The sequence below is a fragment of the Streptomyces sp. NPDC047981 genome, from assembly GCF_040653315.1.
GTDB lineage: Bacteria > Actinomycetota > Actinomycetes > Streptomycetales > Streptomycetaceae > Streptomyces.
On record NZ_JBEZNQ010000001.1, the window covers coordinates 280,771 to 396,113 of the forward strand.

Below are 115,343 nucleotides of genomic sequence, written 5' to 3' on the forward strand. Positions count from 1 at the left end.
CCCCTCACGAAGTCCGCCGTCGCCTGGAACGCTCAATCGGTCCCGCGAGGTCGGCGTCACCATGGTCGAGGTCTTCGACGGCCGGGACTGCGGCTGGACCTCCCACCAGGACCCCGACAAGACCACCCGCACGGTGCGCACCGTGGAGGAAGCCGCCGGGTGGCCCATCAGCCACCCCCGGTGTCGTCGTGCCTTCGGGCCTCGACCAGATGCCACGCTCGGAAGAGCACCGGGTGTGCTCGACGCCCAACATCAATGAATCTGCCGAAGTACACTGCTCCTGCGCGGCCTTGCCGAATCTTGCCCATCCGCGCCGCTGCCCTCGTTGGGCTCGCGACTGTCGAGATCTGCGCAGGAGAGCAGCAGGGGCAAGAGCGCGGGAGGTCGGCTCTACGAGCCGCGCCTCGGGGTGCAAGCTCTGCGAACGCAGGGCCGATTGGCGCTAGTTACCGCCGGCACCCGACAGTTCACCTCGCAGGCACATCAGGGAAATGCCGCCAGTGCGGCAGGTTGATCGCTTTCATGGGCGGTCTGGCTCCTGATGTCGTAGTGCGACGGGCCAGACTGTCTTCCTTGATGCTGGGAAGGACATGCTGTGGTGAGCCCGAGGGAACTGAAGATTCTCTACCTTCTGCTGGCCGTGTCGATCTCTTTCTGTGTCGCTCTCACCGCTGCGTACGTGAAGCAGAGCGAGGGCGCATCCACAGCCGAGCGTCTTCGGGGCGCCGGATTCGGCTTCGCCGGGTCCATGGCGGTGTGCCTGCCGGTTCTCATGTTTCTGCTGTCGTAGCTAGCCAATCGGCCCTTCATCAGAGAATTCCCTTCCATGACCACGGCCGCGGGCCGGATCGACCGCGCAGACAGTCGATCCGGTGCTGCGCCTGACCCCTCCACTCCACGTGGCTGGCCGCGTGCTGGGCCGCGTATGTCACCATCCGCAGTTCTCGTGCGCGCGCTAGGACGGAGTACCCCTCCCACTCCGTCACGTCGTACCCATAGACCGCACAGAATCGGTCGTACTCGCGCCTGCTGACCGCGCCCGTGGTCATCGCTCGCACCGCAGTGGACACCAGGTCCCACTCCGGAGGCCCCATGGAGAAACGCTCCAGGTCCATCATCAGGACCCCGTCGACCGTGCGGACGATGTTGCCGGGCCAGGCGTCGCCGTGCACAGCCCGATCGGGCAGACCCGACGGCCGCTCGGCCCACGCCGCTGCGAGGTCGCGGTGCAGGCCATGCAGCCACTTTTTGTCGTCGCTGCTGATCGTGGTGGCCGCTTGCAGCCGTTCGCTGACCCGGACGAAGGGATCGAGGTACCCCAGGTCGATGTCCGGTGCAGGCAAAGAGTGGAGCTGCGACAGGAGGCGAGCGACGTCTTCGACAGATCCGTGCTCATGCGGCGGGAGCTCCACCCAGAAGGTCACGGGCCTACCGCCTGCGATGACCGGCTGCTCCACATCGAAGAGGCGAACAGCGGCGACGGCCTCCTCGGCGAGCCAACGCGCGACGCGTACCTCACGAGCCGTCGCAGCGCCTTGGCCCGCGCGCGCGATACGTACGATCACTCGCTGACCAGGGAGCCGCCATATCTGGTTCTCGGCCAGACGAAGCGGCTCCGCCTCGCCAGTGTCCAGCCCGGCCGCAGCACATGCCTGTTCCAAGACCTGGCGCGCGGGTGCCGCTGCCGAAGTAGTCATGCGGAAACCGTAGCGGCGATGCGCTCCCGCAGCCCCGTTGCCTCTGGAACCGTCCGATGCTTCGAAGCGAAGTGGCCGAGCTGCCGCAGATCATCGGCGGCCCGCCGGGAAGTGAGTCGGCCGACCTCGTCTAGGGCGTGATGACCGAGTGCCGCCGCCTGGCGCGGGTCGCCCTTGGCCATGATCAGAGAGGCCAGCTTGGTCCGTGAGATCGCCCGCGACCGCTTGTAGGCGTCCGCGTGCCCCTTCACTGCCGTGTCGAAGCGGCGCGCCGCCCGGCCGGGGTCCTGCCCGGCGAGGACGGCGAGATCGAACAGGGCGTGAGCTGTGTCCCCGTTGTGCTGCGCCTCGTCGTAGTAGGCCATCCACGGCGCGTCTTCGGCAGGACACGCACGGGCGAACGCCTCATCCGCAGCGCCGACAGCCGCCATCGTGTCGCGCACGTTGCCCATCTTCCCGAAGGCTCGGGCCCGTGCGGTGTGGAGCATCGCCTGCTCCGTCGCAGTCAGGCGGTCGGAGCGGACGAGCCCCTTCTCGGCGTAGGTCAGGCCGTCATCGGGTGCTCCGATCCAGACGGCCTGCCGTGCAAGGAACGAGTACGTCTTGGCCCGCAGATGCCAGTGCCCGGCCTCCTCAGCGCAGTCTGCTGCGAACCGGAACGTCCGGGTGGCTTCATCGTGGTGATAGGCGTCGAAGGCGGAGGCGCCCACCACGATCCCGAGTCGGGATACGGCGGCGAACAACTCGGTGCGTAGGTGCTCGGGGCACTGGGCTTGCAGCAGGCCGGCTGACCACTGCATTGCACGACTGGCCACGTCACGGACCATGCCGCCGCCGCCCAGCTCGTTGTCCATGCCGCTGATGGCGGTGGCAGCGGCCAAGACCTGATCGATGTGACTCGGCTTGACGGTTGCTGGAAGGGACAGCTCGGAGGAGGCGAAGACGTTGGTCAGGTCGAGGGGGGCTATGGCGGCGAGGCCGCTGAGGTGGAGGAACGAGCGTCGAATCACGGGCTCATGGCTCCCAGGGCGCAGAGTGGGTTCGTCTCTGCCCAGGATGCGGCCTGCAGACGCCTGGGCGGGGCTCTCCTTCCCGCGCGTGGGAGGCTTATCGGCATCAGGCCGCTTTTTCTCGGCATCACGGTTGCCGAAGACCATCGGCCACGCGCGATCGAACAGCCCTCCGGTGCGCAGGATGTCGTCGAGCCGTTGAGCGACATCACGGCGGCAGCTGGGGTACTTGCCCTTCTCGATCGACAAGATCATGTCGTCGCTGACCTGTACTAACCGGCCCAACTCCTTGGCGGAGAGGCCCTGCTCAAGGCGGAGTCTGCGCAGCTCGTTTCCGAACCATTCCTGGGGGGACGCCCCCGGGTCGAGCTGCTTCATGGGCTGCGGCATGGTCTGTCCCCGAAGTCGTTGATGCCGAACTCTTCGGCTCTCGGCATCAGGCTCTGCACGCGCTCGGCGCGCTCTGCCTAAATGGTTGCTGATCGGCTCCAGCCCAGTACACACCGCAACCCACCCCCGCTGAAGGGGTTCTGGCAGAACGGAGGAAGCAACGATGGAACTGCTCGTCAACACCACCGAGCGGGATGCTTCTGTTCGAGCCACGTCCAGAAGCGTGGACGCCCAACTCGACATGATCTTCGACGTCCGCGCGGAGGACCTGGGAACCGTGCGGGACATCGTTGCAGCCCACCTTCGCTGGTGGCGCATCGACGCCGGCACCGTGCACCGCTTGCTGACCGTGGTCAACGAACTCCTCACCAACGTCTTGCAGCACACGCTCGCGGGCGCGGACGGACACCGGATGGCTAGCCTCCTCCTCCAGAAGGTGCCGGATGGTGTCACCGCCGTCGTCCGTGACCAGGACCCCAGCTTGCCCGTGTACGCGACGCAGGACCTCATGGCCGAAGACGGACGCGGGTTGCTGCTGCTGAGGGCCTTGGCGGACGACACGTCCGTCTCTGTGACCCCCGCGGGCAAGGACGTGTGGGTCTTCATAGGGCTCCCGGAGGAGATCGAGCACCCCTAGTCCCCGGCCAGCACCTGATCCCTTTCAGGAGTCCCGATGCCCCTCAGCGTTCTGGTTCCGGACAACGACGTGGTCCCTCCGCCCGCCGGCGAGTCCAAGGCACCGCAGTGGATGCCCCCACTCGACGCAGACGGCCTGCGGTCGGTCCTGGAACGCATCAAGGACTGGAAGCCGTTCGACGTGGAGGAGGTCTTCGACGATCTCGACACCGCCATCGGCAACCATCCGCTGGCCGCCGCGGCGACCGACACCCTGATCGACCGCCTTCGCGGGCACGTGAAGCAGCTCAGCGACATCTCCGTGGCCGACGACAAGTACCCGCCCACCACGGAGATGGTTCAGCTCGTCGAGCGAGGGCGCCCCTTGCGAGAAGAGCGCACGCCAGCCGACCACCAGCAGGCCGTCGGCCTCGCTCGCCGCCTGGCCTTCGTCACCTCAGACCTGGTCGAAGCACTGATCGAAGCCCGATACATCAAGGAAGCGGAGTGATGCACAACCCCAACTCCGCCAGACACCCGGTCGTGATGGCCACGGCGGTAGGCGACCCACAAGACGCCTACGACTACGACTACTACGTCCGGCTGCTCTCGGACACCTGGCTCGTGGAGAAGAGCATCGCGGTACGCATCATGCGCATGCCGTTCCTCGCGGTCCCCGTCGGAGGAACACGGCGAGGCGGGTACTACCCCGTGCCGTGTATCTGCTTCGGGCTCGCGGTCCGTGACCTCCTCCGAGAGCACGCCGGTTTCCCGGACCTGCGGCTGCACTGGTCGCAGGATCCGGAAACCAGCGACGTCGTCGAGTGGGGAGAGAAACTCCCGAGGCTCTGGGGCAACGACGACACCACCCTTGGCCGCTTCTACGGCTACAGCGAAACGGCCATCGCCGCCTTCATACGGCGGCGGCACCCCACGACTCCCTCTTCGGCCATGCCCGAACCGTGGCCCCCCACGGCACCGTAGCTCGCCGAAGAGGGCCCAGCTTCCCACCCGAGAGGACGAGCACCATGTGCGCGCACAACCCGCCGTGCCCCATGGCTGAGGACCCCGACAGGGAGGCCGCACACTCCCTTGCGCACCGGCCTGAGCAGGGTTGGAGCCTGCTGTGTAACGGAGTGCTTCTCTTCGAGGACACCGGGGAGCTCCTCCCTGACGGCCGTATCGTGGCCCCGCACCGGCCCCTCGCCAGGGCGAGGGCAGCCGCGTGAAGAGGACCAGCGCAGCGCCGAAGCTCGTCCCGTACATCACCCAGCGAGAGGGCGAGTACGGCGGGCTGGCGTCGGAACTCACGCTCAGCATGGACGCCTTCGGCTCCGTGCGCCTCGCCTACCAGGACGAGACCCCGGCGGATCGTGGGCTGGGCCGAGAGCTCTGGGCGCGGTGCTCCCAGTCGCTCAACGCCGCCGGGAAGCCGACGGGCAAACCGCAATGGCGACTGGTCAACCCGGCTCGGCAGCGGGAGGCGATGGAGCGGCTTCGGTGTCAGGTTGGTCTCTGCCCGGCTGAGACCGACCAGGGCTACATCTTCCTCGCCGGGGTCACGGACGACGAGTCCCACCGTGCCGGGGGACCCGTGAGGACGGCCCAGCCGCCGGTGTGCCTGAGGCACTTGCGGCCGGCCCTGGAGCTGTGCCCGCACCTACAGAAGGGGCACGTTGCCTTCCGCGCGCGCACGACGTCGGTCTGGGGTGTTATCGGCTCCCAGTACCGCCTCACGGCCACCGGCCTGGCGCCACTTCCCGTCGAGGAGGACGACGCTCCTGTGCCCTACGGGCACCCCCAGCTGGGCTGGTTCCTGGCGAGCCAGCTCGTACGCGAACTGCGGGACTACGAGGTCGTCAGTCCGGATGATCTCGTGACCGCCGCCTAGACAGCCGCCCGGCCCTCCTGAGCGATCCGAACGGGAGCGCCGGGCGGCCTCCACCGGCGCCGAGCCATCGCGCGCCATCCAGCCCGAGAATCACCAACCCCTGGTGGTCTGGCCAGAACGGAGAGCCCTTGCCGATAGCGTCCCCGCCCACCGGCACGCGATGCCGGTCTCCCCTCCCCGAACATGAACAACCGAAGGAAGCCCATGACGAACACGACCGTCGAGCCCGACGAGGCGACCCGCTTGCGGAACAAGGTGGTGGACGAGCTGTGCGCGAACGGCAACATCTCCTCCCCGGAGATCGAGGCGGTGATGCGCCTGGTGCCTCGGCACGCGTTCACCCCCGACACCCCGCTGGAGAAGGCGTACGACACGTACGCCGCCGTGATCACCAAGACGGACGAGCACGGCGTGCAGCTCAGCTCCGTCTCCGCGCCGCAGATTCAGGCGATGATGCTGGAGCAGGCCCAGGTGAAGCCGGGGATGCGCGTCCTGGAGATCGGCTCGGGCGGACTGAACGCGGCCTACCTCGCCGAACTCGTCGGCGAACAGGGTGAAGTGGTCACCGTCGACATCGACCCCGCCGTCACCGATCGCGCGCGTCGGCTCCTGGACGAGCACGGCTACGGGTGGGTCCACGTCGTCACCACCGACGCCGCCGAGCCCATCCCGGACCTCGATGAGGTCGACGTCGTGATGGTGACCGCCGGGGCCTGGGACATCTCGCCGGCTTGGACCGCGCAGCTCAAGCAGGGCGGCCGCCTCATCGTCCCGCTCCGGATGCGTGGCCTGACCCGGTCGGTCGCCTTCACCCTGGTGGAGGGCGAGCACGGCCCTCACCTGGAGAGCGAGTCGGCCCGGATCTGCGGCTTCGTCCCGATGCAGGGGTCGACCGCCCACCGCGAAGAGCTCCTGCTCGTCAACGGCACCCCGGAGATCGGGCTCAAGTTCGACGACGGCCTGCCTGCCGACCCGCACCGGCTCGACAACGCGGTGACGTTCACGCGCCACGAGATGTGGACCGGCGTGACCGTCCGGATCCAGGAACTCATCGACACCCTCCAGATGGCGATGGCGATCAGCCTGCCGGGCTTCTGCACGATGGCCGTCGACGAGAACTCGGACACGAAGCTGGTCGACCCCGTCAACAGGCGGTTCGCCCTCGCGGCCGTCGACGACGACACCTTCGCCTACCTCGTCACCCGCCGCACCGAGGACAACAAGCACCTGGAGTACGGCGTGCACGCCCTCGGCCCACGCGCGGAGCAGCTCGCCGACAAGGTGGCTGACGTGCTCCGCGACTGGGAGGCCAACCGCCGCGGCGGCCCCAGCCCGATCATCCGGGCCTACCCGGCCAGCACCCCCGACGGCCAGATCCCGGCCGACCGGGTCATCGACAAGGTGCACAGCCGGATCTCGCTCTCCTGGCCCCCGGCGTAGCGCCCGGAACCAGGTAGTCCCGCAACACCCCGACAAAAGGAAGGCACACCATGACCAGCGCCACTCTCACCCCGCCCGCGGTCACGCCGGCGGACGACCTGGACGACGACTTCGCGCCCCTGAACGTGAAGATCGTCGTCGCCGAGCACGGCTACGGCCACCTCATGTGCTCCACGGGCGACGGCTGCGGCACCACCTGCCAGACCGGTGCCTCCGCCTGCGGCTCCTTCACCGAGGACCCGGCCTAATCAAGGCCGCTTCTCTCCTGGGGGCCGGGCGACGCACTTCGCCCGGCCCCCAGGCCCCTCTCCCTCCCCGCGCCGCCTCATGGAAGGAGCCCTATGGCTTCCCGAGCAGCCGCCGGATACCTGTGGCAGGGCGTTGCGATGCTGCGCGCCACCACCAGCCCGGGGCCGGCAGACATCCCCCGAACCCTCAACCTGGACGACGTGGCCGTCACCCGCGGCTGGCTGAACCGCATCTGGCAGAGCGAGGACTTCCGCAGTGCCTTGGAGCTGACCACACCCGTCCTGTCCGAGGCCATCGAGTCCGTCGTCCGCGGCCGACAGACCGAACCCCGCCACATCCGCCGCACCGCGCTGTCGACGGTCTCCTACCTGCTGCGCTGGCAGCACCGGCCGACCCCGCTCGGCCTGTTCGCCGGCATCGCCCCGGTGTCCGTCGGACCCCGGGCGGGCGCGCGGTGGCGCGACAAGCACCTCACTCTGATCCGACCGGACGCCGAATGGGTTACCGAGATGGTGCTCCGGCTCCAGCGCGCCCCCGCACTGCTGCGACGGTTGCCGCTCGTCGCCAACAACACTGCCCGTGCCCGCGGCGACCGGCTCGTGGCGCCGGGCCCGCCCTCCGACGGCCACGCCCTTCTGCTGGCCCCGGTCGAGATATCCGTCCGCAACGCTCGTCCGGTGGCCGCCGCCATGGACGCGGCTCGCACACCCATCCGTTACAGCGACCTCCACAGCCACCTCCGCGACCGCTTCCCGCAGGCCACCTCGGAGAAGATCGACACCCTTCTCACCAGCCTGGTCGAGCAGCGGTTTCTCCTCACGAGCCTGTGGGCGCCCATGACCACCGTGGACGCCTTCCAGCATCTGTGCCGCGAGCTGGACCAGCACCAGGCGGACAACCTCCGAGAAGTGCGGGACCTGGTCCACGCCCTGCACGCTCTGCGCGACGATCTCTCCGCACACCAACCGACGCTCTCCGACACCAGCGTGAGCCCCATCGCCGCACGCATGCGCGCCCTGACGCCGGTCACTCCGACACCGCTGCTCATTGACACCGCCCTCGACTGCGAGACCCAGCTCCCGCAGACCGTGATCGCGGAAGCGCAGGCAGCCGTCTCGGCTCTCTACCGGACCACCCCGCAGCCCTACGGCTACCAGCACTGGCGCGACTACCACCGCCGCTTCCGGGCCCGGTACGGCGTCGGCGCCCTAGTGCCGGTGATGGACCTGGTCGCCGACAGCGGCCTGGGCCTGCCCGCCGGATACGTCGGATCCGAACGCGGCACCGCACTGAAGGTACGCACCGAACGAGATGAATTGCTGCTTGCGCTCATGCAGCAGGTCCTCCTGGAGGGGGGCCGTGAACTGCTGTTGACGGACGACATGATCGACGCCCTGGAGAAGGCGGCCGGAACGGACGAGCGGCTGTTCGTACCCCGGGTGGAGATGGCCTTCGAGGTCCACGCCCCCAGTACCCAGGCCCTCTCCAGCGGCACCTTCGGCCTCCTCCTCACCGCCGTCCCCCGGCCGGGCAGCAGCATGGCCGGCCGGTTCGCCCACCTTCTGCCGCCCGAGCAGCAGGACGCGCTTGCTGCCACGTACCTCGGAGCGCCGGACAGCCTCGCCGCGCAGCTCGTGTTCCCGCCGCGCCGCCACCGCAACGAGAACGTCATCCGAACCCCCCGACTGCTCCCACACGTTGTGGAGTTATCCGGCAGCCAGGAGAGCGAGGAGGGGGCGATCCCCCTTGCCGACATCGGCGTCACGGCGGACCCGCGCAGCTTCCACCTGGTGCAGATCTCCACCGGCCAGCGCGTCGACGTACGGGTCCTGCACGCCCTGGAGGGCGGGACGCAGACCCCGCCCCTGGCCCGGTTCCTCGCCGAAGTCGCCCACAGCCGGTACGCCGCCTACAAACCGCTCGACTTCGGCGCCGGCTCCCGGCTCCCATTCCTCCCCCGGGTGCGCTACCGCCGCACCATCCTCACGCAGGCCCGATGGCTGCTGATGGCCGACAGCCTGCCGGGCCACAAGACCCCGACCGGGGAGTGGGAGGACCACTTCACCGCATGGCGGGAGCGGCTGCGGGTCCCAATGCAAGTCGCCATCATCGAGTACGACCAGCGCCTTCCTCTCGACCTGTCCCACCCGGTCCACCGCCGGGTACTGCGCACCCACCTCGACAAGGCCCGCCGCCTGGAGCTGCGCGAGGTCCCGGACCCGGACGCCCACGGCTGGATCGGGCGCGCGCACGAGATCTGGCTCTCCCTGGGCCGGACGCAGTCGGACACCGCCACCGTGCCGCGGCCACGCCCCGCCACGGCCGCCGGACGGCATTTGCCCGGCGCCGGCAGCGTGGTGTTCGCACAGCTCCACGCCCACCCGCGCCGCTACGACGAGATCCTTAGCCGCCACCTCCCGGGCCTCCTCGCCGCGTTCGGCGACACCCGACCGCTCTGGTGGTTCATCCGGCACCGGGAGATGGCGCGTCCCGAAGCCGACCAGCGCCTCGACCTCGCCCTGCACCTGTCTCCGGACGCCTACGCGGCCGCCGCCCAGTACGTCCGTACGTGGGCGGACAACCTGCACGGGGTTGGCCTGGCGGCCGGGCTCGTCCTGGCCCCCTACCAGCCGCAGACCGGGCGCTTCGGCAACGAGGCGGCCATGGATGCCGCGCACCAGGTGTTCGCCGCAGACTCCGCCGCCGCCCTCGCGCAGATCCGGCTCGTCGAGCGCACCGATGCCGTCGCCGCGCAGGCCCTCGCGGCGGCCAGCGCCCTGCACCTCGTCACCTCGCTGGCCCCGAACGCCGCAGCCGCCGAGGAGTGGCTGGTACGCGCCCTTCCCCAGGGCACGGGGCGACTCGATCGGACCCTGCGCGCCCAGACGCTCGAACTGGCTGGACCGAACGGCGCCTCCGCGCTCGCGGCTCTTCCCGGCGGCCAGTCGTTGGCCGACGCGTGGGCGGCCCGCGCTACCGCCGTCGAGGTCTACCGGAACGCCCTGACCGGCCAACGTGACCCGCTGGACGTCGCCCGCTCGCTCCTGCACCAGCACCACGTCCGGGCCCTGGGTGTCGAACCGCGCGCCGAGGAAACCACCATGCGACTCGTACGAACCGCCGCCCTCCAGCATCGGAGGTCAATCCGATGACCCCGCCGACCGTCGCCTCCGCGACACTCCTGGAGCAGTACACCGCCCGCCTCGCCCAACCCGCTGCGCCGTCCCCGGGTGAGCCCTGGGCGGCGCAATCCCTGGCCGACGGCGCCGCCGGTATCAGCCTGCTGCACATCGAGCTGGCAGCTCGACACGGCGGCTCCTGGCGCACCGCACACCGGTGGATCACCGCTGCGACCGCCGGCCACATCAGCGCGGCCGATACCGCCGGGCTCTTCCTCGGCGCCCCGGCCATCGGCTTCGTACTCGCCACCGTCCCCCCGGACTTCCAGCACCTGTACGCCTCGGCCCGCCAGTCCTTGCACCAGCACGTCATCGACCTGGCCCACCGCCGCGTGGACGCCGCCCTCACCCGGATCCGCAAGGGAGACCTGCCCGAGTTCGCCGAGTACGACCTGTTCTACGGCCTCACCGGTATCGGGGCGTACCTCCTGCGCACCGACCCCGAAGGGCTCACGCTGGAGCGAGTCCTGAAGTACCTCGTCGCCCTGACCCGCCCCCTCGCCTCCGACGAACGCGGCATGCCGGGCTGGTGGGTCCGCCACGACCCGGCCCGCGGCGAATCTCCCCACTTCCCGGGCGGCCACGGCAACTTCGGCGCCGCGCACGGCATCACCGGCCCGCTCCTCCTCCTGGCCCAAGCTCTGCGGCGCGGGATCACCGTCAAAGGCCACCGCGAAGCCCTGTGGCGCATCTGCGAGCACCTGGACGCCTGGTGCCAGCACAGTCCCGCCGGCCCCTGGTGGCCCGAACACATCTCCCGCAAGGACCTCACCCGCGGACGCCCGCACCACGACTCACCCACCCGGCCGAGCTGGTGCTACGGAACCACAGGCATCGCACGAGCCGGACAACTCGCGGGGATCGCCCTGCGCGCCCCCAACGTCCAGGAGTTCTACGAGGACGCCCTGTACCGCGCCCTGACCGACCTCGAACAGCTCGACCAAGTCACCGACTCCGGCCTGTGCCACGGCTGGGCAGGCATCTACCAGACCGCCACCCGCGCCGCCGACGACGCCCTCGACTTCCGGCTCCACACCCTCCCGAGACGTCTCGGCAGCATCCTCGCAGCGAACGCGCACCCCGGCCTTCCCGGGCCCGGCCTGATCAACGGCGACACCGGCACCGCGCTCGCCCTCACCACCGACACCTCGGCACCGAGCACCGGATGGGACGCATGTCTCTTGAACAACTGACCCTGACAGAACCGAGCCGGATCCAGCGCGCAGTCTCCGCTGTCCTTACCGGCCTGTCGATCCATGCTGCCGCCGCCCGCCACGAAGTGGAGTCCACGGTCCTGTCCGACGCCGTGGCCGTCTACAACCAGGCCGGCAGGGAAGCCCTGGCTCGCCACGCTGTCACCACCGAATGGCGCCAGGCATATCTCCACTTCGCCGACTGGGCGAACGCCGACACCGTCTTCACCACACACGTCCTGCCCGTGCTTCGGAAGGCGGAGTCCGCAGGAACCATCGACGGCTGGTGGTACACCCGCAAACACCCCTGCTGGCGCCTACGCCTCCGCCTCCAGTCCGAGCCCGGAACCGAGCTGGCGTTCGACGACAGCTTCGACCGACTCGTCTCGGACGGGCACCTGCAACGGTGGTGGCCCGGAATCTACGAGCCGGAAACCCCCGCGTTCGGCGGCGAGGCCAGCATGACGGCCGCACACGCTCTGTTCATCACCGACAGCCGGGAAGCGTCACGGCTACGGCAGCGCAACGACCTGGCCGTGGGCCCCCGGGAGCTGTCCGTGCTCCTCTGCACCATCATGATGCGCGCCGCCGGCCTGGAGTGGTACGAGCAAGGAGACGTCTGGCACCGCGTCATCACGGAGGAACACCGATCGGCTGTCAGCGACGTCCCAACAGACCGATTCGACGCCCGCGCCCAGGAAATCCGGCCCCTGCTCTTCGCCGACAGCGACATACTGCTGCGCCCCGGCGGGCTGCTGGAGCCGGTCAGCGACTGGGTCGATGCCTTCCGCAGCACAGGACACGAACTGCGCCGTGCCGTTCAGGCTGGGACGCTCGACCGTGGTCTGCGGCAAGTGCTCAGCTACCACGTGATCTTCCACTGGAACCGGCTCGGCCTGTCCCTGCGAAGCCAAAGCGTCCTGGCCTGGGCAGCCAGGGCGGCGATTCTCCACGGTGAGAGCAGGACGTAGATCACCTGAACAGCGCGACCACCCGGCGCCACCACGCCTGACGGCGATACCACCTTCACCTGCGGGCGCTGGACGGCCACCCCGTAGCCTCCGGCCCCGCTTCCCCGCTGTCCCCCCCGAGACCCCGGCTTTCCGCTGATCGAGCGGCCAGCTCCTGGGCGGCGCCCCCTCTCTCGGCTGCTCCGAAAGCCGCTGGCCTAGCCGAAGGACTTGGCCTGTAACAGATCCCACCTGGTTGACGTACGGCGAGGGGAGAGGTTACGGATTGCGTCAACCTCCCAGCGAATCGGCTTGGAGGAATGGGTGACGACCGCCACTGCTCCCCTCTTGCCGGCCTCGGGCCGGGCGTTCTGGCAAGAATCCCTCTTCTCGACCAACCCAGTCCCCGCACCTGCTGGTCAGGCGGACCAGCCAGACCATGCCCCTGCGTCCGCCGCGCCCGCTGAACCTCAGGATCTCTCGCACACGTGGTTGGTCGCGGCCGAGATCCAGGTCGAACCGCGAGTCGCGAGCATCGCCGACTTCAGGGGCTCGTTCAAGGCCACCGCCGGGCAGCGAGTGGAAGCACTGGAGGTCTACTGCAAGGGCTGTCGTCGCCCTTACGACGACGTGAAGGGCAGGCCCTGCGAGGAGAAGGTCGACAACCGCCACTTGATCGGCGGGGATCAGTCCATCCGCAAGAAGCGCAAGTTGCCCCCGCCGCCGAAGGGCGTGCGGATCGTCCCCGGCGAGCGGATCCAGCGCCGGGGCATCGGCGCGTACATGGCTGGCGTCACCCGCCCGCGGTGACCTGCTCATCGAGCACGCGACAGTAGCCTCACCTTCCGCTCAGGGTGCGCGCCGTGAGCACACCACCTGAGTCCTCCTCGACAGATCGCCTCGTACGAGAAGCCGTCGGCCTGCTCCTCGCCGCGATCGGCGCGCTGCTCGTCCTGTTCTCCCTCGGGCGCATCCACCCCGTCCTGGGCAGCACCGTCTCGACGACGGCAGCTCTCGCCCTGAGCTACTTCGTCCTGCGCACTCGTGGACGACGCGGGCGTTTCGCGGCCTGGGTGCTCACTGGGGTCACGTCGCTGTCCGGCATCGTGACGGCCTTTCTGTACCTGCCGCCGCTCGCATGGGTGGAGATCGGCGCGGCGGCCGTGGCCGTGGGGGCGTGGCTGGCCAGTGAGGGGGCCTGATGCCGCGCGAGTTCCTGCCCGGTCTCCGGCGCCTCCTCGCTCCTCGCCCGGCGCAGGTGGAGGTGGAGGAGAAGTCGGCGGCGATCGGCTCGTCGTACGTGTCGATGACGTACGCCGGAACGACGACGGTGTGGGGCGCGGAGAACCGCGGGGCCGGATGGGACCTGGACCGGGTCATCCAGGAGGGCTACGAACGGAGCGTCTGGACCTTCAAGGCCGTCGAGGCGATCTCGAAGCATCCCGGGGCGCTCAGCATCGAGATCGGGCGCGGCGGTGACGACCGGCAGTTCGCCGAAACCCTCACGGACCATCCACTGCTGCGCGTGCTGAACGTCCGGGCGAACCCTCTGGAGACGGCGGCGGTGTTCAAGAAGCGGCTCTCCGCACAGTTCCTTCTCTCGAAGAAGGGCGCGTTCGTCGAGATCACCCGCTCGCGCGCGGGCACGATCACTCGGCTGGATCTCTTGCCGCCCAACCGGGTCGAGCCGATACCTGACCCCCGCGGCGACTACCTCAGCCACTACCAGTTCACGACGTACGACGGCAGAATCCGCGAGCTCGATCCCAGTCGCGTCGTCTGGTTGCGCGACCCACACCCGACCGACCCTTATTGCGGCGTCACCCCGCTCGAAGCCGCCGGCCTGTCCGTCGATCTCGACGTCAAGGCCCGGCTCTACAACATCGCGTTCATCGACAACGATGCGAGGCCCAGCGGGATCGTGGCCATCGACGTCGACGGGCTGGATCAGCGGGAGATCGACCGGATCCAGCAGCGGCTCGCGCCAGGGGCGCAGCAGGCGGGCGAGACCGTGGTTGTCGGCAGCGGGCCGGGGGGCCTCAACTACGTCGACACCAGCACCCGGCCCCGGGACATGAACTACGAGTCCTTGGCCAAGGCGGCGAAGGACGAGATCTTGAGCGCCTTCGGGGTGCCGGAGAGCATCGTCGGCAACGCGTCCGAGAGGACGTACGCGAACGCGGATCGCGAGGAGTGGAACTACTGGCAGCACACCGAGCTGCCGCACCTGGGGTTGATCGCGTCTGCCTTCGACTTCGATCTCGATGACGGCTGGTCGATCCGCTTCGACACGAGCGGCGTCCAGGCGTTGGAGTTCCCGAGGCGGCAGCGCCGGGCGGAGGCCCGCGAAGAGTGGAACGCCGGTCTGATCACGGCCGACGAGTACCGGGAGGTCGCTGGTCGCCGGCCGTTCAACGTGCCCCACACCCGGGCCCTGTGGATCAGCCCCCAGAAGGCACCCGTGCCCGCGAACGAGGCGGACGCCGCCGCGCTCGGCGTCGCGCAGGACCCCACGGCTGGTGGAGCACCAGGGCTGCCTGGGACCGGAGGCCCGCCTGCCCTGCCGTCGTCCGCCGGGGCGGAGTCGGCGGCTGACGCCGTCGCCGAGGCCACCGGCACTTCCGGGTCGTCAGCCGCCGAGGACGTGGCGGCGGCAAGGAACATGCTGGACGCGCCCGCGCCCGCGCCCGCGCCCGCGCCCGCCTCCGGCTCGGCCGCCTCTGACGTCGTTGCCGCGCGCGAGAAGCGCCCGCATCCGGTCGGCGGCGCGGCAGCAGCAGACGTGGAGGCAGCCCGCTCCACTGACACCGCAGCGGGCTCGGGGGACGCGGCGGCGGATATCGAGGCCGCGCGTACTCCGCTGGAGGGCAAGTCCGTCTCCGACGGCGGCTTCGAGGTCACCGACTCCGACTTCGACACCGCGGCCTCAGCTGTCACGGCCGTCCTCGCCGCGCTCCTGGCACGCCAGGAGGGCGTGATCCGCGCCCGGCTGCGCTCTCCGAAGCTGCGCAAGCACACCAGGTATTGGACCCCGGACGGGGACACCGATCTGCGCGGGGGGACGGCGGCGATCGGCGGCCAGCGCGTCGTCGGTGCTGCCCGCTGGGAGGAGGAGGTGGCCTCCACCCTCGCTCCGGTCCTTCAGCAGACGGCGTCGTCCACCTCCCAGAAGGTGACCACGCACCTCACGGGCACTGCCAGCGTGCCCGCCGGTGCTGCTGCCGCTGCTCTCACCGCGGTTGCCGTGGCCGGACGCGCCGTCCTCGCCCTTCTGGCGGATCTGGCTGAAGCCCTGGATGCCGCCCAGAACGAGACGACGACCCTCACCGATCTCGACGAGGTGACCAACAGGTTCTTCGCGGACCGCGCCGCGCCGTTCATCAGCCACATCGCCGAGTCCTGTGCGGTGACCACCGTAAACGGAGCCGCTGACGCTGCCGCCGAGGGCATCGGGCCGTCGGTGCTGCGTACCTGGGTGACGAGGCGCGACGCCCGCGTACGGCCGCAGCACCAGCAGCTCGACGGCATCACCCTGCCTGCCGGCACCGCGTTCGAGGTGGACCACGTCCGCCTGCGGTACCCCAGCGACCCATTCGCCCCCGCCGACCTCACCGCCAACTGCCGCTGCCGACTGCGGTACCGCACCGGCCCTGCTCCGAAGGAGACCCCGTGATCTGGCCCGCCGTCTGGTTCGTCTGGACGTGCATGTTCGCCGTCGCCGAGACCATCGCGCTGGTCAACCGGCGCGAAGGCGACACCCTGAGCGAGACCGTCCGTGCCCTCTTCCACACCCGTACCTCCAAGGCCGGGCGGGCAGTGTTCGCTGTCGGGTGGACCGGATTCTCCGTCTGGTTCGCAGTGCACATCCTTACCGAGACGATGTAAGCCCGTCTCGGTAGAGCGTCGCCGCCCCCGCCGGACAGGCAGGCCGCGACGCTAGGCCGTCGCGCTCTGCATCGTCCGCGCATGCTGATGCGCACCGCCCCGACCGACCTGAGTCGCACCCTTGAGGCCAAGTCCGTACGACGGCCGTGGAACCCTGCCCTCCACCCTCGGGACTCGAAGGGCAGGTTCATCGAGACCGGCGGCGTCGCGCGGTTGTGGTCGGGCAACCTCGCCCGCGTCGTACGCGCCCTGCCCCGCGACCGTGTCCTCGTCCAGGACCGCGCAGCCGACGGCACGTACACGGGACGGCGGCACAGCACGAGCGCCAGGTGGATCACCATGGTGGCGCGTCCCGACGGCTCCGCGCCCACTGCGAACCAGAAGAAGGTCGAGGAGGAGGACGCTCGCCGGGACGGGGATGATCGCCGCGGCCTCGGGCTGTCCCGCGACGACCTCGGTGACCCGGACACGCCCGACGCCCCGCACGACGTCGACGACGAAGGCAACGCGATCGGCGACGACGAGGGCGACGCTCCTGAGGACGACGACCAGGACGAGCCGGAGGACGGCTCCCACGACGTCGACACGGACGCCCTGTCGAATCGGCAGGCTCTGCCCGGCAGCCGCTTCGCGGACACGGCCGCCGTGCGCCGTCACTTCCTCGACCTGGCCGAGCAGCCCGGCACCAACTCGGCAGCTTTGCGGCGCCTTGCCGGTGACGAGGACTTGCAGGTCACGCCGACCGGCGGCCTGGTCACCACCCGCGACGACGCCAATGGGCGCTGGTATCTGACGGCCACCGGCACCGGCGGCTACCTCGACGTCGGCGACTTCGCGAGCCGAAACGAGGCTGAGGCCGCAGCCGACTCCATTCACGAGACCGTGCGCAACGGCCGCGTCATGCCGGGTGAGTTCAACCAGCCCATCGACTTCTCCGACCCGAAGATCGGGAACTGGATCCAGGGGTGGCGCTCCACAAAGGGCGAGGGCGCGGAGCAGGCCATCCGCCGTGCGGTGGGCGACTTCCATGCCTCACGCGACAAGGAGGGCCCTGCCCAGCGTCCTAAGCCGGCACGGCAGACCGCTCAGCCCCGAGGCCGTTTCACCACCCTCCAGCAGGCTCGGGAGAACTGGGCCCGGCGGGCCACGCATCTGTGGGCCTCGGGAAGCGAGCAGGACCGCGCTGATGTCCGTGCTCTCGACGAGCTGGTCAAGGAACAGCGCCTCAAGCTCGTCGGCGACGGCCAGTTCGTCACCCGCCGTGTGGACGGCGACTGGTACCTGCACGCGACCGGCACCGGCCAGCAGATGGGCTGGGGGTTCGACAAGCAGGCGGACGCGAAGGGCTTCGCCGACCACATCGTCGACACGCTGAAGGACACGGACGGCAAGCCGCTCGACTTCTCCGACCCCGCCTTCGCCGACTACCGGGGCACGTGGCGGTCGGACAAGGGCCGCGACTACCACCAGGAGTGGACGGCCGCCCGCGCCCTGTGGGACCGGGAGCACCCGCCCAAGCACAGCATCGCCACCGACCGGCTCGCCGAGACGCTGCGGCGCCCGCCGTTCGGCGACCAGCCGAATCCGGACGCCAAGGTCGAGCAGCCCGCTGAGCCGTCCCCGACACCGGACAACAGCGGCGAGAACCACGTCTCCGAGGCCGGAACCACCGAGGTCGAGCCGAGCCCGGACGACGAGCAGCCAGAGCAGGAGCAGCCGGCCCCCGAGCCCGAGCAGACGCCCGAGGCCGGCGGCCGACCGGAAGGCGTGCCCGCGGAGGCCGAGCCCGTCGACGGTGTGCCCGGCTACTGGGCAACGCCCTGGAACCCCGGTCCGCTCACCGTGTACGGCCCCGACGGCAGCCGGATCGCGTCCGTCGAGGGCGGATACAGCGACCGGCACGCGACCGTCGACGGCGTACGGCTCCCCATTGGCGGGCACCTCAACATCGCCGACCAGATCATCGCCCGCCACCACCTGGCCGCCACCGACCCGTCCCAGGCTGACCGCGTCCACCTCGCATGGACCATCCACAAGACCAAGCGCATTGCCGCCGTGCGCGGCACCGTCAAGGACGACCCGACCGATGACCGCGCCGTCAACGCGGCCGGCAAGCTCGCCTGGTCCCCAGTGCAGAAGGCGCGCGTCACCGGCACCCAATGGAAGCCGGAGACCCGCGACCGCAAGGCTGCCGACATCCTCGCCGCCTTCGTCCGCCAGGGCCGCAACGTCCGCGTCATTGACGAGACGACCAGCGCTACCGGCTCTTCCGACACGTCCCAGCCGCTCGATGAGGAGACGAAGCGGCTGCGCGCCATGTCCGAGGCGGACCTGCGCGGAAGCCGCGACAACCTCCAGATCCATGCCCAGGCGGCAAGGAGCCCCCGCTCCAAGCAGCAGGCCCTCAACTCCCTGCGCAGGGCGGAGGCAGAGCTGGAACGTCGCCGCACCATCACCGAGGAAGGCGAGCAGAAGACCCCGCAGGAGCGGGCCACCGCCCTCAGCGACGTCGACCTCGCCCAGGCGATCAGCAACTCCGAGCGCGAGCGCGGCACTTACGGCTCCCGTCGTGGCGACAAGCTCAACGACGACGAGCGAGCCCTGTACGCGGACCGCCGTCGCCGTTCCACCGAGCGGATCTCGTCCGTCGCGGCACCGCAGGACCTTGACGACGACGCCCTCACCTCGCACGTCCAGGACCTCGACCGGCTGAAGCGCGCACACGAACCCAGCGGTTCGATGCACGAGGAGGACGACCTCGCTCCCGAGCGAGACCTGTGGAACGAGATCTCGTCCCGGCTCGGCGAAGCACAGGTCGAGCAGCAGACCCGGCGGCTCCGTCAGATCGAGCAGCGCCCGCCGGTTCAGGACCTCGACGACGACGAGCTGAACGAGGAGTTCACCAAGCACCCGTCACGGCTGCGGCACCTGAGCGACGAGCAGAACAAGATCGTCGCCGCTCGCCACACCGCCCTGTACGAGGAGCGCCAGAACCGGACGGCCAACGTCTACCGAGGCCGTCCCGAACCCGCTGCCCTCGAAGACGGCGACCTCGTCAAGGAGTTCCGCGAGCTGCACAAGGCACGCCATCTGACGTCGGGCGCGGAGCGTGAGGCCCTGGAGGAGCGACGGAAGGCCGTCTTCGACGAACAGAACCGTCGCGCCATGAAGGGCCACGAGGAGACCGTACGGCGCGCCGAGACCCGTGACGATCCGCTGAACGCGAGCTACAACATCTCGGTCCGAGTCGACGGCAACTCGTACGGCGAGGTCTCGTACCACGCCACCGGATCCACCTGGTCGGGCGGCCCCAAGGCCGGTTGGAATGCGAAGACCGACCGGTACGGAGGCGGGCTGGGCTCCTTCCCGAGCATGATCGAGGCCCTGGCCGCGCTCGTCGAGAACTACGGCACCGATCCCAACACCGAACCGGTCCGCCTCTACGGCCGGACCCATCAGGTGTGGGTGCCGAAGATGTTCTTCGAGCTGTACCAGTCCTCCCGGCGTGCGGACTCCTTCCCGTCGGCGACCAAGGAGCGCCAGACCCTCTACGGCAAGTTCAAGGGGCACGGCTACGGCTGGTCGGACCGCATGAATCCGATCACGGGGAAGATCGGCAAGGGCGCGGTCCTGGAGATCCCTGAGGGTCTGCTCGCCGAGTTCCAGCGGGTTACCGAGGACCTGTCCCGGGAGATGATGCTGCGGGCCAGCGACCGCGAGCTCGACTCGTCGGACCGCTCCAAGGCCCGGACGCGCCTGGCCGCGATCAACGCGGCGATGCACGGCATCGACGCCGCGCGCACGGATGTACGAAAGGATGGCGGGGACGACGACCGCAAGGTCATCTCCCGCGAGGAGATCGAGGCGCAGCAGGCAGCCCTGCGCGCCGCGCTGAGCACGGATGAGGGGGCTGAGGATGAGCATCTACAGCCAGGTGGCCAGGGATCACTGGACGAAGTACCTGCCCAGGGAGCTGGCGCAGATGGCCGACCCGGAGCGGTTCTTCCTGAGCAAGGGCAGGGAGATCGAGACGGCGATCCTGACGGCCGAGGAGGCGCTGGAGAAGACCGTGCCGGCGGCGACGGAGTACGAGCAGAGGGCGGGTCAGCTCAAGCAGATCAGGGCGAGCGCGACCGAGATGGTGCTGCGGGATCTGCTGCCCGAGCCCGAGCCGGAGACCGAGGAGCAGCCGACGCTCACGCCGGAGATGCGGGATCTGCTGGCGATGAAGGACGAGATCTACGACATGTAGGCCGGTTCCGGCCGGACCCGGCCGACGCAGCGACCCGCGGGCCCGTTCAGCGTGCCGCCGCGAACGTCGAGGCGATCCGGGTCCTGAAGCGGCTCGAGCGGGAGAAGCATCCGGCCACCGAGAAGGAGCAGCGCACCCTCGCCCGCTGGAGTGGCTGGGGCTCGGTTCCGATCATGTTCGCGTCGGAGCCGAACGAGAAGGAGCCGCGCTACCAGCAGGGCGGTGCGCGCTTCGGGAAGTTCTCACAGGACCACGCCCGTTGGGCCGAGTACACCGACCTGCGGGCGATGCTCTCCAACGAGCTGACGCCACTGGAGTGGCAGCAGGCTCGGCGCGGCACACTGTCCATGCACTACACGCCTCAGAGCATCGCCGAGGCCATGTGGGACGGCCTCAAGGCCCTCGGGTTCGAGCGCGGCGACGTCCTGGAGGCGGGATCCGGTCCGGGCACGTTCTTCGGTGCCTCCCCAAAGGACGCCCGTCTCACGGGCGTCGAACTCGATCCGACCACGGCACGGATCGCGAAGGCGATCTACCCCGACGTCAACGTCCTTAACGAGAACTTCGCCGAGACGGACGCCCCGGCCGGCACCTTCGACGCATCCATCGGCAACGTCCCCTTCGCCGCTGTCCCCTTCGGAGACAAGCGCTACCCGTCCGAGTCCCTGCACAACGGCTTCGTCACCAAGGAACTCGCGCTGACCCGCCCCGGCGGCGTCACGCTCCTCATCACCTCACGCCACACCCTGGACTCCAAGGGCGACAAGGCCCGCAAGCAGATCGCGAAGTACGGCGACCTCATCGGCGCCGTCCGCCTGCCGTCCGGAGTCTTCAGCGACGCCGGCACCAGCGTGGTCGCCGACGTCCTCGTCCTACGCCGCCGTGCCGACGGCGAGGAGCCGGGTGATGACTCCTGGCTGAACGCGCCCGAGCGGAAGGTCGGAAGCACCCGCGAGCACGTCAACGACTACTTCACCCAGCACCCCGAGCACATCCTCGGCGACCTCACCACCGAGTCGTCGCCGTACGGCCCGCGTCTGACCGTCAAGGGCGACCCGGGCAAGGCGGCCGACCAGCTTCGCGACGCCCTCCGCGACATCGCCGAGAAGGCCAAGGCGGACGGCCGCGGCTACGAGCCGCACCCCGACGGCGACAACCGCCTTCCCGTACACCTTCAGACCGCCCGCGAGAAGCACGCCAACGACTGGACCGGCCGCCTCTACGAAGGCGACGACGGACAGCTCTACCAGCACATCAACGGCGGAAACGCCGTCGCGGTCGCGCCGTCCGACGGCCGGGCCGACCAGCTCCAGGCCCTGATGCAGCTCCGCGACATCGCCGCCGAACTGCGTCTCCTGGACCGCAAGCGGGAGGAAGACAAGCGGGCCGAGAAGCTGCGCGCCCAGCTCCGTGACCTTCACACCTCGTACGTACAGCAGTACGGACCGCTGTCCAAGCCGGGCCAGTTCCGCAGCATGAAGACCGGCGTCCGAGAGGACGGCACGAAGGAGCGCACCCCGACCGCCTGGGGCTACTTCCGCTCCGACCCCGACGCCGGTTCCGTCCTCGCGCTGGAGCGCTGGGACGCCGACAAGCAGGAACCCGTCCTCTCCCGCGTCTTCACCGAGCGGGCCGCCGCCCGCCGACAGCCGCTCGACCAGACCGACGACCCGAAGACCGCCCTGTCCGCGGTCGTTGCCGCCACCGGCGAGGTCGACCTCGGCGAGATCGCCCGCCTGCTGAACACCACTCCGCAGGACGCCGTGCGGGCCCTTGGCGCCGAGGTGTTCACCGACCCGACCACAGGCCGCCTTGAGCTGGCCGGCGCCTACCTGTCCGGCCCGGTCCGCGACAAGCTCGCCGACGCCCGCCGCGCCGCCGACCGCGATCCGGCGTTCCAGGTCAACGTCGCCGCGCTCGAAGCCGTCCAGCCCACGGACCGCACGATCGGCGAGTTCACGCCCGAAATGGGCGCGCACTGGACGCCGCCCGAGCTGCTTCAGGGGTTCCTGCGCGAGTACCTGGGCGACAAGACGCTTCGCGTCGCCCACGACGACCGCTACGGCTGGATGCTCTACACGGGCAAGGTCCCGAAGGCCCAGAACATCCTGCACGGCGTCGCGGCCGACGAGGAGAAGGGGACCAAGGGCAAGGGTGCGGTCGACATCGCCCGCGCGATCCTCGGCCACGGCTCGCTGACGATCTACCGCGACGACAAGCGGCGGGACGTCGACGAAGAAACGTCACGCCTGGTGCGGCAGAAGGCCGACCAGATGCGGTCGGAGTTCGCGAAGTACGCCACGGCTAACGCTGACCGCCTCACCCGCTTGACCAACTCCTACAACACGATCATGAACGGACACGTCGTCCGTTCGTACGACGGCATGAGCCCGTCCCTGGACGGCTTCACCCCGGACCGCGACCCGCACGCCTGGCAGCTGAGCGGTGCCGCCCGCATGCAGTTCGAGCGGTCGGTGATCCTCGCCCACGAAGTCGGTCTCGGCAAGACGTCCACCCTCGTCATGGGCACCCAGGCCCTCAAGGGCTCTGGCCAGATCGAGAAGCCGTTCGCCGTCGTCCCCGACCACCTCGCACAGCAGTGGTACGACGAGGCCCGCTACCTCTACCCCAATGCCGAGGTCCACCTGATCACGTCGGCCGACCTCGCCGACGGCCGCCGCGACAGCACCCTGGAGTGGCTCCGCGCCAATAAGCCAGACCTGGTCATCTTCACCGAGCCCGCTTTCGGGTCGATCAAGATGAGCCCGGAGGCGCAGGAGGACTACGAGTTCCGCGAGCTGGAGGCACTGCGCGAACAGCTCGACCGGCAGTACGAGGACGCCGACAACCCGAACCACCCGTTCATCGTCGCCAAGATCGAACAGCGCATCGCGACGGTCCAGAACAAGATCAGCAAGAACGCCGCGCCCATGCGCACCCCCGGCGCCACGTACTGGGACGACCTCGGGTTCGACTACGCCGTCGTCGACGAGGCCCACCGGTACAAGGGCGTCGGCTTCCGCTCCCGCGAGGGCGGCGGCGACCCCGCGTCCATCCGCGGCGTCGACCTGCACCAGAAGCTGACCGACCTACACCGGCGTCGCACCGGCCGCGCCACCGTCACCCTGGCCACCGGCACGCCGCTGTCGAACTCGATCACCGAGCAGTACACGATGCTCGCCCTGGCCGCCCCCTGGGTCCTCGACTCCTACAAGGCCGGTGCCCCCGACCTGTGGGCTGCCACCTTCGGCCGCAAGACCCTCCGTATCGAGAACGCGCCCGACGGCTCGGGCCTGCGGGTCGTGGAGCGGTTCAGCGAGTTCCACAACCGGCGTGCCATGAAGACCATGTGGGGCCTGGTCGCGGACACCAAGCGCGCCGACGACGTCGGCATTCCCCGGCCCAAGATCAAGGGTAGGCAGCCGAATCTGGTCATGGTCGACCCCACAAAGGACCAGACCGCCCGGCTGAAGAAGCTGGTCGCCCGTGGCCGCGCGATCCACAACGGCGAGGTCGACCGCTCCGAGGACAACATGCTCGCCGTGTCCAACGAGGGCACGTCCGTCGCCCTGGACCCGCGGCTCGTCGACGCCAAGGCCCCGGCCGGCAAGAAGCTCGCCACCGTCGCCGCCCGCCACGTCGAGCGCTACCACCAGCACAAGGACCGGGTCTACAAGACCCACTACGGCAGCACGGAGGACCACCCGGTCCCCGGCGCCCTCCAGATGATCTTCCTCAACGAGGGCGTCCCGGGCGGCAACAACCGTGGTGACTTCGATGCGTACGCCGAGCTGAAGCGGCTCATGGTCGAGGGCGGCATACCCGCCGACAAGATCGCCTTCGTCCAGGACGCCAAGAAGTCCGGCAAGCCCGAGCACCTGGCCGAGCTCTTCCGCCGAGCGCGGGACGGTGAGGTCTCCGTCCTCATCGGCTCCAGCAGCGTCGCCGGCACCGGCATGAACGCGCAGAACCGCATGATCTCCCTCACTCACGTGGACCTGGACTGGGGCGCCGCGCAGATGGAACAGCGCAACGGCCGCATCCTGCGCTACGGCAACCAGAACGACGAGGTCGAGGTCGACATCTTCGCGACCAAGGGCAGCCTCGACGGCTGGAAGGCTGGATTCGTCGCCTCCAAGGCCGAGGGGCTGGTCGACATCCAGCGCCCCGAGATGGCCGACAACGACACCCGCGACACCGTCACCGAACTCGACGTCGACTACCCCGACTACGAAACGATGGAAGCGGAGATCGGCGGCAGTCCCTACATGAGCCAGCTCATGAAGGCCCGCCGTCAGCTGCGTGACCTGGAGATCGACCAGCACAACGAGGCCGCCGAACGCGTTCGGCGCGCCGAGGCACTGGCGGATCTGGAGCAGGAGACCGCCGATACCCGGGCCGGCATCACCCGCCGCGAGACGGCGCTGCCCCGAATCCGCGACGTACGATGCGCCTTCACCATGGCCATCGGAGGCATGCCCTACTCGGAGCGCGCCGACGCGTCGGCGGCCCTGCACCGGCAGGTGACCACCCAACTCCTGGACCACACCCACGACGGCGTGAGCCCGTGGAAGACCGTCAGCCGGCTCGGCGGCCTGGACGTCGCCGTGCGCACGGAACGACGCGCGGACGGGAAGCTCGTCGCCCACGTCGGCTTCCCCGACCTGGCCCGTTCCAGCTTCGAGCGCACCCCGGACGACCTGAAGAAGCGCGGCGCGGGATCGGGCATGATCACCCGGCTCACCAACGCGTTGGAGAAGGCCCCGGCCCTCCAAGAGGCCGACCGGCGGCGGCTGCCGGAACTCGACGAGCAGATAGCCCTGCTCCAGTCCGCGCAGAGCGCTGCCGATCTCAGTCCGCAGATCGAGCACGCCCGTGCCCGCGCCAACCTGCTCGACGACATCGTGGGACGGATCGCTGACCTCGACAAGCTGCCGGAGATCGACGAGGACGACTTCGACAAGAAGCTCACCAAGGCCCAGCGGCGCGAGATCGTCGAGGAACGTCGCACGGCCCGGGTACCCCTTCAGGGGGCGGTCGGCTCTGCCGTCCTGACCCTGGAGGAGTTCGACAGGAAGTTCCCCGAGCCCGAGCGCCCGGAGCGCCCCCGCGACCGGGAGCAGGAGGAGGTACGGCTTCCGGCCGACGAGGTCGCTCAAGTCCTCGACGCGATCCGCACCGACGAGAACGATGCCATCGAGCCGTTGGCCGGCACCGGAGACTCGGCCGGAGACATCGACTCCTCTCCGGACGGGGAATCCCCGCGCCCCCTAGCGGAAGGCGCCCCGAAGGAACCCCCGGCAGCAGCGGGCAGCGACCTCATCGCGGACCGCTTCCGGTTCGACGAGCCCGTCACCGACCCCGACGGCCAGGGGTGGTACGTCAGCAGCGAGAACGCCGACGGCTCCGTGAACGTCTCCAACGGCCCCAGCCGCGAGACGTTCCGGCCGGAGGAACTGACCAGCGCCCGCCAGAACCCCGCTCCTGACCCGGCCGTACCGGACGCCGAGACCGAGGACCGCGACGGCACGGTCACGCTCGACCGCGACGATGTCGAGCAGCAGCTCGTAGCCATCCGCCCCTCAGGCGACCGCGCGCCGTCCTCGATGAGCGAGCAGGAGATCGCCGACGAGATCGTCTCCCTGATGGAACGGGAGATGCTGGAAGGCGAGCTGACCGGCGCCGACCGCACGCGCATGGCCGTCCTGGAGGCGGAGAACGACCGCAGGGCAGGACGCACCCCGAAGTCGGAGCCCAAGAAGCCCGTCCCCGACGCCGTCTATGACGGGGGCCTCTTCGACGTCGCAGCTCCCGCGCCGCAGGAGCCGACCGCCGCCGACCCGAACAACCCGCTCGACCAGCCCGACGATGTGTACGGCACGCCGGACATGTTCGCCGACCACGAGGGCCGAGACACGAGCCGTCTACGCCCCGTGCAGATGCGCGCTCCGGAAGACCTGGCCGAGAGCGACCGGTACACGGACGCGGACGGCCGTACGCACACGGTGGCCGAACCGCCGAAGCGCACCGGCCGTGGCCGGGTCCGCATCGTGACGGGGGACGGTGAGGAGCACTTCTACAACCGCGATGCCGAACTCCAGCTCCGCTACCCGGACGAGGAGATCGACGACGCCGAGGGGCAGGACCAGGGCGACCGCGACGCCTCCGGCGATCCGATCGACACCGAGATCAGCGACCCCAGCACCCCCGAGAGCGACGAGAGCGACGAGAGCGACGAGAGCGACGAGAGCGAACGACGGGACGAACGCCGCCGTGACGGTGACGCCGACGGGGCCTCCCCGGATGGTGCCCCATTCGCTGGCTCCGGCGGCCCCCCGCAGCCGGACACCGACCAGACCGAGGAGGACGGCGACGACAGCGAAGAGAATGCCAACGAGGGTGACGGGGACGGCAAGGACCCCGCCGATGAGCACAGTGAGGAGCACGCCCAGCGACGCCGGCGTCGGCGCCGCAGGAACCGCAGGTCCAACGGCCGGGGCCCCAGCGGACCGGGCATGCCTGGGCTTCCGGGCCTCCCTCATCTGCCCGATGCCGACTCGGACACCCGCCGTCATGGCGGCGAGGCTCACGACAGGTCGTCCCCCCGCAGAGGGCCTCGCGACGTGCAGGGCCTGCGCGAATCATGGCGGCGCGGCGCGGGCCTGACCTCCGAGGAGAGCACCCCGGAACGCCGGACCTTCCTCGCCCAGCTCGCCGACAACCCCACGCTGACACTCTCTTCAGGGGGAGGGATCGTCACCTGGACTGACAGCACCTCGCCCGACGGGATGCGACGCTGGCACTTCGCACAGGCGCGCAACGGCGGCCGGTTTGGAGGGACTACCCTCACCGCTCGAACTGCGGACGACGCTCGGGACCTCGCAGACCTCTTCGAGATCCTTGCCGGTGCTGGCGGGCAGCAGATCGACTGGCACCAGCCGCTCACGGCGAGCGCCATCGCCGGGTGGAGCGACCGCGACGGGCGGACTCTGCCGGCGGCACTGCGGCACCTGCGCGACCTGTTTCAGGACGGCGACGAGCAGGAAGCCGGACTGGACAAGCCCCTGATCACGCTGCCGGAGGACCTGAACGGCTGGACCGATGAAGATCTCGCCGACGCATGGCGAACGGGCCTGTCCCCGGCCGACCAGCAGCGCGTCATCGCGGAGATGGACCGCCGCGACGACGCCGACCAGCGTGTCCGCGAAGCCCTCCCCGAGACCCCCGCCGCCGACGCCGACGAGGTGCGGCGCCGCGGTGAGGCGATGGACGCGGCGCTCGGGTTCGCGGGCGCCGACGCCGCTCGCCGTCCGCTGACGCGCGAGGAGCGGATGCAGCAGGAGTTCGCGGACTGGGACGAGGCGCGCTATCAGGCGGCGATCGAGGCCACCAACGGTTACTTCTTCAGTAAGAACAGCCGTCGTCTGCCGCGCGTGAACGAGCGCGACCTGTTCTCCGGGGGTTCGCTCTCCCGGTTCGGCCGCTGGCGCGACTATGCGAGCGAGGAGCTGGTCGACTGGTACGACGCCAACGGAGGCCGCGTCACGTACAACGCCTTCAAGGCCCAACGGCGCGCCCACGAGAAGATCGAGCGGGAGCAGTACGAGGAGCAGCAGCGCAACGCGAGCCCCGTCTCCGGAACCTCGTCGGCTCCGTCCAGCCCTGCTCCGGTCGAGGAGCCGCGCACGCCCGAAGCTGACGCCGGCACCCAGGCCGATGTCGACGGCGTCAGCTTGGCGTCGGCTGCTCCGGGCCAGGAGAGCGAGGAGGAAGGCGCCGCGCGCTTCGGCGGCCCCGAGCAGGTCCGTGCCTTCGTTGAGCGCACCCAGATACACAAGGGCGGCGGCGACGGCGTGTTCTCGGTGTGGATGGATGGCCGCAGGGTTGGTCACGTCCGCCTCGTCGGCGGGAGCGCGGCGAAGGATTCCACCTGGGACAGCAGCCCCTCCCTCGTCCTTGGTGACGGTGGCATCACCCGCACCGCGTCCAGGGACTTGGCCGTCGCTGCGCTCGTCGTACGGGCTCTGCGTACTCCGGTCAGCGCCACCTCCCCGGACGAGGACATCTGGGCAACCGTCAGGATGGATCTTGCAGGGCACTACCCGGAGCTTCCGGAGCTGCCCGCCCGGCTCGCCAAGGACCCTGCGGTACGCGAGCGTTACGAGGGGGTCGTCCAGGTCGTCGCGAGCTTCCGCTCCAGCGAGCTCATCAGCGGCGACCTGCGCCAGGACATCGATCACGCGAAGGGCGAATTCGAATGGCTGGGGGAGGTCCTGTCCAAGCTGCCGGCCAAGGAGCAGAACCGCGACGTGCTCAAGGATCTGGAGCGACGCGCCCTCTTCGCTTCCTGGCTCCGTGAGAGCTTGCCCCCCGAGGACCACGATGAGGCGGAGGGTGCCCCCGACGGCCCCGAGCACTCTGGCTCTGCCCTGAGCAGCACGGGTCTCCCCCACGAGGCCACAGGCACGTCGCCGACGGACTCCGTCGCCCCTTCCAGCAGCATCGGCGAGCAGCCCACCGCGTCCAGCGGCAGCACGAGCCGCAGGCAGGATCGGGGGCCTCTGCCCGGGGCGGCGCGCGAGGACGGCGACCAGGACGCGCGTACCCGGCAGGACGACGAGTCCGGGGGCCGGACGCGGGCTCCAGAAGCCGGGCCCGCCGCGGAGCCCGTGGCAGAGCCTGGCGAGTCCGAGGACTCGGAGGCCCGAGCTGAGCCGAGCGCCGAGCCGGAGCCGGTCGGTGGCCAGCGCGCTCATTGGGCCAGCATCGACCACCTGGCCCCGGGCGACATGGCTCGTGTCGACGGCACCACCCGGCGCGGTCGTGCCACCACGCTCGCCGGATACGTGCTCGACTATCCGGAGCGGGTCGCCGTGACCCGCCGGGGCCGCACCGAGGAGATGTGGCGCATCCGGATCGGCGAGTCCCCGGACGCCCGTACCGGCGCCCGCAGTTCCGTCTACACGCCGCTCACTGCCACGGCCGCCCGCGCCGAGGCGTCCGAGTCGTCCGCGCCGGGTACCTCAGTGAGCGGCGCCCAGGGCGAGGTCGCTACCGGTGATCTGCCGGACCGTATCGCCACTGACTCCACCGGGGCGGGTCTCTTCCCTGGCAGCCACGTCACCGGCACTGACGGACGCGACGGCATGGTCACGGGCGTCACCGATACCACCGCCAATGTCCGGTGGTCTGACGGCGACACAGACACGGGCGTCGCGCCGACGTCCCTGACCGCTGACGGCACGGACGACCACCGCCCCGCTGGCTGGACCTCCACCGGCCAGCGGATTCGTCCGGGCCACCTCGTCGCTGACGACGGCGTGCTCCTCGGTCCCGTCGACGAGGCCGATGGAGACCGCATCACGGTCACCACCGCTGACGGCACGGTCACCCGCGACGCATCCCGCCTGAGCGTGGTCCGCGAAGTCCGTGACGAGACCCCGCAAGAGGCGCCGGTCACCAGCGTCACCCCTCACACGGGTGGGGACACCGCCAAGGGCGACGTCATCGTCCTCGACCTCGACGGCGCCCTGATCACGGTGGAAGTCCGGGACGCGGCCCGGGAAGGCGACCGGGTCACCCTCGACTACGTCGACATCGCGACGGGCGAGCTCGGCGGTATCGAGATGGACGCCGCCACCGTCATCTCGAAGGCCGAAGGCCCCGACGGCAGCACCCCCGCGCTCGGCAACACCGTGCCGGAGACCCAGGGCGACTTCACCGTGCATGAGCCGCCCGCCGTCCTCGACCCCGTCGCCGGTCCGACCGTCGATCCGGACCTCACGCCGGCAGATCGAGACGTGATCGCCGACCACGGCTCCGCGCCGGAGGACGACCCCGACGCGCAGCAGGCCGTCGCCCGTATCGCAGCCAATCTGCCTGTGACGGACACCCAGGCCAGTGCGCTTGCCGCCCAGCTCCGGGCCAACGGCGACTCCACCACCCGAGACGGACGGGCAGCGCTGCGCGCCGCTGACCACCTGGACCCGGACAACGCTCCGGAAGGACTCGGCCGTCCCCGTCCATCCACAGCCGCCCAGGTCGGCGAAGGCGATGTCATCGCAATACCCGACGAGCGTCATGACAACGAGGTCCGCACCTACCGCGTCCTCGACGTCGAGGAGGCGCCCGGCGCAATGCGGAGTCTCCTGCTGGAGGACGAGGACCGGCAGTGGAGGCGTCGCATGGTCCCCGCCAGCATGCCCGTGTGGCAGTTGCCGGAGCCCGCCCGCGCCGAGGTCAGCGCCACCCCGGCCGCTACAGCACCCGAGACCCCCACTCCGCGCGAGCCGAACCCCCCGCTGGCGTCCGTACGCCGCCAGATCATCGCCGAGCACGGCCGGATGGTGGCCCTCCGCATCATCGACGAGGCGGTGGCCGGCACGGAGCAGCCCGGGAGCATCCACGCACTGCGCGAGCAGATCGCGCTTCGGCTCACACCGGCCGCTCTTCGCGATGCCCGCGAGCAGGCCCGCCGAGAAGCCAGCGCCGCGCTGGACGCCGCCGGGATCACGGGCCGGGACCGTGTGTCAGCGCAGCAGGCCCTTCGCCGTGCGCGGGACAAGGCCCACGACCGGACCGTCCGCGCCGCGCTCCGCACCATCAACGACCTCGAACCCCTCCCCGGTGAGCCTGACGAGGACCTGGCGCAGCGGGCCGCTGGACTCCTTCGGCTCATCCCCGTCCCCAACGAGCCCGCCCCCGTCAGGCCCCGCAGCGCCCCATCCGCGCCCGGTACCCGCGCCCGGGGCGCTGCGTTGCCGGAGGTGACGGGGCACGCCGATGACGCCGTGGCGTCGCTGCTCCGGCACCTTCAGGACGGCGGCGTTGATCCGGCAGATCTCGATGCGCTGGCCGCGTACCTGACGCGTCAGCTCGACAACGGCAGGCAGGCGACGGCAGAGCGGATCGTCCGCCGTACCGCCCCGGATGCCGCGAAGCAGCCGGGACTCCTCGCCCAGGTCATGGGACTGCTCTGGCGCCTGGGCCGTCGGCTCGTCGAGCTGGTGAAGGCCACGGCCCGCAAGATCGCCGAGCTGTGGCGCAACAGCCGTGACCGCTTGTCCCGCCTGCGGGCCTTCCTGAACCGCATGGTGACCCGCGTACGGGACTGGCCCGAGTCCCGGCGTCTGGCCCGCCTTCATGCCGCGCTGGATCTGCCGGACGTCGAGGGTGACTCGCTGGCCTCCCGAGTGTTCCAGTGGGCCAACTTGCTCCCGGAACCCGGTCAGTTCGGCCACAGGGAGCACAGTACGTCGTGGTGGAAGCCGACGACGTGGGCGCAGCTTGCCGGCGGTCGCCTGCCCGGCCGCGCCACCGGCCGCCGCTCCGAGCTCGACCGGGCTTCCGACAACGGGCCGGGCCTCGCCGCCCTGCGGCACCTCGCCGCCGTACGTGCCGCTGGCGCTGACGTCGACCGGGACGTGACCCGCCGCCTGTCCTCCCTGCTGGGCGACGACTTCGGCGACGACCCGCACAGCACGCTCCAGCACGCGGACGACTACCTGACGGCCGCGGAGCGTCGTCTGCTCAACCTTCAGGCTGCCCGGACCACGGCGCTGGCCCCCGACGTCGAGGTCGAGATCGCTGCCGCGCGTATGGAGGTCGCCATCGCACGGCGCGAGTGGGAGGGCTTGCGGCGCCAGTACGCCGCAGCCGTTCCCGAGGCGGTCGCCGGGGCGCTGGCCGGCATCCGGGCTCTCGGCCCTGAGGGCAGCGCGGGGTTCGTATTCGGCCCCGACACCGTTCCTGATGCCGAGCGCGCCGTCCGCAGGGTGCAGCGGCTCCTTCCTCGGGACTGGCTGGGCACGCCGGGTGTGCGCCGTCTGACCGCGACCAGCGGAGACGCCGGCAGGTACGAGCCGGGCGTCGGCCGCGCCACGGTCGCTGACCTCGGGGACGAGGGCAACGGCACAGCCGCACACGCTCTGGGACAGCACCTGGTCACGCACATCCCGGACCTGGAAATGGCGGCGCAGATGTACTGGTTCACGCGGACGCACTCGGGCCGCCCGGGCGCCCGTGTCCGCAACTCCTCGGGGCTCAGCCGCCTCCTGGCCCAGCAGCAGACGCAGAGGACGACGGGTGACACCCTCGCTCGCTCGATGCAGGCCATGTTCACCGGGGACTGGTACGAGGACGACGACCTGCGGGCCTTCCTCCTCGGTCTGCTGGCCACCCGATAGGAGAGGTAAAGATGTTGGTCACCGGTCGCTTTGAAGACGGCTCCGCCTACCAGGTGCGGGTCACCGGAGACTCGGAGCGGCCGGTGATCGGCTCCGTGCGCGCGGCTGCTCTCGTCGAGCTGCACGCGGGCAAGCCGATCCTGCTCTCCCCCGCCGGGCCCCAGCGCACCGTCGCCGGGGACGACGTCCAGGCGGTGCGCGCCGTCCTCGGGCGGCACACCACCGTGCTCGACTCCACGCCGTAAGGAGGTCCCCGGTGAGCGCAGGACACTAGGGGTCTGCCGTCCTCACCCTGCCCGGCGTGATCAGATACGGATTCGCAATCAAGGCTCTCCCCAAGAGCGGCAAGCCGTTCGGCGACGAGGAGGACCAGGACGACACCCCTGAGCTGGAAAACGGCCCGCGGCCCGAGGACGGCGCGCCAGCGTCAGCCGAGCCCGCCGTGTCCGAGCCGAATGCTTTGTCATCGAGTGTGGAGGGCGGCACGGAGGCAGTCGAGGAGCCGCCGCTCGACGAGACCGAACCCGAGCCGGACGATCGCGGCTCCTCGTCGACGGACGGTAATGCCGCCGCCGTTCCCGAGAGCGACGCGCGCCCCTGGTCGGGCGATCCGTACGATGAGGGAGACGAGACGAACCCCGCCGATGCCTTCGCCGCGTACAAGGGCCCAGGCGGCGAGGAGGCGTGGCTCGATCAGGCTCCGGACGGCACACTGACGGGGTGGGTCAGGGACGAGACTGGCCAGGTGTGGCGCTACACAGATCCAAACACGTGGGCCATCGATGTCGACGACGCTCCGATGACCCGCACTCACAGTCAGGCCACCGCCGGGCCGCCGGACGAGCATGGCGGCCAGGACCCCTTGTTCCCGCCGACGAGATAGGAGCCCTCAGCAGTGCAGCTCAACCGCCAGATCGCCTGGAACCTGATGCAGGAGGGGAAGGACGCGTTCGCACAGGGAGACCCGGGCGACGCCTGTCCCTACGACGCCCGCAGTGCCGACGCCGAGCAGCAGTTCGGCGCCTGGTACTGGTGCCGTGGATGGTCCGAAGCCCGGACCGCCGCCGAAGCCGCCATCCCTGAGCCGGACTCCGAAGCGGCTCCGTAGGCGGGCTCGCACATCCGAGGACTACCCGGCTGCCATGAAGCGCGTCCCATCGGCCGCACGCGACGCAGGTGCCGAGTTCGCCGAGCGGCTGTGAGGACTGGTTGGACGTCGACGAGCTTGCGGTCATCCAACCCATTTTTGGGCGTCGAGAGGCCACCGGCGAACTGCCTAGCGACAATGCCGAGTAGGCGTTCGTCGATCGATGCGTACAGGTCGCGGGTTCGCTCCGACGGAATCCCGGGGCACATCGGCATTTCACCCCTTGATTTCGAATCAACCGCAAGCGTCCAGTTCGTCTGACCTGTACCTGATCTTGAATTTCTCGATTACATTCTTTCCGTCGTCAGCCGCGAAATCGTGATTGGCCTCCTCGGGGACGTAGCCATCGTTTACCCAAGCCTTGCCGAGACTGTCCACGAAGTAGAGGCTCACCCAACCCGGTCTGTCGAACTCTTCGACCACCTCGGTCGAACCTTTGGGAAAGGTGTACGTTTTCCGCGTGCATGGCGGTATATAGTCGAAGACATAGCGATGCACCTCACCTCCATTCCCGTCCCTGTTGATCAGGGTGACGTCAGATGCAGGGTTGAGGCTTCGGTTCTCAATCGCGATGCCGGTCACTGTGATGTTGTCGGGTGCCGTTTTCAGGCTCCAGTTAATGCGCGCAGCCTCTTTTGTTCCTGATTCATCTTCGTTCTGTTTCTGCAAATAAAGGCCGCCAAGGCTAATGAGGAGAGATGGCACCGAGAGGATCGCTACCAGGGCGGCGATCCTCAAGTTCAGGCGTTGATCTTTCACTGTCTGCTTAGCTGCGGCTTGCGTCACGCGCTCAGTAAAATCATCCTGCGGGCGGCGGTTGATTCGCACCTTCTGCCGTGGCGCGCGACTTCGAGACATGCGCAAGATTTTTGTGGACAGAGCCTCGGGACATGACTCGTTCTGCTGAGGGCGAAGCTCTCCACGGGGGAGCTGCCGACCGGATCGGGGCGGTGGCGCACCACAGGACAGTAGCCAGGCCGGCACTGCACGGTCCGCGGCGGCCATTCGTCCAGCCGCTGAAGGAACACCACTGTGCCGACCGCGTCCGCGCCCCGCGCGCCTGCGTCACGTAAGGGCATCTGCCGAGCCATCTTCGCCGTGACCGGAGTCGTCGACGAGGTCGCCGACTTGATCGTTCCGGGTGCGTTCGCTCACACCCTGGCGACCAGACCTGTGAAAACGGTCTGGCACCACGCGTGGACGGACCCCATCGGCGTGGTTCTGGAGATCGCCGAGTGGCGACCGGGTGATGCGCGGTTCGCCTCGATACCGAACTGGCCGGCGGAGGCCGGGGCACTGGTCGCGACCATCCAGTTCAACTTGAGGACCCAGCGGGGCCGCGATGTCTACGAGCAGGTCCGTCAGTGGCACGAGCACGGTGAGGCCCAGTTCAGCATCGGGTACCGCGTGCCCCCGAGCGGCGCGACGAAGCGTTCGGACGGGGTTCGGGTGATCCACAAGCTCGACCTCTACGAGGTCTCCCCCGTCCTTCATGGTGCGCACCCGATGACCCGGTCCTTGGAGGTCAAGGCCGATGGTGGTGCCTCGGAGTTGGAGCACAAGACCACAGCGGGCGGGCACGTCGACTTCAAGGCCGCCGAGCGGCAGGTCGGTCGCGGTGCGATGGTGGCGCTGTACGTGCCGGGCGAGATCGCGGGCAGGATCGCCCAGCCGGACGGCACCTCCGCACGGGACCTGCACATCACGCTGGCCTACCTCGGCGACGCCGAGCAGCTTCCCGGCCACCCCGACGACCTCGCCGACCTCGTGGCCACAGCCCTTCGGGGCGCGAGCCCCGTGGAGGGGAAGATCGGGGGGATCGGCCGGTTCCCGGACACGGGCCACGGCGAGCCAGTCTTCGTGCCGGTCGACGTTCCGGGGTTGGCGTCGCTGCGGCAGCGGATCGTGGACGCGATCGAGTTGTCCCCGCTCGCGTCCTCGCTGAACGTCGACCACGGCTTCATGCCGCACATCACCCTCGGATACGACCTGCCGCTGGACACCGCACCCACGCCGTCCATCCCGGTCTCCTTCGACACCGTCCACGTCGTACGAGGACCGGACTCGACTCCCATCCGCCTGCACGGCCCTCTCATGTCCGATGCTCACGCCGGGCCGGCAGTGACAGAGCCACGCCTCCCCTCTCCGGCCCCAGCGGAGGAGAAGTCCGCGCACCAGGCCGTCCGCCAGGCCCTGGCCGCGCCCCCCTGGGCCCGCGCGAGCGCCCGTGCCGCAGTCCTCGACGCCAAGTCCCTTATCCCCAAAGGAGTTCCCGTGTCGCCTCTCCAGCCTCTTCCCGCCTCCTACGAGGACATCCGCGAGCGGGTCAGCTCTGCCATCCACGGCCTGCTCGCCTCCGAGGACGGCATCTGGTGCTGCGCCGAGGCGACCTACCCGGACCGGGCCATCGTCTCCGTCCACCAGGGTGATTCGGGCGCTCGAACCTACGCCGTCCCCTACAGCGTGTCCGGAACGGAGATAGCCCTCGAAACGCCCCAGCCCGTCGAGTTGGCCACCGTGGTCATTCCCGACGAGGGATCGGTCCGCCCTGCCGACGGCGTCGAGACGGCTGACAACCTCGTCGTTCGCCCCACCCTGCGCGCGCTCGCGGAAGCGACCTCCCGCGTCCAGGCCGCGGAGGGCAATGAGCAACTGGAGCCCGTACGAGCGTCGGTGAGCAACCTCCTCAGCGCCCTGTCCGCCAAGGGTCTCGACCTCGCCACCGAGGACGACGAGAACGACGAGGACGGGGAGCCGGACCCCGCCAGCGGCCCGGCTGCGGTGGCCGGCAACGGCATCGATCTGTGGGACGACCCGTACGACGAACCTCACGATGTCGACGAAGACGACGATCCCGAGGACGGCGACCACGCCGGGGAAGAGGCCGAAGAGACCAGCGACACCGTTCATCTCGACGCGACAGAGGTGAAGGCGCGCCTAGCTGCGATCCAGCTATAGCGCGATCCAGCTCCACGCCCCCTCACGGAAGGCATTTCCCCAGGTCAGACCCGTTCAGCACGACGTTAAGGGCCTCCACTCTCTCCAATGCCCGGCGTTGTCGGGTCGTCCCGGTGCTGGCCGGGCGAGCGACGCACGTCAACCGCCCCCCAGCACGTGGAGAGACAGCCGAGATGGCTGAGAGCAAGTCCCTGATCAACAACCTCCGCCAGCAGCTCGCCGAGAAGTCGGCGGAGGCCGAACGAATCAGCCACACCTTCAAGGTCGAAGACAACGGCGGCTTCGTCGTCTCGACCGAGCAGGCCGCGGCCTTCAAGAAGATCTCCAACGAGGCGATGGAGCTCAAGCAGCTCCTCGCCGACGCGGCGGGCATGAGCGAGGTGAAGCAGTACCTCGCCGAGCCCGACGGCCCTTCCTCCGCCGGGCAGTTCTACGGCAAGCAGCCAGCGCACGGCGGCATGGAGGGCAAGAGCCTCGGTGACCTGTTCGTCGAGAGCGACGCGTACAAGAACGCGGCCCAGGCCGGCTTCCGTGACCGCCCGTACGTGAGGGCGGAGATGGAGGGGAAGTCGATCTTCAGTCTGTCTGGCGGCACCGTCACGCACCAGACGCTCGGTTCCGCGCAGAACCTCGGGATCGCCGAGCGCGAGTACCGCAAGATGCACATTCGGGACCTCTTCCCGAAGAGCTCCACCAAGCAGTCCGTGCTCTACGGCGCCCGCGAGACCGGGTGGACCAACAACGCCAAGCAGGTGAAGGAACGTTACGGCGCCGACGGCTCCAGCCCGGCGACCGGCGCGGACACCGACACCTGGGGCCGCGCACCGCGATCGAAGCTGGCCCTAGTGCCTGTCATGTACCCGATCAGTGAGATTGCCCATCTACTCGATGCGCATAAGAATATTCTCTCTGACGAGCCGCGACTGAAGACATTCATTAACTCTCGAATGGTTGAGGGTGTGAAGTATCAGGAGGACTGGGACCTCCTGCACTCCGTCGGTGACGGCCAGTCCCTCACGGGCATCTTCAACACCCCCGGGGTCCAGCAGTACCGAGGGCTCGCGACCGACAAGTACAGCGTCCAGATCCGCCGCAGCATCACGAAGGCTCTGCTCGCCGAGTACGACCCCACAGGCATCGTTCTGTCTCCGACGATGTGGGAGCACGTCGAGGTCGAGGAGGACGACACGGGCGCCTTCCGCGTCGCCCTCCAGATCGCGGTCGGCGCGACCAAGCGTGTCTGGAGGCTGGACGTCGTCGAGACGACCGCCATGGCCGACGAGCAGTTCCTCGTGGGCGCCTTCGGCCTCGGCGCCCAGCTCCACGACCGGGAGTCCGTCTCCGTCACGGTCAGCACCGAGAACGGCGAGAACGTCGAGAAGGGCCTGGTTACGTTCCGAGCGGATGAGCGGGTCGCGCTCGAAATCCCCCGCCCGGAGAGCTTCGTGATCGGCACCTGGACCGCTCCCACCAGCTGATCCAGCCCAACAGAGGGGGCGCCGCGCGAACTTCAGCGGCGCCCCCTCCTCGAACTCGCCAACATCAGCAACTCACAGGGGAACGCCCGTGCAGACCACCGCACTTGACGGTCTTGATGCCGAACTCGCCGCTCTGCCAGAGACATCGACGACTCGGAAGGGCCCGCCGTGCACCGTCGGAGCGGTCCTGTCCAGCATCGCCCCAGAGACCGCAGAGACTCTGCACCGAATACTCGACACTGCCACCGTGACCTCGACTGCCATCGCGGCCGTCCTGAGCCAGCACGGCCCCGCTGTCGCCTCGAACACCGTGGCGCGGCACCGACGCCGGGGCCAGCCGAACGGGTGCAGGTGCCCCCGATGACTCTCTCGCAGGACCTCACCGCCCTACTCCAGCCGGTGCCGACCGCCCAAGCTCAGCCGAGCGAGGTGCTGCACCCCGCCGCACCCGCTCCCCGCGGGTGGGAGACAGGCGTGCGCTACGAGCCGGGCGGCACGATGGTCGTCACCGCCCCGCCGACCGAACACCCTCCCAGCAGAGCGGATGACTGGCAGGCCCGAGTCGAAGACCTCGGGCTCGCCATCCCGGAGGGCTGGCGCGTGCGCCTCGTCGAAGCACGCCACGACCCGGCAGCCTGGCACCGGGACAAGCAGGGAGACGACGCCGTCACCCGGCCCGTATGGAGATGCCGGTACGTAGTCGAGCCCGCATCGCCATCGTGGATGTCCGCAGACGACGTCGATGCTCTCGTCCGAGATGCGCTTCGCCGCCGCCGGAAGCCCCGCCCGAACACCGATGGCGGCGAGCGCGCCCTTGTCGTGGTCTACGCCGACGCCCAGGCAGGCAAGGTCGGCAGGGACGGCGGAACACCCGAGCTGGTCCGACGGGTTGCAGACCGGCTCGACCGACTCGATGACCATGTCCGTGACTTGAAGGCCATCGGTCAGGGGCCGACGGCCGCCTACTGGATGGACGCTGGCGACTGCGTCGAGAACTACGAGAACACCGGTCAGCAGGCGTACACCAACGACCTGGCCATGACGGAGATGATCCGCGTGCACAGGCGGATCACCTTCGAGGGCCTGGACCGGCTGGCCGGACGGTTCGACCGGGTAGTGGCCGCTACCTGCGGCTCCAACCACGGCCGGGTGCGACGCGGCCGGGAAGCCGTCGGCCCGCCGAGCGACGACTGGGGCATCGAGGTGATGTCGCAGGTCGCCGACGCCTACGCCCGCAACGTCGACGCCTTCGGTCACGTCTCGTTCGTCCTGCCGGAGAAGTGGCGCGAGACCGTGAGCCTGGACGTCGCCGGAACGACGATCGGGCTCGCCCACGGACATCAATATCCCCGCCCCGACAAGGCCCCCGACTGGTGGCGCTCCCAGACCTTCGGACGGCAGGCCGTCGCCGACGCCGCCATCCTCGTCACGGGCCATTTCCATCATTTTCGGGCTCAGCAACTCGGGTCCGGGCGTCTGTGGATTCAGGCCCCGACGCTCGACAACGGGTCCGACTGGTACACGGCCCGCTCGGGCGAGGTATCAGCCTCCGGGCTCTTGGTGTTCAGCGTCGGCCCCACCGGCTGGGACCACCTCCGTCTGCTTTGAGCGCCGGCGAGGGACGCGACTCAAGGCGCCCTTCCCGTGCACCCTTCTCCCCCGACTACCTGAAGGAAGGACAGCATGGGCCTGTATCGCAAGGACGGCAGCCGCATCATCAAGGCCGCTCTCCCCGTCGCACTCCTCGACGACCCGCTCGTCATCGTTACCGCGGACATCTACCAGTCGGAGCCGTACGGACGAGGAGACATGCAGCCGGAGGGCTCGAAGCGGTTCCTGCTCTACCCCGCCGGATGCGTCGTACGGCGTTCCGTGCTCGACCGACTGTTCACCCCCGCCGCGATCTCCACCATCAGTCCGGTCAAGGGACCGGCCGCCGGAGGCACCGTCATCACGATCAAGGGCGATGCCCTGGACGGCGTCACTGCCGTCTCCTTCGGAGGAAAGCCCGGTACCGAACTTCGGGTTCGCTCGGCCACGGAACTCTCGGTGAAGACCCCGAGCGGCACGGCCGGGGCCGTCACCGTCGACATCGCGGACGACGCCGGCGCCGTATCCAAGGCCAACGCCTACACCTACGAGGCGTAGCCACCGGGGGCCCGATCGAGCCAATGCAGTTGCCTTTGAGCTGAGGAGATCGTTGCCCCACGTGTGACGGGGCGGGGCGCGGGCCAGCGGGTACGGATCGGGATCCTGACGAAGGTGTTCACCGCTGAGCTGGTCGACGCGGCGATAGCCAAGCACGACCGGGCCGAGCGGCGGCGCCGTCTCCTGCCGGCGAGGCTGGTCGTGTACTTCGTCCTGGCCCTGTGCCTGTTCGCCCGGGAGTCGTACGAGGAGTTGCTACGGGTGCTGACCAGCGGCATCCCCGGCAGCCGGGCTCTCGTGCGGGTGAACCGGTTGTCGTTGTGCCGGGCCCGCGCGCGGCTCGGGGAGGACGTGCCGGAGACCGTGTTCCGACAGGTGGTCGGCCCGCTCGCCACCAGGGACACGCCAGGCGCATGGTGGCGAGATCTGCGGCTCCTCGCCCTGGACGGCACCCAGTTCGATCTCCCGGATTCGACGAGCAACGGCGACACCTTCGACGGCCCCTCCACCACCGGCAGCGTCCCCTTCGGCTTCCCCCAGGTCAGAGCGGTGGTCCTCGCCGAGATCGGAACGCACGGAGTCCTCGATGCCCGCCTCGGCGGCTACCGCGACGGCGAGCGCAGCCTCGCCTACCCGTTGGCCAGCTCCACCGGTCCCGGGGACCTGGTCATCGCCGACCGCGGCTTCTGGGCGGTCGAGTTCGCTCACGTCATCACCGTGGCGGGCGCGGATCTGCTGGTCAGGCCCCAGTCCAACCACCTCGGCACCGCCCAGGAAGAACTTCCGGACGGCTCGTACCTGTCGATGGGGGGCCGGGCAAGGAGGTCCGGCTCCGAGCCGCGAGGGAAGGCCGGGATGCTGCCCCGGCACGTGATCTACCGGGTCATCACCTTCGCGAAGGGCGGCAAGGCCGCCCATCTGGGCACGACGCTGCTGGACCCCGAGCAGCACCCGGCCGCCGAGCTGGTCGCTCTCTACGGGAGCGCTGGGAGATCGAGCTGGCCTTCGACGAGATCAAGAACCACCTCGGTCCCGGCGGGCCGATCAGATCACGGACACCGGAGGGCGTCCGGCAGGAACTGTGGGCCTACCTCGCAGTCCACCACGCCATCCGCGAGTTCGCCCACACAGCCGCACTCGCCCGCCCGACGGTGGACGCCGACCGTGTCTCCTACCTGAAGTGCGTCCGCATCATCCGCCGCAGCATCCCGTCCCAACTCGGAGCGACCGCCACCAAGCTCACCCGCTCCTTCACCGAGGCCAGGCGGGAGGCGCGCGTACGCCTCCTCCCGACCCGGCGCAACCGGGACTGTCCACGCGCGATCAGGAAACCGAACCGTTGGCCGGTGCTGAGGACCCGAGCCAGACGCGGCACGGTCCAGCCCGGCCGCTGGGCCCACAACCCGACCTCAAAGCCGAAGAGCACCCGCCGGGCAGGAGGGCCGGCGCAGCAGAATGCGTCTACTCTGCCACCGCCCGATCGCCCCTAATCGAGTAGCGCCAAGGCTTCGTCCCAGACGTTGCCACCGTCTGCCCAGGTCCACAGCCATTGGCGCAGAGATGGCGCGGCATAACGCAGGCCGTCATGAGGGTCCTGGCCCCAGTCCGGTTCCCATCCGTCGGCATCCCAGAGCAGCACCGGGTGGTCGACCGCTATCAGCGAGACGTACCACTCCATGGTGCAGCCGCCGCCAGTCAAGAAGAACCACGACGCCGGCGCCCCCCACCCCGCCCGCTGGGTGTGGAGGGTCGTCGCGCAATGCCAGTCCGGCAGATGCCAATGTGGAACACGGCGCGGTGTCAGCGACGCGAGGCCGCCTTCCGGCCCGAACCCTCCGTCGCCGACCTCGGTGTAGATGCGGCGGAGCAATCCAGGCAGGGGATACCCGAGGCTGCGTTCAGCAACGTCCACTTCTGCCTTCGTGAGAGGCGGGAACGGCTGATCTGGGAGAAGTCCAGGAGAAGTGGGCACACTTGCCGAGCCCCACGCGAGGGCGTGCAGCCTCTCCAGAAGCGCGTCGTCGTCCGCAGCAGTGCGGTGCGCAGCATCGGTCACAAGCCGGGACTGTAGTCGCGCTACTCCCTGGTCAGCTCGCCGGGCCAGCTGAGACGCGCGTCAGCATGGCCCGGCGCCAACCGCCGAAGGTCGAAGCTGGGCTGCCTCCAGTTATGCAGCCCTAAGGCAACTGCATTGGCCCGATCGGGCCCCCCGGCTCCACGCGACACAAGCCAGGCGGGAGAGGCAGGGTGCGCGCGATCGGATCGACCGCTTGAGGAGCCCCATGGCCACCACCCGCACCCGCAAGACCGCGCCCAAGACGGCTGACGCCAGCCCGACCAGCGACGCGACCGCCAAGCCCGCCACCGTGCCGGAACCGGCCGCCATCCCGGACGCCGCCCCCCTGGAACCGCCGCTCGTCGAGGAGGCGCCGGAGCCCCCGGCGCCGAACTCGTACGTCACCCCGACTGAGGTCATTCCCGACGACCAGCACCTGGCGGAGGTGATCCTCGACGACTCGACGGGTCAGCCGCCCGCTGACCTCGACAAGGTCTTCGTGCCTCTCACGCCCCTCGGGTCCGCTCTCTCGTGCACGATCCGGCTGGTCGAGCAGACGTACCTCGGCCCCCACCACACGCCCGTTGTACGTCTCCTCCAGCCCAAGGGCGCCGTGGTGTCCGAGACCATCGCAACCCGCATCCTCAGGCGCCTCGAAGCGCAGGCGGCCAACACCGTCACGAGCGCGTAGGCGGCGCGGGTGTCGGTCTACGACCACAGGCCCCTGTGGGCCGGGGCGCATTGCGACCCGGTCCCCGCCGGGGGCACGGTCAGTCGTCTCGATTTGTACGCCTCCCCGGACCGGTCCGGGGAGGCCACCGCCTCCGTCTCCCTGGCCGTCCGGCTCCGGCCGGGCATCTACCGATTCGTCCTCCCGACGGTTCCGGCGGGCAGGTATTGGGGCACGGTCACCTTCGCCCCGAACTCTGCGGCGCAGTCTGTGACCGACACCTCCGTGATGCTCGACCTGCCGACGGGGCAGGGACTCGTGGCCTCGCCCGAGGCCGTCGCCGACGCCCTCGGCCTCCCGCTGCCGCTGACGCCCGCGCAGCGCACGACCTACGAGACGGAGATCCGCAACGCGCAGGCCGATGTCTCCGCCTATCTCAACCGGCCCATCATCCCGACGCTGACCACGCTCCGTGGGCTCCGTCCTCACGGGAGCGGGGACCTCGACGACGGGGCCACGTGGGCACTCGATCTCGACGACATCGCCGTGGTCGAGTCCTACCGATCCAATCCGGACGGCACGTACGACGTGGACCTCCTCGTCGGGCTCCACGGTGTCCAGGAGGACCCCGTCGTGCGGTACGTCGTCGCGCACGCCGCCGAAGCCATCCGGCAGCGCCCCGACGGCAGCGGCGCGGCAGGGCGCAGGGTGTCCTCGGTGAGCGCCGAGGGGCAGTCCGTCTCGTACGAGTCGACGCCGGCCACCGGGCAGGCAGGCGCGCCCCCGGTGATCGGGAGTCTCCACCGGCTTCGCCGTCTGACGTTCCAGCCCGTCCGCCGTCCAGCTCGCGCACCGTGGCCGTACTCCTCCGGCCGCACCCGTTCTCGGTTCTGACAGAAGGAGGACCGTGGCCGTCGTACTGCCCAACCGGACACTGGCCCTGTGCCCGCTCGCGCACCCCTGGGGGCGGGACGCCAACGGTGTCCCCGTCCCCCCTAGCCCTCATACGGCCCCGGCGCCGCGCGGCTCGTGGCCCGGGGGCGCCGCTGAGCAGCCCGACGCCACATGGTCCCTGCGTCTAGATCCTGCTGCTTGGCCGGTGGAGCCCGGCGACATCGTCCGCGACGAGACGGGTACGACGTGGACCGTGGCGACAGCCCGTCTCCATCGGGTTCCCGGCTGCCCGGCAGTCGACTACGTCCAGGTGAGCGCGACGCTGAACCCACCGAAGGTCCCCTGATGACGAAGTTCACCGTGAACCCGGCACTCGAAGCGATGCTCGCGCGGATGGTCGCTCCGCACGTTCAGCGCGTCGCCTTCCAGGTCGAGATCGAGGCGAAGCGGCTGGCGCCGGCGACGAAGCGATGGATCACGATGGCCGACGGTCAGGTGCGTCCGACGCACGCCAAGATGCAGGGCAAGGTCGTACCGGCCAACCTCCGGTTCTCCGTCCCGTCGATGGACTGGGACCGCCAGCACCGAGGCGTGGGCCGCGCCACGTACATGAAGGCACCACGCGACCAGACCTCCCGGGCCGTCGCGAACCTGAAGAACTGCCGCTGCACGGTGACGCTCGATCCCGAGGGCATCGCACGGAACATCAGCACCGGCCAGCCGGTCATCTCGGGGAAGAAGGTCACCGTCACCGTCACCGCCCGAGCCCCCATGGTGGTCGAAGCCGAGGTCGGAACCGTCTACCCCGACGGCCTGACGGCCGAGGGAACGCACTTCATGGCCCGCGCTGCCGCTGCCGTCGCCACCCGAACGTAGAAGCCCCGAGGCGACCACGCGACGCTAGCGGCCTCCACCGCCCAAGGTGCGCGCCATGACGACCAAGACCACCAAGACCCCGACCACGAACGCGCAGACCGACGGCACCGCCACGCCCGCGCAGGCCCGGCCGACGGAGCTGATCACCCTCTCCCACCACCTGAACATCGGCGGCACCGAGTACCCGCCGGGCTCCCGAATCCGGGTCGACGCCGACTACGCCCGCCGCCTTCACCGGCAGGGCTACGTGGCACGCGGCTGATGACGACCCTCGACCTGGCCGACACCGATCCCGTCTCGGCGATGCTGGCCTGGCTCCAGCACCACCCGCGCGTGGCCGAGGCCCTGGAAGGCCCTGGCCGCGTCTCCGGCATCCCCGAGGCTCCATGGCCACACCTGCGCGTCACGCACGGCCCCGGCGGAGACCTCCGGACCCTGACCTGGGCCACCGAGCCAGAGGTCACCCTGGAGGTCTACGGCGACCCAGGCGGCTGGCCCGGCCAGGCCGAGCTGCGCCGCATCCTCCTCACCTGCGCGACCGCGGCCACGGAAGTGGCCGAGGCCCCGCACAGTCCCGGCAGACCCGTCATCAGCGGCGTCCGCCCGTCCGGCACCCTTCTGTGGTCCCCGCTCGTCGACGGGCAGCCTCGGTGGCTTATCGGATTGCTGGTCACCATTCATCCGTAAGCGAAGCGCCAGAATAGATTCTTGCGGGGCGTCGATTTCAACGAGACAGTTCCCTTCGGGCCGCCCGCACTGCGTCCACGATTCGCCGCCACCCAGTGCGACTCGGAGTGGGGAGCGGGCTGGATAGCAACGCCCTTACAGCCGCTGCATCCCGGTCCATCGATTCACTGGAAGTAATCAGAGCCATCAAAGCCAATGCCCGCAGGGTCAGCGCCGCTGTTTCCCGGCTTACATCATTCATCGAACCATGCGCCGTAAGGTTTCGGACGTTGTCGCCCCCGTCCCCGAGGAGGAACGCCCTCAGGAACCGCTCCCAATCCTGATCAAACCCTGCTTCCACCAAGGGATCGAGCAGCACACCGAGCCCAGGGAATCCCCCCTTACCATCACCCACTGCCGCTCGATAAAGAGGTTGATTCAGCTCTAGCAGTAGGGCGCGCACGGCGGCCTCAACCCTCGGAACCGCAAGGTGGACCGAACTTTCAACTTCACCAACCCAATAAAGGATCAGGGACTTAGCCAGGACCCGCGCCAGACCAGAAGGAGATCCAGACTCGATCAGGAATTTCTCCAGGTCATCGCTAGAGGGAATCCCAAATCGCCCCACAATCAGATCCAATGCATCTGCCAGCAAGATCCCGTTGAAGCGAATGGAGAACTTCTCTGCCCGCAACCGCTCTTGCTGAAGCGCGTCCGCATCTCCGTCAAGCGTCCGAATCGGGAGGTCGTTAGAGTCGAACATGATGGTCGTCGCGATCTGGCTCACCATCGAATTCTTCAGCATGTTACGTGCAGTCGCCTCATTGGTGCGGTGATCACCGCTAGGCGAGTCTGTCGCGAACCACAACCTAAGGGCGCCGCACCATGTATCAACCTCGCGGAATCGGCGAAGAAAATTCTGGAATATTGCATTCGGAACCTTGAATTCGGTCCCGATGGTCTTCCACTCCACCGGCGGGGCAGACTGAAGGCGAGAAACAGCCACTCCCTCCAGATTTACCAAACTGTACTGTCGCGCTTTTGACGCTGCTTCATTCAGGTGGAACCTGGCGATAAGTGCATCCGACTCCTTGCTCGCGTCGCCTAGATGGGCCTTCACTTCCAGTTCATTAACATACTGCACACGCGCAATGTCGCCTGACATCCGTTTACGGATAACGATGGCAAAATCGCTGATCTCTCTCGTTGTGGCGTATGTCGATAGGGCCCGATCAATGAAGGTGCAGACCTTTTCCTCCATCGAGGACCCCTCCTTCCCTCGTCGGCCAGCAGCAAGGGCGTCAAGAAGGCATGCCACGATATAGGAATCATCACGGCGATCCAGTGCGCTTTCCGTCATATCCAACATTGCCGCGTTCACTTGAGGAGTAAGCGAATGGAGACCTAGAGAGCGAACAAGCTCCAGAGCCCTCAGCAATCCGTCACACTGCTCCGTCAGCAGGAGGCCCCCTCCCACCATCTCTAGATAAGCGTTCACAGCCTTTTCAGCGGCCCGATCCGGCCTGATCAGCTTAAGCGTAAACGCGATATCCGCACATCGCGCCTTGGCCACGGGGTGCGTGACGGTCGCAGTAAGCGCCTCCCACAGCGAACGCACATTAATGTCTGCGCTTTTCAGCGGGCGAGGAAAAATCGAAAGCCCTTCCACTGGGCCAAGTGTGGCGCCAGGACGTTGACCACCCAGGGGGCGCGCAGAAATTGTATAGGCGAAGGTGTTCGTCAATTCACGCACTGCTGCGAGACTCACAGGAAAGTGATGACTGGCGGCAATATTCCCGATGCGAAGACTCACCGCATGAATCGTCTCCGCTCCATCGCAGGCCATATCGACGATCTGAGCGAGAATGGGAACATCTGAGCTTTCATACTCATAAGCGTCAGCGGGGTTGCCTTCGGCCATACGTTCCTCCTGCAAGAGGGCTTCTTCCCTACAGCAAGAAGGTAGACCACTGACGGTCCGCTCGGGTCGAATTTAGCTCTGGACGTCAGAGACACAGGCGGTCAGGACAAGACACTAGCCCTCAACGCTCTCCAAGTTACCGGTGTCAGATCACCGGACTCTCAGGGAGCCCTCATGGCAGGCGAGACCGCCAACAACAACGAGATCCTCATCCCGTCTCTCACTCGTGTGTGGCTGGCCCTTGTCGGCACTGCCGCGCCGGCCGACGCCACCGTGGCTATGCCGGCCGGGTGGCGAGCCGTCGGCCTCACGACCGAGGACAGCTTGAAGTTCAACAGCGAGCCCAACTTCGAGCAGGTGCGCAGCGCGCAGAGCAGCTACCCGACCCGCACCTTCCAGACGCAGGACGCCTCGACGATCGAGGTGGACCTCCAGCAGTGGAGCGGCGACAACTTCCGGGCGGTGTACGGCGGTGGCGAGATCACGGAGATCACGGCCGCCGACACGAAGAAGCACTACCGGTTCACCCCGCCGCGCATCGGTGGCCGTACCGAGATCGCCGCGTGCATCGAGGTCATCGACGGCGGCAAGCACTACCGGTACATGATTCCGCGCTCGATGCAGATGGAAGGCGTGAGCAAGGACCTCGCCAAGACGAAGGAATCGGTCCTCCCCCTCCGTCTGGCCGTGCAGGGCGGCGACGACACAGACGCTTGGTACGTTGTGACTAATGATCCGGCGTTTGCACCTGCGGCTTAGTACCATGATCATGTGAGCCAGCATCCCAAGCCGATCGTCGTGAACCTTTCACCGGTTCAGGTAGACGAACTCAGGGCCCGCCTCGATCAGGACTACGACCGGTCAGGTGGGCCCGATGCCTGCTGGCCCTGGAAGGGTGGGATTGTCGTCGGCGGGTACGGGGCCTTCCACCTTCGTATCGGTGGAAGACGACGCCTCGTCAAGGCTCACCGTGCAGTGTTCGAACTCGTGACGGGTGAGTGCCCACCAACCGTCGATCACGCCTGCCATGGCTTGGACTGCCCTCAACCCGGCCCCTCCTGCCCCCACCGGCGTTGCGGAAATCCCGCCCATCTCAAGGCGGCCACGAACGCTGCGAACGCTTCGAGGGCGAATGCGGGAAGGCGCCACGAGGTCTGTCGAGCTGGCCACCCTATGGAGGAGGAAAACGTCTACATCTCGCCTTCGACAGAGGAACAACATTGTCGTGCGTGTGCGGCAGACCGAGCACGCGAGAATCGTGAGAGCGTCACCCTCGCGCGTAGTCATGTCCCACGTCAGCGCAGTTACCGACCTCGCGGCATGCCTCTTCCGGAGCTCGTCGCGTGGGCCTTGGAAGGACAAGACACGGCCAACTGCTGCTACTGGCCAGGACACGCCGACGCTGGATACACAACAGTCACCGTCGGTAAGAAGCGCATGGCCGCTCACCGCTTGGTCGTCGAAGTGCTCCGGGGGCCGATCCCCGATGGAATGGTGGTCGACCACACCTGTCACGTACCAGGCGAGTGCCCGGGTGGGCCACTGTGCCCACATCGCCCGTGCATCAATCCCGAGCACCTTGAGGTCGTGCCTCCGGCCATGAACACCAGCATCGCAAGAGCAGCCCGACTCAGACCGGAGCAGTGCAAACGAGGCCACGTGTTCTCCCCTGAGAACACGTACACCGACTCCCGAGGAAGTCGCCACTGCCGGGCCTGCGCCGCCGAGCGGGCCCGCACCGCACATAAGAAGGAGCCGAGGCCGCCACGGGACCGATGCAAGAACGGACACGAGTTGACCCCGGACAACATCGTCGTCTCGGGCCAAGACAACAAGCAGCGTCGCTGTCTCCAGTGCAGGCGAGACCGATCGGCCCGCTACGAAGCACGCAAGCGAACTGCGACCAGAACCACCTGATCATCCACAACAGGCCTCTCAACGACAGGACGCGACACAAGGCCCAGAAGCCTGCCAGTGTCCGCGCGCTGCCGCACCCCGCGACTCAGCACGCACACGAGAGGCCCGCACCATGTCCTTCGTCATCGACCTCGACGCCGCCGCGCGCCGCGAGGCCAAGCACCCGCACGGCATACCGGTCGTGTTCGGCGGCGAGCAGTTCCTGTACCCGGCCGAACTCCCGGCGAAGGCCCTCGACCCGCTCCTCGCCGACGAGCTCGACCTCGTCGGGCTGCTGCGCGACATCTTCGACGCGAGCGAGAACCCGACCGCCGCCACCATCATCGACCTCCTGTTCAAGCGCTCGCGGCTGCCGCGCCAGTTCGTCGACGCGATCTACCAGGTGCACCGAACCCTGCTGGGCGCGGAGCAGTACGCGCGGTTCGAGGATCTGAACCCGTCGGTCGCCACGTACGTCCGCGTCACCGTCGCCCTCGTCAAGGTGTACGGCCTGGACCTGGGAAAGTCCTTCGGACTGGTCGGCTCCTCCGAGACCGATGGGGAGACGTCGAGTCCGACCTCGCCCGCTTCTACGGCATCGACGCCCGCGGAGTCTGGCGCGAGCCGGGAGAACCCGGCTTCCTCGGACTGAGGCGCCTAACCGTCCTGGTCGACGGCCTCCCCGAGGACTCCCGTACCCGATCCGGCCCGATCGACGGCTGGACCAAGGAGACCGAACTCCTCGCGCAGCTGATCGAAGAGGTCAGCATCCTGGCGGCCGACCGGCGACGAGCAGAGCCGACGTCCATCCCTCGCCCGTACAACCCTGCCGACACCGCCTCGAAGCGGGCCGGCAGCCCGCCGCAGCAGTCCTCCCCGGGCAGGGGGCACAAGGCCATGCTCGCGGCGGCGATGCAGAGAGGTATGGTCCGCAGTGCCTGAGGGTCTTCAGGCTGGCCGCCTGGACGTGCCGGTCGTCGCCGACCTCAACGGCTTCGCCCGCACGCTGCGTAGGAAGGTCGAAGCCGCCGCCGAAGGCTTGGCCGTCAAGGTCAAGGTCAAGGTCGACGCCAAGCACCTTCGCAGGAAGCTCGACGACGCCGTCAAGGAGGCGTCGAAGGGGCTCTCCGCGAAGGTCAAGGTCAAGATCGACGACCGGCGGCTTCGCGCGGAGCTGGACACCGTCGTCCAGCAGGTCGGCGACACCGACGTCCGCGTGCCGGTCACCGCCGACGACGAAACGGACGGCGGGCGACGCGGCGGTCTGCTGGACCGAATCCGCGCGCTGATCCAGGGTGCGCAGGGAGAGGCCGACCGCACCCCCGTCGATGTACCGGTCCAGATGCGGATGCCGCGTGGCCGGGGTTCGCTGCGAACGCTGCTCTTCGGTTCCCTCCTATCGGTCGCTCAGCCCGCAGTGGCCGCGCTGGGCCAGTACGCGGCGGGACTGACCGCGCTGGTCTCGGCCGCCGCGCCGACCGTCGGTGTCCTTGGGGCGCTCCCCGGCCTCATCAGCGCGACGGGCACGGCCGCTATCGGCACGGTGGTGGCCTTCAAGGGCTTCGGGGAGGCTCTGAAGCAGACCTTCAAGGCCCAGCAGCAGGCAGCGGCTGACGGCAAGGTCACCGAGGCACAACAGAAGGCCCTGGAGCAGGCCCTCGACGGCCTCTCGGGCTCCGCCCGCAAGTCGGTCGCAGCCGTCGGGTCCCTGAGCGGTGCTTGGCGTGAAATGCGCCAGTCAGTGCAGGAACGCTTCTTCTCCCAGGTCTCGGACGAGATCAAGCCCCTGTCGAACTCGGTGCTCCCGCTGCTGAGGTCCGCGCTCGGCGACAGCGCAGGGCAGTTGGGCAACCTCGCCAAGCGCGGTGCCGAGTTCATGCAGTCGGGCCCGTTCCGCGCCGACTTCAAGCAGATCGCCTCCAGCAACAGCACCGTGGTCGGTCACATGGCCGACAGCCTCGCGAACCTCGGCCGAGCCGGCGTCGACCTCCTCGTCACCGCGGGCCCGCTCACCGAGTGGGTAGGCAGCGGCATCAAATCGCTGACCGCGCACGCGCGAGCGTCCGTCCAGGCCGGTCGCGAGACAGGGGCGCTGGCACGCTTCTTCGACAACGCGCGGGAGAAGTCGGCCCAGCTCGGCCGCTCGACCTGGAACCTGGTCAAGGGCCTGGGCGGCGTCGGCCGGGTCGCGCAGGACACCGGCAACGCTCTCCTCGACGGCTTCGAGGGCACCACCCTGCGCTTCAGGAGGTGGGCCAACTCGACCAAGGGCCAGCTGTCGATGAAGCAGTTCTTCAGCGACGCCGCCCCGACGTTCCACGAACTCAACCGCCTGGTCGGCGACTTCGTGAGGGGCCTGGGGCGCGCCGCGAAGGACAACGGCGTCACGGACCTCATTCGGCAGATCCGTGTCGAGCTGATGCCGGCCCTGGGCACCTTCTTCAACTCGCTCGGCCAGTCGATCGGGCCCGCAGTGATCAGCCTGGTCTCGAACCTGGCCACCGCGATCGGGAACTTGTCGGCCGCCGGGACTGGCCTCGGCGTTCTCCTCATGGCCTTCAACGGCCTGCTCCACGCCTTCAATGCGCTCACCGACGCCTTTCCCCTGCTGAACACGGGGCTCGCTGTCCTCCTCGGCACGGTGCTCGCGCTCAAGGTCATCTCCGGCGTCACGAGCATGCTGAGAGGCTTCGGCACATCCGTCATGGCTGCGGCGCAGTCCGCTACTTCGCTGGGCACAGTCATGCGCGGGACGCCTGGGGCGGTCGGACCGTCGGTGACCTTGTGGCAGCGGATGGGAGCCGCGTACCGCACCGCTTCCGCCGACGGTGGTCGCCTGACCGGTACGCTGCGAGGCATCGGGTCCGCGAACCGGGTTGCCTCCACCGCTATCGGCGGCATGACCTCCGCGCTCGGCGGCCCCCTGGGCATCGCGATAGCCGGTGTGACGATCGGGCTTGGACTGCTAGCGGCGAAGCAGGAGGCCGCTGCCCGGGCGGCAGCCGCGCACGAGGAGCGGATCAGCTCCCTGGCCCAGGCCCTCGCGGACTCCAACGGCCAGATCGACGCGAACGTCCGCGCGCAGGCGGCGCAATACCTCCAGGACGTGAAGCTGTCCGACGGCAAGGGCAAGCTCGTCGACACCCTTCGAGCGGCTGACGTCACCCTCAAGCAGGTCACGGATGCCTATCTCGACCAGGGCGGCTCGATCGAGGGCCTGGAGACGAAGCTGCGCGGCCTGGCCAAGGAGACCGAGCACTACGTGTCGATGGGCCCCAAGGCCGACGTCCTGAAGATGACCCCCCAGGGCGAGAAGTACCAGGCCGCGGCGGACGCCCTGAAGGGCATGAGCGGCGAACTGGACAAGTCGAAGGCCAAGGCCAAGGAGCTGAACGAAGCCGTCAACGGGACGGCAAGCACCGGCTCCTCCGCCTACGACAGGCTCCAGTCCGCCGTCCAGGGCTACAGCGACAAGACGAAGAGCGCCGACGAGCGCACCGCCAGCCTGCGCCGCGCGCTCGATGCCCTCAACGGCAACGCGCAGAGCTTCCACGACGCCTCCGCGCAGCTCAACTCGGTGATGCTCCAGATCGACGAGACGATGAAGGGCAACATCGACCGCGCCGAAGGATGGGGCGCGGCCCTCGTCGACAACGACGGCCTGGTGAACACCAGCACGCGCAACGGTCAGACCCTCAACTCCCAGCTCACCGAACTACGCGACTCGATGCTCGGGGTCGCGACCCGCGCTCAGGAGGCGTCCGAGCAGGGCATGATGCCCATGTCCGAGGCGATGGACAAGAGCCAGGCGGCGATGGAGCGGGCCCGCGCCAAGGCCATCCAGCTCGCCATGGACATGAACATCCCCGAGGCTCAGGCGAAGGCTCTCGCGGACCAGATGGGTCTGGTACCCGAGACCATCACCACCCTGATGACCACCAACGGCATCCCCGAGTCCACCGCGCAGATCCTCGGGCTGCGCTCGAAGCTCGAAAGCCTCGGCGCCGGCAAGTCGATCACGGTCAACGCGCCGACGGCGGAGGCCCGCAAGCAGCTCGAACTTCTCGGGTTCTCCGTGCAGAGCATGCCTGGCGGGAAGAGCGTGCGGATCACCGCCCCGACGAAGGGCGCCCGTGCTGATATCGGGGCGCTGGCCACGGACATCGCGAACGCTCCGAACCGGAAGAACGTCACGGTGAGCGCCATCATCACGAAGGCGACGGGCGATCTCACCTCGATCCGGAACAAGGTCGCGGAACTGCCTCCCGGCAAGAAGCTGGTGATGGAGGCGCCGACCGCCACGGCGCAGCAGATGATCAAGGACCTGGGGTTCAAGGTCAAGGAACTCAAGGGCAAAAAGGTCGAGATCAGCGCGCCGACCGGGTCGGCGGTGACGAACGTCGAGACCATCCAGCGGAAGATCAACAGCCTCACCGGTAAGACGGTGAACGTCACCGTGAAGTACTCGACGTTGGGCAAGCCGTACGTCTCCGAGCACGCGGACGGCGGGATCGTGAAGTACGCCGACGGCGGCATCCGCCTGCTCGGTAGCCGCATCAAGGCGTTCGCGAACGGCAGCGAAAGGCATGTCGCCCAGATCGCCCGCGCGGGCGAGATGCGGCTGTGGGCGGAGCCGGAGACCTACCCCGGCGAGGCGTACATCCCCTTGGCCCCGTCGAAGCGGAAGCGCTCGGAGGAGATCTTGGGCACGGTGGCCAGCTACTTCGGCGGGACGGTGGTCTACCCCGGCCGGAACACCCAGCAGTTCGCGGACGGCGCGGTGCGGCTCCACCAGTCTGCCCGGCCCGCTCCCGCCGCGCGTGCTGCGCCTTCTGCTGGCCCGGCACCTGCGCTCGTCGGAGGAGACCTGAACCTGACCATGACGAACGGGACCACCGGTCCGGCAGAGGCGCTGAACGACGCGCTCTTCGAACTGCGCCGGATCAGGCGAGGAGGTGCGTATGCCTCCGGCTGAGGGCGAGTGGACCTTGTCGTACGGCGGAGACGGGATCATGCCGGGCGCGACGCTCACGTTCGGCTCGTTCCGTACGGGGTACTACCTGCTGGACGAGGTCGACATCGCGTACGGCGACATCGACGCCGGGGACGTGCCCATGCCTCGCCAGGACGGCATTCGCTTCGGTCTCGACTACCGGCCCGGCGCCACCCTGACGTTCGAGGTCGGCGTGGACGCCGTGGACCAGGCCGCAACCCGGCACGGCCGCCACGGCGCTGTCCTCGATCGCGTCTCCGCCCTCGCCCAGGCCTGGGACGCCGAAGCCGTACGGTCCCGCTTTGGAACCCCGGCCGTGCTGTCGACCATGCAAGGCGGACGGGCCCGCCGTTTCTACGGGCGGCCGCGCAAGTTCGCCCCCGCGTCTTCCAGGCTGACGCGCCAGGGCTACACCCCCGTTGTTGCCACGTTCGCGGCGGTCGACGGGATCGCGTACGACGACGTCGAGCAGTCGATCCGCATCGACCTGAACCCGCCGCCGCACCGGGGTCTGGTGGGTCCGCTCACGACTCCGCTGACGATGACCGGCCAGTCAGTCAGCCGCGCCCCCGGCGAGGTCGTCATCGAGGGAAACCGCCCTACGTGGCCGGTGATCACGGTCACCGGCCCCATCAGCCAGCCCGTGGTCGATGTCCTGGGACGGTGGAGACTCGGGCTCGACCTCGCGCTCGCAGCGGGAGAACGCGTGGTGATCGACCCCCGTCCATGGGCCCGGACCGTGCTGCGCAACGGCAACGCCTCCGTTGCCGGTTCCCTGTACCGAAGTGCGCCGCTCATGCCCCAGATGCGGCTGCCCGTGGGCCGGCAGGACATCGTCCTGAGAGGCGTGGACGAGACCGGCACCGCGCACATGACGATCGCCTGGCGGAACGCCTACACGTACCTGTAGTTCCACAACGCGACGCAAGCCCTCCCCGCCGGTGACCATCCGGCCTCTGTCACCGAACTTGGAGGTCGTCATGGCGTGGGACTCGGTCCCGTGGTTCACCGAGGGCGGTGCCGAGCACTCGAGCGAGATCGCCCGCGTCCTGGCGTACGCCGCTTTCGGCGGCGCCGAGGGGATCATCGGCGCGGGCGACCTTCAAGTGCGGGCGCTGGCGGCACCAGCGGCTGCGGTGAACGTCCTCCCGGGAGCGTGCGCGATCCTGAACCGGGCGGCTGGAGGCGCGTACCAGGCGTACGCGGCGCGCCTCCCCAGCGCGGACCAGGTACCGGTGGCCGCGACCGGGGTGTCGAGCCGGTCCGACCTGGTGATTGCCCGGATCGAGAACCCGAACTCGGCCGGCGAGACGTGGCCGCTCCCGAGCGATCCGAAGATCGGCCCGTACATCCACACGCGGATCGTCTCCAACGTTCCGCCCACGACGACGAGCATTCGGCAGGTCCGACCCGGCGACTCCGCGATCACCCTCGCGCGTATCGACATTCCGGCGAACACCTCCACGATCACGCAGGGCATGGTCAAGGACCTGCGGGAGATGGGGAACCCGCGCAGTCGGCGCCGTCTCTACACCGCCTCACCGGCCGGCGATCAGAACTGGGCGGGCAACTCCGTCGGGCAATGGGTGGCTTGGCCGCCGGCCGCACACTGGAGCGTGGAGGTCCCGCTGTGGGCGACGAAGGCGCGGATCGTGCTCACGCTCGCTGGCGTCCAGGCGCTGCGGTCAGGCGTGTGGGGTGCTTCGGCATGGAAGCTCGGCACCCGTCAGGGGCAGTCCGTGCAGTTCGATACAGGGACCACGGACGGCTCCGAGCGACTGCACCTGATCTCCGCCGACACGGTGACGCTGCCTGCGGAGTTCCGCGGAACCGTGCAGCACCTCAACGGGATGATCTCGTTGGACGACAACAACCCAGGCACCCTTCAGGCCGACGTCGTCACCACCTGCATCGCCGACATCGAGTGGGTGGAAGACCCGTACGAGGACGAGACCTGATGGCCTGGAGGTTCATCGCGCAGCGCGCGCTCCCGGAGACGGTCATCGACTGGGACGTGCCGCTCTCGCTCTCGTCGAATCCCCGGCGGGATCTCTCCGGCCCTGGCAGTCTGACCGGCACGATCGAGCCAGAGTACGCGCGGCTGATCGGCCCCGACGGCAATCCGATGATCCAGGAATGGGGCACCAAGCTGTACTTGGAGATCGACGGGTACCTCCGGTGGGGTGGCATCGTCACCAAGACGTCGTACGAAGGCGCGAAGGCCACGATCGCGGCTGAGGGCTTCTCCTGCTACCCGCACGGCATCCCGTACGAGGACCACATGATCTCCGGCCAGCTCATCACCCCGAAGGACCCGTATGCCGGGAAGGACCGGAACCACGACGGGTGGATCGACGGCAATAAGGGCGTCCAGCGGACCCCACCGCCTCCGAAGCCGTACGGTGGCCCGAGGATCGACGTCTACGACGCGTTCCGCAACATCTGGAACCACGTGCAGTCGAGGCCGTACGGGAACATCGGTCTCGTCATCGACGGTCACGATCTGGGCGAGAAGCTCGGAGCGGCCGACGGCTCCGACCCGTGGGAACTCGCCTGGTGGGACAACCCCGACTGCGGCCAGATCCTCGACACCCTGACGCGTACCACCCCGTTCGACTGGACCGAGACCCATGCCTGGTCCGGCGGGGGCAACGCGATCTCTCACCGCCTGACCCTCGGACGGCCCCGCCTCGGCCGGAAGCGCCGTGACCTGCGATTCGCGGGCGACGAGAACATCGTCGCCATCGCCCGACCCGAGGGCATGGGCGACGACTTCGCCAACGAGGCCGTCGTCCTCGGCAAGGGCGAGGGCCGCAAGATGGCCCGCGCCCAGGTCCACCGCTACGACGGACGCCTCCGCCGCGTGGCGACCCTCGCCGACAAGACCCTCTCCTCCGCCGTGGCGTTGACAGCCCGCGGCCAGCGGGAGCTTGCCGGCCGGACTCAAGCGCTCCAGATCCCCAGCATCCAAGTCGTGGACCACCCCAACGCCCGGTTGGGTGCCTGGCAACTCGGAGACGACATTCGAGTCCAGGTACACGTCCCCTGGGTCGGCGACGTCGATGTCTGGCACCGGATCCTCACCGACGAGATCAGCGCCGACGGCATCAGCACGCTCACCCTGAAGCGCTCCGACGCCTTCCACTACTGACCGAGACCTTCAGCGCGCGACACAACCCGTGCAGCCGTTCAGGATCCCGGCCATGGTCAGGATCCTCGACACCAGCTCGGCAGCCGAGCAGATCGCGCAGGTGCTGAACAGCATCGACCTTCGGGTCCAAGCCCTGGAACGCACCACCCAGGCGTCCCACACGTCGATCGAGGGCGGATCGATCGACATCTACGACGAGACCGGGCAGCTCAAGGGGTCCGTCGGCGTGCAGCCCGACGGCGGTGTCGCGCTCGTGCCGGTGAACACCCCGCCCCCACCAACGCCGACGGCCCCCACGGTCGAGCCCGTTCTCGCTGGTCTCGTCATCGGCTGGGACGGGCAATGGGACGACTCGTACACCACCCCCAGCGACTTCGCGCTCGTCCAAGTCCATGTCGGCCCGACCGCTGAGTTCACCCCCGACATCACGACCCAGGTGGCGACGATCACAGCACCGCTCGGCGGGACCGCCACCGTCGCGATCGAGGGCTACACCCCGGTGTGGGTTCGGCTCGTCGCTGCGAACTCCGCGGCCATCGCTGGCCCGCCGTCGGCGGCCGCGCAGGGAACACCCCGGCAGGCAGTCGGCCAGGACCTCATCGACGGCATCGTGACGGAGCTGAAGCTGGCTCAGGACGCGGTGACCGCCGCCAAGATCGCGCTCGGCGCCGTCGGAACGCCTGCCCTGGCCACTGGCGCCGTGACGACGGAGAAGCTGACCGCGCTCGCTGTGACGGCGGAGAAGATGGCAGCGCTCGCCGTCACCACGGAGAAGCTCTCGGCGCTGGCGGTGACGGCCGACAAGCTCGCCGCGAACTCGGTGACGGCCACGAAGATCCTCGCCGGGACCGTCGACGCCACCCACGTCAAGGTGGGGTCCCTCACCGCGGACCGGCTCGCGCTGGGCACCGACGGCAACGTCATCGCCGACCCCTCGTTCGAAGGCGCACTCTCCGACGCACGCGTCGCAGGGAACCCGCACTGGAGCATCACCACCCCGGGAAACCGCAGCCCCCGCGCCGCTCAGGTCGACGCCACGAACGCGACCGCGGTGACCCGCTCCCTCACGCTCGCCCGACTGCCCGCGGTTCCCGGCCAGAAGGTGTGGCTCAAGACTGACTACCTGGCATCCGCGAACTGGGCTGGAGCCCGCATCAGCATCGCCGGGCAGTGGCTTGACGCCGCCGGAACGGTGCTGGGGGCCAGCACGATCGCGACCGCCGACGATGCCGTGATCCGGGATGCCTGGACGACGCTGAGCGGCGCTCCGGCCGACGCCGCACCCACCGGCACGACCGAGCTGCGCGTGACGCTCTCCACGGTCGACTCCTCGGCCGGCACCGTGCAGTACGACAACACGTCATGCCGCATCGTCATGTCCTCCGGAGCCGTCGGAGCCCGCGCAGAAGTCTCCCCCCAGGGGCTGCTGCTGTACGACGTCACCGGTGACGAGGCCGTCGCCCTGGTCACCGGCCGCCCGAACTACCTCACCCTGTCGAACAACGGCCTGCCCGTGGCCACGATCGCGGAGAACGGCGACGCCGGCTTCGCAGACCTCGCTGTCGCCGGGAAGCTGACCATCGCCGGCGACCCGATCGAGGAGCACCTCACGCTCGGCGCCCGAGGGATCGTCGCCCTCGACTGGCAGGCCTCATCCGTCTCGGCCAGCTCCACGGACTACGGATTCGTGGAGCTCGCCTTCGACGCCGAGGACGACCGCACCTACCGCATCGTCCTGGACTGCTACGCGGACCCGAGCGTCGCAGGCGGCGAGCTGTTCTTGACGCTGCGGGACAGCGGCTCCGCGACCCCGACGATCTCCTCCAACCAGATCCAGTCCGCGGTCTACCCAATCACCGGAGCCGGGTACCAGCGCGTCCGGATGGAGTGCATCAAGCGCGGCTCGGACTTCGGCGGCGGGCTGCGCCGCCTCCTGACCACCTTCCGTGTGCAGAACGGACCTGCCGGCCAGACCGTGCGTCTCTTCGGCGGCTCCAACCACATGGGGCACATGTACGTCGAGGACGTCGGCCCCTACGTCCCGGAGACCGGCCAGTACAACACCGGCGGCGGCAGCTCCACGCCCCCGGTGAAGCGATATACCAAGACGTACTCCGCGACCTGGTCCGGCTCCTACAGCAGCCGCGGCTCCTACAACTCGCATTGGGGCAACAAGTGCTACCAGGGCCGCTACAGCTCCACCAACGGGATGCAGGCCTCGCTCATCGGCTTCTCCTCCGCGCTCGCCACTGACCTGGCTGGGGCCACGATCACCAAAGCGGAGGTCTACCTCTACTTCGATCACTGGTACCAGAACTCGGGCGGAACCGCCGTCATCAAGGCCCACAAGCACAGCAGCCGCCCCGGCTCCTTCTCCTCCGACGGAGAAGCCATGTCGATCGGCTGGGGCAAGAACGTCGGCAAGTGGGTCGACATCACGAACGTCTTCGACAGCACCACCTGGCGCGGTATCGCCCTCGACCCCAACAACTCCGGCACCGCGTACTACGGCCGCGCCCGCGGCGCCGGCGAAACGTACGCCCCCCAGCTCCGCGTCACCTACACCAAGTGAGGAACCCCGTCATGCCGATCTCCACGCTCCTCGACGAGCACAACCGCCTCGTCCGCAACACGACCTTTGCCGCGCGCGTGCGTACCGCGTTCACCCGCGTCGCCCGCGAGGTCCTGGCCGAGGACCCTCAGACGCCCGGGAACCCCCTGCGCGTTGGTCTCGCCCGCAGCATCCTCAACCCGGGCGACTTCACCAGCCCGGGATACGCCCCCACGATTGCTGCCGACCCGATCGTCTCGACGACCGCGGCCGCCGGCTTCCTCCCGACCGATCCCGACAGCGCGCAGGGCGCCGTCACCGACGCGCAGATCCTCGACGCGGTGCGAGCGGCCTGGGACGTCATCGCCGGCGTCACACCCGCCTGACGGCAGCAGGCGACACAAGGCGCGGCGGCCCGCACCGTACGCACTGCGGGGAGCCGCGGGCCCACTCCGGGCTCCGGCTCCCGCGCACCCACATTCGATCGATAACACAGGGAGGGCCAGTGGCAGGGCTCGTGTCGGCAGCACCCCTGCTCGCCCCCCTCTTCGGAATGATCGGCGTCCTCGGAGGCGCCTGGCTCGCCTACCGGCAGACCAAGCGGAAGAACGACAGCGACGCGACCACCAGCGCGGTCAAGACCGTGACGGACGGGTTCACCAGCCTGCTGGAGCAGCAGAGGGCCGTCGCCACCCAGACCCTGGACCGGATGGCCTCGCTGGAAGCGAAGTACTCCGACCTCGAACGACGCGTCGAGGACCTACAGGAGGAACAGCGCCAGTGGCGCCGGTGGAAGGCGAGCGCGATCGAGTACATCCACGACCTGCGTGGTCTCGTACGAACCACGCTGGGCCGCACGGCCCCGGAGCCGCCTGCGGAGATCGCGGCGGACGTCGAGCAGCGCGAGTCCGCACGCCCCTGAGCACGAGACGCAACCGTGTCCCGTCATCCACGCTCACGCCCTTCCATCTCCATCATCGGAAAGGGCACACACCATGTCGCTCGTCGACTCCCTCACCACCGGCGCCCAGGTCGGCGCCCTCCTGCCGCTGCTGACCGCGATCGTGCAGCGACCCGTCTGGTCGCCCCAGGTCAAGAAGATCGTCGCCGTCGTCCTCGCGCTCGTCGCTGGCGTCGTGACGGTCGCGGCGTCGGGTGGCTGGCAGCAGTTCCAGCACGGCTCGCTCACCTTCGCCACGATCATCGCCGTGCTCACCGTGTCGCAGAGCACCTACGACCTGCTGTGGAAGCCGTCCCGGATCGCTCGGGTGATCGAGCGCGCCACGACTCCCACCAAGGCGGACCTCCCCGAGTAGATCGGCGCGGGCCCTGCGGGGGCCAGCGAGCCAAACAGTCGAAACCACGACGGGTCGCCGACGGCCGGGGAGCGGCTGCTGCGGCCAGTCCTCCGTCGACGTCGGGGGCTCAGAACCTGTCGAGCGAGTCGGACCAGCAGTCGGCGCAGAGCAGGTCGTCCTCGGCGCGGGGCTGAAAGGGGAAGGTGCAGCGGATGCAGTTGTCGAGCCCGGTGAACTCCTGGGAGCAGGCGAAGCAGAACTCGTACCGCTTGTCCGGGTCAGCTGCGAAGTAGACCTCGTCGAGCAAGGCGTGCGCTCCGCACTCCGGGCAGTAGGAAGCCGGGTCGCAGCTTCCGTCGTTGTCCCAGGGGCGCCCGAGGACGTCGACGGCGTACTCCAGGAGGAACGCCTCGGGTTTCCAGGGCCGCACGCATATGCGGCACTCGACCTCGCCGCCCTGGGCGATCAGGGCCCACTGGTCGCAGTCGGGGCAGCGCAGTGTGTAGTGCTTGAGCTCCGCGAGTACGGGTTTGAGCGTGGCCATCCTGGCTGCGACGTAGCCGTTGATGCGCGGGACGCCCTCTCGGACGAACCGCATCTCTTCTTCCAGGTGGGCGGTGTCGTCCTCGCTGAGCTCCGTCCGGAGGTGGTCCTCGATGAAGCGGAGAAGGAACTCCAGGACGACGGCCGAGCGGGTCTCGGCCGCCGCAGCGCTCAGTGTGCCGCCGAAGTGGGCGAGCTTGTTCCGCTCCTTCGCGAGCCGTTCGATAGCCGTCTTCTCCCGTTTTACGATCTTCACGCCCTGCTTCTTGAGGAGCGAGATCGCGATGCCGGGTCCGATGCTGGTGAAGTCGCCCGTCTTGTAGGCGGATTCGTCGGCCTCCTCGGGTTTGAGGAAGACGAGCGTCCAGTCGGTGGAGGCGAGGCACGCCTTGAGGAGGATTTCGGTGGCGGCCTGGAGGTGGAGCACGGCGAACTTCACGGCCCGTGGATCCGGCTCCGGGCCGTCCAGGTGCTCGACGACGCTTCGCAGGAAGTCGAGGCCGTTACGCACCGCAGGGTAGCTGAGTTCAAGTTCAGGGGTCTTGTTGCTCATGCCGGCCACTCTGCGACGGTGGCCGGGGCCTGGGGAGCGAAGTACGGCTTGTAGTCGGGGTGGTGACGGTATCCGGCGGCGATGTAGCGCAGGGCCTGACCGAGGCCGTCGGCGACGCCGGTGGCGTAGTCGGGGGCCGCCCCGTCGAGGTGGGGGAGGATTCGCCGATAGGTGGTCAGCAAATCGCCGACGCCGTGGGCGAGGTCTTCGGACGGTCCGCCCATCCCGAGGTGCATCAGGCGGCCAGTGACGAAGGCGACCAGCTCCTCGTTCTGCTTGCGCTCGCTCGGCTGACTGTTCCTATCGCTAACGATCAAGGTCTGAGCCCCCGCTGACATGTCGCGTCCCGAGCCTCCCTCAGGTACCTCGCATTTTCCCACGGAGAGGACCTACGCCATGGCGCTCGTCGGGTCCCTCGCCACCGACACCAGGTCGGCACGCGAGCCCGACGGGGGCCGGCGGGTACCATTCGCTTTCAGGTGGCCGCCTCGCCGCCGATCTCACTGCGTTGAGGACTGCTTGTCGGTTCCTGGGAATGCTTTCGTACTCCCGGGTCGGGCCGACGGGACCAACAGCCCGAGACCACGGCGCGCCGCGCAGGCGCGCAGGGCCGGGGAGCGGCTGCTCCTGCGATGAACCGGCACACGGAGTGGGATCGGTTGCGAGGCGGCCACCGCCACTATCCCGAGCCATGTCTCGGGGCCGCCGCGACCAGGAGGAATCGTAGGGATGGCCGAGCAGCCGCCTGCCGAGCAGGTATCGGCACGGGCCGAACGCCTGACGAAGATGACCCACCAGGCGTTCTACGACGCCTGGGTGGCCTTCGTCCGAGGCGAGACGGATCGCCGGGTCTCCCGCGATGTCCAGGCCGCGGCCTTCTGTGCTCCCCCCGTGGCCAGCCGCACCCTGGCCACGGCGAATCGCGCAGCCCGCGAGTTCAAGGCGCTCCTGCCCAAGAGTTCGGAAGAAACGAAGCGCGAGTACCAGGCCCGCATCAACACCTTCCGCGATCAGCTCAAGGCCGCCCGTCAGCCCGTGGAAGCAGCCGTCGAGGACCTGGCGCTCGACGAGGCCGAGTTCCTGGTCCAGCTCGACGACGAGGCGTTCGTCGAGGAGTGGAGAGGGTTCGTGGTGGACAGCGCCGGTCGTGGTCCGCGCGCCGGCCGCGACCTCGTCCAGGGGCTCGCCTTCCGCAACCCTGAGGTCGCCCCGCGCACCTTCGCTCTTGCCGAGCGCATGATGAGCAACCCGCTCGCTTTCCTGCCGAAGGTGGAAGGCGAGTCACGCAAGGCGCAGGAAGCCCGGGTATCGCAACTGTGCTCCCGGCTCGAAGCCGAGTTGCGCTTCCTGCGCTACTCCCTGGACTACGCGGAGGCGCGCTGGGGCCGGTTGCCCTCGGCGCCGAACCATCGGCTTCAGGCGATGCGGTTGCTCGCCGAGAACCACCCGGAGGAGTTCTCGCGGTTGCTCCACGCTGTCCGCGCCGACTCGCACCAGGCGCGCAAGGAGGCGCGCGAGCAGCGCCGCTTCGAGCGACGCCACCCGCAACCGGCTTCCTGACCCACCACGCGTACCGCCGAAGGGGCGCGCCCGCGATGAGGCGCGCCCCTTCGGTATGCCCGCCTGCTTCGGGATGCGCAACCCCCTCGGGGCGTCCTCACATCGACGGACCGCAACGCGCACGTTCCCGCAGGTCAGGTGGTTGCGCGCAACTAGTTGCTCCTAGGGGTGGGCGGCGTCGTGGTGGCGCGAAGTTGCCGAGAGTAGGTGCGGGTGCGCATCGGCGCGCGTCCGCCGCCGGCGGGTTGAGCGCCCCCGCCCGCGCCTGAACGCTCGGGATCGCTCGGGCGCGCGCCGGCCGCCCCGTCGGGACCCGCCCGCCGGACCCCGGTTGCTCTTCGGACAGGTGGGGTGCGCTCCGGTGGACAGCGGGCGGGCAACTCAGGCGCGCCAGGATGAGCAACGGCGCTCCGGGGTGCGCGGGCGGAATCGGCTGAGGCACGCGCCTGCGCGATCCAGGGATCACGAGGCGCGCGCCTCAGGTCCGGCGGGCGCTCACGGGCGCGCCGAGTTGTCGCGCGTCCGGTCAGTCGGTGGCGGCCAGGTCGGCGTGCAGGGACTCGAAGAGTTGCGCGATCTTCAGCTCCGGGGTACCTGCGCGGCGGTACGCGTCGGCAATGTCGTGGTGCCCGTCGGTTTCCAGGAGGTCGGCGACTTGGCGCCGGTGCCGGGCGACGTGGTTGCGCAACCGCGTCATCGTCACGGTGCCCTCGGTCGTGAGGGAGGCGAGGTGGTCCTCGCGGGTGATCCCGAGGGTGCGCGCCTGGATCTCCGCCTCGGTGAGCAGGACGGTCATGACGTGGTCGACCTTGCTGGTCTGCGCGAGGCGGGGAACGCGGTGGGGCAGGTCCTGCGGCTCCTCGGCCTCGCTGACCTCGTCGACGGGTTCGGGCCCCGGCTCCGGCTGCTGCGGGTCCGGGGGCGGGGGTACCGAGTCGTCCGGCTCGGGCTCGTCGGGCGTGGTGCTCGTCGAATCCTGCTCGGGCTCGCCCCGGGTCTGCTGCTCGGTGCCACCGGTCTCGGAGGTAGCGCCCGTGGCCTTCTGGCCTGCTTCGCCCTGAGCCTGCTGGGCCTTCGTCTTCAGGTGCTCAAGGGAGCGGTCTATGAGGTCGTCGGCGCTCATGGTCCCCCACGCCGTCTGCGTCGCGACCGCCCCAAGAGTGAGGCGGCCGTGCTGCTCACGGAGCGCGCGCAGCTCCGCTTCCGGGTTGTCCGGGTGCACGAGTGCGCGCCGGATCATCTCGGCTGCCTGCGCGCTGGTCAGGGTAGGGGCCTGCTGCGGGGCGGGCGATCCGGACAGGGGCTCGCCCAGGGTGGCGTCGGGGCGCAGCTCGGAGACCGACCGGGAGTCGGCCGCGTCCAGGAGCCCGAGGCGGCGCAGCAGGGCGTCCACCGTGAAGTCCGGGAACCGCCGGGTCTCGCCGGGCCGGATGTCCATGTGGAGGCTGCGGACTCCGGTGAGCCACGCGTCGCCGATGGCGTGCAGGTCCACGATCGCGTCGACGGCGGCGGGGAGGTTGCGCTCCGCCTTGATCTTGCGGGTGGTGTTCCGGGTGGGCTTGTCGTTCTCGAAGGCGGTGACGATCTCGGTGCGGGCGAGCAGGAGGCAAGGGCCCTGGTGGCGGCGGATCTGCCACAGCACCTCGCCCCAGCGGTCCTTGGCTCGGTTCCACAGATCGGAGTCGATGACGACGGGGTCGTCGAGGGTGGGGATGCGGGAGCGGTTGCGTTCGGCCTTGCGGATGGCCCTGTTGCGGGCGTACCTCGCGACCTCGTCGCTGAGCATGTCCCACAGAGCGGTCATGGTGTCGATGACCAGGAGGTTGGGCTTGCCGTCGGTCCGGGGCTGGTGGTTGACCCACCGGATGGCGTCGAGGATGTCCTGGTAGGAGCCGTCGTGCTCGACGATCTCGTACTCGGCTCCGGGGACGCGGCCGTAGTAGTCGGCCGTGCCTTCCGTGCCGCCGATCTCGATCCAGAAGGAGCGGCCGACGAGGTCGGAGCCGGTGCCGCGTGCGGCCTCGAAGCTCTTCCCGGTCTTCTCCAGCCCGGTCAGCAGGACGAGCGGCGGGTTAGGCATGCCGGTCGGCCGGCGGCTCCTGCGGGTGCGCTGCGGCGTGGTGATTCCAGCCATGGTGGTGCCTTTCGGGTCGGTATCCGGGCTGCTCTCCCGGATGTTGCGTCGGGCATGCCCCTAAGATCACGGCGTGACGTCTGCTGTACTAATTTTACCTGGGGTGGTCGTCCTTCTTCAAGGCGGGCGGAGGGCCAGGTGCCGCCTCTCGGGAAACCGTCGCCGTCCGGCGGTCGGCCGTGCCCGCTCATGACGGCGGCGGGCGCCCCGAAGAGGGTGCGCCCGCCGCGTCGTACGTCGTTCTCGGCGAAGGTCAGGGGGACGGCTCAGTGGCCTTGGCCAGCTCGTCCAGGTCGACGCCCCCGCCCTGCTCCTTCAACTTCTCGGCCCTGTAGCGGGCTTCGAAGCGGGGGCCGACGTTCTTGCGCCCGTTCTGCGGGGTGTGACCCAGGCGGCGTCCGAGCTGCGACGGGTTGAGGTCTCCGAACCATCCGAAACGGGACTCCTCGCTCTTGTCCCGGGCGTCCTTCCAGATCGTGTACAGCTGCTCCTCGGTGAGCGTGGCGTCGCCGTCGGCGTCGTCGTCCTGCTCATCCGCCTCGTCGGGGCCGCTCTCGTCGTCTGCCTGGGAGGTATCGCTCTCCTCCTCCGTCTCGACTGCGGCCGGGGCGGCGGTCTCGGCGGCGTCCTCGCCGATCGCGGGGGCGGGCGGGGTGGCGGTCGCCTCGTTCTGGACAACGCGAGTGCCTTCGGGGTCCATCCAGTCCGATCCGGCTCCATGAGCGCGGACGAATCCGGAGATGTGCAGGCCGAAGGTGCCGCCGAGGGGGACCATCGCGGCGACGGCTGAGCCGATGCCGTAGACCCAGGCACGGTTCTCGTCGAGGACCTGGGGAACCTGGCCACTGCCGAACCACGTGGCGAGCGCGGCCATGGCGTGGCCAACGTTGGCGGCAATCGAGATGGTGAGCAGGAAACCGAAGATCAGCCAGAGCGACCAGTAGTAGCCGGTCTCGTTGCCGTCGGCGTCACGGCGCCGGATGGTTGTGACCGCGCCGGCATTGAAGGCGAGGAGGGTTTCGAGGGAGATGGCCATCGCGACGGCGGCGAGCGTGGGGAATCCTACGAGGGTTCCGGCCCAGTAGAGCTGGTAGAGACTGGCGATCATCATGCCGAATCCGGCGCCCGCAGCGCCGAAGCGCAACCGCTCGTGCCAGTCGCGAAGTTCGCGTTCGCCCTGGGTGACGGCACGCAGGGCAGGCAGCTTGGACATGGGTGTTCCTTCGCTTCGGGTCGGCCCGAGATGCCTATGCTCGTCGGCTCTCGGTTGCCCAAACCCTATAGCGTCACCCGCCGCTGCGCTCAGGTACGCCTCTGTCATGTACCAGAGGCGCCCGAGTTGTTCACCAGTCGAGGGCCTGCCGGGGCTGGCGCCGGTCCTTGCCGACGACCTTCATCAGGTAGGCACGGTCCTCGATCCGAGAGACCAGCCGCTCGCCAAGGATGGCCTTGATCGCGTCGCGGCGCAGGTTGGTGGAGTACGCCGTGGGCTTGCCGGCGGCGATCCGGGAGCCGACCAAGTCGGTGGTCTCCCGGCGTACGAAGTCGGTCTGGACTCCGTCCATCTCGCCACACAGCTCGTCGAGGATGAGCAGGTCGGGCTCTTCGACGAACCGCCTGCGGACCGCGTACTTGCTCAGGTCGTTCGGCCCGCCGTCGGGGCGGCGCCAGGCCAGGTAGGTGGAGTGCTGCACCATCCGTACGAACAGGCCCTGCTCGCTGGCCTCGTTCCCGAGCGCGAGGATGCCGGTGGTCTTCCCCGAGCCGACGTTGCCCGCGACGACGAGGTTCATGGTGCTAGGCCGGGCGCGGGTCTTCTTGGCTGAGATCAGGCTGTCGAGCCAGCTCTTCAGCAGCTTCGACCCCTGGTTCTCGTCGAGGTCTGCGAGGCGCCACTTCAGGTAGTCGTCGTGGTCGGCGGCGAGGACGCTGTTGCGCCAGGCCAGGGCTCGCGCGTGTGCCTGCGGAACGGCGACGTCCTCCCACAGCCCAGCGCCGTTGTCGTGCTCGGGGACATTCACTCCGAGCTGGGAGAGGTCGGCACCGCCGCGCTTGAGGGCGGCGAGCATGCGGTCACTGACGACGTTCCCCAGGGGCATCGGGTCCCGTCCGACGCGGTAGCGCTCGATGGTCATGGTGCTCACTGCGGGCTTCTCTCGTTAGGCAGGGACGACGCTGAAGGCGGGCTCGTCGAAGGAGGACGTGGGCGGCGGGTCGGCACTGCCGATGGGGCCCCAGGTGGCGGCGTCGTTGTAGAGCGCGGGCCGCCCTCCGTAGCGGGCTGGCATCGGGGCGTTGTTGCGCTCGTCGCTCAGCGCCCGCTGGAAACGAGGAGCGTTCGGCCAGTGCACTCCCGTGCGCTGGAACGCTTTGGCCACCTGCTGCTTCTCGTATCCGGCTTCGAGTGCCTGCTTGCTGAGCTGGACCAGGCCGAAGTACCAACCGGACTTCTTCGGCCCTGCGTACGGGCCGAGGTGCTTGGTGGCGTGGTCGTAGTACCAGGTGGCGACTTCCTGAGCCGGGGTCTTCATCTTCGGCTCGGGGGATTCGCCGTCCGCGGAGTCCTCGTCCGGCTTCTTCTTGGTGGCGCGCGGCGCGGCGGGCTTGCGCTTCCTCTGCCCGGCGGCGGCGCGGGCGGCCGGGGGCAGGGGCCGCTTCGTCTCCTTGGCCGGGGCCTCTTCGGTGTCGGCCTCCGGCTCGGGGGCGGGCGTCTGCTCGCCGTCCGTCGGAGCGTCGTCGGTGTCCGGCGCTGTGCCGGCCGTGATCCCGTCCGGCCCGTAGGTGTCGTCGGGGTAGCGGACCTGCCAGGAGCCGTCGCCCTGCTCGACGACGGGGATCGTCAGGTCCTCGCCGAAGATCTCGTAGTCGCGGGCCCACTGCTCCATGGGGTACTCGCTGATCGCCGCACCCATGACGGTCTTGCCGTCGCGGAAGCGGCGCCGTTCCAGGCGGTAGTAGCCGTACTTGGCCAGTTGGTGGAGCGACTTGCGGATAGCGTCGCGGCCTTCGCGGCCTTCGCCTCGGGAGAGCTGTTCGCTGCGCACCTGCCAGCTCTCGTGCTGGTCGAGGCAGTACGTCAGGATGCCGAGGGAGCGGTAGCTGAGGTCGGTGTCGCGGACGGTCTCGGACTCGACCTCTACGTGGTACTTGCGGCGGGGGCTGCGCCGGAGGGCGCTGCGGTCGATCACGCTGCCACCCCGTTCACCTGGTCCATGGTGCGGAAGTGGGTGTGCCAGGTCTTGCGGCCGTGGGAGCCCATCTCGTACACACGGCGGGACTCGGCCATTCTGGCCTTCCGCAGGTCCGACAGCGGCTTGCGCGCCTGATGGTTGGTCAAGGCGCAGGCGTCGGCGGCATCCTGGACAGTGACCCACCGTCCACCGCCTTCGAGCACGAGGAAGCAGTAGAGGCGGAACGCGCGGTCAGATATGCCCTCGCCGAGGGCAGGGGTGATGTGGGCGTGGCTGGACAAGGAGATGGTCCTTCGGAGCGGGCCCGGCCGCCCGAGGCGCGGCCGGGCTGCTGGCGCTGGCGGTCGGCTACTGCTGCTCGGAGGCGGGGAGCATGGGCACCCCGTTCAGCAGGCTGCTGAGCTGACCGCTCGCGTACGCCGCCTCAAGGGCCTCCTTGCCGCCGTCCTTCCACGTGGTGCTGATCGACCCCGTGGCCTTCCCGCCAGGGATGTACCGGAGGCCGGGGATGGGCTCTCCGGTGAGCTTGTCGACCACGATGCCGGTCGCCTTGTCGTACACGGCGCGCTTGAGCATGGCGTCTCGGAAGGCGGGCCGGACCTGGATGATCGCCTCGACTTCGCCGCAGTCGTCAGCGAAAGCCGCGAACTTCTCCTCGTCGGCCACCTCGTACTTGCCCCTGGAGACGGAGACGGTGTGCGTGGCGATCGGAACCCCGCCGATCCTCACGTCGATGGACTTGGTGCCGCTGTCGGGGTCCGCGTAGGCGGCGAGGAGCGGGGCCTTGACGGCGTCCGCCTTCTCGTCGATCAGGGGCACGACGCGGGCCTTGAAGTGCTTGGCGAAGGCCGAGAGCAGGGCAGCGTCCCCGAGGGACAGGGGGGTCTCCGATGTCTGGCCAGCGTCGTTCGACATGGCAGTCCTTTCTCACCCCAGGTACGCCCAGGGCTTCTTCGGGTCGGGTCCCGGGCGGGGTGCTGGGGCGTCGCCAGTACGTACGTACGCGGCTGAAATCCGTTACACCTAGGCCCAGAAAGCTGGGTCGCTCTCCCAGCCAGAAAAATAGTACAGCAACCGTCACATGGTGTGTAGAGGGGGCTCCCCCTTCACAGATAGAGGAGCCGGGCGACAACCGCCGCACGGTCCGGCCCACTCCCCTGCCTAGGCCACGCGGCGACGTAAACGCCTGCCGACTTCTACCTTTCGCCCGGCTCGCCTGCCCATGGTGACGTCGCCACAGGCAGACGGGCCCCGGCACCGCCCCATCCGGAACGAGGGCGGTGCCGGGTCGGCGGCGAGCGTGGCCCGGCCATGACGGCATGCCCTGCGTGCGAGGCAGGGCGCCGCGGTTGAAGTCCGCGGGCTCGCAGACCGTGCCCGCCGCCGGCATCACCCCCGCTGCCGGAAGGACCCCGATGGCCGTGCCCGCCCCCCGCTACACCACCTACATCCCCCTCGCCGACCTGGCTCCGAGCCCCGGCAACCCCAAGAAGCACGAGATCGAGCGGATCATCGAGTCGATCCAGACTCACGGCTTCCTGGACCAGCCGATCGTCGACGAGCGCACCGGCCTGGCCATCGGCGGTCACGGCCGCCGGGAATCCCTGCACGAGATGCAGCACCGGGGCCTGCCGACACCCGACGGCATCCTCGTCGACGACGACGGCGGCTGGCTCGTGCCTGTCCAGCGCGGCTGGGCTTCCCGCAGCGACACCGAGGCCAAGGCCGTGATCATCAAGCTCAACCGCATCACCCAGGACGGCGGCTGGGAGCCCCGCGCTCTCACCGCGTTCTTCGAGGACATCGTCACCGCCGAGCCTGACCTCTACGACTCCCTCGCCATCCCTGACGAGGAGCTGGAGACCCTGCTGCGCCAGGTCGACCCCGAGACCCTGCCCGGCGCCATCCACGACAGCGACACCCAGCCCCCCATACTCCACCTGCCTGACGACGGCTTTGGCACAGGTGCCGAACTCACCCCTGACGACGAGGGACGGCCCCGGGTGACCACCTGCCCGGCCTGCGGTCATCACTTCACCCCCGGCCGCAAGGACGCCTGAGCATGTCGAACCGCCGCAAGCCGCGCCGCCTCGGGGCCGGCAGGCCCACCCTCCTGTCCGCCGAAGTCGAAAGCCGCATCCTGGCCGCCTCCCGCTCCGGCATCGCGGTCGAACTCGCCGCCGAGGCCGCCGGCATCAGCGCCGCCACGTACTGGAGGTGGATGGCCCGAGGTCGCGCCGAAGCCGCCGCTCGCGACGAAGGGCAGAAGCCCAACCGCGACGAAGACCCCTACGTCGAGCTGTTCGAGCGGGTACGCACGGCTCGCGCCATGGCCGCCGCCCGCGCCATGGCCAACATTCGAAGGGTCGCCGACGGCGGGATCGTCACCAAGACCAGCACCCGCAAGTACCGCGACCCCGAGACCGGACAGATCGTCGAGGAGGTCACCGAGGACCGAACCGCCCCCGACTGGCGCGCCGACGCGTGGTACCTGGAGCGCCAGCACCGTCACCACTACGGCAGGGACGCGGCCCTGGCCGTTGAGATCACCGGCCTCGCCGACTCCGAACCTTCGCCCGAGGAACACGTGGACCTCGGCGCACTCGCCGAACGGCTGAACAAGACGCTCTTCGCCGTCGAGTACCCCGACCGGCCCGCGCTGGAAGACGGCACCGTCGTCGACGCCGAGGTGATCGACGGATGACCCACTGCTCCTACAGCGGCAGGACGCGACACTAGGCCCGCTCGACCCTCACGGTGCTCCCTCCCTGACCCCAGCCTCTGGAGGGCACCACCATGAAGATCGTCACCCGCGCCGAGTGGGGCGCCAAGCCCTGGGCCGGGACGCCCAACACCGTCCCGCTCAGCGCCCGCACCGAGTTCTTCATCCACTACGACGGCGGCACCCCGGTCTCCCGTACCGGCTTCGCGATCATGCGCGCCATCGAGGCCGAACACCGCGCCAACGGCTGGTCCGGCGTGGGCTACCACTTCGTCGTCGACCAGGCGGGCACGATCTACGAGGGCCGCGGATGGGGCCTCCAGGGCGCTCACTGCCCCGACCACAACGTGTCGGGGATCGGCGTCCAGATCGCCATCGGCGGCAGCCAGGAGCCCAGCGCGAAGGCCCTGGCCGCCGCCCGCGCCCTGTACGAGGAGGCGTGCCGGAAGACGGGCCAGACTCTGGCGAAGAAGGGCCACAAGGACGGCTTTGCCACGGCGTGCCCCGGACCAGCGCTCTACTCCTGGGTCCGCGCCGGGATGCCGGCCGGGGAATACCAGCCCGCCCCGTCGCCCGGTGGGAACACCGGCACGAGCACCGGCTCGATCGCCCGCTACCAGACCACCATCAACGGACTCGTCTACGGCTACGGCGCCCGTGGGGCCCACATCACCCGGACCGGTGAAGCTCTCGTCAAGCGCGGCTTCGGCAAGCGGTACACCTCCGGCCCCGGCCCGACTTGGACCGACGTCGACACCCTCAACTACCGCGACTACCAGCTGTCCATCGGCCTCACGGGCAAGGCGGCCGACGGCATCCCGGGTCCGGATTCCCTCAAGAAGCTCCTCGGCTCCCTCCCGTCCGCTGCCAAGCCCATGCCGCCCTTCCCCGGCACCTCCTACTTCGGTCCCGGGAAGAACAACGCGCACATCGCCATGCTGGGCAAGCAGCTCGTGGCCCGCGGCTTCGGCAAGCACTACACGTCCGGTCCCGGCCCGAAGTGGTCTGAGGCTGACCGCAAGAACGTTCGCGACTTCCAGCTCTCGCGCCCGGACCTGCGCGGCGACGCCGACGGCCTCCCCGGTCCGAAGACCTGGCGCTCGCTCTTCTCCTGACCTCCACACACCACGGCCCGTCCAAGCGGGTCGCCCACTTCCGTTCGAAAGGCCTTACGTGGCAGGCGAGACCGTCATCACCGTCCTCGGCAACCTCGTCGACGACCCCGAGCTGCGCTTCACCCCCTCCGGCGTAGCCGTCGCCAAGTTCCGAGTCGCATCCACCCCGCGCACCTTCGACCGCCAGAGCGACGAGTGGAAGGACGGCGAACCCCTTTTCCTGACCTGCTCGGTCTGGAGGCAGGCGGCCGAGAACGTCGCCGAATCACTCAGCAAGGGCACGCGCGTGATTGTCCAGGGTCGCCTCCGCCAGCGATCGTACGAAGACCGGGAAGGCGTCAGGCGCACGGTCTTCGAGCTCGACGTCGAGGACGTCGGCCCGAGCCTGCGCAACGCCATGGCGGCCGTCGCGAAGACGACCGCGACGCGCGCGATGGCTCCGGCGGCCGGCCGCGTGGTGGCGGACGACCAGTGGGCAGGCGCGCCTCCGTTCTGACCCAGTGCGATCGGGCCCCGCAGGACGCCGCCTGCGGGGCGCACCCGTTCCTAGGCGACTTGAGCGACCCAGGCCCGAGGAAGCACGAGTAGCCCTCCGCCCTCAAGATCGTCGTGGTCGAACAAGTCAGCCTCGGGGTGACCTTCTTGTCCGTCTCCACTGCCGTCGTTCGGCTCCGGGTCCAACGTGGGGGGCAGTTCCGAGACCGGCGTCGGGACCGGTCGTGGTGTCGGCGTCGGGTCCGGGGTCGGAGTCGGTGTCGGGTCCGGAGTCGGTGTCGGGTCCGGGGTCGGAGTCGGTGTCGGGTCCGGCACCGGGACCGGGTCCGGCGTGCGCGTCACGATCGGTTCCGGCTCGACGACAGGCACTCTGGCGCTGTTGGTGTCGGTCTCGTCGGTAGGCGGCGGCTCCAGCCCTGCGGCGAGGGCCACAATGTCGTCGATCCCCGACGGTTCGGAGGAGCGAACACCGTCATCGGTCAGCCCGAGTACTGCTCGGGCAGCGAGCAGCGTCGGCATGGTCACCCCGGACTGCTCGGGCCTGAACACGATCTCGTCCAGGTCCTCCGAGGCGATCCCCAAGGTGCCGAGCGTGAGCGCGGCGAGACGCGGTGGCAGCGGTAGCCCTTGGGCGCCCATCGCACTGAACACGGCAGGACGGTGCTGCGGCGCCGAGCGTAGTTCGCCCATGTACTCCGTGAGACGTTCTTCATCCGTCCCCCACAGGACGTAGCGGCCCCAGCGCTCCATGTTCGGGTACATCGCCTGGGAGCCGTCCTGCTGAACCCACGTCGCGGCGTAGTCGATGTCCTCGAAGATCCTCAAACCAAGGCGCTCAGACCCGTAGCTGAAGGTGAAGACGACGGAATCGGGGCCGGTAGCAGCAGTGGTGGCCATGACCATGCCGTCAGAGTCGGTGCACTCCGCTTCAAGACTGTCGATCGTGTGGCACACGATCTTGCCCGCCTTCGAGAAGTCCAGGAAGTCCCCCGCCTCAAAGGGCTCTGGCGCCTTGTACTGAGGGTCGTCCGCCGTCGTCGCCGGCGTCTTGTCCTCGGCGCTGGCAGCGCTCTGCGACCCGTTCTGCGCGGTCGCGTGCCCGAGAGCCCATGTCCCGGCGAAGGCCGGAATCAGGGCAGCGGCTATCGCCCAGTTCCGAACTCGCCTACGCGGGGCGGGCACCACCGGGGCCGGGGGCCCAGGCGGCAGGGGAGGCAGGTCGACCGGCGGTGCGGCAGGCTCGACGGCTGGGGTCAGCAGCTCGTCGAAGTCCCTGAAGCTCACGTGCTCACGTACCAGGCGCTCGACCTGTTCAACCGGCAGGTCTGGCATGGCGCTGCGGATCTGCCGGACGGCCGAATTGAAGCTCTGCGGCTTCAGGAACAGGTGGCGCTCCCCGTCCACGGTGACCACGCCCACATCGGCGAGGGCCACCGCATCAGGGTCGGGATCGTCCGGGTCGACGATGTGGATCTTGATCGGGTTGTCCGAAGTCACCGCTGCTGCCGGTCTCGCTCGCTGTTGAGTATCCGCTCGATCACGGCCTTGCTCTTCTCGGCACGCTCGGGCGTGATCGGCTCGATATCGCTGAGGACGAGCCGTCCACCGTCCGACAGCTCGACCTCCTGCTGATGGATCTCCGGCTCGTCGAGGCCGTCGCTCGTGCCGGCGTCCTCTCGCGCGGCCTGGGGATTCAGCGCTCGCTGGAACTCGCGCAGAGCCGCCTCTCTGGTCGCCCGCGCGCGAGCGGGGTCCCGACGGTAGCCGGGTCGCAGCGCACCTGCGGCGGCGAGCAGACGGCGCGTCTCCTCGTCGTGAGGAACGGGACCACCTTCCAGTGCCCGCTCCAGGCGCTCGCTCTGGTCACCGCGTCGCAACATGCGACCTCGCCTCTCGTTCCACGCGGGTCTCGATGACCCTGTCCTTGCCCACGGCCGCCGTCAGCAGCTCTTCAATCAACTCCGCCGAGGACTCGCTCGGCGGCATCACCTCGGCGAGTTTGCGCAGCGCCCTCAGAGTCAGGGTACGGACTGCGCCATCCGTCTTCCCCATGATCTCTGCGGTGCGCCCCGGACTCTCGCCGTCGAAGAACCGCAGGATGAGCACCTGTCGCTGGTCAGGCCGGAGCTTGTGCAGCTGCGCCTCGACCGCGCGGGCCAGTTCTCGGTTCTCCGCCAGTTCCTCGGTGGTCTGCCCGGCTCGTGGCCTGTCCAGCTCCAGGTGATTGGCGCACAAGGACTCGGGAGGGCGGCGCTGAATGGCCCGCAAGTGATCGAGGGCCGTGTTCCTCGTGATCGTCTTCAGCCAGCCCATGAAGTTCGAGCCAGCCCGGTACTTCCCGATGTTCTGAGCGACCTTCAGCCAGACTTCCTGGCTCAGGTCTTCCGCGACATGCCCGTCCCAGACGAGACGGAGCACCCAGCGGTACACGGTCTCCTGGAGTTCGTCGTGCAGCGCAGCGAACGCGTCAACGGCGTCTTCGCCGCCCTCTGCGGCACGCGTGACCAGGTCTTCCAAGGTCTCCACGGCGTGGCTTTCCCCCCATGAGCAACAGCAGCACAGCCGCCGTCCGGCCTCCCCTTGCATCTGGAGGTGGTCATTCCGGTACGACGCCGGGGAAGCATAACCGGACGCATACGACCCGCTTCGTACGAGATACCTGCATCGGCCACGGAGCCGACGTGATATACGGTCCTACCGACGCCAGGAGAGCAACCCGGCGACACCGACCCGAAGCGAAAGGCCGATCCGGCATGCCCGCGACCAGCACCGACCGCACCCTGATGCTGCTCCCCTTCGAGGAGTGGATCTCGGTCCACGCAGCGGCCAAGGCCGCTGGGCTCGACCAGATCGCCGTCACGCGCATTGTGCGAGCCGGCCGTCGGCGCGGCATCCTCTGCACCCGCGGGAAGGGCGCCACTCAGCAGGTCAGGCGAATCCACACCGGCCCCCGCCGCAGAGCTGCCTAGTAGCGGCTCCGACTCCGCGCAGTCCTCCCTCACGCCAGGTGTAACAGATTTCGCGCATCCGCGTACGTGTCTATGCCGGGCCGCAACCGGCCCTATCCGGTCGGACCAATCCACCGGAGGACGCTTACGGAAGAAGAGGGTTGAGCATGGCTCGCGGCGGTTCCAACGCACTGCTGAGTTTCGAGACGATCGCTGATCGAATGAAAGTCCCGAAGAGGACAGTGCTCGACAACTACAAGAACTGGCAGATCCCTGTTGTTCGAGTGAGCGATCGAATCATCCGCGTTCGAGAACGCGACTTCGAAGCATGGGTCGACGCACACGCAGAACGATTCCCTTAAGCGTCTCCATTTCCTCATGGTCCATATTCGCCGACGCTCAACACCCTGAGGACCCGGCTTGACCAGCCGCCACTAGTCGTCCTACATACAGTCCAACCCCTGGCCAGGGCGCCGCCCACCACCCGACCACCATCACGAGAGGCAGCCGTGGCGCGAAAGCCCACCGTCTACAAGCGGTGCGAATGCCCCGATCAAGACCGGCCCAAGAAGGGAGGATGCAACCACAGCTGGTCGTACAACCGAACGAACAACCAGGGAAACCGCACACGCGCAACAATTCCCGACTCGGTTGGCCTGACCGAAGCGCAGGCTCAGGGAATTCTCGACGGCATGACCCCCGGGGCGGTACCAGAGCCTAAGGACACGAACCTAAAGTTTCGCCAGTGGGCAGCCGATTGGCTGGATCGGCGCCGCGCCACGGAGACCACCGTCGAGAAGTACGAGATCGCCGTCCGCCTGCACCTGAATCCGCGGTGGGGCAACCAACGCCTTCGCACCATCGAGAAGCGTCAGGTGGAGGCGTGGGTTCAGGACATGGAGGCCGACGAAAGCCTTGCCAACTCGACCGCCTATGGGCACTGGAAGGTCTTCAAGATGATCATCAAGGACGCCCTCCAGAACGGGAAGTTGGCATCGAACCCGACCTACGAGGTCGATGGCCCCTACGTCGGCGAGTCCAAGCCGTACGTCTTCACCCCCGAGGAGTGCTGGGCCATCTACGACGAATTCCCGCACCGGTACCGCGTCATACCCATGCTCGGCTTCGCCTGTGGCACACGGCAGGGAGAGGCTTTCGGCATCTGCACCGACGTGATCGACGTGAGCCGACGGGTGCTCACCGTGCGCCGGCAGGTGCTCAAGATCAAGGAGACCCAGTACAGGCCCCGCCTCGTCGAAAGACTCAAGACGAGCCCTCGCATCAGGTCCAAGACCGTCCCGATGCCCTCATATCTTCATGACGCGCTGGAGGAGCACATGGCGGCGTACGCCCCCCAGCCCACGGAGAACATCATCTGGGAGCACAAGAAGAAGGCTGACGCCTGCAAGCGCAGCACTGCGCACGCGCTCTTCTGGACGCCCTACAACAACCTCATGGCCGGCAACTACTTCAACGACGGCCTCTGGAAGCCCACCCTGCGGCGCCTAGGCATCAGGGACGAGAACGGCGAGCTGCCGACCTTCCACGACCTGCGGCACACCTTCATCTCGACCTGCCTCCAGAACGGCATCCCGGAGCACACCGTTGCCGCCTGGGTCGGAGACTCGGTCGAAGAGGTCCGGCGCACTTACAGCCACCTTCTCAGGGACCATGCCGATACCCATGGGGCCGTGGCCGCCCGCCTTACGGCGCGGCCACAGCCCATCGTCATGGGCTCTGCTGCATGACACCTCCCCTACGGGGAACCCACACTCAGCGGGGCTGAGGCCGTTTCGGCCTCAGCCCCGCTTCGTCATTGGCATGCGCATCGGCGCGCTCCTCCGGCCCTCTCAGCACCTGCGCGCAGCCCTGTTCGGCAGAAGCTCTCCGAGAACGCCGTCGGGCTATCAAGGGGGTACAAGCCCGTGTTAGCAGGCTGGACATGGCAGTGAGGCATACCGCCCAGACAACGTTGCAGCACCCTGGCCCCCACTCGACAGACAACCCGGCCCGCAGAGGCTCGGACGGCTGCCTGTGTGGCTACCTACATGGCTACGTACGTAGCCGCGCGGACCCGTTTGGGCCGGGTCGAACCGGGGCTCTCGACACCCTCCGGAAAGCTCATGCTGCCCCCGCAAGCCGGTCAGTCTTCATGGCCGAGCTGGAGGTCGCGTTCGGTGCGGCCACCGCCAGCCACCTGGAGGACAGTGGCAACGGGAGGGTACCCAGCGGCGATGACCGTGTACTCGCCCGAGGACAGATCCACAAAGCGGAAGCTGCCGTCGGGGCCCGTAGTGAGGGTGTCGACTACATTCCCGGCCGCGTCGAGCAGCGTCACCCGCGCGTCCTCCACGGGCCGTCCACCCCCGGCCCGCACGATGCCCCGCAACACCGCCCCGCCGGCCAGTTCGACGTCCTGGCGAGTCTCGCGGGCAGACTGGACGCTCACCGGAACGGCGGCGGGCCGGAAGGCGGGGGCACTGGCAGCAAGCGTGTACTCACCTGCCACCAACTCCCCAATGGAGTAGGCGCCTTCACGTCCACTGCGAGTGCTGGCCACGACCTCACCACGTACGTCGGTAAGGGTGACAGCGGCATCGCGAACAGGGGCGCCATCAGCGGTGAGGACGCTGCCTGCCAGGCGTCCGGCGCCGCCGAGGACCACATCGAGCTCCACGGGCCTTTCGCCGACGGTGACAGTGACGGCCTGCGGCTGGTGGCCGCCGGCCGCCGCGATCAGGACGTACGAACCGGAACCCGGGACAGCCAATGCGTAACGGCCATCTTCGCCGCTCGCACTCCTACCGATCTGTCGGCCCGCGACATCGATGAGCGTAAGGGCCGCTCGCGGGACGCTACTCCCATCGGGGTGCTGCACGTGGCCGCAGACCGGCACACCGGATGCGGGCGCCATCCGGGCCGAGGGGATCGGGGTGGGGGCCTCGGTGGTGGGGGTGTGGTGGGACACCAGCGGTTTCTCCTTGAGGAAGAAGGCGAGGACGAGGCCGAGCACGAGGACCGGCACGAGGTAGAGGAAGATGCGCGGCATCGCGTCCGCGTACGCCTGGATGTAGGCGTCGCGCAGCGCGGGCGGCAGGGCGTGCACCGTCTGCGGGGTGATCGATTCGGCGGCGGGGAGCGGGACGCCCGCCGTACTGGGCAGGGATGCGGCGAGGGCGTCGTCGAGGCGGGCCGCGAACAGGGTGCCGAAGATCGCGGCGCCGACGCTGCCGCCGATCTGCCGGAAGTAGTTGTGGGCGCTGGTGGCGGTGCCGAGGTCGGCGGGGCGGACGGAGTTCTGGACCGCCAGGATCAGGACCGGCATGACCAGGCCGATGCCGATGCCGAGGACGGCCTGCCAGAGGCTGTGGTGGAGGCGCGGGGTGTCGGTCTCCATCCGGGAGAGCAGCCACATGCCGACGACGGAGATCGCTCCGCCGGCCACCGGGTAGATCCGGTAGTGGCCGGTGCGGGTGATGAGCTGTCCCGAGACGATGGAGGCGAGGACGATCCCGCCCATCAGGGGCAGCATGAGGAGACCGGACTCGGTGGCGGTGGCGCCCTCGACCATCTGCAGGAAGGTCGGCAGATAGCTGGCGGCGCCGAAGAGGGCGATGCCGACGACCGCGCCGACGAGGCTGGTGACCGTGAAGACCGAGTCGCGGAACAGTCGCAGCGGGATGAGGGGTTCGGGGGCGACGTACTCGACGACGAGGAAGAGCAGGGTCGTTCCGGCCGCGCCCGCGCCGAGGCCGATGATGACCGTGGAGTCCCAGGCGTACTCCGTCCCGCCCCAACTGGTCAACAGGACCAGGCAGGTGGAGGCGGCGGCGAGCAGGATCGCGCCGAGGACGTCGAGCCTGGCCCGGCTCTGCGGCTTGGGCAGTTTGAGCACGACGGCGACGACGGCGAGGGTGACCAGACCGAACGGCACGTTGAAGTAGAAGCACCAGCGCCAGGAGACGTGGTCGGTGAAGAAGCCGCCGAGCAGCGGGCCCGCGACGGAGGCGAGGCCGAAGGCGGCGCCGATCAGACCCATGTAGCGGCCGCGTTCCCGGGCCGGGACGATGTCCGCGATGATCGCCTGGACGCCGATCATGAGTCCGCCCGCGCCGACCCCCTGGACGGCCCGGAAGGCGATGAGTTCGTCCATCGAGCGTGACCAGCCGGCCAGCGCGGAGCCGATGACGAAGACGACGATGGCGAAGAGGAAGACGCCCTTGCGGCCGAAGAGGTCGCCGAGCTTGCCGTAGATCGGCAGACCGATGGTGGCGGTCAGCAGATAGGCGGTGATCGCCCAGGACATCCGGTCCAGGCCCTGGAGTTCGCCGACGATCTTCGGCAGCGCGGTGGCGACGATCATCTGCTCCAGGGCGGCGAGCAGCAGCGCGAGCATCAGGCCGAAGAAGACGAGCCGGACGCGGCGGGGGTCGAGGGCGCCCTCCTCGGACGGGGGCGGCGGGGCCTGGCCGGCGGGCGGATCGTCCGCGACGCGCGGTACGTCGTCCTTCGCCAGCGTGATCGCACCCACGTGCTGCTCCCCTCGTCACGACTTCAGCGCCGCGCCATTCTTCGCATTGCGCGCGAAGCGGGGGCAAGTCGGACGGTACGGAGGGTCAGCGCGGGCCAAGATCACGAACGGGCCCGGCACAGGGCGCACTTGGGGCGCTCATCAGCGTATTTGCGGAGACGCACGCGACCCCCGCGCGCGCGGGGCGCTCGTGCGGGGGTCGCGGGAAACCACTCGAATCGGTGAGCGCGAGGGCGTTACTTCTCCACCTCGGCCGCGAGGTTGGCGAGGATGGCGTCGTAGATCCGGCCAAGTCCCTTGGGCGCGAAGGTCTTCTCGAAGAAGCCGCCGATGCCGCCGGCGCCGTTCCAGACGGTGGTGACGACGGCCTTGGACCTGCCCTCGCCGGCGGGGGTGACGGTCCAGGTGGTGACCATGGAGGAGTTGCGGTCCTTCTCCACCAGCTGCCCGTCGGTCGGCTCGGTGACCTCCAGGAGGCAGTCGCGGATGCGCTTGCTGGTGGCCTGGAGCTTCCAGTGGACGAGGGTGCCCTCACCGTCGCCGCCCTCGCGCACCTCGTACTCGCTGAAGTGCTCCGGGAGCAGCTTCGCGCGCTTGTCGGTGTAGTCCGCGAGGGTGTCGAACACCGTCTCGGGGTCCGCCGCGATGATCCGCTCCGTCGTGGCCTCGACCTGCGCCATGGCACTTCCTCCAGCACTTGGTTCTTCAGGGGTGTGGCGCCAAGACAACCACCTGCGCGCGGGCCTCCCAAATCCGGGTTCCCTTCCGGAATCCGGGTCCCCTCCGGAATCCGGGTTCCCCTCCGGCGCCCGTTCCGGCTTGCGGCGATCAAGGGAACAGGTGTTCTATTCTGGGAACGGCTGAGGACACGGCTACCGAGGAGGCGTCCATGCGCTGGGACAATCTGGGCGACAACGGCGTCGCCACCGAGACCGCGCTGTTCGGCACGGACGCGGTCACCACCCGCACCTTCGACACCCCCGAGTTCCGCGGGATCACCTTCCACGAGGTGCGGGCCCGCTCGATCGTGAACCGGGTGCCGGGCGCCTCCCGCATGCCCTTCGAGTGGACGGTCAACCCGTACCGCGGATGCACCCACGCGTGCGTGTACTGCTTCGCCCGCAAGACCCACAGCTATCTGGACCTCGACACCGGCCTCGGCTTCGACTCCCAGATCGTGGTGAAGATCAACGCGCCGGAGCTGCTGCGCCGCCAGCTCTCCTCCCGGCGCTGGCAGGGCGCGCACATCGCGATGGGCACGAACGTCGACTGCTACCAGCGCGCCGAGGGCCGCTACCGGCTGATGCCGGGGATCATCGAGGCCCTGCGGGACCACGCGAACCCCTTCTCCATCCTCACCAAGGGCACGCTGATCCTGCGCGACCTCGATCTGCTCGTGCAGGCCTCCGAGGTGACCGAGGTCGGCATATCCGTCTCCGTCGGCTTCACCGACCAGGAGCTGTGGCGAACGGTCGAGCCCGGCACGCCCTCCCCGCAGCGGCGGCTCGACGTCGTACGGACGCTCGGCGAGCACGGCATCGGCTGCGGGGTGCTGATGGCCCCCGTGATCCCCTTCCTCGGCGACCGGCCCGAGCAGCTGCGCGAGACCGTGCGCGCCATCGCAGAGGCGGGTGCGACCTCCGTGACCCCGCTCGTGCTGCATCTGCGGCCGGGGGCCCGCGAGTGGTTCTTCACCTGGCTGCGGCGGCACCACCCGGGGCTCGTGGGACGGTACGAGCGGATGTACGCGGACGGGGCCTACGCGCCGACCTGGTACCAGCGCCGGATCACCCGTCAGGTGCACGAGCTGGCCGCCGAGTTCGGGATCGGGCCCGCCGGCCGGGGCGCGCCGCGCCGGACACCGGCACCGGCACCGGCACCGGCACCGGAGGAGCCCACGGCCCTCGCGGCGGCGGCCGAGCAGTTGAGCCTCCTGTGAACGTCCAGGGCCCTCCCCCACGATTCGCCCGTGCGATGAACTGACGGATCGTCTGTTCGGGTCAACTCTGGCCGGTGCGTGTCCTTTCCCCTTCCCTTCTGGGCACGGACGCCCTATGACCACACGCGCAGGAATGCTGATCGCGGCTGGGGCGCTGGTCGCCGGGACGGCCACCGTCCTGCCCGCGTCCGCCGCTCCCCGACCCGAGCCGGCCCCCCGCCCCATCGCGCCCCTCGTCTGGAGCGGCTGCGCCACACAGGCGTATCCGAAGCTCCAGTGCGCCACGCTCAAGGTGCCGCTGAACCACGACGACCCGGCGGGCCGGAGCATCACGCTCGCGCTCACCCGGGTCCCGCACACCGCCAAGACCTTCCAGGGCCCGCTGCTCGTCAACCCGGGCGGGCCGGGCGGCAGCGGCCGCACGATGGCCGGCTTCGTGGCCGCCTCGCTGCCCGCCAAGGTGGCGGCGGAGTACGACGTCATCGGCTTCGACCCGCGCGGGGTCGGCAGGAGCGAGCCCGCGCTGAACTGCCGGCCCGGCCACTTCGACCCCGTGCGCCCCGACTCGGTGCCGCTCGGGGCGGAGGGCGAGCGGCTCGGCGTCGAGCGGGCCCAGGCCTTCGCGAAGGCCTGCGGGGAGAAGTACGCCGACGTCCTGCCGTACATCGACACGGTCAGCGCCGCGCGGGACATGGACGCGATCCGCGCCGCGCTCGGCGCGACGCAGCTGAACTATCTGGGCTACTCCTACGGCACCTACCTCGGCGCCGTGTACGCGCGGCTCCACCCGGAGCGGGTGCGCCGCATGGCGCTGGACTCGGTCGTCAACCCGCAGGGCGTCTGGTACGAGGACAACATCGCGCAGGACTACGCCTTCGACACCCGCCACAAGGACTTCATGGCCTGGGTGGCCCGCCAGGACGACACCTACGGCCTGGGCGCGGACCCGGCGGCGGTCGAAGCCGCCTGGTACGGCATGCGGGACGCGCTGCGGACCACCCCGGCGGGCGGCAAGGTGGGGCCGGGCGAGCTGGAGGACACGTACCTGCCCGGCGGGTACTACAACGGCTACTGGCCCAAGCTGGCCGAGGCCTTCTCGGCGTACGTCAACGACAAGGACGCGGTCCCGCTGACCCGGGCGTACGAGAACTACGGGGCGGCGGACCCGGCGGCCGACAACAGCTACTCGGTCTACACGAGCGTGCAGTGCCGGGACGCGAAGTGGCCGCGCGACTGGAGCACCTGGCGCGCCGACAACTGGGACGTGCACGCCAAGGCGCCCTTCTCGACCTGGAACAACGCCTGGTACAACGCTCCCTGCGCGTTCTGGCCGGTGGACTCGCTGACGCCGCCGGACGTCTCGAACGACGAGGTGCCGCCGGTCCTGATCCTCCAGGCGACGGACGACGCGGCCACTCCGTACGAGGGCGGTGTGGCGCTGCGGCGGATGGTCCAGGGCTCCAGCCTGGTCGTCGAGGAGGGCGGCGGGAACCACGGGGTGACGCTCGGCGGCAACGACTGCATGGACGAGCACCTGGCGTCCTACCTCGCCACGGGGGTCGTGCCGCGCGGCGACGGGCAGGCGGAGGCGGACGCGGTCTGCTCGGCGCTCCCGGAGCCCGAGCCGACGCCGAAGGCGGCGAAGCCCACGGGGAAGCGGACCGCCGTCGCACCGGCCGCCACGGGCGGGGAGGTCCTGCACGCGCTCCTGGGTCACGAGCGCTGAGGAGCTCACCACGCACCACCGGGCCGGACCCCCTCGTCGGGGTCCGGCCCGGACTGTCGGTGGTATGCGCGAGGATGTCGGTCATGAGTGCGCACCTGACCCATGTGTCCGCCCCCGACGGCATCGCCGCCAGCCCTCAGTACAGCCACGTCGTGTGGGGCACCGGCCGGTTCGTCGCGATATCCGGCCAGTGCTCCTTCGACGCCTCGGGCGCGGTCGTCGGGGCGGACGACCCGGCGGTGCAGGCCCGTCAGGTCTTCGCGAACCTGCGCCGTTGCCTGGCCGCGGCGGGCGCGGGGTTCGAGGACGTGGTGAAGCTGACGTACTTCGTCACGGACGTCGCCCATCTCCCCGCCGTGCGGGCCGCCCGGGACGAGGCCTTCGGCGCGGCCCCGCTGCCGGCGAGCTCGGCCGTCCAGGTCGCCGCGCTCGTCCGCCCTGAGCTGCTCATCGAGATCGAGGCCTTCGCGCTGGTCCCGGAGGACGCGGCTCCGGACGGATCCGGAGCCGCCACGGCCCCGGTCAGGCTGGTGGCCGTGGACGGCGGGCGCACCCTCTAGGGCCTGTCCGGTGGATCAGGGCCGGACAGGCCCTAGGGCGTCTCCGCGAGCCGGGCGAGCGCCGCCTCGGCCGCCGGGCCGAGGCGGGGGTGCGGCAGGGCGGCTTCGAGGGCGGGCCGGGCGCGGTGGTCGGCGAGCGTGCCGAGGCCCTCGACGCAGGCGAGGCCGACGCGCCAGTGCGGGTCGTCGCCCGCCAGGCGCCGTTCGAGGACGGCGACCAGGGCCGGCACGGACTCGGGGGCGCGCAGCTCGGTCAGCAGCCGGACCGGGAACAGGGCGTAGGCGACGCGGAGTTCGTTGGTGGCGAGGGCTGCGGCGGCTCGTGCCGTACGGGGATCGCCGAGCCGGGCGAGGGCGTACGCGGCGGAGACACAGCGCTCCGGGTCGCGGTGGTTGAGGAGCAGGACCAGGGACTCGAAGGCCCGCGGGTCACCCGCGAGGCCCAGCCGGAAGGCGGCGAGTTCGCGGGCCCAGAGCGGTCGGCCGGGCGCGGTCAGGACGCGCGCGAACTCCTCGGGATCGTCGGTGGCGACGAGTTCCTCGAATGGTTTCCGTTCGGCTTCACCGCCGCCGTGGATCTCGTCCCGCAATCGATCGATCATCGAGCAGAATTCGGGGTCCTGGGCGATTTCCATGACCGTCAGCGTATCCGCGATCCAGATCACATTTTCCGAACTCCCCGGGACTGGCGCGCTCGTTACCCGCCGGTTAATCTCAGGTGAGCGGGTCACCCCCGCAACCCTCACCACGGCCTGGTGACGCAGCCGTCGTGAGATCGAGTGTGTCGGTTCGGCAGTTTCAGGCGTGACTCCGGGACAGAGTCCGTCGCCCCTTTTCGCGCGGGTTCTTCATCCACCCGCGACGCGACCCGCTTCGCCCCTACGAGACCCGTTTCGCCCACACGCGATGCGTTCGCTCGTCCGCGATTCCCTCGCTCGTACGTGAACCGAGTTTCGCCCGTACGCGCCCTGTTCCGTTTTCGCGATCCGTTTCGCCCCGCGATCCGTTTCGCCCCCGCGATTCGCCTTGTGGCTCCCGCGATCGCCGCCTTCAGTCGTCACTCTTCACCTCCTGGAGTCCCCTGATGGACACCCCTCTCTCCACCATCGCCGTCGTCGGTCTCGGCACCATGGGCAAGGGCATCGCCGATGTCCTGGCCCGGGCCGGCCGCGAGGTCATCGGTATCGACATCAGCGAAGCCGCCGCCGGCCAGGCGGTCGCCGCCCTGGAGGCGTCCACCGCCCGCGCGGTGGCCCGTGAGCGGATCACCGAGGAGGAGCGGCGGGACGTCCTCGCCCGCTTCCGCACCTACTCCGACCTTCAGGCTGCGGCCGACGCCGACCTGGTGATCGAGGTCGTGCCCGAGTCGTACGAGGCCAAGCAGGAGGTGTTCCGGGCCCTGGACGGCATCGTCCGGCCCGACGCGATCATCGCCACCGGCACCAACGCCCTCTCCGTGACCCGGCTGGCGGCCGACTCGGCGCACCCGGAGCGCGTGCTCGGCCTGCACTTCTTCACGCCCGTCCAGGCCATGAAGCTGGTCGAGGTCGTCTCCTCCGTCCTCACCGCGCCGCAGGCAGTCGAGGCCGTCACGGCCCTGGCGCACGACCTCGGCAAGGAGCCGGTCGCGGTTGGCGACCGCCCCGGCTTCGTCGCCGACGGGCTGCTCTTCGGCTACCTCAACCAGGCCGCCGCGATGTACGAGGCGAAGTACGCCTCCCGCGAGGACATCGACGCCGCCATGAAGCTCGGCTGCGGGCTGCCGATGGGGCCGCTGGAACTGCTGGACCTGATCGGCATCGACACCGCCCGTACGGTCCTGGAGGCCATGTACAGCGAGTCGCACGACCGGCTGCACGCGCCCGCCCCGATCCTCAAGCAGCTCAGCGAGGCCGGTCTGACCGGCCGCAAGTCGGGCCGCGGCTTCTACACGTACGACGCGGCCGGCTCGGCCACCACGGTCCGCGACGCGCTGACCCCGCTGGAGAGCGCCGCCACCACCGAGGGCCGCGAGGTCCGCTCGGTCGGCGTCGCGGGCTCCGGCACGATGGCCTCCGGGATCGCCGAGGTCTTCGCCAAGGCCGGCTACGAGGTCGTGCTCGCGGCCCGCTCGCAGGAGAAGGCCGACACCGCCAAGGCCCGGATCGCGAAGTCCCTCGCCCGTTCGGTCGACAAGGGCCGGATGACCGGTGAGGCCCGCGACGAGACGCTGGCGCGGATCACCCCGGCCGGTTCTGTCGACGCCTTCGCCGAGGTCGACCTGGCGGTCGAGGCGGTCGCCGAGGACCTGGCGATCAAGCAGGAGCTCTTCGCCCGGCTCGACAAGATCTGCAAGCCCGGCGCGGTGCTCGCCACCACGACCTCGTCCCTGCCGGTCGTCGCCTGCGCCCGCGCGACCTCGCGTCCGCAGGACGTGATCGGGATGCACTTCTTCAACCCGGCGCCCGCGATGAAGCTGGTGGAGATCGTCCGTACGGTCCTGACCGGCGACGACGTGCACGCCACGGTCCGCGAGGTGACGGCGAAGATCCGCAAGCACCCGGTGGACTGCGGCGACCGGGCCGGCTTCATCGTGAACGCGCTTCTCTTCCCGTACCTGAACAACGCGATCAAGATGGTCCAGGAGCACTACGCGAGCCTGGACGACATCGACGCGGCGATGAAGCTGGGCGGCGGCTACCCGATGGGGCCGTTCGAGCTGCTCGACGTGGTCGGTCTGGACGTCTCGCTCGCGATCGAGCAGGTGCTGCACCGCGAGTTCCGCGACCCGGGCCTGGCCCCCGCGCCGCTCCTCGAGCACCTGGTGGCGGCCGGCTGCCTGGGCCGCAAGACGGGGCGCGGCTTCCGCGAATATGCCCGTCGCTGAGCCCTCCGCGGGCTGGGGAGGGCTGCTGAGCCCCGGGAGCGCCTCCGGCACCCCGGGCCCGGGCCCCGGCGACCCTCCCCCACCTGGGCACACTCCCGCACTGATGCAGTACGTTCAGGACATGTCCAAGGCCGCGAAGTCACCCCGTGCCACGTCCCTGTCCACCGCCGACACGGAGAGCGCGGCGGGCACCCGCGCGGCCGCGCAGCGGTTGAAGATGCGCCGTGAGCTGGCGGCCGCGGCCATGGAGCTGTTCGCGACCAAGGGGTACGAGGCCACCACGGTCGACGAGATCGCGGCGGCGGCAGGGGTCGCCCGCCGGACGTTCTTCCGCCACTTCCGCTCCAAGGAAGAGGCGATCTTCCCCGACCACGACGACACCCTGGTGCGGGCGGAGGCGGTGCTGAACGCCGCGCCGCCGCACGAGCACCCGCTGGACACGGTCTGCCGCGGCATCAAGGAAGTCATGAAGATGTACGCGGGGTCCCCCGCGGTCTCCGTGGAGCGGTACCGGCTCACCCGCGAGGTGCCCACCCTGCGGGAGCGCGAGATCGCCTCGGTGGCCCGCTACGAGCGGCTCTTCACCCGCTATCTGCTCGGCCACTTCGACGAGCGGGACCACCACGACGGCAACGACGACCCGCTGCTCGCCGAGGTGGCCGCCTCGGCGGTGGTCACGGCCCACAACCACGTGCTGCGCCGCTGGCTGCGGGCGGGCGGCCAGGGCGACGTGGAGGCGCAGCTCGACCACGCCTTCGCGATCGTGCGGGACACGTTCGGCTCCGGCATAGGCGCCCGCCCGGCCGCTGCCGGGCAGGCCGCCCAGACGGCGGCTCAGGCCTCCGCCCCGGCGGCGGCGACGGTGACCGGCGAGGGTGACGTGGTGATCGCCGTGGCCCGCACGGACGCGCCCCTGGACGAGGTCATGCGGACGATCCAGCAGGCCCTGAAGGGCTGAGACACCCTCCCTGTACGGCGAAGGCCGCCCCCGACCACGGGGGCGGCCTTCGCCGCTTTCATGACGATTTCCGGCTCACACGGGGACCCATTCGATCGATCATCGCTCATGTGTGACCAGCAGATTGCATATGAGTGAAATTGTTGGCACGCAGTGCCTTGTCAGGTGACACGCGGTGCCATACGTTGATGTTGTCCGGGCGGCCGGCGCGCAGAGATCTCCTCGTGCGCCGGCTGTCCCCACAAGCGATCGTGATTGTGCGCCCGGACGCCTGCGTCACAGGCAACGTCAGCGCCCACCAGGCGCCGGCCCACCCCGCACCACCCGCCGAACCGACGGCACACCTCCACCGCTGTAACTCCCCTGACGTTCACCGCACCGCCGGAGGCACCCCGTGAAGGACATCCTGGACGCGATCCAGTCCCCGGACTCCACGTCCTCGGACTTCGCCAACATCAAGCTCCCCGAGTCGTACCGAGCCGTGACCGTCCACAAGGACGAGGTCGAGATCTTCGCCGGTCTCGAGAGCCGCGAGAAGGACCCGCGCAAGTCGCTCCACCTGGACGACGTGCCGCTCCCCGAGCTCGGCCCGGGCGAGGCCCTGGTCGCCGTCATGGCCAGCTCCGTGAACTACAACTCGGTCTGGACCTCGATCTTCGAGCCGGTGTCCACGTTCGGCTTCCTGGAGCGCTACGGCCGCCTGAGCGAGCTGAGCAAGCGCCACGACCTGCCGTACCACATCATCGGCTCCGACCTCGCGGGCGTCGTGCTGCGCACCGGCCCGGGCGTGAACTCCTGGAAGCCGGGCGACGAGGTCGTCGCGCACTGCCTCTCGGTCGAGCTGGAGTCCTCGGACGGCCACAACGACACGATGCTCGACCCCGAGCAGCGCATCTGGGGCTTCGAGACCAACTTCGGCGGCCTGGCGGAGATCGCCCTCGTCAAGTCCAACCAGCTGATGCCGAAGCCGGACCACCTGAGCTGGGAGGAGGCCGCCTCCCCCGGCCTGGTCAACTCCACCGCGTACCGCCAGCTGGTCTCCCGCAACGGCGCCGGCATGAAGCAGGGCGACAACGTCCTGATCTGGGGCGCGAGCGGCGGACTCGGCTCGTACGCCACCCAGTTCGCGCTGGCCGGCGGCGCCAACCCGATCTGTGTCGTCTCCTCCCCGGAGAAGGCCGCGATCTGCCGCTCCATGGGCGCGGAGGCGGTCATCGACCGCAACGCCGAGGGCTACAAGTTCTGGAAGGACGAGCAGACCCAGGACCCCAAGGAGTGGAAGCGCTTCGGCAAGCGCATCCGCGAGCTGACCGGCGGCGAGGACATCGACATCGTCTTCGAGCACCCGGGCCGCGAGACCTTCGGCGCCAGCGTCTACGTCACCCGCAAGGGCGGCACCATCACCACCTGCGCCTCGACCTCGGGCTACATGCACGAGTACGACAACCGCTACCTGTGGATGTCGCTCAAGCGCATCATCGGCTCGCACTTCGCCAACTACCGCGAGGCCTGGGAGGCCAACCGGCTGATCGCGAAGGGCAAGATCCACCCGACGCTCTCCAAGGTCTACTCCCTGGAGGAGACCGGCCAGGCCGCCTACGACGTGCACCGCAACCTGCACCAGGGCAAGGTCGGCGTCCTCGCGCTCGCCCCCGAGGAGGGCCTCGGCGTCCGGAACCCGGAGATGCGCGCGAAGCACATCGACGCCATCAACCGCTTCCGCAACATCTGAGAGAGCGGGACACGTCCATGACAGAGCGTCAGAAGGACCGGCCGTGGCTCATGCGGACCTACGCCGGTCACTCGACCGCCGAGGCGTCCAACGAGCTGTACCGCCGCAACCTCGCCAAGGGTCAGACCGGCCTCTCGGTCGCGTTCGACCTGCCCACGCAGACCGGCTACGACCCCGACCACATCCTCGCCCGCGGCGAGGTCGGCCGGGTCGGGGTCCCGGTCTCGCACCTCGGTGACATGCGCCGGCTGTTCCAGGACATCCCCCTGGAGCAGATGAACACCTCGATGACCATCAACGCCACGGCGATGTGGCTCCTGGCGCTCTACCAGGTGGTCGCCGAGGAGCAGGGCGCGGACGTCACCAAGCTCCAGGGCACCACCCAGAACGACATCGTGAAGGAGTACCTGTCGCGCGGGACGCACGTCTTCCCGCCCGGCCCCTCGCTCCGTCTCACGACGGACATGATCACCTACACGGTGAACCACATCCCGAAGTGGAACCCGATCAACATCTGCAGCTACCACCTGCAGGAGGCGGGGGCCACTCCGGTCCAGGAGATCTCGTACGCGATGTCCACCGCGATCGCGGTGCTCGACGCGGTCCGGGACTCCGGTCAGGTCCCGGCCGAACGCTTCGGCGAAGTGGTCGCCCGCATCTCGTTCTTCGTGAACGCGGGCGTCCGCTTCATCGAGGAGATGTGCAAGATGCGCGCCTTCGGCCGCATCTGGGACAAGGTCACCCGCGAGCGGTACGGCATCGAGGACGCCAAGCAGCGCAGGTTCCGCTACGGCGTCCAGGTCAACTCGCTCGGCCTGACCGAGGCACAGCCGGAGAACAACGTCCAGCGGATCGTCCTGGAGATGCTGGCCGTCACCCTCTCCAAGGACGCCCGCGCGCGTGCCGTCCAGCTGCCCGCCTGGAACGAGGCGCTCGGCCTGCCGCGCCCCTGGGACCAGCAGTGGTCGCTCCGCATCCAGCAGGTGCTCGCCCACGAGTCCGACCTGCTGGAGTACGAGGACATCTTCGCCGGCTCGCACGTCATCGAGGGCAAGGTCGACGCCCTGGTCACGGAGTGCCTCGCGGAGATCGACCGGATCCAGGAGATGGGCGGCGCGATGGCCGCCGTCGAGTCCGGCTACCTGAAGTCGCAGCTGGTCTCCTCGCACGCCGAGCGGCGGGCGAGGATCGAGGCCGGCGACGAGAAGATCGTCGGCGTCAACATCTTCCAGTCGACCGAGGAGAACCCGCTCACCGCGGACCTCGACACGGCCATCATGTCGGTCGACCCGGCGAACGAGGCCAGGGTCGTCGCCTCGCTCGCGAACTGGCGCGACACCCGCTACCAGCCCCCGTTCAACCACCCGCGCCCCTGCAAGGCCCTTGAGCGCCTCAAGGAGGCCGCGCGGGGCACCGCGAACCTCATGGAGGCCACGCTCGAGTGCGCCCGCGCCGGGGTCACCACCGGCGAGTGGGCCGGGGCCCTGCGCGAGGTGTTCGGCGAGTACCGCGCCCCCACCGGCGTCTCCTCCGCCCCCGTGGCGGTGACGGCCGAGGAGGGCACCCCGCTCGCCCTCGTCCGGGAGAAGGTGGCGAAGACCGCCGCCGAGCTGGGCTCCGGGCGGCTGCGGCTCCTGGTCGGCAAGCCGGGCCTGGACGGACACTCCAACGGGGCCGAGCAGATCGCCGTCCGCGCCCGTGACGCCGGCTTCGAGGTCGTCTACCAGGGGATCCGGCTGACGCCCGAGCAGATCGTCAACGCGGCCCTCGCGGAGGACGTGCACTGCGTGGGCCTGTCGATCCTCTCCGGCTCCCACGCCGAGCTGGTCCCCGACGTCCTGGACCGCCTCCGGGAGGCCGGCGCCCACGACGTCCCGGTCATCGTCGGCGGGATCATCCCGAACGCCGACGCCGCCGAACTGAAGCGGGCGGGAGTGGCCGCCGTCTTCACCCCGAAGGACTTCGGCATCACCGAGATCATCGGCCGTATCGTCGACGAGATCCGGAAAGCGAACAAGCTCGACCCCCTGGAGGTCCCCGCATGACCAGCCCCGCTTCCCCCGTGAACCGGCTGCGCCCCCGCCGTTCCTGCCTGGCGGTCCCCGGCTCCAACCCGCGCTTCCTGGAGAAGGCCCAGGGGCTCGCCGCCGACCAGGTCTTCCTCGACCTCGAGGACGCCTGCGCGCCGCTCGCCAAGCCCGAGGCCCGGCACACCATCGTCAAGTTCCTCAACGAGGGCGACTGGACCGGCAAGACGCGCGTCGTGCGGGTCAACGACTGGACCACCCACTGGACGTACCGCGACGTCGTCACCGTCGTCGAGGGCGCCGGCCAGAACCTCGACTGCATCATGCTGCCGAAGGTCCAGGACGCCCAGCAGATCGTGGCGCTCGACCTGCTGCTCACCCAGATCGAGAAGACGATGGGCTTCGAGGTCGGCAAGATCGGCATCGAGGCGCAGATCGAGAACGCCCAGGGCCTCAACAACGTCAACGCGATCGCCACGGCCTCGCAGCGCGTCGAGACCATCATCTTCGGCCCGGCCGACTTCATGGCCTCCATCAACATGAAGTCCCTGGTCGTCGGCGAGCAGCCGCCGGGCTACGACGCCGACGCCTACCACTACATCCTGATGAAGATCCTGATGGCCGCCCGCGCCAACAACCTCCAGGCGATCGACGGTCCCTACCTGCAGATCCGCAACCCCGAGGGCTACCAGGCGGTCGCCCGCCGCGCCGCCGCCCTCGGCTTCGACGGCAAGTGGGTGCTGCACCCGGACCAGGTCGCCGCCGCGAACGAGATCTTCTCGCCCTCGCAGGAGGACTACGACCACGCCGAGCTGATCCTCGACGCGTACGACTACTACACCTCCGAGGCCGGCGGGAAGAAGGGCTCGGCCATGCTCGGCGACGAGATGATCGACGAGGCCTCCCGCAAGATGGCCCTGGTCATCTCGGGCAAGGGCCGCGCCGCCGGCATGCAGCGCACCAGCAAGTTCGAGATCCCGGAGGCCTGAGTCCGATGCAGTTCGGCCGTACCTACGAAGAGTTCGAAGTCGGCGCCGTCTACAAGCACTGGCCCGGGAAGACGGTCACCGAGTACGACGACCACCTCTTCTGTCTGCTGACGATGAACCACCATCCGCTGCACATGGATGTGAACTACGCCGAGAACACGACGGACTTCGGGAAGAACGTCGTCGTCGGCAACTACATCTACTCACTGCTGCTCGGCATGTCCGTGCCGGACGTCTCGGGCAAGGCGATCGCCAACCTGGAGATCGAGTCGCTGCGCCACGTGGCCCCGACCTTCCACGGCGACACCATCTACGGCGAGACCACGGTCCTCGACAAGACCCCGTCGAAGTCGAAGAACGACCGCGGGATCGTGTACGTGGAGACCAAGGGCTACAAGCAGGACGGCACGCTCGTGTGCGTCTTCCGCCGCAAGGTGATGGTGCCCACCGAGACGTACATCAAGGAGCGCGGCGGCGAGCAGCCCGGCCGCCCCGAGCTCATCGAGCCCGCGAAGAAGACGGAGAAGTAGCCATGGCCCGACTCGCCCAGACCGCCGGGCTCACGGACGTCCAGCAGGAGATCCTCAAGACCGTCCGGGAGTTCGTCGACAAGGAGATCATCCCGGTCGCCACCGAGCTGGAGCACCGCGACGAGTACCCGCAGCAGATCGTGGACGGGCTGAAGGAGCTCGGCCTCTTCGGTCTGATGATCCCCGAGGAGTACGGGGGCCTGGGCGAGTCGCTGCTCACCTACGCGCTCTGCGTGGAGGAGATCGCCCGTGGCTGGATGTCGGTCTCCGGCATCATCAACACCCACTTCATCGTGGCGTACATGCTCAAGCAGCACGGCACCCAGGAGCAGAAGGACTACTTCCTGCCCCGGATGGCGGCCGGCGAGACGCGTGGCGCGTTCTCGATGTCGGAGCCGGGCCTCGGCTCGGATGTGTCGGCCATCACGTCGAAGGCGGTCAAGGACGGCGACGAGTACGTCCTCAACGGCCAGAAGATGTGGCTGACGAACGGCGGAACGTCAACGCTGGTCGCCGTTCTCGTCCGAAGTGACGAAGGACACCCCGAGGGGACCGCGCCCCACAAGTCGATGACGACCTTCCTCGTCGAGAAGGAGGCCGGCTTCGGAGAGGTCCGCCCCGGCCTCACCATCCCGGGGAAGATCGACAAGATGGGTTACAAGGGCGTCGACACGACCGAACTCATCATGGACGGACTGCGCATTCCGGCCAATCGGGTCCTCGGCGGGGTCACCGGCCGAGGGTTTTACCAAATGATGGACGGCGTGGAGGTCGGCCGCGTCAATGTCGCGGCCCGTGGCTGCGGCGTCGCGCAGCGTGCTTTCGAACTGGGCGTCTCGTATGCCCAGCAACGTCACACTTTCGGCAAGGCGATCGCCCAGCACCAGGCGATTCAGTTCAAGCTGGCCGAGATGGCTACCAAGGTCGAGGCCGCTCATGCCATGATGGTGAACGCAGCACGCAAAAAGGACTCCGGGGAACGAAACGACCTCGAAGCAGGGATGGCGAAGTACCTCGCCTCCGAATACTGCAAGGAAGTCGTCGAGGACGCCTTCCGTATCCATGGCGGGTACGGGTTCTCGAAGGAGTACGAGATCGAGCGTCTCTACCGGGAGGCGCCGATGCTGCTCATCGGTGAAGGTACCGCCGAGATCCAGAAAATGATCATCGGTCGTCGGCTGCTCGAGGAGTACCGGTTCCAGGGTTGATTGTCGCCTTTGAGTCGGTTCGGCCGCGAAGAAGATCACACCCCGTGTTCGTCTTCCGGCCGCCGACTCGGCTGCTGGCTTACCCAGTTGCGGCCCGCAACCGATAGCATCGTTTGAAAGCCGCCGTCCCCCGTTGCCAGTGCGGCATCATCCGCTACGAAGGTCATCCATGCCCCACAGCCAAACCTCTGCACCTCGCGACAGCCTCGCCGGCGTACGCATCGCACGCGGAGCATCGCCGTGGCTTCTGCCGACCGTCGCCACCGCGGCGCTGAGCCTCGCGCGTGCGCGCAAGTCCCGGCGTGCCGCGGCCATCGCCGTGCCCACCACCGCTCTGGCGGCGGGCATGCTGTGGTTCTTCCGCGACCCCGAGCGCGAGATCGCTCAGGGCCGGGTCATCTCCCCCGCCGACGGTGTGGTGCAGAGCATCATGCCGTGGAAGGACGGACGCACCCGGGTCGCCATCTTCATGAGCCCGCTGAACGTCCACGTCAACCGCGCGCCGCTGGCCGGCACGGTGACGTCCGTGGAGCACGTCCCCGGCGGGTTCGTCCCGGCGTTCAACAAGGAGAGCGAGAACAACGAGCGCGTTGTCTGGCACTTCGACACCGAGCTCGGTGACATCGAGATGGTGCAGATCGCCGGTGCCGTCGCCCGGCGCATCGTGCCGTACATCCCCCAGGGGACGAAGGTCGAGCAGGGCGAGCGCATCGGTCTGATCCGCTTCGGGTCGCGCGTTGACATCTACCTTCCGGAAGGTGTCGACGTCGCCGTCGAGGTCGGTCAGACCACGACCGCGGGGGTGACTCGCATTGACCGTGATTGATCCCGACACCCGGGCCGCCGACTGGGCCGCCGACGCGGACGCGGAGGAGGCCGAGGAGTCGGAGGAGATGCCGCTGTCGCTGAGGCTGTCCATAGCGGACGCCCTCACCCTCGGTAACGCCACGTGTGGATTCATGGCGGTGTACTTCACCACCACCGGCATCCTCATCCCGCACCTCACGGGCAGCGCGGAGACCGGCATGGCGCGCAACAGCGCCGCCACCGCCGTGATCCTCATGCTCGCGGCGGCGATCTTCGACCTCTTCGACGGCATCGTGGCCCGCAAGCTGCGTTCGTCGCCGATGGGCGCCGAGCTCGACAACCTGTCGGACCTGATCAGCTTCGGTCTGGCCCCGGCCTACTTCGTCCTCGTGTACGGCATGGTCGCGGTCCCGGACGGCGCGCAGCAGAAGGTCTCGGCCGTGGCCGCGGTCGCGGTGCTGCTCGCGGTCGTGCTGAGGCTCGCGAGATTCTCGTGCGTGACGATGAAGGACGGCATGTTCCAGGGCATGCCGAGCCCCTTCGGCGCGCTGACGGTCGTCTCGATCGTGCTTCTGGAGCTGCCGTTCGTCCCGACGCTGCTCGCGATCATCGGGGTCGCCTGGCTGATGGTGAGCCGGGTCGAGTACCCGAAGCCGCGGGGCGTCCTCGCGGTGGCGATGCTCAGCTGGATCGTGGGCGCGATGGGCATGCTGGCGGCCTGGGCGTTCGACGCCCCGGGCGGGCAGCTGCTGCTCCAGACCGGCTGCGCGCTGCAGGTGGTGCTGGGCGCCGTGATCCCCCTCTTCGCGACCGCCCGGCGAGTGAACACCTTCCGTGGCAACCGCCGCGAGAGCCGCGAGGCCCGCGAGGCGGAGGCCGCGCAGGTGCGGTAGGCGGAACGCCTCATGTGTACGACGAAGGGCCCGGAGACCTGGTCTCCGGGCCCTTCGTCGTGTCCGCTTCAGATCGTGTCCGCTTCAGGGGAGGCGCTTGTAGTAGAGCGTGGTGGGGCGCAGGGTGCCCGTGGGGTCGGCGGCGAAGTCCGGGATCGTGCCGGCCGGGGTCCAGCCGGCCTTGCGGTAGAGCCGCTCGGCGGGGCTGTCGGTCTGGGTGTCCAGGACCAGGAGCGTGAGGCCCTGGTGGGCCGCGTGGGCCTCCGCCGCGGCGAGCAGGGCCGCCCCCAGGCCCTGGCCGCGGGCGGCGCGGTGGACGATCAGCCGGGCGATCTCGCCGCGGTGGCGGCCGTTCGGCTTGTCGGTACGGACGAGGGTGACCGCCCCGAGGACCTCGCCGTCCGGGCCGTGGGCCGCCCAGACGTCCCGTACGCCCCGCTCCGCCTCGTCGGCGGCCTCCTGCCACCAGCGGGCCGCCTCGGTGGGCTCCAGGGGCGCGAGGAAGCCCAGGGAGGCCCCGCCGTCCACCGCGTCGACGAGGAGGGCGGCGAGGCCGTCGGCGGCGTGGGCGCGGATCCGGGCGGGGTCCAGGAGGTCGACGGTGGTCGCGGAGGTGTGTGCGGTCATGGGCCTGAGCCTCACACGGCCCTGTTTCGCGGAGATGACACGCCGGAGCCCCGCCGCGCGGGGAGCGCGGCGGGGCGAGCCGTACGGCGGGGGTCAGCCGGCCTTGGGGGTGAACTCCTTCGCGGCGTCGGAGATGAACGGCTCACGGACCGTGCGCATGCCGCCGGGGACGGTCTTGTCGGGCTGGATGATGACCGACTCGCGGGAGGACGGGGCCTTCGGGTCGCTGAAGTCGTGCGTCATGCCGAAGCCGAGGTCGACGTCCTTCAGGGTCAGCAGCGCCTTGTCGACGCCCTCGCGGGTCAGGTCCTTGGAGGCGCAGGCCTTCTTCAGGGCCTCGCCGAAGACACTGGCGGCCGTCCACCCGGCGACGATGCCGTTGTCGAGACTGTCGCTCGGGTACGCGGCCTTGTAGTCGGCGACGAGCTTCTTCGCCGCCGCGGTGTCCGCGCCGATCGGCAGGCTCGGCGAGGCGAACCAGTACATCTTCTCCAGCGCGGGCCCCGCCTGGGTGCCGAGCAGCTGCGGGGCGAACGCCGAGTTGTTGCCGATGACCGGCACGGTGAGCTTCGTCGCCGCCGCGACGCCGACCAGGGAGGCGGCCTGGCGGGGGCCCGCGCTGATCACGATGGCCTTGACGCCGGCCTGCTTGAGCGCCGCGACCTGCGCCGACATGTCGTTGTCCGTCGGCTTGATCTTCTGCTCGACGACGGTGAGGCCCGCCTTCTCGGCCGCGTACTTCGAGCCCGCGAGGGCGTTCTCGCCGTAGTCGCCCTCGAAGTAGACGTGCCCGATCTTGTCGCCCGCCTTCAGGCCCTTCTCCTTCACCAGGAAGTCGACGGCGTTGATCGTCTCGATGTCGTACGTGGAGCCCAGGACGCGGATGTACGGGGAGCCGAGCAGCGAGGCCGACCAGGCCTGGGGCAGCACGAGCCCCTTGTCCTGGCCGTCGACGCGCTGCTTGACCGCCGCGACGAACGGGGAGCCGATGAACTGGGCGTAGCCGACCACCTTCGGCTCCAGCTCGGTGTAGGCGGAGAGCGCCTTCTGCGGGTCGTAGCCGTGGTCGCGGACCGTCAGCTCCAGCTGCCGGCCGCAGATCCCGCCGGCCGCGTTGACCTGCTTGACGTACAGCTGCTGGGCCTGGGTGACGCTCTTGCCGAGGGTGGCGTACACGCCGGTCATGTCGGTGAGCGCGCCGAGCGTGATGGTCGTGTCGGTGACGCCCGTGCCGGACTTCACCCCGCCGGCGCCGGTGCCCTTGTCCTCGCCGGTCTTGGCCTTGGAGCTGCAGCCGGCGGCGGTCAGGGCGACGAGGGTGGCGAGCGCGACGGCCAGGGTTCTGGACGTCAGGCGACGGTGGGTCATCGTTCCTCCCCAGAGGAGTGCGAGGTCGAGGGTCGGGTGGATCGCTTGGGCTTCCGGGCGGCCAGCCGGACCAGGCCTCCGGGCAGGAAGAGCACCACCGCGACGACGGCGGCGCCGTAGAGGTAGCGGGCGGCCTCCCCCGGTGCGATCCCGCCCGTCCCGGGGGCGGAGACCAGGGGCAGCGCGTCGCTGTACCGGTTGAGGAGCTGCGGCAGCAGGGAGACGAAGACGCCTCCGACCACCGCGCCGGCGACCGAGCCGAGACCGCCGATGACGATCATGGCCAGGTATTCGAGGGAGAGCAGCATGCCGAAGTACTCCGGCACGGTCCGCTGGAAGACCAGCGCGAGGAGCACGCCCGCCAGACCCGCGTACATGGACGACAGGACGAAGACGGCGGCGCGGTAGCGGGCCACGGGGATGCCCATGACGCCCGCCGCGATCCGGTGGTCCCGGATGGCGTTCATGGCGCGGCCGGGGCGGCCGCGCAGGACCCCGCGGGCGAACAGGGCGCCCGCGAGGAGGAGGACGAGCCCGAGGTACCAGAGCTTCTCGGCGGAGCCGAACGGCACCTGGGCGACGAGCAGCTCGGTGTCGTCGAAGGTGATCCCGAAGAGGCTGAGCGGGGGCACCGCGCGGCCGTTGAAGCCGCCGGTGAGGTCGTGGGCGTTGAAGAGGACGTGCTGGCCGATGAAGATCAGCGCGAGGGTGGCGATGCCGAGGTAGGCGCCGCGCAGCCGGCCGGCGATCGGGCTGAACACGCCGCCCGCAAGGCCCGCGAGGACGACGGCGAGGACCGCGGCGAGCCAGCCCGGCAGGCCGAGCCCGGTGAGCCCGTCCGCGCCGTCGCCCGCGAAGGCGCAGTAGCCGTAGGCGCCGACGGCGAGGAAGAAGGCGTGGCCCATGGAGAGCTGGCCGGTGGCGCCGGTCAGCAGGTTGATGCCGATGGCGCCGATCGCGGCGGCCATGGCGAAGAGCCCGGCCTGGAGCCAGAAGCGGTCCAGGTAGAAGGGGAAGGCGACGAGGACGAGCCCCGCGGCGGCCCAGCCGTAGACGCGCGGCCGGGCGAGCGTGGCGAAGGAGCGGGGTGCGAGGGTCTCAGACACGGGCCAGCTCCTTCGTGCCGAAGAGTCCGGCCGGGCGGATCAGGAGCACGGCGACCATCACCAGGTACGGGGCGAGGTCGCCGATGCCCCGGCCGAGGAAGGTCAGGTCGCCCTGGTAGCCGGTGGCGAGGGACTCGGTGACGCCGACCAGGAGGCCGCCGACGAGGGCGCCGGTGGTGGAGTCGAGGCCGCCGAGGATGGCGGCGGGGAAGGCCTTCATCGCGGCGAAGGAGGTGGAACGCTCCAGGCCGGGGGTGGGGAAGACGGTGAGGAAGAGGGCGGCGACGGCCGCGAGTCCGCCGGCCACCGCCCAGGCGCCGAGCGAGACCCGGCCGAGCCGGATGCCCATCAGGGCGGCGGTCTCCTGGTTCTCGGCGGCGGCGCGCATGGCGACGCCCCAGGAGGTGTACCGGAAGGCCAGCAGGAAGGCGGTGATGAGCAGGGCGGCGGCCAGGAAGGCCGCGATACGGGTCTGCGCGAGGGTGACCGGGCCGAAGGTGACGACGGCGTCGCCCCACGGGTCGCCGAGCGACAGGATGTCCGTACCGATGCGGCGGGTCAGCTCGGTGGCGAGCAGGATGTCGACGCCGATGGTGACGATGGCGAGGACGCTATGGTCGGAGCCCCGGTACCGGCGCATCACGAGGAACTCGACCGCCGCGCCGACGGCCGCCGCTCCCCCGATGCCGACGGCGAGCGCGGGCCAGAAGCCGAGATCGTCGTGGAGGACGGCGGTGAAGTAGCCGCCGGCGAGGAGCAGCGAGGCATGGGCGAAGTTGACGACCTCGGTGGCGCGGAAGATCACCACGAAGCCGAGGGCGATGAGGGCGTAGATCGAGCCCAACGAGACGCCGTTGAGCAGGAGTTCGGCGAAGGTGGTCACTCGGCGGTCTCCTCTCCGAGATAGGCGCGGACGACCGCCGGGTCGTTCTGTACGTCGCCGGGGGCGCCGTCGGCGATCCGGCGGCCGAAGTCGAGGACGGTGACGGCGTCGGCGAGCCGCATCACCACTCCCATGTCGTGCTCGACGAGGACGATGGAGATCCCGAGGCTGTCGCGGACGCCGGCGATCACGGCGGCGGTACGGCGCCGCTCGTCGGCGGTCATCCCGGCGACGGGCTCGTCGAGGAGGAGCAGCCTGGGCTCCATGCAGAGGGCCCGGGCGAGTTCGGCCAGCTTCTGCTGCCCGTACGGGAGCGACCCCGCGGGCTGCGCGAGCTGCTTCTCCAGGCCGACGAAGGCGGCGATCTCGCGGACCCTGGCCCGGTGCCTGGCGTCCTCGCGGGCGGCGGAGGGCAGCCGGAGCCCGGCGGCGAGGAAGCCGGTCCGGGTGAGCCGGTGCCGGCCGAGCATCAGGCTGTCCTCGACGGTGGCGCGGGGCGGCAGCGCGAGGTTCTGGAAGATGCGGGCGACGCCGAGCTCGGCGATCTTGTGCGGGGGCAGGTCGGTCAGCTCGTGCCCGCCGAAGCGGACACTGCCGGAGGTCGCCCTGTAGACCCCGGAGAGCACGTTGAAGCAGGTGGACTTGCCGGCGCCGTTGGGGCCGATGACGGCGTGGACGGTGCCGGGGCGGACGGTGAAGGAGACGGCGTCGAGGGCGGTCAGCCCGGCGAACCGGACAGTGACGTCGCGGACGTCGAGTGCGGGCACGTCGAGGGCGGTCGGCCCGTCGGAGGGCGCCGGGCGCCCGGGGGCGGTCGGGGTCATCGGGCGGCCTCCCAGCGGGAGAGGACCGGGTGGACGGTGGCGGCGGTCGCCGCGTCGGCGGCGGCGTCCTCGTCCACGACGCCCAGGTAGCGGCGGCGGACCTCGTCGGACGCGGCGAGTTCGGCGGCCGGTCCCGACAGGGTGACCTCGCCGACCTCCAGGACGTACGCCCGGGTGGCGAGCCGCAGCGCGAGCGCCGCGTTCTGCTCGACGAGGAGCACGGCGGTGCCCTGGGCGTTGATCTCGCGGATCGTGTCGGCGATCCGGGCGGCCATCAGCGGGGCGAGGCCCAGGGAGGGCTCGTCCAGGAGCAGCAGCTTCGGCGAGGCCATCAGGGCCCGGCCGACGGCGAGCATCTGCTGTTCGCCGCCGGACAGGAGCCCGGCGCGCTGGTGGGCGCGTTCGGCGAGGACGGGGAAGAGTTCGTGGACCCGCTTGAGCGCGGCGGCCCTTCCCGCGCGGTCGTCGCGGGCGCCGAGCGCCCCGGCGCGCAGGTTGTCCTCGACGGTCATCCGTGCGAAGACCTGCCGCCCTTCCGGCACCTGGGAGACCCCGGCGGCGACGACCCGGTCGGGGGCGAGCCCGCCGATCGGCCGGCCGCCGAAGGTCACGGTGCCGGATGTGACGGCTCCGCCGTGGAACGACAGTGTGCGCGAGACGGCTCGCAGCAGCGTGGACTTGCCCGCTCCGTTGCCGCCGAGGACGGTGACGACTCCGCCCTCCGGCACGGTGAGCGACACCTGCCTCAGCGCGCGTACCGGTCCGTATCCCGCCGACAGGTCCGCGACCTCGAGGGCGAGTGCGGTCCCTCCCATGGCTCCCCTTCCGTGGCCCGTTCAGTGGCGCTCACCCCAGCACCGCGGTGCCCGTCCGTCCACGTGCGGCGGCCGAAACGCTGCCGGTGACCAGCGGGCGCGGCGGTGGGTTGTGCACGCGCACAACACCGCGTGTCAGGGGCCTGTCGGGAAGGGGGCGCGGGTGGCATCCTCCGGGCATGGGACGGCGCAGACCGCGGACCGGCGACGACTGGAAGCTGCTGGCGGAGGCGTGCACGGCGCTTCTGGAACGGCTGCCGGAGCTGGTGGAGGAGCATCTGAGGGAGTTGCACGAGTACGAGCCGGCGTACGGCCGGATCGTGCCGTACGACCAGCACTGGCACGAGGCCCACGAGGCCCTGCGGATCGGGATCGAGATGATCTCGGCGCGCCGGGACACGCCCCGGCGGGACCTGGCGCACGCGGACGAGCTGGGGCGGCGGCGCGCGGAGCAGGGCATGCCGCTGGAGCTGGTCGTGCACGCCTACCGGCACGCCGGGCAGCTGGTGTGGGACGCGCTGATCGAGGACGCGTCGGCGTTTCCGCCCAGGCTCGCGGCGCTGACCCAGTCGGCGACGATCATCTGGTCGGCGGTGGACGCGCAGGCGGACACGGCGTCGGAGGCGTACCGGGCGACGGAGCTGGAGCTGCGGCGCCGGACGGACGAGCAGCTCCAGGCGCTCCTGGACGCGCTGCTCCAGGGGCAGCGCTCGCCGGAGGTCACGTCCCGGGCGGCGGCGGGCCTGGACCTGCCGGAGCACGGGCGGTACGCGGTGGTGGTGCTGCGGCACGACCGCCGGGAGGTTCCGGAGCCGTTCCACCGGCGGCTTCAGGGGGCCGGGGTGCGGTTCCTGTGGCGGATGGGCGCGGACTGCGAGATCGGGGTGGTGTCGCTGGCCGAGGGCACGGGCCTGGACGCGCTGTCGGAGCTTCTGCAGGGGCGGTGCCCGGGTCCGGGCGGGATCAGCCCGGTGGTGACGGGCCTGGCCGAGCTGGGCCGGGCGCGGCGGCTCGCGGAGCTGGCGCTGCGGACGAGTCCGCCGGACTCGCGGCAGATCGTCCGGCTCGACCGCAGGATGGCGGGCGCGCTGGTGGTGGGGCAGCCGGAGCTGGCGGGCCTGCTGGTGGCGGACGTCCTGGGGACGCTGCTCGAACTGGACCCCGCGGACCGGGCGGTCCTCCTTGAGACGCTGGACGTCTGGCTGGACTGCGAGGGCTCGGCGGGGCGGGCGGCGTCGCGTCTGTACTGCCACCGGAACACGGTCTTCAACCGCCTGCGCCGCCTGGAGCAGCTGACGTCGAGGTCCTTGTCCCGCCCGCGGGACCTCACGGAGATGACCCTGGCACTCGATGCGTTCCGCCTGACGGGGGCGGGTGCGGGCGTGGCGTGACGGCCGGGCGGGCACGGGGCGTGGCCCCGTGCCCGGTGGAGGCTACGCCAGGTAGTCGGCGGCGATCGTCGCCGCGACCTCTTCCAGGAGCGGGCCCGCGTTCGGGATGGACTTGGCCGGGTCGGGTTCCAGGGCCGAGAGGGGGTAGGCGCGGCGGATGCCGGCCTCCGTCAGGGCCTCCTGGGTGAGGGCGAGCCGGCCGCAGACCGCCACGACGGGCTTGCCCGCCGCCCTGGCCGCAGCCGCCACGCCCGCGGGGGCCTTGCCGTGCAGGGTCTGCTCGTCCAGCGAGCCCTCGCCGGTGATGACAAGGGTGGCGCGGTCGAGGGCGGGGGCGAAGCCGAGGACGTCCAGCATCAGCTCGATGCCGGGGCGGAAGCTCGCGTCGAGGCCGACCAGCGCCCCGTACCCGATGCCGCCCGCGCCGCCCGCGCCCGGCGCGACCGCGCACTCGGCGGCCTTGGGGCCGATCGCCTTCTCCAGGACGGTCACGAAGTGCGCGAGCGCCGCGTCGAGTGTCTCGACGTCCTCGGGCGTGGCGCCCTTCTGGGGGCCGTAGACGGCGGGCGCGCCCTTGGGGCCCGTCAGGGGGTTGTCGACATCGCTCGCCAGGATCAGGTCCACGGCGGCGAAGCGCGGGTCGAGGCCGGACAGGTCCGCGGTCGCGAGCGCCGCCAGCGCCGCTCCGCCCGGTCCCACCCGCTCGCCCGCCGCGTCCAGGAAGACCGCGCCGAGCGCGGCCAGCATCCCGGCGCCGCCGTCCGTCGTGGCGCTGCCGCCGACGCCGAAGACGATCGTCGTGGCGCCCGCGTCCAGGGCGGCGCGCAGCAGCTCGCCGGAGCCGTACGTCGTCGACGTCAGGGGGGCGAACACGCCCGCGGGCAGCAGCTGGAGGCCCGAGGCCTCCGCCATCTCCACCACGGCCGTCGTCCCGCGCAGCGCGAACGCCGCCGTCACGGGGTCGCCGACCGGCCCGGTCACCCGTACCTCGTGGCGTTCGAAACCGGCCGCCACCGCGGCCGCGACCGTACCGTCGCCGCCGTCCGCAACCGGCAGGGTCTCCACTTCCAGCTCCGGGACGACCCGTCGCAGACCTGCTGTGACCCGCTCCGCGACCTGAACGGCCGTGAGCGAGCCCTTGAACTTGTCGGCCGCGACGAGTACGCGTGCGACCTCAGTTACTGCTCCGTCCGTCACCTTGCATCCCTTGCTTTCGAACGTGCAGTCGCGCCGAGGCCGACCCTATCCGCACCCCCAGACGGCGTGCCACCCCCTGATAAGGCGATATTCCACACCATAGTGGGCGCATATGAGCACGGAATCGGATCCGATCGATCAAAAGTCCACCGGCCCCGCCCCTGATCAGGCGGTCATCGGCATCGGTGTGGCGGCCGTCGTCGCGATGGTGGCCTGGGCAGCCCTCGGCAAGGATTCCTTCGACAGCGCCTCCACGTCCGCCCTCGGCTGGGTCCTGAACAACTTCGCCTGGCTCTTCGTCATCGCCGCCGACACCTTCCTGGTCCTGTGCGTGGTGATCGCGCTGAGCCGTTACGGACGGATCCGGCTCGGGGCGGACGACTCCGAGCCGGAGTTCACCAACCTCGCGTGGATCGCGATGATGTTCAGCGCGGGCATGGGCATCGGTCTGATGTTCTACGGGGTCGCGGAGCCGCTCCAGCACTACCTGTCCCCGCCGCCGGCGAGCGGCGCGGAGCCGGGCACCGGCACGGCCGCCCTCAACGCCATGGAGTACTCGTTCTTCCACTGGACGCTCACGCCGTGGGCCATCTACGGCATCGCCGGCCTCGCGCTGGCCTACGCGGGCTTCCGCAAGGGCCGGGGCTCCCGGCTGAGCTCCGCGTTCGTCCCGCTGATCGGGGCCCGTCGGGCGGCGGCGTGGCAGGGCCGGGCGATCGACCTGCTCGCCGTCTTCGCGACGGTCTTCGGCACGGCGACCAGCCTCGGCGTGGGCGCGCTCCAGGTCTCCAAGGGCCTCGACCTGACCATGGGCGTCGAGGACTCGACGGCGACGCAGCTGATCATCATCGCCTCGCTCTCCGCGGCCTTCGTCCTGTCGGCCTTCTCAGGACTGCACAAGGGCGTGAAGTGGCTGTCGACGATCAACATCGTGCTCGCCACCTGCCTGATGCTCTTCGTCTTCGTCCTCGGCCCGACGGTCTACATCCTGGACTCCATCCCGGCCTCCCTCGGCGGCTACCTGGACGAGCTGCTGCCGATGGCGACCCGCACGGGCGCCTTCACGGACCCCTCGTGGCTGGGCGCCTGGACGATCTTCTACTGGGCGTGGTGGCTGTCCTGGGCGCCGTTCGTCGGCACGTTCATCGCCCGGATCTCGCACGGCCGCACGATCCGGGAGTTCCTCATCGGGGTGCTGCTCGTGCCGAGCGGGGCGACGGTCGTCTGGTTCTGCGTGATGGGCGGGACGGCGATCCGTCTCGACTCGACCGGCGCTGCGGACCTCGCGGGCGCGGTCAAGGACGGGGCGGAGGCCTCGCTCTTCGCGATGCTGGACGCCCTGCCGATCGGCACGGTGACGTCGGTGATCGCGATGATCCTGGTCATGACCTACTTCGTCACCAGCGCGGACTCGGCGTCGCTGGTGATGGGATCGCTGACCAGCCGCGGCTCGCTGCACCCGCCGACCTGGCTCGTGGTCACCTGGGGCATCCTCATGGCGGCGGTGGCCGCCGTGCTGCTCGTCGCGGGCGGACTGAACTCGCTGCAGACGGCGACGATCCTGGTGGCGCTGCCGTTCGTGATCGTGATGCTGGGGCTGTGCTGGGCCCTCCTGAAGGAGCTGCGCGAGGACCCGGGCGCGGGACCGGCGCGCCACCACGCGCTGCACGGCGTGCGGGACGCGGTGCGGGCGATGGTCGGCGAGGCGATGACGGAGCAGGGCGCCGGACGCCACCACCGCCTGCGCCGCGCGGCGAAGTCCCGCAGCGACACGGACGAGGAGCCGGGCGTCTAGTGCTCCGGCAGGAGCCGAGGGGCTCGTACTCCGGCAGGAGCCGAGCGGCGCCGGGGGCCGTCGGCGAAAGGGCGGTGCGGGGTACGGAGTCGGCTGTTACGGTGCCTCGCATGTCCTCTGTCATCCACAACTGGAACGCCCTGCGCATCCGGTCGACGCGCTGACCGTGGTGTCGGCCGTCGCCGACACCGGGTCCCGCGTCCACCGTTCACCTCACGATGACGAGGATCTTCACCATGCGCGCAGACTCGCGCCCGCTTTTCGTATGCGTTCACGGCGGCTCCAGCAACGCCCGGGCCTGGGGCCCGTTGCAGAACGAGCTGGCCCTGCTCGGCCACCGTTCGTACGCCGTCGACCTGCCCGGTCACGGCGACCTCGCCGACTTCCCGGCCGCCTACTATCAGCAGCCCCAGGACCTGGCGGCGCTCGCCGCGGCCCCGTCCCCGCTGCGCGGTGTCACGCCGGCGGACAACGTCCGCCATGTGGTGGGCGTCGTGCGCCGGCTCGCCGTGTCGGGACCGGTCGTCCTGGTCGGCAACAGCCTCGGCGGGCTGACGATCAGCGCTGTGGCCAACGCCGTACCGGACCTGCTCGACCGGGTGGTCTATCTCTCCGCCCTCTGCCTCGCCGATCCGGCCATGCTCACCGAGGCCTGGGATGTCGTCGACGACAACCTGCTGGACGCCGCGGTGGCTCGCATCGCCGTGCCGCGCACAGGCGATCCGGGAGTGGTCCGGCTCAACTGGCGGGCCGCCCACGCCGATCCGGAGGTGTTCGCCGCGTTGAAGGCCGCCATCATGGCCGACTCGACCGACCACCAGTTCGGGCTGCTGCTCGACTCCCTGGACCCGGACGAGACCTACGCGGCGATGGAGCCGGGAGCCTTGGTCCGGGCCGAGACGTGGGGGCGGGTGCCGCACACCTACGTCCGGCTCTCCGACGACCGGAGCCTTCCCCCGGCGGTCCAGGACCACATGATCCGTACAGCCGACGCGCTGACCCCGCACCATCCCTTCGACGTGCACACCCTCGCGGCCTCCCACGTCGGATACTTCAGCCGCCCGCGCCTCTTCGCGGAGCTGCTGACGAGCCTCGTCTGAGGGGCCACCCCGGGGGCGGTCTCTTCGAGGCCGCCCCACGGACGAACGACCCTGAGCGGGGGCCGCGGCGGGCGGCGGGCGGCGTGTTCGGCGGGCGCGATCGGGCCGCGTTCGGTAGACCGGACCCATGGCGTTCAAGCAGGGCGAACTCGCCGACCGCATCCTCGGAGGCTGGACGGGCCGGATCGCCGGGAACATGCTCGGCAAACCCGTCGAGCGGGGCGATCTGTGGACGCCCCGGCTCATCGACCGGTACCTGCGCCTGACGGACGCCCTGCCGCTCACCGACTACCTGCCCGCGCCGCCTCCCGACGCCCTCGCTCAGGGGTTCGAGCTGCGACCCGAGTGGCCGCAGTGCGTCCGCGGCCGGATCAGCGGGAGCTGCCGGGACGACGACATCGACTACTCGATCCTCGGCCTGCACCTCCTGGAGACCCGGGGGTTCGCGTTCACCACCGAGCAGGTGGGCGAGCACTGGCTGCTGCGGCTGCCGTACCTGCAGACGTTCACCGCCGAACGGACCGCCTACCGCAATCTCGCCAACGGTCTGAAGCCGCCGCTCACCGCCACCTACGACAACCCGCACCAGGAGTGGATCGGCGCCCTGATCCGTGCCGACGTCTACGGCTGGACCTCCCCGGGCGACCCGCGCCGCGCCGCGTCCCTCGCCCGCCGCGACGCGGTGCTGTCCCACACCGGCAACGGGGTGTACGGCGCGATGTGGGCGGCCGCGCTCATCGCCGCCGCCTTCACCGCGCCGGACGTGCGCACGGCCCTGGAGACGGCGCTCGACCGGATCCCGGCGAGCAGCCGGCTCGCGCGCACGGTCCGGCACACGATGGCGCTGCACGAGTCGAGGGTGGGGTGGTCCGACACACTCGCCGAACTCGCGGAGCGGACGGCCGGCATGGGCTGGATCCACACCGTGCCGAACGCGGCGGTCCTCACGGCCGGACTGCTGTACGGGGGTGGGGACTTCACCGCCACCCTCGCCCTGACCGTCCGGGGCGGCCTCGACACCGACTCGAACGGAGCGACGGCCGGCTCGGTGGCCGGGGTGATGTGCGGGGCGGCGGCGATCCCGCCGCAGTGGTCGGAGCCGCTGCGGGACCGCGTGCGCAGCGCGGTGTTCGGATTCGACCGCGTGCGGATCAGCGAACTGGCCGAACGGACACTGCGGCTGGCTACGCTGACGGTATGACGACGGACGACTACGCCACGTACATCGCAAGCCTGCCGCGAGTCCTCGCGGCCGCGGCCGCGCTCTTCCGGGACGGCGCGGGACGCGTCCTGGTCGTCGAGCCGAACTACCGGGAGGGCTGGACACTGCCGGGCGGCACGATCGAGTCGGACACGGGTGAGACGCCCCGGCAGGCGGCGCGCCGCGAGACGGCGGAGGAGATCGGCCTCGACCTGGAACTGGGGGCGCTGCTCGCGGTCGACTGGTCGCACCGCACGGGCCGGCCGCCGATCGTGGCGTACGTGTACGACGGCGGGGTGCTGCCCGAGGAGCGGTTCGCGGAGATCCGGCTGCAGGAGGAGGAGTTGCTCTCCTGGAAGCTGATCGAGCCGGCCGAGGCGATCGCCCATCTCCCGGGCTCGCTGGGCCGGCGGGTGGTCGCGGCCCTCGACGCGCTGGCGGACGGTGGCGGCCCGGTGGAGCTGGAGAACGGCAGCCCGGTCCGCTGAACCGACCGCCCCTAGAAGCTGTCCGGCGGCACACAGAGGACGGGGACCTGGGACAGGTGCAGCAGCTTGTGGGGCGTCGAGCCGAGGAGCGCGCCGCGCATCGGGCTCTCGCCCCAGCTGCCGACCACGATGACCCGGGCGGCGTGCCGGTGCGCGGCGTCGATCAGGGCCTCCGACGGCTTCTTGTCGATCACCTCGACGACGGTCGGTACGCCCACCCGCTCGGCCTCCGTGACCGCGTGCCGCAGTCCGGTGCGGCCGGCTTCCCGGACGGCCTGGACATGGGTGCGGTACTCCTCGCCCGAGGGGCCCGGGACCGCCACCCCGTAGACCAGGACGAGCGTCTCGTCGAAGGCGTTCGCCAGCTCCACGGCGATGCGCAGCGCCCGGGCGGCGCCGGGGGATTCGTCGTATCCGAGCACGACCGACATCTCAGGTCCCTCCGCCGGAGCCGGAACCGGTAGCCGAGCCGGAGCCGGTGCCCGAGCCGGAGTCGTGGCCGTGGTTGTGGCCGTGGCCGTGGACCAGGTCGGGGTCGGCCACGCCCGGGCGCTCGCTCCAGAACGCCGGTGCCCACAGTCGCCGCACGATCATCAGGACCACGCCGGTGAGGGCGATGCCGATGCCGATGACGAGGGGCGGCCCGAGGCCGAACCACGAGGTCCCGCTGTACGAGTTCTCCGGGTCGGACATGTCCGAGACCGACCGCACCAGGAGCCAGGTCAGCAGTCCGGCGCCGACCAGCGGCCCGAGGCCGATCAGCAGGAAGTTGTGGACGCTCTCGAAGAGATGGCGGCGGTAGTACACCACGCAGGCCAGGCCCGTGAGGGCGTAGTAGAAGGAGATCAGCAGCGAGAGCGCGGTCAGCGAGTCGTAGAGGGCGTTGCTGCTGATCTGGTTCACCACGAGGTACCAGCCGATGGCGATGGCGGCGACCCACCAGGTGCTGACGTCCGGGGTGCGGAAGCGCGGGCTGATGTGGGCGTAGTGCGCGGGCAGCGCCCGGCGGCGGGCCATGGACAGCGCGGTGCGCGAGGCAGGGATGATCGTGGTCTGGGTGGAGGCGATGGCCGACGTGGAGACGGCGAGCAGCAGGATCCAGTCCCAGCCGCCCAGGACGTCCCCGGCGAGCTGGGCGAAGATGAACTCCTCCTCGTCGGCGTTCTCGGCGAGGAACACCGGTCCCGCGTAGGCGACGACCGCGAAGCCGACGGACACGTAGGTGACGAGCAGGATGACGGTCGACCAGAGTCCCGCCTTGCCGGGGGCGCTCGCGGAGTCCCTGACCTCCTCGGTGAGGTTGACCGCCGACTCCCAGCCCCAGTAGATGAAGACGCCGAGCAGCAGCCCGCCGGTCAGCGCGGCGCCGCCGGCGCCGAAGGGGTTGAGCCAGCTCCAGGAGGGCTCGGCCGAGTCGTAGACGCTGGTGTCGGCGTAGACCGCGTACAGGGCCACGGCGACGAAGATCAGCAGACAGGCGACCTGCGCCAGGATGAGGACGTTCTGCACCTTGGCCGAGAGCTCGGTGCCGATGACGCACACGGCCGTCATCACCAGGATGAGGACCACGGTGAGCAGCTGGCGTACGAAGGTGTTGTCCACCCAGCTGTCGAGCCCGACGGCGAGCAGGCCGAAGGACACGGCCACGTCGGCGAGCGAGCCGACGACGAGGACACCCGTCATCGCGATGGCCCAGCCGCCGAGCCAGCCGGCCCAGGGTCCCATGGCGCGGGTGACCCACGAGAAGGTCGTGCCGCAGTCCTGGTCGACCTTGTTGAGGTAGTAGAACGCGGAGGCGATCAGCAGCATCGGTACGAAGGACGCGAACATCACGCCGGGCGCGTAGATCCCGACCAGGGCGACGACGGGGCCGATCACGGCCGCGAGGGAGTAGGCGGGGGACGTGGAGTTGAGGCCGATGACGAGGGCGTCGACGAAGCCGATGGCGTTCGCCTTCAGCCCTGCGGGGCGTTCGGCGGGCCCGGCGCCCTTGGCGGCGGCATCTTCGGTGGCCATGGTCCCTCCGCCCCGGTCGTGCACGGTCAGAACAGGGAGACTGCGACTGCTGCATTCATCGTAAGGAGGCCCGGTCCGTGTCGCATGTGCGGTGAGCCACCCGGGCGACCGGGGCGCCCGCGCCGCCGGTCACTGTTCGCGCATGCCCCAGGGTGTGCCGTACTCCGTGAGCAGGTCCAGGAAGGGGGCCGGGGGAAAGGCCTCGGGGCCGAGGACGCCGCGGCCGTGCCAGGCCCCGGCCGCGAGGAGTTCCAGGGCGGCCACGGGGTTGACGGCGGTCTGCCACACGACGGCCTGGGAGCCGTACGCGCGCATCGACCACTGGTTGTCGACCACGTGGTAGAGGTACACCTCCCGGGGCCGCCCGTCCTTGGTGCCCTTGACCCAGGTGCCGGCGCAGGTCTTGCCGTGCATGCGGTCGCCGAGGCCCGCGGGGTCGGGCAGGCACGCGGCGACGACGTCGCGCGGGGAGACGCGGACCTCGCCTCCGTCGGCGCCGCGCACGGTGACCGGATCCGTGCGGTCGAGCCCCACCTTGTGGAGGGTGCGCAGGACGCCGATGAACTCCTCGCCGAGCCCGTACTTGAAGGTGACGCGGCGGGTGCTGACCCAGCGGGGGACGAGGAGGACCTCCTCGTGTTCGACGTTCACGCACTCCACGGGGCCGATGCCCTCGGGGAAGTCGAAGACCTCCGGCTCGCTGAAGGGTTCGGTGGTGAACCAGCCGCGCCCCTCCTCGTAGACCACCGGAGGGTTCAGGCACTCCTCGATGGTCGTCCAGATGCTGAAGGACGGGGCGAAGTCGTAGCCGTCGACGACGAGGTTCGCGCCGTCACGGACGCCGATCTCCTCGATCTCGTCGAAGAGCGTGTCGGCGGCGTGGCGGGCGAATACGTCCGCGAGGCCCGGCTCGACGCCCATGCCCACCAGGGCGAGCCGGTCGGCCGCCTCCCACTCGGCGGCCCGGTCGAACTGCGCGTCACCGAGCTTGACCCCGCACTCCTCGTACGGACGCGTGGGGTGCGGCCGGGACAGGGACATCGCCATGTCGAGGTAGTGGGCGCGTCCGGCGAGGGCGGCCTCGAAGAGCGGCAGGACGAAACGGGGGTCGGTGGCGTTCAGGAGGACGTCGCAGCGGTGCTCGGCGAGGGCGGCCCGTACGGCCGCCCGGTCCGAGGCGTCGAGCCGGAGCGCGGTGAACCGGCGCTCGTCCGGGCCCAGGGCGGTGACGGCCGCCTCGGCGCGTGCGAGGTCGTAGTCGGCGACGACGACGTGCTCGAAGAACGAACGACGGGCCGCGATCCGGGTGATCGCCGTACCCACGCCTCCCGCCCCGACCATGAGGACGCGCATGACACCGCACTCCTTGCGTCGACCGGTGCGGTGCCGCTCCCGTCGGTACGAGGAAGCCGCCCCGCCTCCCTCCCGATGATGCCGCCTCTCCCCCGGTTCAGCGCGGGGTGCCGACGGGCTTCTTGGGCTCGACGGGCCGGTCGAAGTGGGCGGTGACCGCGCAGGAGGCGAGCAACAGGCCTGCCACGACCAGGAGGATGGCGCCGATCAGCAGGGAGCAGCCGAGGGTGAGGAGCCGGGCTCGCCGGTCGGGGGCGGTGGTCATGGCCGGAACCTAGCAGTCGGTAATCCGTTCGCGTGGGGTGTTCGAACCTGCCTACGCTCGGCCCCATGACCATGGTCGCGATCCTCAGCGGAGCCGGTGTTTCCACGGACTCGGGCATCCCCGACTACCGGGGCCCCGACGGGGTGTGGACCCGTGACCCGGAGGCCGAGAAGCTCGCCACGTACGAGCACTACACGGCCGACGCCGATGTCCGCAGGCGCGCATGGCGGACGCGGCTCGACGGCCCCGTGCTGCGCGCCGAGCCGAACGCGGCGCACCGGGCGGTCGCCGACTTCGAGCGGACCGGGCACCCGGTGCGGGTGATCACGCAGAACGTCGACGGGCTGCACCAGCTCGCCGGTCTGTCGGCGCGCAAGGTCCTCGAACTCCACGGCTCCGCACGGTCGGTGGTCTGCACGTCCTGCCACGCCCGCTCCTCGATGGAGGAGGCGCTCGACCGGGTGCGGGCCGGTGAGGACGACCCGAGGTGCTCACGGTGCGGCGGGATCCTGAAGTCGGCGACGGTGATGTTCGGACAGCGGCTCGATCCGGTGGTGCTCGGCCAGGCCATGTCGATCGCCAAGGCGGCCGAGGTGTTCCTCGCGGTCGGCACGTCTCTCCAGGTGCAGCCGGCCGCCTCGCTCGCGGGGATCGCCGCCGAGCACGGGGCCCGGCTGATCATCGTGAACGCCCAGCCCACCCCGTACGACGAACTCGCCGACGAGATCGTGCGCGAGCCGATCGGCACCGCGCTCCCCGCGCTCCTGGCGCGGCTGCGCTGAGGCGTCCTCTCCGGCGGACGCCTAGAAGAGCGCCGCCTCCGCCCCGGCGGCTCCCGACTCGAAGGCCAGCAGTCGGCGCTTGCGGTCGAGGCCGCCGCCGTAGCCGGTCAGGGAGCCGCTCGCGCCGACGACACGGTGGCACGGAACGACGATGCTGACCGGGTTCTTGCCGTTGGCGAGGCCGACGGCGCGCGAGGCCCCGGGGTTGCCCAGCTCCTCGGCCAACTCGCCGTAGCTGCGCGTCTCGCCGTACGGGATCCGGCACAGCAGCTCCCAGACCCGGAGCTGGAACGGGGTGCCGATCAGCTTCAACGGCAGCTCGAACGCGGTGAGTTCACCGGCGAAGTACGCATCGAGCTGGCGGGTCGTCTCGCCGAAGGGGCGCGGGTCGGGTGCGCCGAAGGTCTCCTCGGCGGGGCGGTGGCGCTGGCCGGTCATGTGGATGCGGCTCAGGACGCCGTCGACG

Annotated in this window: 93 protein-coding genes and 3 pseudogenes (1 of these 96 running past the window's edge); 65 read left to right on the forward strand and 31 right to left on the reverse strand. The window is 69.7% G+C overall.

The window, feature by feature from the left end; translation table 11 throughout:
• Window positions 1-809: 809 nt before the first annotated feature.
• Both AB0E14_RS01345 and AB0E14_RS01350 read right to left on the reverse strand, forming a co-directional pair.
• Window positions 810-1,697, reverse strand: a complete 888-nt coding sequence (locus tag AB0E14_RS01345) for an aminoglycoside phosphotransferase family protein (protein WP_362410040.1) — start codon at window positions 1,695-1,697, stop codon at window positions 810-812.
• Window positions 1,694-3,085, reverse strand: coding sequence for a helix-turn-helix transcriptional regulator (locus tag AB0E14_RS01350; RefSeq protein WP_362410042.1), 1,392 nt, complete (start codon window positions 3,083-3,085; stop codon window positions 1,694-1,696). The genes AB0E14_RS01345 and AB0E14_RS01350 overlap by 4 nt, the downstream gene beginning before the upstream one ends.
• 175 nt (window positions 3,086-3,260) lie before the next feature.
• On the opposite strand from AB0E14_RS01350, the gene AB0E14_RS01355 reads away from it, so the two are divergent.
• The 18 genes from AB0E14_RS01355 to AB0E14_RS01440 all read left to right on the forward strand — a co-directional run bounded on the left by AB0E14_RS01355 (window position 3,261) and on the right by AB0E14_RS01440 (window position 34,044).
• The gene (locus AB0E14_RS01355) at window positions 3,261-3,734 is read left to right on the forward strand and encodes an ATP-binding protein (protein ID WP_362410044.1); all 474 of its coding nucleotides are present in this window, start codon (window positions 3,261-3,263) and stop codon (window positions 3,732-3,734) included.
• Between the two features lie 36 nt (window positions 3,735-3,770).
• Complete coding sequence (locus tag AB0E14_RS01360) at window positions 3,771-4,223, forward strand: DUF6415 family natural product biosynthesis protein (RefSeq protein WP_362410046.1); 453 nt, start codon at window positions 3,771-3,773, stop codon at window positions 4,221-4,223.
• Window positions 4,223-4,696: a DUF6302 family protein gene (locus AB0E14_RS01365; RefSeq protein WP_362410048.1), complete on the forward strand. Its 474-nt coding sequence runs from the start codon at window positions 4,223-4,225 to the stop codon at window positions 4,694-4,696. The genes AB0E14_RS01360 and AB0E14_RS01365 overlap by 1 nt, the downstream gene beginning before the upstream one ends.
• A gap of 44 nt (window positions 4,697-4,740) precedes the next feature.
• Entirely contained in the window at window positions 4,741-4,941 is a 201-nt protein-coding gene (locus AB0E14_RS01370; RefSeq protein WP_362410050.1) for a DUF5999 family protein, read from the forward strand.
• Window positions 4,938-5,603, forward strand: a complete 666-nt coding sequence (locus AB0E14_RS01375) for a hypothetical protein (protein ID WP_362410052.1) — start codon at window positions 4,938-4,940, stop codon at window positions 5,601-5,603. The genes AB0E14_RS01370 and AB0E14_RS01375 overlap by 4 nt, the downstream gene beginning before the upstream one ends.
• A 204-nt stretch (window positions 5,604-5,807) precedes the next feature.
• On the forward strand, window positions 5,808-7,043 hold the full coding sequence (gene fxlM, locus AB0E14_RS01380; protein ID WP_362410054.1) for a methyltransferase, FxLD system: 1,236 nt from the start codon (window positions 5,808-5,810) through the stop codon (window positions 7,041-7,043).
• A 50-nt stretch (window positions 7,044-7,093) separates the two neighbouring features.
• Window positions 7,094-7,291 (forward strand): FxLD family lanthipeptide, encoded by a 198-nt coding sequence (fxlA, locus tag AB0E14_RS01385; RefSeq protein WP_189831817.1) that lies wholly within the window; start codon window positions 7,094-7,096, stop codon window positions 7,289-7,291.
• 93 nt (window positions 7,292-7,384) lie between these two features.
• Window positions 7,385-10,444 carry a lantibiotic dehydratase gene (locus tag AB0E14_RS01390; RefSeq protein WP_362410056.1) on the forward strand — a complete coding sequence of 1,020 codons (3,060 nt, stop codon included), beginning with the start codon at window positions 7,385-7,387 and terminating at the stop codon, window positions 10,442-10,444.
• A complete protein-coding gene (locus AB0E14_RS01395) occupies window positions 10,441-11,664 on the forward strand; it encodes a lanthionine synthetase C family protein (RefSeq protein ID WP_362410058.1) in 1,224 nt (407 codons plus the stop codon). Before AB0E14_RS01390 ends, AB0E14_RS01395 begins: the two co-directional genes overlap by 4 nt.
• Complete coding sequence (locus AB0E14_RS01400) at window positions 11,646-12,635, forward strand: thiopeptide-type bacteriocin biosynthesis protein (RefSeq protein WP_362410060.1); 990 nt, start codon at window positions 11,646-11,648, stop codon at window positions 12,633-12,635. Before AB0E14_RS01395 ends, AB0E14_RS01400 begins: the two co-directional genes overlap by 19 nt.
• Before the next feature lie 303 nt (window positions 12,636-12,938).
• On the forward strand, window positions 12,939-13,424 hold the full coding sequence (locus tag AB0E14_RS01405) for a hypothetical protein (RefSeq protein WP_362410062.1): 486 nt from the start codon (window positions 12,939-12,941) through the stop codon (window positions 13,422-13,424).
• A gap of 53 nt (window positions 13,425-13,477) precedes the next feature.
• The gene (locus AB0E14_RS01410; protein WP_362410064.1) at window positions 13,478-13,816 is read left to right on the forward strand and encodes a hypothetical protein; all 339 of its coding nucleotides are present in this window, start codon (window positions 13,478-13,480) and stop codon (window positions 13,814-13,816) included.
• Window positions 13,816-16,287, forward strand: a complete 2,472-nt coding sequence (locus tag AB0E14_RS01415) for a phage portal protein (protein WP_362410066.1) — start codon at window positions 13,816-13,818, stop codon at window positions 16,285-16,287. The genes AB0E14_RS01410 and AB0E14_RS01415 overlap by 1 nt, the downstream gene beginning before the upstream one ends.
• A complete protein-coding gene (locus AB0E14_RS01420) occupies window positions 16,284-16,499 on the forward strand; it encodes a hypothetical protein (protein WP_362410068.1) in 216 nt (71 codons plus the stop codon). Before AB0E14_RS01415 ends, AB0E14_RS01420 begins: the two co-directional genes overlap by 4 nt.
• A gap of 81 nt (window positions 16,500-16,580) precedes the next feature.
• Complete coding sequence (locus AB0E14_RS01425) at window positions 16,581-32,936, forward strand: hypothetical protein (protein WP_362410070.1); 16,356 nt, start codon at window positions 16,581-16,583, stop codon at window positions 32,934-32,936.
• Window positions 32,937-32,947: 11 nt separating this feature from the next.
• Window positions 32,948-33,181, forward strand: a complete 234-nt coding sequence (locus AB0E14_RS01430) for a hypothetical protein (protein ID WP_362410072.1) — start codon at window positions 32,948-32,950, stop codon at window positions 33,179-33,181.
• Between the two features lie 56 nt (window positions 33,182-33,237).
• Window positions 33,238-33,819, forward strand: a complete 582-nt coding sequence (locus AB0E14_RS01435) for a hypothetical protein (protein WP_362410074.1) — start codon at window positions 33,238-33,240, stop codon at window positions 33,817-33,819.
• 12 nt (window positions 33,820-33,831) lie between these two features.
• Window positions 33,832-34,044 carry a hypothetical protein gene (locus tag AB0E14_RS01440; protein ID WP_362410076.1) on the forward strand — a complete coding sequence of 71 codons (213 nt, stop codon included), beginning with the start codon at window positions 33,832-33,834 and terminating at the stop codon, window positions 34,042-34,044.
• Window positions 34,045-34,317: 273 nt separating this feature from the next.
• Here AB0E14_RS01440 and AB0E14_RS01445 read toward each other — a convergent pair whose 3' ends face one another.
• Window positions 34,318-34,941, reverse strand: a complete 624-nt coding sequence (locus AB0E14_RS01445) for a hypothetical protein (RefSeq protein ID WP_362410078.1) — start codon at window positions 34,939-34,941, stop codon at window positions 34,318-34,320.
• A 240-nt stretch (window positions 34,942-35,181) separates the two neighbouring features.
• Here AB0E14_RS01445 and AB0E14_RS01450 point away from each other — a divergent pair, with 240 nt between their 5' ends.
• From AB0E14_RS01450 to AB0E14_RS01475, 6 genes and pseudogenes are all read left to right on the forward strand, one after another.
• Window positions 35,182-37,041 (forward strand): 2'-5' RNA ligase family protein, encoded by a 1,860-nt coding sequence (locus AB0E14_RS01450; protein ID WP_362410080.1) that lies wholly within the window; start codon window positions 35,182-35,184, stop codon window positions 37,039-37,041.
• A 173-nt stretch (window positions 37,042-37,214) separates the two neighbouring features.
• Window positions 37,215-38,519, forward strand: a complete 1,305-nt coding sequence (locus AB0E14_RS01455) for a phage major capsid protein (protein ID WP_362410082.1) — start codon at window positions 37,215-37,217, stop codon at window positions 38,517-38,519.
• Between the two features lie 474 nt (window positions 38,520-38,993).
• The gene (locus AB0E14_RS01460) at window positions 38,994-40,127 is read left to right on the forward strand and encodes a hypothetical protein (RefSeq protein ID WP_362410084.1); all 1,134 of its coding nucleotides are present in this window, start codon (window positions 38,994-38,996) and stop codon (window positions 40,125-40,127) included.
• A 75-nt stretch (window positions 40,128-40,202) separates the two neighbouring features.
• A complete protein-coding gene (locus AB0E14_RS01465) occupies window positions 40,203-40,667 on the forward strand; it encodes an IPT/TIG domain-containing protein (RefSeq protein WP_362410086.1) in 465 nt (154 codons plus the stop codon).
• A 63-nt stretch (window positions 40,668-40,730) separates the two neighbouring features.
• Window positions 40,731-41,636: pseudogene (locus AB0E14_RS01470) on the forward strand (IS4 family transposase); the annotation flags it as partial.
• Window positions 41,600-42,157: pseudogene (locus AB0E14_RS01475) on the forward strand (transposase); the annotation flags it as partial. The pseudogenes AB0E14_RS01470 and AB0E14_RS01475, both read left to right, overlap by 37 nt.
• Here AB0E14_RS01475 and AB0E14_RS01480 read toward each other — a convergent pair.
• A complete protein-coding gene (locus AB0E14_RS01480; RefSeq protein WP_362410088.1) occupies window positions 42,154-42,723 on the reverse strand; it encodes a hypothetical protein in 570 nt (189 codons plus the stop codon). The pseudogene AB0E14_RS01475 and the gene AB0E14_RS01480 sit on opposite strands and share 4 nt — an antisense overlap.
• Before the next feature lie 226 nt (window positions 42,724-42,949).
• On the opposite strand from AB0E14_RS01480, the gene AB0E14_RS01485 reads away from it, so the two are divergent.
• From AB0E14_RS01485 to AB0E14_RS01505, 5 genes are all read left to right on the forward strand, one after another.
• Window positions 42,950-43,414 carry a hypothetical protein gene (locus tag AB0E14_RS01485; protein ID WP_362410090.1) on the forward strand — a complete coding sequence of 155 codons (465 nt, stop codon included), beginning with the start codon at window positions 42,950-42,952 and terminating at the stop codon, window positions 43,412-43,414.
• A gap of 9 nt (window positions 43,415-43,423) precedes the next feature.
• Window positions 43,424-44,287, forward strand: coding sequence for a hypothetical protein (locus AB0E14_RS01490; RefSeq protein ID WP_362410092.1), 864 nt, complete (start codon window positions 43,424-43,426; stop codon window positions 44,285-44,287).
• Between the two features lie 345 nt (window positions 44,288-44,632).
• Window positions 44,633-45,163 carry a hypothetical protein gene (locus AB0E14_RS01495; RefSeq protein ID WP_362410094.1) on the forward strand — a complete coding sequence of 177 codons (531 nt, stop codon included), beginning with the start codon at window positions 44,633-44,635 and terminating at the stop codon, window positions 45,161-45,163.
• A 55-nt stretch (window positions 45,164-45,218) separates the two neighbouring features.
• The gene (locus tag AB0E14_RS01500; protein WP_362410096.1) at window positions 45,219-45,425 is read left to right on the forward strand and encodes a hypothetical protein; all 207 of its coding nucleotides are present in this window, start codon (window positions 45,219-45,221) and stop codon (window positions 45,423-45,425) included.
• Window positions 45,425-45,850 carry a hypothetical protein gene (locus AB0E14_RS01505; protein WP_362410098.1) on the forward strand — a complete coding sequence of 142 codons (426 nt, stop codon included), beginning with the start codon at window positions 45,425-45,427 and terminating at the stop codon, window positions 45,848-45,850. The genes AB0E14_RS01500 and AB0E14_RS01505 overlap by 1 nt, the downstream gene beginning before the upstream one ends.
• A gap of 37 nt (window positions 45,851-45,887) precedes the next feature.
• Here the strand turns inward: AB0E14_RS01505 and AB0E14_RS01510 are convergent, their stop codons facing one another.
• A complete protein-coding gene (locus AB0E14_RS01510) occupies window positions 45,888-47,750 on the reverse strand; it encodes a hypothetical protein (protein WP_362410100.1) in 1,863 nt (620 codons plus the stop codon).
• A gap of 174 nt (window positions 47,751-47,924) precedes the next feature.
• On the opposite strand from AB0E14_RS01510, the gene AB0E14_RS01515 reads away from it, so the two are divergent.
• From AB0E14_RS01515 to AB0E14_RS01565, 11 genes are all read left to right on the forward strand, one after another.
• Window positions 47,925-48,509 (forward strand): hypothetical protein, encoded by a 585-nt coding sequence (locus AB0E14_RS01515; RefSeq protein WP_362410102.1) that lies wholly within the window; start codon window positions 47,925-47,927, stop codon window positions 48,507-48,509.
• Window positions 48,510-49,187: 678 nt separating this feature from the next.
• Window positions 49,188-49,667, forward strand: a complete 480-nt coding sequence (locus AB0E14_RS01520) for an HNH endonuclease (RefSeq protein WP_362410103.1) — start codon at window positions 49,188-49,190, stop codon at window positions 49,665-49,667.
• A 112-nt stretch (window positions 49,668-49,779) separates the two neighbouring features.
• On the forward strand, window positions 49,780-50,298 hold the full coding sequence (locus tag AB0E14_RS01525) for a hypothetical protein (RefSeq protein WP_362410106.1): 519 nt from the start codon (window positions 49,780-49,782) through the stop codon (window positions 50,296-50,298).
• A 282-nt stretch (window positions 50,299-50,580) separates the two neighbouring features.
• Window positions 50,581-54,621: a hypothetical protein gene (locus AB0E14_RS01530; protein WP_362410108.1), complete on the forward strand. Its 4,041-nt coding sequence runs from the start codon at window positions 50,581-50,583 to the stop codon at window positions 54,619-54,621.
• Window positions 54,608-55,549: a hypothetical protein gene (locus AB0E14_RS01535; RefSeq protein WP_362410110.1), complete on the forward strand. Its 942-nt coding sequence runs from the start codon at window positions 54,608-54,610 to the stop codon at window positions 55,547-55,549. The genes AB0E14_RS01530 and AB0E14_RS01535 overlap by 14 nt, the downstream gene beginning before the upstream one ends.
• Window positions 55,550-55,619: 70 nt before the next feature.
• Entirely contained in the window at window positions 55,620-56,597 is a 978-nt protein-coding gene (locus AB0E14_RS01540; RefSeq protein WP_362410112.1) for a hypothetical protein, read from the forward strand.
• A complete protein-coding gene (locus AB0E14_RS01545) occupies window positions 56,597-57,790 on the forward strand; it encodes a hypothetical protein (protein WP_362410114.1) in 1,194 nt (397 codons plus the stop codon). Before AB0E14_RS01540 ends, AB0E14_RS01545 begins: the two co-directional genes overlap by 1 nt.
• Window positions 57,791-57,842: 52 nt before the next feature.
• A complete protein-coding gene (locus AB0E14_RS01550) occupies window positions 57,843-60,362 on the forward strand; it encodes a hypothetical protein (protein WP_362410116.1) in 2,520 nt (839 codons plus the stop codon).
• Window positions 60,363-60,373: 11 nt separating this feature from the next.
• Window positions 60,374-60,727, forward strand: a complete 354-nt coding sequence (locus AB0E14_RS01555; RefSeq protein ID WP_362410118.1) for a hypothetical protein — start codon at window positions 60,374-60,376, stop codon at window positions 60,725-60,727.
• A gap of 119 nt (window positions 60,728-60,846) precedes the next feature.
• Window positions 60,847-61,263 (forward strand): hypothetical protein, encoded by a 417-nt coding sequence (locus AB0E14_RS01560; protein WP_362410120.1) that lies wholly within the window; start codon window positions 60,847-60,849, stop codon window positions 61,261-61,263.
• A gap of 73 nt (window positions 61,264-61,336) precedes the next feature.
• The gene (locus AB0E14_RS01565) at window positions 61,337-61,657 is read left to right on the forward strand and encodes a hypothetical protein (protein WP_362410122.1); all 321 of its coding nucleotides are present in this window, start codon (window positions 61,337-61,339) and stop codon (window positions 61,655-61,657) included.
• Window positions 61,658-61,766: 109 nt separating this feature from the next.
• On the opposite strand, the gene AB0E14_RS01570 is transcribed toward AB0E14_RS01565, so the two are convergent.
• Together AB0E14_RS01570 and AB0E14_RS01575 are read right to left on the reverse strand one after the other, a co-directional pair.
• Window positions 61,767-62,735, reverse strand: coding sequence for a hypothetical protein (locus AB0E14_RS01570; protein ID WP_362410124.1), 969 nt, complete (start codon window positions 62,733-62,735; stop codon window positions 61,767-61,769).
• Window positions 62,732-63,052: a hypothetical protein gene (locus tag AB0E14_RS01575; RefSeq protein WP_362410126.1), complete on the reverse strand. Its 321-nt coding sequence runs from the start codon at window positions 63,050-63,052 to the stop codon at window positions 62,732-62,734. The genes AB0E14_RS01570 and AB0E14_RS01575 overlap by 4 nt, the downstream gene beginning before the upstream one ends.
• A 412-nt stretch (window positions 63,053-63,464) precedes the next feature.
• Here AB0E14_RS01575 and AB0E14_RS01580 point away from each other — a divergent pair, with 412 nt between their 5' ends.
• Window positions 63,465-64,295 carry a hypothetical protein gene (locus AB0E14_RS01580; protein WP_362410128.1) on the forward strand — a complete coding sequence of 277 codons (831 nt, stop codon included), beginning with the start codon at window positions 63,465-63,467 and terminating at the stop codon, window positions 64,293-64,295.
• A gap of 526 nt (window positions 64,296-64,821) precedes the next feature.
• On the opposite strand, the gene AB0E14_RS01585 is transcribed toward AB0E14_RS01580, so the two are convergent.
• From AB0E14_RS01585 to AB0E14_RS01610, 6 genes are all read right to left on the reverse strand, one after another.
• The gene (locus AB0E14_RS01585) at window positions 64,822-66,429 is read right to left on the reverse strand and encodes a hypothetical protein (RefSeq protein WP_362410130.1); all 1,608 of its coding nucleotides are present in this window, start codon (window positions 66,427-66,429) and stop codon (window positions 64,822-64,824) included.
• Window positions 66,430-66,682: 253 nt separating this feature from the next.
• Window positions 66,683-67,642, reverse strand: a complete 960-nt coding sequence (locus AB0E14_RS01590; protein WP_362410132.1) for a hypothetical protein — start codon at window positions 67,640-67,642, stop codon at window positions 66,683-66,685.
• 130 nt (window positions 67,643-67,772) lie between these two features.
• Window positions 67,773-68,573 carry a hypothetical protein gene (locus AB0E14_RS01595; RefSeq protein ID WP_362410134.1) on the reverse strand — a complete coding sequence of 267 codons (801 nt, stop codon included), beginning with the start codon at window positions 68,571-68,573 and terminating at the stop codon, window positions 67,773-67,775.
• Window positions 68,574-68,588: 15 nt separating this feature from the next.
• Window positions 68,589-69,617: a hypothetical protein gene (locus tag AB0E14_RS01600; protein WP_362410136.1), complete on the reverse strand. Its 1,029-nt coding sequence runs from the start codon at window positions 69,615-69,617 to the stop codon at window positions 68,589-68,591.
• Complete coding sequence (locus tag AB0E14_RS01605) at window positions 69,614-69,901, reverse strand: hypothetical protein (protein WP_362410138.1); 288 nt, start codon at window positions 69,899-69,901, stop codon at window positions 69,614-69,616. The genes AB0E14_RS01600 and AB0E14_RS01605 overlap by 4 nt, the downstream gene beginning before the upstream one ends.
• 67 nt (window positions 69,902-69,968) lie before the next feature.
• Window positions 69,969-70,535, reverse strand: coding sequence for a hypothetical protein (locus AB0E14_RS01610; protein ID WP_362410140.1), 567 nt, complete (start codon window positions 70,533-70,535; stop codon window positions 69,969-69,971).
• A 500-nt stretch (window positions 70,536-71,035) separates the two neighbouring features.
• Between AB0E14_RS01610 and AB0E14_RS01615 the strand changes: the two genes are divergently transcribed.
• The 4 genes and pseudogenes from AB0E14_RS01615 to AB0E14_RS01630 all read left to right on the forward strand — a co-directional run.
• The gene (locus AB0E14_RS01615) at window positions 71,036-71,680 is read left to right on the forward strand and encodes a ParB N-terminal domain-containing protein (RefSeq protein ID WP_362410142.1); all 645 of its coding nucleotides are present in this window, start codon (window positions 71,036-71,038) and stop codon (window positions 71,678-71,680) included.
• A 2-nt stretch (window positions 71,681-71,682) separates the two neighbouring features.
• A complete protein-coding gene (locus AB0E14_RS01620; RefSeq protein ID WP_362410144.1) occupies window positions 71,683-72,324 on the forward strand; it encodes a hypothetical protein in 642 nt (213 codons plus the stop codon).
• Window positions 72,325-72,416: 92 nt separating this feature from the next.
• Window positions 72,417-73,457: a peptidoglycan-binding protein gene (locus AB0E14_RS01625; protein ID WP_362410147.1), complete on the forward strand. Its 1,041-nt coding sequence runs from the start codon at window positions 72,417-72,419 to the stop codon at window positions 73,455-73,457.
• A 58-nt stretch (window positions 73,458-73,515) separates the two neighbouring features.
• Window positions 73,516-73,878: pseudogene (locus tag AB0E14_RS01630) on the forward strand (single-stranded DNA-binding protein); the annotation flags it as partial.
• A 125-nt stretch (window positions 73,879-74,003) separates the two neighbouring features.
• On the opposite strand, the gene AB0E14_RS01635 reads toward AB0E14_RS01630, so the two are convergent.
• Genes AB0E14_RS01635 through AB0E14_RS01645 form a run of 3 tightly spaced genes read right to left on the reverse strand, consistent with a single transcriptional unit; the run spans window position 74,004 to window position 76,478 of the window.
• Complete coding sequence (locus AB0E14_RS01635; protein WP_362410150.1) at window positions 74,004-75,449, reverse strand: hypothetical protein; 1,446 nt, start codon at window positions 75,447-75,449, stop codon at window positions 74,004-74,006.
• Window positions 75,446-75,832 (reverse strand): hypothetical protein, encoded by a 387-nt coding sequence (locus tag AB0E14_RS01640; RefSeq protein ID WP_362410153.1) that lies wholly within the window; start codon window positions 75,830-75,832, stop codon window positions 75,446-75,448. The genes AB0E14_RS01635 and AB0E14_RS01640 overlap by 4 nt, the downstream gene beginning before the upstream one ends.
• Complete coding sequence (locus AB0E14_RS01645; RefSeq protein ID WP_362410156.1) at window positions 75,816-76,478, reverse strand: sigma-70 family RNA polymerase sigma factor; 663 nt, start codon at window positions 76,476-76,478, stop codon at window positions 75,816-75,818. Before AB0E14_RS01645 ends, AB0E14_RS01640 begins: the two co-directional genes overlap by 17 nt.
• Before the next feature lie 227 nt (window positions 76,479-76,705).
• On the opposite strand from AB0E14_RS01645, the gene AB0E14_RS01650 reads away from it, so the two are divergent.
• Window positions 76,706-76,921 (forward strand): hypothetical protein, encoded by a 216-nt coding sequence (locus AB0E14_RS01650; protein WP_362410159.1) that lies wholly within the window; start codon window positions 76,706-76,708, stop codon window positions 76,919-76,921.
• A gap of 488 nt (window positions 76,922-77,409) precedes the next feature.
• Window positions 77,410-78,648: a tyrosine-type recombinase/integrase gene (locus AB0E14_RS01655; RefSeq protein ID WP_362410162.1), complete on the forward strand. Its 1,239-nt coding sequence runs from the start codon at window positions 77,410-77,412 to the stop codon at window positions 78,646-78,648.
• A gap of 395 nt (window positions 78,649-79,043) precedes the next feature.
• Here the strand turns inward: AB0E14_RS01655 and AB0E14_RS01660 are convergent, their stop codons facing one another.
• Both AB0E14_RS01660 and AB0E14_RS01665 read right to left on the reverse strand, forming a co-directional pair.
• Window positions 79,044-81,431, reverse strand: a complete 2,388-nt coding sequence (locus AB0E14_RS01660) for an MFS transporter (protein ID WP_362410165.1) — start codon at window positions 81,429-81,431, stop codon at window positions 79,044-79,046.
• A 236-nt stretch (window positions 81,432-81,667) separates the two neighbouring features.
• Window positions 81,668-82,111, reverse strand: a complete 444-nt coding sequence (locus AB0E14_RS01665; RefSeq protein ID WP_362410168.1) for an SRPBCC family protein — start codon at window positions 82,109-82,111, stop codon at window positions 81,668-81,670.
• Between the two features lie 209 nt (window positions 82,112-82,320).
• On the opposite strand from AB0E14_RS01665, the gene AB0E14_RS01670 reads away from it, so the two are divergent.
• From AB0E14_RS01670 to AB0E14_RS01680, 3 genes are all read left to right on the forward strand, one after another.
• Window positions 82,321-83,370: an Rv2578c family radical SAM protein gene (locus tag AB0E14_RS01670; RefSeq protein ID WP_362410171.1), complete on the forward strand. Its 1,050-nt coding sequence runs from the start codon at window positions 82,321-82,323 to the stop codon at window positions 83,368-83,370.
• 115 nt (window positions 83,371-83,485) lie between these two features.
• On the forward strand, window positions 83,486-85,096 hold the full coding sequence (locus tag AB0E14_RS01675; RefSeq protein WP_362410174.1) for an alpha/beta hydrolase: 1,611 nt from the start codon (window positions 83,486-83,488) through the stop codon (window positions 85,094-85,096).
• Window positions 85,097-85,179: 83 nt separating this feature from the next.
• Window positions 85,180-85,656: a RidA family protein gene (locus AB0E14_RS01680; RefSeq protein ID WP_362410177.1), complete on the forward strand. Its 477-nt coding sequence runs from the start codon at window positions 85,180-85,182 to the stop codon at window positions 85,654-85,656.
• Between the two features lie 32 nt (window positions 85,657-85,688).
• On the opposite strand, the gene AB0E14_RS01685 is transcribed toward AB0E14_RS01680, so the two are convergent.
• On the reverse strand, window positions 85,689-86,291 hold the full coding sequence (locus AB0E14_RS01685) for an adenylosuccinate lyase (protein WP_362410180.1): 603 nt from the start codon (window positions 86,289-86,291) through the stop codon (window positions 85,689-85,691).
• Between the two features lie 449 nt (window positions 86,292-86,740).
• On the opposite strand from AB0E14_RS01685, the gene AB0E14_RS01690 reads away from it, so the two are divergent.
• The 9 genes from AB0E14_RS01690 (at window position 86,741) to pssA (ending at window position 97,666) form a co-directional block, all read left to right on the forward strand.
• Window positions 86,741-88,522 carry a 3-hydroxybutyryl-CoA dehydrogenase gene (locus tag AB0E14_RS01690; RefSeq protein WP_362410183.1) on the forward strand — a complete coding sequence of 594 codons (1,782 nt, stop codon included), beginning with the start codon at window positions 86,741-86,743 and terminating at the stop codon, window positions 88,520-88,522.
• A gap of 121 nt (window positions 88,523-88,643) precedes the next feature.
• On the forward strand, window positions 88,644-89,480 hold the full coding sequence (locus AB0E14_RS01695; protein ID WP_362410186.1) for a TetR family transcriptional regulator: 837 nt from the start codon (window positions 88,644-88,646) through the stop codon (window positions 89,478-89,480).
• Window positions 89,481-89,874: 394 nt separating this feature from the next.
• Entirely contained in the window at window positions 89,875-91,212 is a 1,338-nt protein-coding gene (ccrA, locus tag AB0E14_RS01700; RefSeq protein ID WP_362410189.1) for a crotonyl-CoA carboxylase/reductase, read from the forward strand.
• A gap of 17 nt (window positions 91,213-91,229) precedes the next feature.
• On the forward strand, window positions 91,230-93,257 hold the full coding sequence (locus AB0E14_RS01705; RefSeq protein WP_362410192.1) for a protein meaA: 2,028 nt from the start codon (window positions 91,230-91,232) through the stop codon (window positions 93,255-93,257).
• Window positions 93,254-94,228 (forward strand): CoA ester lyase, encoded by a 975-nt coding sequence (locus tag AB0E14_RS01710; protein ID WP_362410195.1) that lies wholly within the window; start codon window positions 93,254-93,256, stop codon window positions 94,226-94,228. The genes AB0E14_RS01705 and AB0E14_RS01710 overlap by 4 nt, the downstream gene beginning before the upstream one ends.
• A 5-nt stretch (window positions 94,229-94,233) precedes the next feature.
• Window positions 94,234-94,758: a MaoC family dehydratase gene (locus AB0E14_RS01715; protein ID WP_030320137.1), complete on the forward strand. Its 525-nt coding sequence runs from the start codon at window positions 94,234-94,236 to the stop codon at window positions 94,756-94,758.
• A 2-nt stretch (window positions 94,759-94,760) separates the two neighbouring features.
• Window positions 94,761-95,966, forward strand: a complete 1,206-nt coding sequence (locus AB0E14_RS01720; RefSeq protein WP_362410200.1) for an acyl-CoA dehydrogenase family protein — start codon at window positions 94,761-94,763, stop codon at window positions 95,964-95,966.
• Window positions 95,967-96,135: 169 nt separating this feature from the next.
• Window positions 96,136-96,792 carry a phosphatidylserine decarboxylase gene (locus tag AB0E14_RS01725; RefSeq protein ID WP_362410203.1) on the forward strand — a complete coding sequence of 219 codons (657 nt, stop codon included), beginning with the start codon at window positions 96,136-96,138 and terminating at the stop codon, window positions 96,790-96,792.
• The gene (pssA, locus tag AB0E14_RS01730) at window positions 96,785-97,666 is read left to right on the forward strand and encodes a CDP-diacylglycerol--serine O-phosphatidyltransferase (RefSeq protein WP_362410354.1); all 882 of its coding nucleotides are present in this window, start codon (window positions 96,785-96,787) and stop codon (window positions 97,664-97,666) included. Before AB0E14_RS01725 ends, pssA begins: the two co-directional genes overlap by 8 nt.
• A gap of 84 nt (window positions 97,667-97,750) precedes the next feature.
• Here the strand turns inward: pssA and AB0E14_RS01735 are convergent, their stop codons facing one another.
• From AB0E14_RS01735 to AB0E14_RS01760, 6 genes are all read right to left on the reverse strand, one after another.
• Window positions 97,751-98,293: a GNAT family N-acetyltransferase gene (locus AB0E14_RS01735; protein WP_362410206.1), complete on the reverse strand. Its 543-nt coding sequence runs from the start codon at window positions 98,291-98,293 to the stop codon at window positions 97,751-97,753.
• A 93-nt stretch (window positions 98,294-98,386) separates the two neighbouring features.
• The gene (locus AB0E14_RS01740) at window positions 98,387-99,661 is read right to left on the reverse strand and encodes an ABC transporter substrate-binding protein (protein WP_362410209.1); all 1,275 of its coding nucleotides are present in this window, start codon (window positions 99,659-99,661) and stop codon (window positions 98,387-98,389) included.
• On the reverse strand, window positions 99,658-100,767 hold the full coding sequence (locus tag AB0E14_RS01745; protein ID WP_362410212.1) for a branched-chain amino acid ABC transporter permease: 1,110 nt from the start codon (window positions 100,765-100,767) through the stop codon (window positions 99,658-99,660). The genes AB0E14_RS01740 and AB0E14_RS01745 overlap by 4 nt, the downstream gene beginning before the upstream one ends.
• Window positions 100,760-101,650, reverse strand: a complete 891-nt coding sequence (locus AB0E14_RS01750; RefSeq protein WP_362410215.1) for a branched-chain amino acid ABC transporter permease — start codon at window positions 101,648-101,650, stop codon at window positions 100,760-100,762. Before AB0E14_RS01750 ends, AB0E14_RS01745 begins: the two co-directional genes overlap by 8 nt.
• Complete coding sequence (locus AB0E14_RS01755) at window positions 101,647-102,474, reverse strand: ABC transporter ATP-binding protein (protein ID WP_362410218.1); 828 nt, start codon at window positions 102,472-102,474, stop codon at window positions 101,647-101,649. Before AB0E14_RS01755 ends, AB0E14_RS01750 begins: the two co-directional genes overlap by 4 nt.
• Window positions 102,471-103,289, reverse strand: coding sequence for an ABC transporter ATP-binding protein (locus tag AB0E14_RS01760; RefSeq protein ID WP_362410220.1), 819 nt, complete (start codon window positions 103,287-103,289; stop codon window positions 102,471-102,473). The genes AB0E14_RS01755 and AB0E14_RS01760 overlap by 4 nt, the downstream gene beginning before the upstream one ends.
• Window positions 103,290-103,468: 179 nt before the next feature.
• Here AB0E14_RS01760 and AB0E14_RS01765 point away from each other — a divergent pair, with 179 nt between their 5' ends.
• Complete coding sequence (locus AB0E14_RS01765; protein ID WP_362410223.1) at window positions 103,469-104,680, forward strand: helix-turn-helix domain-containing protein; 1,212 nt, start codon at window positions 103,469-103,471, stop codon at window positions 104,678-104,680.
• Between the two features lie 42 nt (window positions 104,681-104,722).
• Here AB0E14_RS01765 and AB0E14_RS01770 read toward each other — a convergent pair whose 3' ends face one another.
• Entirely contained in the window at window positions 104,723-105,877 is a 1,155-nt protein-coding gene (locus AB0E14_RS01770; protein WP_362410226.1) for a glycerate kinase, read from the reverse strand.
• 112 nt (window positions 105,878-105,989) lie between these two features.
• Here AB0E14_RS01770 and AB0E14_RS01775 point away from each other — a divergent pair, with 112 nt between their 5' ends.
• The 4 genes from AB0E14_RS01775 (at window position 105,990) to AB0E14_RS01790 (ending at window position 110,461) form a co-directional block, all read left to right on the forward strand.
• On the forward strand, window positions 105,990-107,672 hold the full coding sequence (locus AB0E14_RS01775) for a BCCT family transporter (protein ID WP_362410229.1): 1,683 nt from the start codon (window positions 105,990-105,992) through the stop codon (window positions 107,670-107,672).
• A 236-nt stretch (window positions 107,673-107,908) separates the two neighbouring features.
• A complete protein-coding gene (locus tag AB0E14_RS01780) occupies window positions 107,909-108,772 on the forward strand; it encodes an alpha/beta hydrolase (RefSeq protein WP_362410232.1) in 864 nt (287 codons plus the stop codon).
• A 127-nt stretch (window positions 108,773-108,899) separates the two neighbouring features.
• Entirely contained in the window at window positions 108,900-109,973 is a 1,074-nt protein-coding gene (locus AB0E14_RS01785) for an ADP-ribosylglycohydrolase family protein (protein WP_362410235.1), read from the forward strand.
• On the forward strand, window positions 109,970-110,461 hold the full coding sequence (locus AB0E14_RS01790; RefSeq protein ID WP_362410238.1) for an NUDIX hydrolase: 492 nt from the start codon (window positions 109,970-109,972) through the stop codon (window positions 110,459-110,461). The genes AB0E14_RS01785 and AB0E14_RS01790 overlap by 4 nt, the downstream gene beginning before the upstream one ends.
• Before the next feature lie 11 nt (window positions 110,462-110,472).
• On the opposite strand, the gene AB0E14_RS01795 is transcribed toward AB0E14_RS01790, so the two are convergent.
• The 4 genes from AB0E14_RS01795 to AB0E14_RS01810 all read right to left on the reverse strand — a co-directional run bounded on the left by AB0E14_RS01795 (window position 110,473) and on the right by AB0E14_RS01810 (window position 114,095).
• Window positions 110,473-110,892, reverse strand: coding sequence for a universal stress protein (locus AB0E14_RS01795; RefSeq protein ID WP_362410241.1), 420 nt, complete (start codon window positions 110,890-110,892; stop codon window positions 110,473-110,475).
• 1 nt (window position 110,893) lies between these two features.
• Window positions 110,894-112,477, reverse strand: a complete 1,584-nt coding sequence (locus AB0E14_RS01800; protein WP_362410244.1) for an APC family permease — start codon at window positions 112,475-112,477, stop codon at window positions 110,894-110,896.
• Window positions 112,478-112,606: 129 nt separating this feature from the next.
• Window positions 112,607-113,830, reverse strand: a complete 1,224-nt coding sequence (locus AB0E14_RS01805) for a saccharopine dehydrogenase C-terminal domain-containing protein (RefSeq protein ID WP_362410247.1) — start codon at window positions 113,828-113,830, stop codon at window positions 112,607-112,609.
• A 97-nt stretch (window positions 113,831-113,927) separates the two neighbouring features.
• The gene (locus tag AB0E14_RS01810) at window positions 113,928-114,095 is read right to left on the reverse strand and encodes a hypothetical protein (protein WP_362410250.1); all 168 of its coding nucleotides are present in this window, start codon (window positions 114,093-114,095) and stop codon (window positions 113,928-113,930) included.
• 65 nt (window positions 114,096-114,160) lie between these two features.
• Here AB0E14_RS01810 and AB0E14_RS01815 point away from each other — a divergent pair, with 65 nt between their 5' ends.
• On the forward strand, window positions 114,161-114,877 hold the full coding sequence (locus AB0E14_RS01815) for a Sir2 family NAD-dependent protein deacetylase (RefSeq protein ID WP_362410252.1): 717 nt from the start codon (window positions 114,161-114,163) through the stop codon (window positions 114,875-114,877).
• Window positions 114,878-114,898: 21 nt separating this feature from the next.
• Here AB0E14_RS01815 and AB0E14_RS01820 read toward each other — a convergent pair whose 3' ends face one another.
• On the reverse strand, window positions 114,899-115,343 hold the 3' portion of the coding sequence (locus AB0E14_RS01820; RefSeq protein WP_362410255.1) for a methylated-DNA--[protein]-cysteine S-methyltransferase. 59 nt of this gene lie beyond the right edge of the window; the window shows 445 of its 504 coding nt (coding positions 60-504); the start codon falls outside the window, past its right edge; its stop codon occupies window positions 114,899-114,901.

Excerpts from the sequence above, each read along its gene's own strand:
- AB0E14_RS01345 (WP_362410040.1), bottom strand. The coding sequence starts at position 1,697 with ATGACTACTTCGGCAGCGGCACCCGCGCGCCAGGTCTTGGAACAGGCA.
- AB0E14_RS01350 (WP_362410042.1), bottom strand. The coding sequence starts at position 3,085 with ATGAAGCAGCTCGACCCGGGGGCGTCCCCCCAGGAATGGTTCGGAAAC.
- AB0E14_RS01355 (WP_362410044.1), top strand. The coding sequence starts at position 3,261 with ATGGAACTGCTCGTCAACACCACCGAGCGGGATGCTTCTGTTCGAGCC.
- AB0E14_RS01360 (WP_362410046.1), top strand. The coding sequence starts at position 3,771 with ATGCCCCTCAGCGTTCTGGTTCCGGACAACGACGTGGTCCCTCCGCCC.
- AB0E14_RS01365 (WP_362410048.1), top strand. The coding sequence starts at position 4,223 with ATGCACAACCCCAACTCCGCCAGACACCCGGTCGTGATGGCCACGGCG.
- AB0E14_RS01370 (WP_362410050.1), top strand. The coding sequence starts at position 4,741 with ATGTGCGCGCACAACCCGCCGTGCCCCATGGCTGAGGACCCCGACAGG.
- fxlM (WP_362410054.1), top strand. The coding sequence starts at position 5,808 with ATGACGAACACGACCGTCGAGCCCGACGAGGCGACCCGCTTGCGGAAC.
- fxlA (WP_189831817.1), top strand. The coding sequence starts at position 7,094 with ATGACCAGCGCCACTCTCACCCCGCCCGCGGTCACGCCGGCGGACGAC.
- AB0E14_RS01390 (WP_362410056.1), top strand. The coding sequence starts at position 7,385 with ATGGCTTCCCGAGCAGCCGCCGGATACCTGTGGCAGGGCGTTGCGATG.
- AB0E14_RS01395 (WP_362410058.1), top strand. The coding sequence starts at position 10,441 with ATGACCCCGCCGACCGTCGCCTCCGCGACACTCCTGGAGCAGTACACC.
- AB0E14_RS01400 (WP_362410060.1), top strand. The coding sequence starts at position 11,646 with ATGTCTCTTGAACAACTGACCCTGACAGAACCGAGCCGGATCCAGCGC.
- AB0E14_RS01415 (WP_362410066.1), top strand. The coding sequence starts at position 13,816 with ATGCCGCGCGAGTTCCTGCCCGGTCTCCGGCGCCTCCTCGCTCCTCGC.
- AB0E14_RS01425 (WP_362410070.1), top strand. The coding sequence starts at position 16,581 with ATGCTGATGCGCACCGCCCCGACCGACCTGAGTCGCACCCTTGAGGCC.
- AB0E14_RS01430 (WP_362410072.1), top strand. The coding sequence starts at position 32,948 with ATGTTGGTCACCGGTCGCTTTGAAGACGGCTCCGCCTACCAGGTGCGG.
- AB0E14_RS01445 (WP_362410078.1), bottom strand. The coding sequence starts at position 34,941 with ATGTCTCGAAGTCGCGCGCCACGGCAGAAGGTGCGAATCAACCGCCGC.
- AB0E14_RS01455 (WP_362410082.1), top strand. The coding sequence starts at position 37,215 with ATGGCTGAGAGCAAGTCCCTGATCAACAACCTCCGCCAGCAGCTCGCC.
- AB0E14_RS01465 (WP_362410086.1), top strand. The coding sequence starts at position 40,203 with ATGGGCCTGTATCGCAAGGACGGCAGCCGCATCATCAAGGCCGCTCTC.
- AB0E14_RS01485 (WP_362410090.1), top strand. The coding sequence starts at position 42,950 with ATGGCCACCACCCGCACCCGCAAGACCGCGCCCAAGACGGCTGACGCC.
- AB0E14_RS01495 (WP_362410094.1), top strand. The coding sequence starts at position 44,633 with ATGACGAAGTTCACCGTGAACCCGGCACTCGAAGCGATGCTCGCGCGG.
- AB0E14_RS01500 (WP_362410096.1), top strand. The coding sequence starts at position 45,219 with ATGACGACCAAGACCACCAAGACCCCGACCACGAACGCGCAGACCGAC.
- AB0E14_RS01505 (WP_362410098.1), top strand. The coding sequence starts at position 45,425 with ATGACGACCCTCGACCTGGCCGACACCGATCCCGTCTCGGCGATGCTG.
- AB0E14_RS01510 (WP_362410100.1), bottom strand. The coding sequence starts at position 47,750 with ATGGCCGAAGGCAACCCCGCTGACGCTTATGAGTATGAAAGCTCAGAT.
- AB0E14_RS01515 (WP_362410102.1), top strand. The coding sequence starts at position 47,925 with ATGGCAGGCGAGACCGCCAACAACAACGAGATCCTCATCCCGTCTCTC.
- AB0E14_RS01520 (WP_362410103.1), top strand. The coding sequence starts at position 49,188 with ATGGCCGCTCACCGCTTGGTCGTCGAAGTGCTCCGGGGGCCGATCCCC.
- AB0E14_RS01525 (WP_362410106.1), top strand. The coding sequence starts at position 49,780 with ATGTCCTTCGTCATCGACCTCGACGCCGCCGCGCGCCGCGAGGCCAAG.
- AB0E14_RS01535 (WP_362410110.1), top strand. The coding sequence starts at position 54,608 with ATGCCTCCGGCTGAGGGCGAGTGGACCTTGTCGTACGGCGGAGACGGG.
- AB0E14_RS01540 (WP_362410112.1), top strand. The coding sequence starts at position 55,620 with ATGGCGTGGGACTCGGTCCCGTGGTTCACCGAGGGCGGTGCCGAGCAC.
- AB0E14_RS01545 (WP_362410114.1), top strand. The coding sequence starts at position 56,597 with ATGGCCTGGAGGTTCATCGCGCAGCGCGCGCTCCCGGAGACGGTCATC.
- AB0E14_RS01550 (WP_362410116.1), top strand. The coding sequence starts at position 57,843 with ATGGTCAGGATCCTCGACACCAGCTCGGCAGCCGAGCAGATCGCGCAG.
- AB0E14_RS01555 (WP_362410118.1), top strand. The coding sequence starts at position 60,374 with ATGCCGATCTCCACGCTCCTCGACGAGCACAACCGCCTCGTCCGCAAC.
- AB0E14_RS01565 (WP_362410122.1), top strand. The coding sequence starts at position 61,337 with ATGTCGCTCGTCGACTCCCTCACCACCGGCGCCCAGGTCGGCGCCCTC.
- AB0E14_RS01570 (WP_362410124.1), bottom strand. The coding sequence starts at position 62,735 with ATGAGCAACAAGACCCCTGAACTTGAACTCAGCTACCCTGCGGTGCGT.
- AB0E14_RS01580 (WP_362410128.1), top strand. The coding sequence starts at position 63,465 with ATGGCCGAGCAGCCGCCTGCCGAGCAGGTATCGGCACGGGCCGAACGC.
- AB0E14_RS01585 (WP_362410130.1), bottom strand. The coding sequence starts at position 66,429 with ATGGCTGGAATCACCACGCCGCAGCGCACCCGCAGGAGCCGCCGGCCG.
- AB0E14_RS01590 (WP_362410132.1), bottom strand. The coding sequence starts at position 67,642 with ATGTCCAAGCTGCCTGCCCTGCGTGCCGTCACCCAGGGCGAACGCGAA.
- AB0E14_RS01610 (WP_362410140.1), bottom strand. The coding sequence starts at position 70,535 with ATGTCGAACGACGCTGGCCAGACATCGGAGACCCCCCTGTCCCTCGGG.
- AB0E14_RS01615 (WP_362410142.1), top strand. The coding sequence starts at position 71,036 with ATGGCCGTGCCCGCCCCCCGCTACACCACCTACATCCCCCTCGCCGAC.
- AB0E14_RS01620 (WP_362410144.1), top strand. The coding sequence starts at position 71,683 with ATGTCGAACCGCCGCAAGCCGCGCCGCCTCGGGGCCGGCAGGCCCACC.
- AB0E14_RS01625 (WP_362410147.1), top strand. The coding sequence starts at position 72,417 with ATGAAGATCGTCACCCGCGCCGAGTGGGGCGCCAAGCCCTGGGCCGGG.
- AB0E14_RS01640 (WP_362410153.1), bottom strand. The coding sequence starts at position 75,832 with ATGTTGCGACGCGGTGACCAGAGCGAGCGCCTGGAGCGGGCACTGGAA.
- AB0E14_RS01650 (WP_362410159.1), top strand. The coding sequence starts at position 76,706 with ATGCCCGCGACCAGCACCGACCGCACCCTGATGCTGCTCCCCTTCGAG.
- AB0E14_RS01665 (WP_362410168.1), bottom strand. The coding sequence starts at position 82,111 with ATGGCGCAGGTCGAGGCCACGACGGAGCGGATCATCGCGGCGGACCCC.
- AB0E14_RS01670 (WP_362410171.1), top strand. The coding sequence starts at position 82,321 with ATGCGCTGGGACAATCTGGGCGACAACGGCGTCGCCACCGAGACCGCG.
- AB0E14_RS01675 (WP_362410174.1), top strand. The coding sequence starts at position 83,486 with ATGACCACACGCGCAGGAATGCTGATCGCGGCTGGGGCGCTGGTCGCC.
- AB0E14_RS01680 (WP_362410177.1), top strand. The coding sequence starts at position 85,180 with ATGAGTGCGCACCTGACCCATGTGTCCGCCCCCGACGGCATCGCCGCC.
- AB0E14_RS01685 (WP_362410180.1), bottom strand. The coding sequence starts at position 86,291 with ATGGAAATCGCCCAGGACCCCGAATTCTGCTCGATGATCGATCGATTG.
- AB0E14_RS01690 (WP_362410183.1), top strand. The coding sequence starts at position 86,741 with ATGGACACCCCTCTCTCCACCATCGCCGTCGTCGGTCTCGGCACCATG.
- AB0E14_RS01695 (WP_362410186.1), top strand. The coding sequence starts at position 88,644 with ATGTCCAAGGCCGCGAAGTCACCCCGTGCCACGTCCCTGTCCACCGCC.
- AB0E14_RS01705 (WP_362410192.1), top strand. The coding sequence starts at position 91,230 with ATGACAGAGCGTCAGAAGGACCGGCCGTGGCTCATGCGGACCTACGCC.
- AB0E14_RS01710 (WP_362410195.1), top strand. The coding sequence starts at position 93,254 with ATGACCAGCCCCGCTTCCCCCGTGAACCGGCTGCGCCCCCGCCGTTCC.
- AB0E14_RS01715 (WP_030320137.1), top strand. The coding sequence starts at position 94,234 with ATGCAGTTCGGCCGTACCTACGAAGAGTTCGAAGTCGGCGCCGTCTAC.
- AB0E14_RS01720 (WP_362410200.1), top strand. The coding sequence starts at position 94,761 with ATGGCCCGACTCGCCCAGACCGCCGGGCTCACGGACGTCCAGCAGGAG.
- AB0E14_RS01725 (WP_362410203.1), top strand. The coding sequence starts at position 96,136 with ATGCCCCACAGCCAAACCTCTGCACCTCGCGACAGCCTCGCCGGCGTA.
- AB0E14_RS01735 (WP_362410206.1), bottom strand. The coding sequence starts at position 98,293 with ATGACCGCACACACCTCCGCGACCACCGTCGACCTCCTGGACCCCGCC.
- AB0E14_RS01740 (WP_362410209.1), bottom strand. The coding sequence starts at position 99,661 with ATGACCCACCGTCGCCTGACGTCCAGAACCCTGGCCGTCGCGCTCGCC.
- AB0E14_RS01755 (WP_362410218.1), bottom strand. The coding sequence starts at position 102,474 with ATGACCCCGACCGCCCCCGGGCGCCCGGCGCCCTCCGACGGGCCGACC.
- AB0E14_RS01760 (WP_362410220.1), bottom strand. The coding sequence starts at position 103,289 with ATGGGAGGGACCGCACTCGCCCTCGAGGTCGCGGACCTGTCGGCGGGA.
- AB0E14_RS01765 (WP_362410223.1), top strand. The coding sequence starts at position 103,469 with ATGGGACGGCGCAGACCGCGGACCGGCGACGACTGGAAGCTGCTGGCG.
- AB0E14_RS01775 (WP_362410229.1), top strand. The coding sequence starts at position 105,990 with ATGAGCACGGAATCGGATCCGATCGATCAAAAGTCCACCGGCCCCGCC.
- AB0E14_RS01780 (WP_362410232.1), top strand. The coding sequence starts at position 107,909 with ATGCGCGCAGACTCGCGCCCGCTTTTCGTATGCGTTCACGGCGGCTCC.
- AB0E14_RS01785 (WP_362410235.1), top strand. The coding sequence starts at position 108,900 with ATGGCGTTCAAGCAGGGCGAACTCGCCGACCGCATCCTCGGAGGCTGG.
- AB0E14_RS01790 (WP_362410238.1), top strand. The coding sequence starts at position 109,970 with ATGACGACGGACGACTACGCCACGTACATCGCAAGCCTGCCGCGAGTC.
- AB0E14_RS01795 (WP_362410241.1), bottom strand. The coding sequence starts at position 110,892 with ATGTCGGTCGTGCTCGGATACGACGAATCCCCCGGCGCCGCCCGGGCG.
- AB0E14_RS01800 (WP_362410244.1), bottom strand. The coding sequence starts at position 112,477 with ATGGCCACCGAAGATGCCGCCGCCAAGGGCGCCGGGCCCGCCGAACGC.
- AB0E14_RS01805 (WP_362410247.1), bottom strand. The coding sequence starts at position 113,830 with ATGCGCGTCCTCATGGTCGGGGCGGGAGGCGTGGGTACGGCGATCACC.
- AB0E14_RS01810 (WP_362410250.1), bottom strand. The coding sequence starts at position 114,095 with ATGACCACCGCCCCCGACCGGCGAGCCCGGCTCCTCACCCTCGGCTGC.
- AB0E14_RS01815 (WP_362410252.1), top strand. The coding sequence starts at position 114,161 with ATGACCATGGTCGCGATCCTCAGCGGAGCCGGTGTTTCCACGGACTCG.